Source organism: Streptomyces sp. NPDC029836, from assembly GCF_055574495.1.
Genome location: NZ_JBVHZI010000007.1, coordinates 283,205 through 398,003 on the forward strand (window position 1 = coordinate 283,205; position 114,799 = coordinate 398,003).

Genomic DNA, 114,799 nt, shown 5'->3' on the forward strand with positions numbered 1-114,799 from the left:
GGGGGAGGGCTCCTGGATCATGCCGCTCATGATCGAGGAACGGTTGGTGAAGCGTTCGGTGTCGACGCCGTTCTCCTCCAGCACCTTGAACGTCGCCGCGTGCACGGCCCGCAGCACCGGCGCGACCGTGCGCAGCGCGTCGTCCGCCATGAAGCGGTGGCGCCACATGGAGCCCGCCCAGACGTGCCGCAGGCCGAAGGGCTCGGGCAGCACCAGCTTGCCGCCGAAGTGGTCCAGCAGCGGGGGGTACCAGGTCAGGGGCGCGCGCACGGCCAGGCGTACGACCTCGGAGGCGTCCACGAGCCGCAGCGGACGCTCCACGGTCTCCCAGAAGCGGACCGACTTGGGGACCTCGACCACCGGGGCCTTGGACTTGGTGGTGAACAGGCCGTGGACGGGGCCGAGGGCGTGCGCGGTGACGTCCACGCGCAGGGTCTTGTAGAGCACGGTCACGGTGACCAGCATCGTGATGACGAGCTGGCCGTCCCAGAGCGGGTACTGGATGCCGAGGTAGTGCCGGTTGCCGGCGCTGAACTGCTGCTCGTTGCAGATGCGGGTGATCTCGTGCGGCTTGATCAGGAAGGTGTCGACGTTCTCGCCGGTCGGTCGGGCCACCTCAGCCGCGCCCTCGCCGACGGGCGTGACGACCCAGTGCTGGATCGAGGCCGCCGGGAAGCCGCCGGTGTGCAGCGGGCCGCGCTCCAGCTTGCGCAGTTGCGTGTCGATCGCACGTATGACGTCCCAGCTGCGGAACGGGTGGATCTCGTGGCCCTCGGTCGCGGGGGTCAGCTCCTCGGCCATCTGCCAGTTGCCCCACCGGGTGCCCATGCCGAGTATGCCCTTGGGGCCGGCGTAGAACACGGAGTTGCTGCGGTCCTCGGCGGTGAGCTTCGCCAGCTGGCGGCGCAGGTCCTCGCGGGCCTTCTCGTCGGGGTTGCCGGGCACCGCGTCGGGGATCTTCGCGGCGACGCCCCCGCCGCCGAGCAGGCCGTCCCAGCGCGAACGCAGGTCGGCGGCGGTGTTCTCGCAGATCCGGCGGGCCAGGTACCAGCCGATGACCGGGGCGGCGAGCGAGCCGAGCAGGTACAGCTCCAGGAAGCCGCTGCCGGGCTCGCGCTTGATCACCCGGTACAGCAGGATCGCGGCGAACAGGGCGATGGCGACGAGCAGCGCGGTCCCGATCCAGCTCGTCTTCCCGCCGCCCTTAGACAGGGACTTGCGCAGCTGGAAGAGGCCCACCCACAGCAGCGTTCCGGGGAGGAACAGCACCCCGCAGACCAGCGTGATCATGCGCAGCCGGCGGTCGCGGTCCTTGCGGATGCGGGAGGCGGCCAGGCAGTGCTCCACGACGGTCTGCGGGTCGGCGCCGAAGGACTGGATGAGGGGTTTGCGGCCGGCGCCCAGGGTGCGGGCCTCCACGGCCCGGCAGAAGGCCTCGCCGAGGTTCGGTTCGAAGAGGGAGAGCTTCGCCTCCTTGACCGAGGCCGGGTGCAGCTCGCTGTTGGCCCCGAGTATGGAGGACAGCTTGGTGTCCTTGCCGCCGTCCCGGTACGCGGCGGAGGCCAACGCGTTGGTGGCCGCGGTCTGGCCGCCGCCCCCCTGGAGAGGAATCTGTGCCCCGGGCCTGAAGTCGAATCCGTCGTCCGCCACCGCTGCCCCCATCGCCGTGCCACTGTGCTCTTCGTCGTACCGCGCCCGGCTCCGTGCCGTGCTCGTCGCTCGTGTTCCCCGCCGCGCGGACGAGTTTATCGGCGGACGTCACCGCATGGTCATGGGACAGGGAAATACCGCCCACCGCAAGCCGGTTGGGTGGGCGGTCGCCCTGGCGCTATGTCAGACGGCTTCCCTTCTCCGCCTGTTCGCGCAGCTTGTCCGCGATCGGTGCCGGCATCGGTTCGTGCCGGGCGTACGCCCGCGTGAACCGGCCCGTGCCGTGCGAGACGGAGCGCAGGTCCACGGCGTACCGGTCGATCTCGATCTCCGGGACCTCGGCGCGCACCCGGGTGCGCCCGGCGCCCGCCTGCTCGGTGCCGACGACGCGACCGCGCCGACCGGCGAGGTCGCTCATGATCGGGCCGACGTACTCGTCCGGTACGAGGACGTCGACCTCGGCGACGGGTTCCAGGAGCTGGATCGAGGTGCCGGCGGCGGCCTCGCGCAGGGCGAGGGCGCCCGCGGTCTGGAACGCGGCGTCGGAGGAGTCCACGGAGTGCGCCTTGCCGTCGCGCAGGACGATCCGTACGTCGACCAGCGGATGGCCCGTCGCGAGCCCGCGGGCGGCCTGGGCGCGGACGCCCTTCTCCACGGACGGGATGAACTGGCGGGGGACCGAGCCGCCGACGACCTCGTCGACGAACTCGATGCCGCTGCCGGGCGGCAGCGGTTCGACCTCGATCTCGCAGATGGCGAACTGGCCGTGGCCGCCGGACTGCTTGACGTGCCGGCCGCGGCCGGCGGCCTTGGCGCCGAAGGTCTCGCGCAGGGTCACCTTGTGGGCGACGGGGTCGACCTGGACCCCGTAGCGGCTCCGCAGCCGCTCCAGCGCGACGTCCTGATGGGCCTCGCCGAGGCACCACAGGACGAGCTGGTGGGTGTGCGGGTTCTGCTCCAGCCGCATCGTGGGGTCCTCGGCGACCAGCCGGGCGAGTCCCTGGGAGAGCTTGTCCTCGTCGGCCTTGCTGTGGGCCTCGATGGCGAGGGGGAGCAGCGGCTCCGGCATCCGCCAGGGCTCCATCAGCAGCGGGGCCTCCTTGGCGGAGAGGGTGTCGCCGGTCTCGGCGCGGGTGAGTTTGGCCACGCAGGCCAGGTCGCCCGCGATGCAGTGGCCGAGAATGCGCTGCTGCTTGCCGAAGGGGGAGGTGAGGGCGCCGGTGCGCTCGTCGAGGTCGTGGTCCGCGTGACCGCGGTCGGCGAGGCCGTGACCGCTGACGTGGACGGCCTGCTCGGGGCGCAGGGTGCCGGAGAAGACGCGGACGAGGGAGACGCGGCCGACGTACGGGTCGGAGGAGGTCTTGACGACCTCGGCGAGCAGCGGGCCGTCGGGGTCGCAGCCGACGTCGGGGCGGGGGGAGCCGTCCGGGGCGGTGACGGTGAGCGGGGCGCGTTCCAGCGGGGTGGGGAAGCCGCCCGTGATCAGTTCGAGGAGCTCGACGGTGCCGAGGCCCTGGCGGGCGCCGTCGGCGGCGGGGGCGGCCATCAGGACCGGGTGGAAGGCGCCGAGGGCGACGGCCCGCTCCAGGTCGTCCACCAGGGTCTTCAGGTCGAGGTCCGCGCCGCCGAGGTAGCGGTCCATGAGGCCCTCGTCCTCGCTCTCCGCGATGATCCCCTCGATGAGGCGGGAGCGGGCGGCGTCGATGAGGGCGAGCTCGGCGGGGTCCGGATCGCGCTCGACGCGCTCGCCCGAGGCGTAGTCGTACACGCGCCGGGACAGGAGGCCCAGCAGGCCGGTGACGGGGCTGTGGCCGTCGACGCCGGCCGGTCCGTGCAGCGGCAGGTACAGGGGGACGACGGCGTCCGGGTCGTCCGCGCCGAAGATCTGCCCGCAGACGTCGGTCATCTGCGCGTAGTCGGCCCGGGCTGCCTCCAAATGGGTGACGACGATGGCGCGCGGCATGCCGACGGCCTCGCACTCGTCCCAGACCATCCGGGTGGCCCCGTCGATGCCGTCCGAGGCGGAGACGACGAAGAGGGCCGCGTCCGCGGCGCGCAGACCGGCCCTGAGTTCCCCGACGAAGTCGGCGTATCCGGGAGTGTCCAGGATGTTGATCTTGATTCCGGCCCATTCGACGGGCACCAGCGAGAGCTGCACGGACCGGTGCCGGCGCTGCTCGATCTCGTCGTGGTCGGAGACGCAGGTGCCGTCCTCGACCCGCCCGGCCCTGTTCACGGCCCCGGCGGTCAGGGCCAGCGCCTCGACCAGAGTGGTCTTCCCGGCGCCGCTGTGGCCGACCAGCACGACGTTCCGTACGGAAGCGGGGCGGTCGGCCGTCAGTGCCCTGCCGGCGGCCCCGGCTTGGTGTGATGTGGCTCCCATGGTGCTCGTGCCTCCCGGTGTCGCGGTGAGGAGGGGTGATCGGGGTCCTTCGAGCTTTGCACCGGCGTCACACTGCGTCCATACGTCGTACCCTCGCCGGCCGGTGGCGTGAACCGGACCCTCCGGGCGGATCGCCGGGAGCGAACCGGTGGGTGCGCGGCCGTGCGGGCCCCGGGCGCCGGCTACGATGGGCCAGCCGGTGGCCGTGGTGGCCGTGCGGCCCAGCGACCCTCCGGGAAGGCCATGCTGAACAAGTACGCGCGTGCATTCTTCACGCGTGTTCTCACGCCGTTCGCCGCGTTCCTCCTCCGTCGGGGGGTGAGCCCCGACGCGGTCACCCTGATCGGCACCGCCGGCGTGGTGGCCGGCGCGCTGGTCTTCTTCCCCAGGGGCGAGTTCTTCTGGGGCACGATCACCATCACCCTCTTCGTTTTCTCCGACCTGGTGGACGGGAACATGGCCCGCCAGGCCGGCGTCTCCAGCCGGTGGGGCGCGTTCCTCGACTCGACCCTCGACCGGGTGGCGGACGCGGCGATCTTCGGCGGGCTCGCGCTCTGGTACGCGGGCGCCGGCCACGACAACGTCCTCTGCGCGGTCGCCATCTTCTGCCTGGCCAGCGGCCAGGTGGTCTCCTACACCAAGGCCCGCGGCGAGTCGATCGGGCTCCCCGTCGCCGTCAACGGGCTCATCGAACGGGCCGAGCGGCTGGTGATCTCCCTGGTCGCGGCCGGCCTGTCCGGCCTGGAGACCTTCGGGGTGCCCTCGTGGATCGGCGTCCTGCTGCCGATCGCGCTGTGGGTCGTCGCCGTCGGCTCGCTCGTCACCCTGATCCAGCGGGTGGTCACCGTACGCCGGGAAGCCGCCGAGGCCGACGCGGCCGAGGCCGCCGCCGGACCCCCTTCCTCCACCGAGAGCGGTACCACCTGATGGGCACGGCGCGGGACAAGCTGGTCGACGGCCTCTACGGGCTCGGTTGGGCGGGGGTGAAGAAGCTCCCCGAACCGGCCGCGGTCGCCCTCGGCCGCAAGATCGCCGACGTGGTGTGGAAGCGCCGCGGCAAGAGCGTGCTCCGGCTGGAGTCCAACCTGGCCCGGGTCGTCCCCGACGCCTCGCCCGAGCGGCTGCGGGAACTCTCCAAGGCCGGCATGCGCTCGTACATGCGCTACTGGATGGAGTCCTTCCGGCTGCCGACGATGAACCCCGAGCGGTTCGGCACGGAGGTCCGGTTCCAGGACGAGCACCTGCTGCGCGACGCCCTCGCCAGCGGACGCGGGGTCGTCGTGGCGCTGCCCCACCTGGCCAACTGGGACCTCGCCGGGGCCTGGGCCATCGGCCACATCGGCGTCGCCTTCACCACGGTCGCCGAGCGGCTCAAGCCCGAATCGCTCTACGACCGCTTCGTGGCCTACCGGGAGAGCCTCGGCATGGAGGTCCTGCCGCACAGCGGCGGCGCCGCCTTCGGCACCCTGGCCCGCCGGCTGCGCGCCGGCGGGCTCGTCTGCCTCGTCGCCGACCGGGACCTCTCGTCCTCCGGCATCGAGGTGGACTTCTTCGGCGCCACCGCCCGCATGCCCGCCGGTCCCGCCCTGCTGGCCCAGCAGACGGGCGCCGTGCTGCTCCCGGCGACCCTGCACTACGGGGAATCGCCGGTGATGTTCGGCCGGATCCACCCCGAGGTGCCGGTTCCGGGGACCGGAACCCGGATCGAGAAGACCGCCACGATGACCCAGGCCGTCGCGGACGCCTTCGCCCAGGGCATCGCCGCGCACCCGCAGGACTGGCACATGCTGCAACGGCTCTGGCTGGACGACCTGGAGGAGCGGGCCGACGTACCGGACGTGCCGGGCCGCACCGACCGGGCCGCCCCGGCCGACTCCGAGGAGCGCGCGAAGTGAAGATCGGCATCGTGTGCCCGTACTCGTGGGACGTCCCGGGCGGAGTCCAGTTCCACATCCGTGACCTGGCGGAACACCTGATCCGGCTGGGGCACGAGGTGTCGGTGCTGGCCCCGGCCGACGACGAGACCCCGCTGCCGCCCTACGTGGTCTCGGCGGGACGGGCGGTGCCGGTGCCCTACAACGGGTCGGTCGCCCGGCTGAACTTCGGCTTCCTGTCGGCCGCCCGCGTACGGCGCTGGCTGCACGACGGGGTCTTCGACGTCATCCACATCCACGAGCCGGCCTCCCCCTCGCTCGGGCTGCTGTCCTGCTGGGCCGCGCAGGGGCCGATCGTGGCCACCTTCCACACCTCCAACCCGCGCTCCCGCGCCATGATCGCCGCGTACCCGATCCTCCAGCCGGCGCTGGAGAAGATCAGCGCGCGGATCGCGGTCAGCGAGTACGCCCGGCGCACCCTCGTGGAGCACCTGGGCGGGGACGCCGTGGTCATTCCGAACGGGGTGGACGTCGACTTCTTCGCCGACGCCGACCCCAAGGCGGAGTGGGGCGGGCAGACGCTCGGCTTCATCGGCCGCATCGACGAACCCCGCAAGGGTCTGCCCGTGCTCATGGCCGCCTTCCCCCGGATCGTCGAGGCCTGCCCCGACGTACGGCTGCTGGTCGCCGGCCGCGGCGACGAGGAGGAGGCGGTCGCCGGCCTGCCCGCGGAGCTGCGCTCGCGCGTCGAGTTCCTCGGCATGGTCTCCGACGAGGACAAGGCCCGCCTGCTGCGCAGCGTGGACGTCTACGTCGCGCCCAACACCGGCGGCGAGAGCTTCGGGATCATCCTGGTCGAGGCCCTGTCCGCGGGAGCGGCGGTCCTCGCCTCCGACCTCGACGCGTTCGCGCAGGTCCTGGACCAGGGCGCGGCCGGCGAACTCTTCGCGAACGAGGACCCCGCCTCCCTCGCCGACGCGGCCGTCGCGCTGCTCCGCGACCCGGCCCGGCGGGCCGAACTGAGCGCCCGCGGCTCCGCGCACGTACGCCGCTTCGACTGGTCGACGGTCGGCGCGGACATCCTCGCCGTCTACGAGACCGTCACGGACGGCGCGGCCGCGGTCGCCGCCGACGAGCGCATCCCCCTGCGCACCCGCCTGGGCTTCTCCCGGGACACCACAGCCTCCTAGGGCGTCTTACGGGCGGCCCGTCAGCCGAGGCGGGGGGGAGCGGGGGTGGGGCGCGGGCGGGTAGTGTCGCGGCCCGTGATCGAAAACCTTGTCTGGATCGCCGTGGCGCTGGGCGTCGTCGGCGTCTACCTCAGCTGGACCGCCGGCCGTCTCGACCGGCTGCACACGCGGATGGACGCCGCTCGGGCCGCACTCGACGCGCAGCTCGTGCGACGCGCCTCGGTGGTGGTGGAGGTGGCTACCTCCGGGGTGCTGGACCCCGCGTCCTCCCTCGTCATGTACGAGGCCGCGCACGCCGCCCGGCAGGCCGAGGAGGAGCACCGCGAGGTCGCCGAGAGCGAGCTCAGCCAGGCGCTGCGCGCGGTGTTCGCGGACGCCGACCAGGTCGAGGTGCTCAAGGCAGCCCCGGGCGGCGAGGCGGCCGCCGAGGAGCTGGCGGCGGCGGTGCGCCGGGTGCCGATGGCGCGGCGGTTCCTGAACGACGCCGTACGGGCGGCCCGCGCGCTGCGTCGACACCGCAAGGTGCGCTGGTTCCGGCTGGCGGGACACGCCCCGTTCCCGCTCGCCTTCGAAATGGACGACGAACCTCCGGCGTACCTCGCGGACCGGCCGGCGTAGGACCGCGTGCTCCTCCGGGGACACCTCCTAGAGCCGCGAGGGACAAATGGAGAGGCCACCGGCTCCACATTGGCCCTTGCCGTGGCCTGGTCGGTGGGGTTTTCTCAGTGGAGTAGCACCCGTCTTCCTTTCGAGTGAGGTCAACCCGTGAGCACGCTTCCCCCCTCCCCCCAGTCCGCTGAGTCGGCCATCGGCACCTCCCGCGTCAAGCGCGGCATGGCCGAGCAGCTCAAGGGCGGCGTGATCATGGACGTGGTCAACGCCGAGCAGGCGAAGATCGCCGAGGACGCCGGCGCCGTGGCCGTCATGGCCCTGGAGCGGGTCCCCGCGGACATCCGCAAGGACGGCGGCGTGGCCCGCATGTCCGACCCCAACATGATCGAAGAGATCATCGCGGCCGTCTCGATCCCCGTCATGGCCAAGTCCCGCATCGGCCACTTCGTCGAGGCGCAGGTCCTGCAGTCCCTCGGCGTCGACTACATCGACGAGTCCGAGGTCCTGACCCCGGCCGACGAGGTCAACCACTCCGACAAGTGGGCGTACACCACCCCCTTCGTCTGTGGTGCCACCAACCTGGGCGAGGCCCTGCGCCGCATCGCCGAGGGCGCGGCCATGATCCGTTCCAAGGGCGAGGCCGGCACCGGCAACGTCGTCGAGGCCGTGCGTCACCTGCGCCAGATCAAGAACGAGATCGCCCGCCTGCGCGGCTACGACAACAACGAGCTGTTCGCCGCCGCCAAGGAGCTGCGCGCCCCGTACGAGCTCGTCAAGGAGGTCGCCGAGCTCGGCAAGCTCCCGGTCGTGCTGTTCTCCGCCGGTGGCGTCGCCACCCCCGCCGACGCCGCGCTGATGCGCCAGCTCGGCGCCGAGGGCGTCTTCGTCGGCTCCGGCATCTTCAAGTCGGGCGACCCGGCCAAGCGGGCCGCCGCCATCGTGAAGGCCACCACCTTCTACGACGACCCGAAGATCATCGCGGACGCCTCCCGCAACCTGGGCGAGGCCATGGTCGGCATCAACTGCGACACCCTCCCCGAGGCCGAGCGCTACGCCAACCGCGGCTGGTAGTCACTGCCATGACCAACCCCGTGATTGGTGTCCTGGCACTCCAGGGCGACGTACGGGAGCACCTGATCGCCCTGGCCGCGGCGGACGCCGTGGCCAGGCCGGTCCGGCGTCCCGAGGAGCTCGCCGAGGTCGACGCCCTGGTGATCCCCGGCGGCGAGTCCACGACCATGTCGAAGCTCGCCGTGCTGTTCGGCATGCTGGAGCCGCTGCGCGAGCGCGTCCGCGCCGGCATGCCCGTGTACGGCACCTGCGCCGGGATGATCATGCTCGCCGACAAGCTGCTGGACGGTCGTGACGACCAGGAGACGCTCGGCGGCATCGACATGATCGTGCGCCGCAACGCCTTCGGTCGGCAGAACGAGTCCTTCGAGGCGCGCATCGAGTTCGCGGGCATAGCGGGCGGCGACGTCGAGGGCGTCTTCATCCGCGCCCCGTGGGTCGAGTCCGTCGGCGGCGCCGTCGAGGTGTTGGCCAGGTACGAGGGCCACACCGTGGCCGTCCGACAGGGCAACGTGCTGGCCACCTCGTTCCACCCCGAACTGACCGGCGACGACCGCGTCCACGCTTACTTCGTCGACATGGTGCGCGCGGCGGCGTAACGGCGTCCCGGTAGGATCTGAGGCGAACACTGTTGGTGACGCGAAGGAGACAGGCAGATGTCCGGCCACTCTAAATGGGCTACGACGAAGCACAAGAAGGCCGTGGTTGACGCCAAGCGCGGCAAGCTCTTCGCGAAGCTGATCAAGAACATCGAGGTCGCGGCCCGTATGGGCGGCGCCGACATCGATGGCAACCCGACCCTCTTCGACGCCATCCAGAAGGCCAAGAAGAGCTCGGTCCCGAACAAGAACATCGACTCCGCGGTCAAGCGCGGCGGCGGCCTGGAGGCCGGCGGCGCCGACTACGAGACGATCATGTACGAGGGCTACGGCCCCAACGGGGTCGCGGTGCTCATCGAGTGCCTCACCGACAACCGCAACCGTGCCGCCTCCGACGTCCGCGTCGCCATGACCCGCAACGGCGGTTCGATGGCCGACCCGGGCTCGGTCTCGTACCTGTTCAACCGCAAGGGCGTCGTGCTGCTGCCCAAGGGCGAGCTGTCCGAGGACGACGTCCTGGAGACGGTGCTGGAAGCCGGCGCCGAAGAGGTCAACGACCTCGGCGAGAGCTTCGAGATCATCAGCGAGGCCACCGACATGGTCGCGGTCCGTACCGCCCTCCAGGAGGCCGGCATCGACTACGACTCGGCCGACTCCAACTTCCTGCCGACCATGCAGGTCGAGCTGGACGAAGAGGGCGCGCGCAAGATCTTCAAGCTGATCGACGCGCTGGAGGACAGCGACGACGTGCAGAACGTCTTCGCCAACTTCGACGTGTCGGACGAGGTCATGGAGCAGGTCGACGCCTGACCGGGCACCAGCGACGGGCCGACGGGGACACACCCCGTCGGCCCGTCGCTTTGTCAGTGGCGCCCGCTAACCTGCACGGACGCGGACGGGTGAGCGAGGGAGGGGGACGCGGTGCGAGTACTCGGCGTGGATCCGGGGTTGACGCGGTGCGGCGTCGGCGTGGTCGAGGGCGTCGCCGGCCGCCCCCTGACCATGATCGGCGTCGGTGTCGTACGGACCCCGGCGGACGCCGAACTGGGACTGCGGCTCGTCGCCATCGAACAGGGCATCGAGGAATGGCTCGACGCGCACCGGCCCGAGGTCGTGGCCGTGGAACGGGTCTTCAGCCAGCACAACGTCAGCACCGTGATGGGTACCGCCCAGGCCAGCGCCGTCGCCATGTTGTGCGCCGCCCGGCGCGGCATCCCCGTCGCCCTGCACACCCCCAGCGAGGTCAAGGCCGCCGTCACCGGAACCGGCCGGGCCGACAAGGCGCAGGTCGGCGCCATGGTGACCCGCCTGCTGCGGCTCGCCGAACCGCCCCGCCCGGCCGACGCCGCCGACGCCCTCGCCCTCGCCATCTGCCACATCTGGCGGGCTCCCGCCCAGAACCGCCTCCAGCAGGCGGTCGCCCTGCACGCCTCGAAAGGCCGTACCCGATGATCGCCTTCGTCAGCGGCCCCGTCGCCGCACTCGCCCCCACCCTGGCCGTCGTCGAGGTCGGGGGAGTGGGCATGGCCGTCCACTGCACGCCGAACACCATCGCCGCCCTGCGCCTCGGCGAGCCGGCCCGACTGGCCACCTCCCTGGTCGTCCGGGAGGACTCGCTCACCCTGTACGGCTTCGCCGACGACGACGAGCGCCAGGTCTTCGAGCTGCTCCAGAGCGCCAGCGGGGTCGGCCCCCGGCTCGCCCAGGCGATGCTCGGCGTGCACCGCCCCGACGCGCTGCGCCTCGCCGTCTCCACCGGCGACGAGAAGGCCCTGACGGCCGTGCCCGGCATCGGCAAGAAGGGCGCGCAGAAGCTCCTCCTGGAGCTCAAGGACAAACTGGGCTCCCCCCTCGGCTCCGGCGGCCTCGTCGGCGCCCAGCGGGCCGCGGCCACCGGCCCCGCCCCCTGGAGCGAACAGCTCCAGGCCGCCCTGATCGGCCTCGGCTACGCCTCCCGCGACGCCGACGAGGCCGTCGACGCCGTCACCCCGCAGGCCGAGGCCGCCATCGCCGCCGGCGGCTCCGCCCCGGTCCCGCAGCTGCTGCGCGCGGCCCTCCAGTCCCTCAACCGCGCCCGCTGACCGCAGCCGCGTACGACCGACCACAGCGCATACCGAGAAGGCAGAGCGACACCGTGAACTGGGACGACGAGAGCACCGCCGAGGACGAGGCCCGCATCGTGGCCTCCGCCGCCGACGGGGAGGACACGGCCGTCGAGGCCGCGCTGCGCCCCAAGGACCTCGGCGAGTTCGTCGGTCAGGAAAAGGTCCGCCAGCAGCTGGACCTCGTCCTCAAGGCGGCCAAGCAGCGCGGCGCCACCGCCGACCACGTCCTGCTCTCGGGCGCGCCCGGCCTCGGCAAGACCACCCTCTCCATGATCATCGCGGCCGAGATGGGCGCCCCGATCCGGATCACCTCCGGCCCCGCCATCCAGCACGCCGGCGACCTCGCCGCGATCCTCTCCTCCCTCCAGGAGGGCGAGGTCCTCTTCCTCGACGAGATCCACCGCATGTCCCGGCCCGCCGAGGAGATGCTGTACATGGCCATGGAGGACTTCCGCGTCGACGTCATCGTCGGCAAGGGCCCCGGCGCCACCGCCATCCCCCTGGAACTCCCGCCCTTCACCCTCGTCGGCGCCACCACCCGCGCCGGGCTGCTGCCCCCGCCGCTGCGCGACCGCTTCGGCTTCACCGGGCACATGGAGTTCTACGTCCCCGAGGAGCTGGAACGCGTCATCCACCGCTCGGCCCGCCTCCTCGACGTCGAGATCGACACCGCCGGCGCCGCCGAGATCGCCGGACGCTCCCGCGGCACCCCCCGCATCGCCAACCGGCTCCTGCGCCGGGTCCGGGACTACGCCCAGGTCAGGGCCGACGGGGTGATCAACCGTTCGGTCGCCGAAACGGCCCTCCAGGTCTACGAGGTGGACGCGCGCGGTCTCGACCGGCTGGACCGGGCCGTGCTGGAGGCCCTGCTCAAGCTGTTCGGCGGCGGTCCCGTCGGCCTCTCCACCCTCGCGGTCGCGGTCGGGGAGGAACGGGAGACGGTGGAGGAGGTCGCCGAGCCCTTCCTGGTCCGGGAGGGCCTGCTGGCCAGGACGCCCCGCGGGCGGGTCGCGACCCCCGCCGCATGGGCCCACCTGGGGCTCGTACCCCCGCAGCACGGCGCGAGTGGATCAAGCGGACAACAGGGCTTGTTCGGGGCCTGACGGCGCGGAGGTTCGACCGGTCAGGAACTGCGGTGCCATGCTGGGCGTTGTTCCATCGGTGCGGACTCGCCTAGACTCCGCCGATGCCGACCCTTCGGGTCGGCGTGCCCACCCCCGTAGAAGAAGGCCGTCGTCCGTACGGTCGTGCGAAGGATCTCCGTCCCGTGAATCTCGTGACACTCCTCCCGTTCATCGTGCTCATCGGGGCCATGTTCCTGATGACCCGTTCCGCCAAGAAGAAGCAGCAGGCGGCCGCGCAGATGCGCAACGAAATGACGCCCGGCACCGGGGTCCGCACCATCGGCGGCATGTACGCCACGGTGAAGGAGATCGGTGAGGACACGGTCACCCTCGAGGTGGCTCCCGGTGTCCACGCGATCTACGCGAAGAACTCCATCGGCGCCGTCCTGGAGGACGAGGAGTACAACCGCATCGTCCACGGAATCACCGATGATCCGACGAACGACACGCCGGTCGTGCCGGACGACGCCTCCTCGCTGACCGGGACCGACGCCCCCACGACGGACCAGCCCAAGGCCGATCTGTCGAAGGACGCGTCCACGGACGTCACCGACGCCCCCAAGCTCGACCTGGGCAAGGGCGACGAGCCCAAGGGTGACGAGCCCAAGGACGGCGAGCCCGGCGCCAAGTAGCACCGGGCCGGGAACCGCGGTGGCGCCCGACCGGCGACCGCCGCGGTACCCGTAGTGAACTTCTGCGGGGGGCAGGGGTCCCCACCACACATTTCGTGGCCGTCCGCGCGCTGACCCGGCGCGGGACGGTTGGACAGGGAGAAACGACAAGGTGGCAGCACCGAAGAAGGGCCGGCGGCCCACGGGGGCTCAGGGGAGGCCGGGGCGCGCCCTGGCTCTCATCCTGATCGCGATGGTGGCGCTGACCGCGGGGATGTTCCTCTCGAAGCAGACCACTCCCCGCCTGGGCATCGACCTCGCGGGCGGTACGAGCATCACGCTCAAGGCGAAGAGCGAGCCCGGCAAGCCGAACGCCATCAACGAGACCAACATGAACACCGCGGTCGGCATCATCGACCGCCGTGTCAACGGTCTCGGCGTCTCGGAGGCCGAGGTCCAGACGCAGGGCACCGACCACATCATCGTGAACATCCCCAAGGGTGTGAACGAGCAGCAGGCGCGCGAGCAGGTCGGTACCACCGCGCAGCTCTACTTCCGCCCGGTGCTCGCCGTCGCCGACGGCGCCCCGATCGCCCCCGAGGCCACTCCGAGCGGCTCCCCGAGCCCCTCCACGAGCGGTTCCGCTCCGCCGAAGGCCGAGGGCAGCGGCAAGCCGTCCGCCCCGGCCACCCCGTCGTCCAGCGCCACTTCCCAGGGCCGTGCGCTCAGCGAGGCCCTCAAGGCCCCCAGCGCGCCCACCCCCTCGCCCTCGGCGAGCGGGTCGAAGAAGGCAGACGACAACAAGGCGACCCCCTCGGCTTCCGGTGCCCCGTCCGGGTCGCCCTCCGCGTCCCCCGACGCGAGCGCCCCGCCGGTGGACCCCGCCGTCGCCGACCTGCAGACGAAGTTCGCCGCACTGGACTGCACCGACCCGGCCCAGCGCACCGCGGCCGCCCAGGGCGCCAAGCCCGAGGACTCGATGGTCGCCTGCGGCCAGCGTGACACCCAGTGGTTCAAGTGGGTCCTCGGTCCGGCCCAGGTCGACGGTCAGGACGTCAAGGACGCCAAGGGCGTCGTCGACACGCAGCGCGGTGGCGGCTGGATCGTCCAGATGCAGTTCACCGACAAGGGCGCCGACAAGTTCGCCAAGATCACCGGCGAGCTGGCCACCAAGCAGTCCCCGCAGAACCAGTTCGCCATCGTCCTCGACGGCAAGGTCATCTCCGACCCCTCCGTCAGCCAGGCGCTGACCGGCGGCAACGCCGAGATCTCCGGCGGCTTCACCCAGGAGAGCGCCCAGGACCTGGGCAACATGCTGTCCTACGGCGCCCTGCCCCTGTCCTTCCAGGAGGACAGCGTCACGACCGTCACCCCCGCGCTCGGCGGCGAGCAGCTGAGGGCCGGTCTCATCGCCGGCGCCATCGGCCTCGTCCTCGTCGTGATCTACCTGCTGGTCTACTACCGCGGTCTGGCCTTCATCGCGATCATCAGCCTCCTGGTGTCCGCGGTGCTGACCTACACGATCATGTCGCTCCTCGGCAAGGGCATCGGCTTCGCCCTCAACCTGCCGGCGGTCTGCGGCGCCATCGTGGCCATCGGCATCACGGCGGACTCGTTCATCGTGTACTTCGAACGCATCCGGGACGAGATCCGCGAGGGCCGCACCCTGCGTCCGGCCGTCGAGCGCGCGTGGCCGCGTGCCCGGCGCACCATCCTGGTGTCGGACTTCGTGTCCTTCCTCGCCGCCGCGGTGCTGTTCATCGTCACGGTGGGCAAGGTGCAGGGTTTCGCCTTCACACTGGGTCTGACGACCCTGCTCGACGTGGTCGTGGTGTTCCTCTTCACCAAGCCGATCATGACGCTGCTGGCCCGCACGAAGTTCTTCTCCAGCGGTCACCCGTGGTCCGGGCTCGACCCCAAGCGGCTCGGTGCCAAGCCGCCGCTGCGCGGATCCCGCCGCACCGGTCCCGTCCCCGCCCCCGTCGACGCAAAGGAGGCGTGAGAGATGTCGAAGCTGGGAGATCTCGGCGCCAGGCTGTACCGCGGTGAGGTCGGCTACGACTTCGTCGGCAAGCGCTTCCTCTGGTACGGCGTTTCCATCCTGATCACCATCACGGCGATCGTCGCCCTGGCCGTCCAGGGCCTCAACATGGGCATCGAGTTCAAGGGCGGTGCCGTCTTCACCACGCCGAAGACGACCGCCACCGTCGCCCACGCGACCGAGGCCGCGGAGAAGATCTCCGGCCACGACGCGATCGTCCAGGAGCTCGGCTCCGGCGGCATGCGCATCCAGATCTCCGGTCTGGACACCGCGGCCGCCGCCGACGTCAAGGGCAAGCTCGCCACCGACCTCAAGGTCAACGCGGCCGACATCAACGCCGACCTCGTGGGACCGAGTTGGGGCGAGCAGATCGCCAACAAGGCCTGGACCGGCCTCGCCATCTTCATGATCCTCGTGGTGATCTACCTCGCGATCGCCTTCGAGTGGCGGATGGCGGTCGCCGCGCTGATCGCCCTGATCCACGACCTGACCATCACGGTCGGCGTGTACGCGCTGGTCGGGTTCGAGGTCACCCCGGGTACGGTCATCGGTCTGCTGACCATCCTCGGTTACTCCCTCTACGACACCGTCGTCGTCTTCGACGGTCTGAAGGAGGGCTCGAAGGACATCACGAAGCAGACCCGCTTCACCTTCAGCGAGATCGCCAACCGCAGCATCAACGGCACGCTGGTCCGCTCGATCAACACCACGGTCGTCGCCCTGCTCCCCGTCGCGGCCCTGCTGTTCATCGGCGGCGGCTTCCTGGGCGCGGGCATGCTCAACGACATCTCGCTGTCGCTGTTCGTCGGCCTCGCCGCCGGCGCGTACTCCTCGATCTTCATCGCGACCCCGCTGGTCGTCGACCTGAAGGAGCGCGAGCCGGCGATGAAGGCCCTCAAGAAGCGGGTCCTCGCCAAGCGCGCGGCCGCCGCGGCGAAGGGCGAGCCGCTCGACGGGGACGAGGGCGCCGAGGCCGGCGACTCCTCCGAGCCCGTCTCCGGCGGCCAGGGGAGGCGGCGCCGGTGACCTCCTGTTCCCCCGAGGTCCACGAGCTGCTGATCAGCCGGATCAAGGACGTACCGGACTACCCGAAGCCGGGCGTGATGTTCAAGGACATCACCCCGCTACTGGCCGACCCGAAGGCCTTCGCGGCCCTGACGGACGCGCTGGCGGAGCTGGCCGTCCGCTACGGCGCCACCAAGATCGTCGGCCTGGAGGCGCGCGGGTTCATCCTGGCCGCCCCGGTCGCCGTGCAGTCGGGCATCGGCTTCGTACCGGTCCGCAAGGCCGGAAAGCTGCCGGGCGCCACGCTCGCGCAGTCCTACGAGCTGGAGTACGGCACCGCGGAGATCGAGGTCCACGCGGAGGACCTCACCGCCGGTGACAAGGTCATGGTCATCGACGACGTCCTCGCCACCGGCGGCACCGCCGGAGCCTCGCTGGAGCTGATCCGGCGGGCCGGCGCCGAGGTCGCGGGCGTCGCGGTCCTGATGGAACTGTCGTTCCTGCCGGGCCGGGCCCGGCTCACGGACGCCCTGGCGGGCGCCCCGCTGGACGCCCTGATCGTGGTCTGAGCCCACCCGCCGCCCGCTGGCGGCGGCCGCAGTACCTGTCGCGAGCGGCGGGCCCCCGGAACCTCCCGGGGGCCCGCCGCTTCCGCGTGTCGCCGGGGCGGGCGCAGGGCCGCCGTCCCGCGGGGCGGGCGCGGGGGAACGGGCCGGCGCAACCCTCGCTACCATGGGTTATCCGGACCTGACCGGGGCCCCGGATCCTCCCCCAGACTCCGTTCGGGGGGACCCCCGTGAGGAGCGCTCTTGCCAGACGAGGTCCAGCCACTGCCCGCCGCGCAGCCCGACCCGGCCGAGCCGGCCGCGGCGGCCGCCGCCACGCCCCCGCCGGCGCCGCCGGCCCCGCCGGTCAAGCCCGCTCCGGCGAAGCAGGCCGGATCCTCCAACCGGGTGCGCGCCCGCCTGGCCCGCCTCGGCGTGCAGCGTTCCAACCCGTACAACCCGGTACTGGAACCGCTCCTGCGCATAGTCCGCAGCAACGACCCGAAGATCTCCACGGAGACGCTGCGCCAGATCGAGCAGGCCTACCAGGTCGCCGAACGCTGGCACCGGGGCCAGAAGCGCAAGAGCGGTGACCCGTACATCACCCACCCGCTCGCGGTGACCACCATCCTCGCCGAGCTCGGCATGGACCCGGCCACCCTCATGGCCGGCCTGCTGCACGACACCGTCGAGGACACCGAGTACGGCCTGGAGCAGCTGCGCCGCGACTTCGGCGACGCGGTCGCCCTTCTGGTCGACGGCGTCACCAAGCTGGACCGGGTCAAGTTCGGCGAGGCCGCGCAGGCCGAGACCGTCCGCAAGATGGTCGTCGCCATGGCCAAGGACCCCCGGGTCCTGGTCATCAAGTTGGCCGACCGCCTGCACAACATGCGCACCATGCGGTACCTCAAGCGGGAGAAGCAGGAGAAGAAGGCCCGCGAGACCCTTGAGATCTACGCGCCGCTGGCCCACCGCCTGGGCATGAACACCATCAAGTGGGAGTTGGAGGACCTCGCCTTCGCGATCCTCTACCCCAAGATGTACGACGAGATCGTCCGGCTCGTCGCCGAGCGCGCCCCCAAGCGCGACGAGTACCTGGCCGTCGTCACCGACGAGGTGATGACGGACCTGCGGGCGGCCCGCATCAAGGCCACGGTCACCGGCCGCCCCAAGCACTACTACAGCGTCTACCAGAAGATGATCGTCCGCGGCCGTGACTTCGCGGAGATCTACGACCTGGTGGGCATCCGCGTCCTCGTGGACACGGTGCGGGACTGCTACGCGGCCCTCGGCACGGTGCACGCGCGCTGGAACCCGGTCCCCGGCCGGTTCAAGGACTACATCGCGATGCCCAAGTTCAACATGTACCAGTCGCTGCACACGACGGTCATCGGGCCCAGCGGCAAGCCGGTCGAACTGCAGATCCGCACCTTCGACATGCACCGCCGCGCCGAGTACGGCATCGCCGCGCACTGGAAGTACAAGCAGCAGACCGTCGCCGGCACCTCCAAGGTCCGCACCGACGTCCCGCAGGCGGCCAAGGGCAGCGCCGGCCAGGACACCGTCAACGACATGGCCTGGCTGCGGCAACTGCTCGACTGGCAGAAGGAGACCGAGGACCCCGGCGAGTTCCTCGACTCGCTGCGCTTCGACCTCTCCCGCAACGAGGTCTTCGTCTTCACGCCCAAGGGCGACGTCATCGCGCTGCCCGCCGGCGCCACCTCCGTCGACTTCGCGTACGCCGTCCACACCGAGGTCGGTCACCGGACGATAGGGGCGCGGGTCAACGGGCGGCTCGTGCCGCTCGAATCGACCCTCGACAACGGCGACCTGGTCGAGGTGTTCACCTCCAAGGCCGAGGGCGCGGGCCCGTCCCGCGACTGGCTCGGCTTCGTCAAGTCGCCCCGGGCCCGGAACAAGATCCGCGGCTGGTTCTCCAAGGAACGCCGCGACGAGGCCATCGAGCACGGCAAGGACGCCATCGCGCGGGCCATGCGCAAGCAGAACCTGCCGATCCAGCGGATCCTGACCGGCGACTCCCTCGTCACGCTCGCCCACGAGATGCGCTACCCCGACATCTCCTCGCTGTACGCGGCGATCGGCGAGGGCCACGTGGCCGCGCAGGGCGTCGTGCAGAAGCTGGTGCAGGCCCTCGGCGGCGAGGACGCGGCCAACGAGGACATCGAGGAGAGCATCCCGCCGGCCCGCGGCCGCAGCAAGCGGCGGGGCAACGCCGATCCCGGCGTGGTGGTCAAGGGCGTCGACGACGTGTGGGTCAAGCTGGCCCGCTGCTGCACCCCGGTGCCCGGCGACCCGATCATCGGCTTCGTGACCCGGGGCAGTGGCGTATCGGTTCACCGCGCCGACTGCGTCAACGTCGACTCCCTCTCCCAGCAGCCCGAGCGGATGCTGGAAGTGGAGTGGGCGCCCACCCAGTCCTCGGTCTTCCTGGTCGCCATCCAGGTCGAGGCGCTGGACCGGTCACGACTGCTCTCGGACGTCACCCGGGTCCTGTCGGACCAGCACGTGAACATCCTCTCCGCGGCCGTGCAGACCTCGCGCGACCGGGTGGCCACCTCCCGGTTCACCTTCGAGATGGGCGACCCGAAGCACCTGGGCCACGTCCTGAAGGCGGTCCGCGGCGTCGAGGGCGTCTACGACGTCTACCGCGTGACCTCGGCCCGCAGGCCGTAGCGCGCGGTCCGAGCGCGCCGGTACCGGCCCGGACAGGACGATGGGCGCCACCCCGAGGGGTGGCGCCCATCGCCGTACGGTGTCCGTGGCTCAGCCGCCGAACTCCTCCAGGCCCTTCAGCGCCTGGTCCAGCAGGGCCTGGCGGCCCTCCAGTTCACGCGCCAGCTTGTCGGCCTTCGCGTTGTTGCCCGCCGCGCGCGCCGCGTCGACCTGGCCGCGCAGCTTGTCGACGGCCGCCTGGAGCTGACCCGTCAGACCGGCGGCACGCGCCCGCGCCTCCGGGTTCGTACGCCGCCACTCGCCCTCCTCGGCCTCCTGGATGGCGCGCTCCACCGCGTGCATCCGACCCTCGACCTTGGGACGGGCGTCGCGCGGTACGTGGCCGATGGCCTCCCAGCGCTCGTTCAGGGAGCGGAACGCGGCGCGGGCCGCCTTCAGGTCCGTGATCGGGACGAGCTTCTCCGCCTCGACGGTCAGCTCCTCCTTCAGCTTCAGGTTCTCGACCTGCTCGGCGTCCCGCTCGGCGAAGACCCCGCCGCGCGCCGCGAAGAACACGTCCTGCGCGCCGCGGAAGCGGTTCCACAGGTCGTCCTCGGACTCGCGCTGCGCCCGACCGGCCGCCTTCCAACTGTCCATCAGCTCGCGGTAGCGGGCGGCCGTCGGACCCCAGTCCGTCGACTTCGACAGCGACTCGGCCTCCGCGACCAGCTTCTCCTTGGCCTTGCGGGCGTCCTCGCGCTGGGCGTCCAGCGCGGCGAAGTGCGCCTTGCGGCGCTTGGAGAAGGCGGACCGGGCGTGCGAGAAGCGGTGCCACAGTTCGTCGTCCGACTTGCGGTCCAGCCGCGGCAGACCCTTCCAGATGTCGACGAGGGCCCGCAGTCGCTCACCCGCCGAGCGCCACTGGTCGCTCTGCGCCAGCTCCTCGGCCTCGGTCACCAGCGCGTCCTTGGCCGTCCGGGCCTCGTCGGCCTGCTTGGCCTTCTGGACCTTGCGCTCCTCGCGCCGCGAGTCGACGGTCGACACCAGCTTGTCGAGCCGCACGCGCAACGCCGCCAGGTCACCCACGGCGTGGTGCTCGTCCACCTGCGTGCGCAGGTGCTCGATGGCCGTCTGGGCGTCCTTGGCGGACAGATCGGTGGTCCGCACCCGCCGTTCGAGGAGGCCGATCTCGACCACCAGGCCCTCGTACTTGCGCTCGAAGTAGGCCAGGGCCTCCTCAGGGGTGCCCGCCTGCCACGAGCCGACGACCTGCTCGCCCTCGGAAGTACGCACGTACACGGTGCCGGTCTCGTCGACTCGGCCCCACGGGTCGCTGCTCACAGCGCCTCCTCCACCTGATGCCGTCGAGGGGGTTCGCCCCCCGGGCATCGTCCACAGTTTCCTGGGGCGGGCAGCGCCCGCCCTGCACAACGCCAACATAGGCGACCGTCGGGCCGGCTGTCCGCATCCCGCCCGACGCAATATCGACGTACGGGAGACGTACGCGGGACGTGCGGGAGGCGGGCCGGGCCGGGCCGGTGGTCGTCGGACCGGTCAGTTCTTGGTGACCGTGCCCTTCTCGATGGTCACGGGGGTCTTCGGGGCGCCGTCCGGCGTTCCGGTGGCCGTACCGGCCTTGGCGACCTCCTCCAGGACCTTCACGCCGGCCGGGTCGATCGTGCCGAAGGGCGTGTACGTGGGAGCCAGCGGGCTGTCCTTGTAGACCAGGAAGAACTGGCTGCCGCCGCTGCCGGGCTGACCCGTGTTGGCCATCGCGACGGTGCCCGCCGGGTAGATCACCTGACCCTGCTCGTTCGGCTTGCCGAGCGCGTCCAGGTTCTCGTCCGGGATGGTCCAGCCCGGGCCGCCGGAACCGGTGCCCTCGGGGTCACCGCACTGCAGGACGAAGATCCCGCCCGTCACCAGCCGGTGGCACTTCGTGTTGTCGAAGAAGCCCTTGTCGGCCAGCGCCTTGAACGAGTTCACGGTCTGCGGGGTCTTCGCCGCGTCCATCTCGAACTTGATCGGGCCCGCGCTCGTCTGCAGGTCGAAGGTGTACTTCGCCTTGTCGTCGATCGCCATCGCCGGCGGCGACTGCTTGGGCGTGGGCGCCGCCGAGGGCGACGAGTCCGCGGCCGGCTCGACCGTCTTGTCCTCGCTGTCGAAGACGCCGCCCGCGATGAGGCCCACCAGAGTGGCCACCACCACGGCCGCCGCCGCGCCGATCACGGCCAGCCGCTGCCTCGACTTGCGACGGGCCTGTGCCCGCCGCTGCTGCTGGCGCTCGTACTTCTCCCTGGCGAGCTGTCGCCGACGCTGATCGCTCGTGACCACCGGGTCGTCTCCTTGTGCGTCTCTGGTACCGCTGTCCGGGCTGGGTTAGGCCGTACCGTATATGGGTTCGCTGTGTAATGAGCGACGCCGGTAGGCTCTGAGCAGCAGATTCCGATCCGCTGCCTCCCGCCGGACGACGATTGAGGACGAACGTGCTGATTGCCGGGTTCCCCGCCGGAGCCTGGGGGACCAATTGCTACCTGGTCGCCCCCGCCGCGGGTGAGGAGTGCGTGATCATCGACCCGGGCCACCAAGCGGCCCAGGGCGTCGAGGAGACGCTGAAGAAGCATCGGCTCAAGCCCGTCGCGGTCGTCCTCACCCACGGCCACATCGATCACGTCGCCTCGGTGGTCCCGGTGTGCGGGGCCCACGACGTACCGGCCTGGATCCACCCCGAGGACCGCTACATGATGAGCGACCCGGAGAAGGCCCTCGGCCGTTCCATCGGGATGCCGCTCATGGGCGAGCTGACCGTGGGGGAGCCGGACGACGTCCGCGAACTCACCGACGGAAGCAGCCTGAAGCTCGCCGGGATGGAGTTCTCCGTGGCGCACGCGCCCGGTCATACCAAGGGGTCGGTGGCCTTCAGGATGCCCGAGTCGGCCGACGTTCCGCCGGTCTTCTTCTCGGGCGACCTGCTCTTCGCCGGCTCCATCGGCCGCACCGACCTGCCGGGCGGATCCCACGCCGAGATCCTCGAATCGCTGGCCCGCGTGTGCCTGCCGCTCGACGACTCCACCGTGGTGCTGTCCGGCCACGGTCCCCAGACCACCATCGGCCGCGAGCGGACGACCAACCCGTACCTGCGGGAGGTCGCCGCCGGCCTGGCAGCGGACCCGAAAGCCGCGCCACGACGAGGAATGTGACGAGACTTCCGTGAGCACCTTCAAGGCCCCCAAGGGCACGTACGACCTCATCCCGCCCTATTCGGCCAAGTACCTGGCGGTCCGCGAGGCCATCTCCGCCCCGCTGCGCACGGCCGGTTACGGCTACATCGAGACCCCCGGTTTCGAGGACGTGAACCTCTTCGCGCGCGGCGTCGGGGAGTCCACCGACATCGTCACCAAGGAGATGTTCACCCTCACCACCAAGGGCGGCTCGAACCTCGCCCTGCGCCCGGAGGGCACCGCCTCCGTGCTGCGCGCGGCCCTGGAGGCCAGCCTCCACAAGCAGGGCAACCTGCCGGCCAAGCTCTGGTACTCGGGTTCGTACTACCGCTACGAGCGCCCCCAGAAGGGCCGCTACCGCCACTTCTCGCAGGTCGGCGCGGAGGCCATCGGCGCCGAGGACCCGGCGCTCGACGCCGAGCTGATCATCCTGGCCGACCAGGCCTACCGAGGCCTGGGGCTGAGCGATTTCCGGATCCTGTTGAACTCGCTCGGCGACAAGGAGTGCCGCCCCGTCTACCGGGAGGCCCTCCAGGCCTTCCTGGGCGGGCTCGACCTGGACGAGGAGACCGTCCGCCGGGCCGAGATCAACCCGCTGCGCGTCCTCGACGACAAGCGCCCCGAGGTCCAGAAGCAGCTCGTCGGCGCCCCCGCCCTGCGCGACTACCTGTGCGACGCCTGCAAGGCCTACCACGAGGAGGTCCGGGCGCTGATCACGGCCGCCGGAGTGGCCTTCGAGGACGACGAGAAGCTGGTGCGCGGGCTCGACTACTACACCCGCACCACCTTCGAGTTCGTCCACGACGGCCTGGGCTCGCAGTCCGCGGTCGGCGGCGGCGGTCGCTACGACGGCCTGTCCGAGATGATCGGCGGACCGGCGCTGCCGTCGGTGGGCTGGGCCCTCGGTGTGGACCGTACGGTGCTGGCCCTGGAGGCCGAGGGCGTCACCCTGGACATCCCGGCGACGACGACGGTGTTCGCGGTGGCCCTGGGCGAGGCCAAGGCCACCGTGTTCGGGCTGGTGACGCAGCTGCGCAAGGAGGGCGTCGCCGCCGACATGTCCTACGGCGGCAAGGGGCTCAAGGGCGCCATGAAGGACGCGAACCGCAGCGGCGCGCGCTTCGCCGTCGTCGCGGGCGACCGCGACATCGCCGAGGGCGTCGTCCAGCTCAAGGACATGGAGTCCGGCGAGCAGGGCCCGGTGGCCCTGGCCGATCTGGTGACCGCGGTCAAGGCCCGCCTGGCCTGACCGGCGACACCCCGCGCGGGGCGGGACCGGGACCGGTGGTCCCCGTCCCGCCCCGCGTCGCTTTCCCCGCACTTATCCCCATCGAACGGCCGACAGGGACCCCCGTACGGCACAATGGCCGGTGCTTGATGACCTTGCGGATGCGGAGCGGGCGGGTATGACGACAACAGGTGCGGGCACGGAAACCGGCCCCCGGACGTTCGGCGGCAGCCGCGCCCTGGCGCTACTTCTGGTGATCACGGGAGCCGCGGGCCTGCTCGCGGCCTGGGTGATCACGATCGACAAGTTCAAGCTGCTGGAGGACCCGAACTTCACGCCGGGCTGCAGCCTGAACCCGATCGTCTCCTGCGGCAACATCATGAAGAGCGACCAGGCCGCCGTCTTCGGCTTCCCGAACCCCATGCTCGGACTGGTGGCCTACGGCATCGTCGTCTGCGTCGGCATGAGCCTGCTCGCCGGAGCGCGCTTTCGCCCCTGGTACTGGCTGACGCTGAACGCGGGCACCCTGTTCGGCGTCGTCTTCTGCGCCTGGCTCACCCACCAGTCGCTCTACCGCATCAACTCGCTCTGCCTGTGGTGCTGCCTGGCCTGGGTCGCCACCATCGTCATGTTCTGGTACGTGACCGCGCACAACGTGCGCCAAGGTCTGGTCCCCGCCCCCGCCTGGCTGCGCGGCTTCCTCGACGAGTTCACCTGGGTCCTGCCCGTCCTGCACGTCGGGATCATCGGCATGCTGATCCTGACCCGCTGGTGGGACTTCTGGACCTCCTGAGCCGGCCGGCCGGGACTGTCGGCGCCCTCGCATAGGCTTTCGGTGTGGAACCAGACCTCTTCACCGCCGCAGCCGAGGAACGCCGGGCGAAGGACCCCTCGGCGTCACCGCTCGCGGTCCGGATGCGTCCCCGCACCCTGGACGAGGTGGTCGGACAGCAGCACCTGCTCAAGCCCGGCTCGCCGCTGCGCCGGCTGGTGGGGGAGGGCGCCGGCGGACCGGCCGGAGCCTCCTCTGTGATCCTCTGGGGTCCGCCCGGCATCGGCAAGACGACCCTCGCCTACGTGGTCAGCCAGGCGACGCAGAAGCGCTTCGTGGAACTCTCGGCCATCACGGCCGGCGTCAAGGAGGTCCGGGCGGTCATCGAGGGCGCCAAGCGCGCCGCCGGCGGCTACGGCAAGGACACCGTCCTCTTCCTCGACGAGATCCACCGCTTCAGCAAGGCCCAGCAGGACTCCCTGCTCCCGGCCGTGGAGAACCGCTGGGTCACCCTGATCGCGGCGACCACGGAGAACCCGTACTTCTCGATCATCTCGCCGCTGCTCTCGCGGTCCCTGCTGCTCACCCTCGAACCGCTGACGGACGCGGACCTCAGCGCGCTGACGCACCGCGCGCTGACCGAGGAGCGCGGCCTGGGCGGGGCCGTGACCCTGCCCGCGGACGCGGAGGCGCACCTGCTGAGGATCGCCGGCGGCGACGCCCGCCGCGCGCTCACCGCCCTGGAGGCGGCGGCCGGCTCCGCCCTCGCCAAGGGCGAGGGGGAGATCACGCTGCAGACCGTCGAGGAGGCGGTCGACCGCGCGGCCGTCCGCTACGACAAGGACGGCGACCAGCACTACGACGTGGCGAGCGCGCTGATCAAGTCGATCCGCGGCTCCGACGTGGACGCGGCGCTCCACTACCTGGCGCGGATGATCGACGCGGGGGAGGACCCCCGGTTCATCGCCCGACGCCTGATGATCTCCGCGAGCGAGGACATCGGACTGGCCGACCCGACGGCCCTGCCGCTCGCCGTCGCCGCCGCCCAGGCCGTCGCCATGATCGGCTTCCCGGAGGCGGCGCTGACCCTGTCGCACGCCACCATCGCCCTGGCGCTCGCCCCCAAGTCGAACACCGCCACCACCGCGATCGGCGCCGCGCTGGCCGACGTACGGGCCGGGCTGGCGGGCACCGTGCCGCCGCACCTGCGCGACGGGCACTACAAGGGGGCGGCGAAACTGGGGCACGCCCAGGGGTACGTCTACCCCCACGACGTGCCGGGCGCCATCGCCGCGCAGCAGTACGCCCCGGACGAGATCCACGGCAAGCGGTACTACGAGCCGACCCGCTACGGCGCCGAGGCCAGGTACGCGGACGTGGCCGACAAGGTGCGCGAGCGGCTGCGCGGCGGGTCCTGACCCCGGGCGTCGCGCGGTCGCCCTACGACCTGCCGGCGACCTGCCCCGCTTGGGCCGCCCCCTTCCGATCCTCAGTGGGACGCGGCCGCGAAGAGGTGGTGCACGGCGCGGCGCAGGCCGCAGATGTCCGTGACCGGCTCGGGGAAGTCGAAGCGGGCGTCGAAGGAGGACTCCGCCGAGGCGCCGCTGAAGCGCACGCGCAGACCCAGGCGGTCCAGGGCGAGCGGAACGGCCCGCATGCCCCGCGCCCCGCGGGGCCCGAGCAGCCCGCACAGGTCCGCGATCCGGTTCCCGTGGGCGGCGTGCAGGTGCTGGAGCAGCTCCGTCTCGTGCGCCACCATCGGATCCGGCTCGGCGCCGGCGAGGTCCTCGGGGTCCACGTTCTCGGCGCCCCACAGGTCGTCCACCGAGATCTCACCTACCTCCAGGCGCAGCATCATCCAGGCGGGCCGGCCGGAGTGGGGCGCGTCCAGGGACTCGGACATGCCCAACAGCTCGCCCACCGGACGGCGCTCGGCGAGCAGCGCGGCGCAGACCGCGCGGTCGTCCCCGCGCACCGGCGTCAGCCACCCGGCCAGCCACGCACGGCCTCGGATACGATGGGGCACGGACACCGGCGCCACGTCCGTGATCTCGATCACGGCCGTGAGGTCGTCGTCCTGGGCGTGAGCGGCTGCCCTGGCAGCCGTGGATTCCCCGGAAACAAGGAGAATTACGTCCCCGTCCGGGGTGACGGTCCGCGCGGCCGGCACTCCTGTCCCCAGCTCTTCGGACTCGTGACTGTCACGAGCACCCGGCAGGGTGAGGGATACTGAGGCGTTGGACTCTACGAGGGTTCGTACGCGTTCGGCTCCGGTGAGCTGCCGAACGCCTTCCCTGGGACGCGGCTGACCTTGCTTATCGTCGTCGAAAGCGGATTCCGTTTCGTTGGAACCCGAACTTCGCCGCGCACTGGGCAGGGGGATCCCATGTGGTCGAGACATTACGTCCTCCTCGCTAAGGTAAGCCTCACCTAACTTACATGGAGGTAGGTTCCACGTGAACCAGAAGCGACCCAAGGTCAAGAAGTCGCGTGCCCTCGGCATTGCGCTGACCCCGAAGGCCGTCAAGTACTTCGAGGCCCGCCCCTACCCGCCGGGCGAGCACGGCCGTGGCCGCAAGCAGAACTCGGACTACAAGGTTCGTCTGCTGGAGAAGCAGCGTCTGCGCGCGCAGTACGACATCTCCGAGCGCCAGATGGCCCGCGCGTACGACCGCGCCAAGAAGGCCGAAGGCAAGACGGGCGAGGCGCTGGTCGTCGAGCTCGAGCGTCGCCTCGACGCCCTGGTCCTGCGTTCGGGCATCGCCCGCACCATCTACCAGGCCCGCCAGATGGTCGTTCACGGCCACATCGAGGTCAACGGTGACAAGGTCGACAAGCCGTCGTTCCGTGTCCGCCCGGACGACGTCATCACCGTGCGCGAGCGCAGCCGCGAGAAGGTTCCGTTCCAGGTTGCCCGTGAGGGTGGCTACGCAGGCGAGGGCGAGACCCCGCGCTACCTGCAGGTCAACCTGAAGGCCCTGGCCTTCCGCCTGGACCGTGACCCGAACCGCAAGGAAATCCCGGTCATCTGCGACGAGCAGCTCGTCGTCGAGTACTACGCCCGCTGATCCGTCGGCAGGCGTAGCCCTCACAGGCTGGTGTCAACCCGTCGTCCCCTCCGGGGGGCGGCGGGTTTTCCCGTTCTCGGGGCGCCGTCCCGACCGGGCACCCAGCGCGCCCGCAGGACCAGGGCGTCCACGCTCAACTGCCGCCCCTCGGCGGCGTGCACCGCGTACCCCTCCGGGCCCAGCGCCTCACCGGCCCGCTGCTGGCACATCAGCCGGGGCGCGTTGAAGTACCCCGATCCGAACAGGCGCAGACCGACCCCGCCCCACATCGGCTCCGCCGCGCCCTGGAGCACCGCCGCCTCCGCGGGTCGGCCCTCGGTGACCGTGACCAGGGCCAGCAGCTCCACCGCCAGCACCAACCCCACCAGGTCCCGGAACGTGTGGTTGACCGTCACGCACTCGGTCAGCAGCCGTCGGGCGCCGGCCGTGTCCCCCGCGTCCAGCGCCGCGTACGCCAACACGTACAGGGCGTACGCCTTCGTCCAGCGCTCACCGCGGTCCTCGCAGATCTCCCGGACCTCCTCGCAGAGCGTCGCGGCGCCCGCCAGCTCGCCCTGGAACGCCATCGCCATCGCCAGCTCCACCTGGCACATCAGGACGTTGCTGTTCAGCTCCCCGGCCTCCCGGTACAGGTCCAGCGCCGCACCCAACAGCTCACCGGCGCGCGCCATGTCGTCCGAGACCAGGGCGAGGCAGCCCATCCGGTGCACCGCGTACGCCGCCGCCACCTCGTTTCCCGACCGCAGCGCGGCGTCGCGGCACTCGTGGAGGGCGCTCATCGACGCCACCGCGTCGCCCTGGAGCGCCGCCACGTAGCCCAGCACCCACAGCGCCTTGAGCCGGGAGCCCTCGTACTCCTCCTGCCCCTCGGCCGGGACCGGCTCCAAGGTCCGGTCGAGCCAGTGGCGGCCCTCGGTCAGCCGGCCGCAGCCCGCCCAGTAGAACCAGAGGGTGCCGGCCAGGTACTGGCCCAGGTGCAGTTCCTCCGGCTCGTCCAGGCAGCACTCCAGCGCGAGGCGCAGGTTCCCCAGCTCCACCTCCACCAGGGCCGCCACCTCCTGCTGGCGCGGGCTGAACCAATCCAGCTCGCACCAGGTGGCCAGGCCCATGTACCAGTCCCGGTGGCGCCGTCGCAGCCGGGTCGCGTCCCCCTGCGACTCCAGCCAGCCCGCCCCGTACAGCCGTACGGTCTCCAGCATCCGGTAGCGGACCCCGGCCGGGGTCTCCTCCCGGACCAGCAGGGACTGCGCGATCAGTTCGCCCACCACGTCGAGCACGGTGTCCACCGGCAGGTCGGGGCCGGCGCACACGTACTCGGCCGCGTCGAGGTCGAACTGCCCGGCGAAGACCGACAGCCGGGCCCACAGCAACCGCTCGGCGGGGGTGCACAGCTCGTGGCTCCAGCCGATCGCCGTCCGCAGCGCCCGGTGCCGGGCCGGCGCCCCGCGCGCCCCGCCGGTCAGCAGCGCGAACCGGTCCTCCAGCCGGGCCAGCACCTGGGCGGGCGACAGCGTCCGCAACCGGCCCGCCGCCAGCTCCAGGGCCAGCGGGATCCCGTCGAGCCGGGCACACAGCTCGGCCAGCAGCGGCCGGGTCGTCCCCGTCACGACGAAGGCCGGGTCGGCGGCGACCGCCCGCCCGACCAGCAGCTCCAGGGCCCCGGTGGGCTCCAGCGGGGCCAGCGGGAAGGCCTGCTCGCCCTCCACGCCGAGCGTGCGCCGGCCCGCAGCGAGCACCCGCAGGCCGGGGGAGCGGCGCAACAGCTGCGCCAGCAACTCGGCCGTCTCCTCGACCAGCTGCTCGAAGCCGTCCACGACCAGCAGCAACCGGCGCCCCGCCAGGTGCTCCGCCAGGACGGTCCGGGGCGGCCGAGTGGTGTGGTCCGTCAGCCCGAGCGCCTCGGCGAGGGTGAACTCCAGCAGCGCCGGATCGCGTACGCCGGACAGCTCGGCCAGCCACACGCCGTGGAAGTGGCGTTCCTGCGGCCGTGAACCCGGCCCGCCCCCGTCCCGGGATTCCGCCGCCATCCCCTCGGCGACCGCGCGGGCCGCCGCCAGCGCCAACCGGGACTTGCCCACCCCGCCCACCCCGGTGATCGTCACCAGTCGCGCGGAATCCAGCAGCCGCCCCAGCCGGGCCAGTTCGCCACCCCGCCCGACGAACCCGCTGAGCTCCGAGGGAAGATTGCCCCGGGTCCTGATTCGAGGGGGTCTCTGTCGCATGGGACACGGAGGGTACTGCTCCCGGTGCGCTGCGTACAAGGCGATCGCGCGGTCCCCGGAATTCCGGTACTGCGGCGGATCTCCGGCGCGATAGGGTCGGAGGAGACTTTTCTCCGTAGGTTTTCAAGTTCAGGGAGCGGTGCAACGTGACCGGTGGAGAGGTGGCCGGGATCCTCGTGGCCGTCTTCTGGGCCATCCTGGTCTCCTTCCTCGCCGTCGTTCTGGTGAGGCTCGCCCAGGTGCTGAAGGCGACGACGAAGCTGGTGGCCGACGTGACGGAGCAGGCGGTTCCGCTTCTCGCGGACGCCTCCACCACCGTCCGCTCGGCGCGCACCCAGATCGACCGGGTCGACGCCATCGCCAGCGACGTCCAGGAGGTCACCTCCAACGCCTCCGCGCTGTCCTCCACCGTGGCCTCCACCTTCGGCGGGCCGCTGGTCAAGGTCGCGGCCTTCGGTTACGGCGTCCGCCGGGCCCTCGGCCGCAACGACGGGGCGGCGACCGGCCGCGACCCGCAGAAGACGTCCCGGCGCAGCGTGATCGTCGGCCGTACGGTGCCGACGGCCCGCCGCCGGAAGCAGAAGGGCTGAGACCGCCGATGTTCCGCCGAGCCTTCTGGTTCACCGCAGGCGCCGCCGCCGGCGTGTGGGCCACCACCAAGGTCAACCGTCAGCTCAAGAAGCTGACGCCGGAGAGCCTCGCCGCCCAGGCCGCCGACAAGGCCGTCGAGGCGGGGCACCGCCTCAAGGACTTCGCCCTCGACGTCAAGGCGGGAATGACGCAGCGCGAGGACGAGCTGAACGACGCACTGGGGCTGACCCAGGACCCCGATGCCCCCGACCACGTCACCGCCCTCCCCGGGCCGCGACGGTTGCGGGCCATCGCGCACGACAAGAACGACCACCGACCGAAGTTTTCGTACGACCGGAATGAGGACCACTGATGGAGTCGGCTGAAATCCGCCGCCGCTGGCTGAGCTTCTTCGAGGAGCGCGGTCACACCGTTGTCCCTTCGGCGTCGCTCATCGCGGACGACCCGACTCTGCTGCTGGTGCCCGCGGGCATGGTGCCGTTCAAGCCGTACTTCCTGGGTGAGGTCAAGCCGCCCGCGTCCACGCTCACCAGCGTGCAGAAGTGCGTGCGCACCCCGGACATCGAAGAGGTCGGCAAGACCACCCGCCACGGCACGTTCTTCCAGATGTGCGGCAACTTCTCGTTCGGCGACTACTTCAAGGAAGGCGCCATCAAGTACGCCTGGGAGCTGCTCACCAGCTCCGTGGCGGACGGCGGTTACGGCCTGGAGCCCGAGAAGCTCTGGATCACCGTCTACCTCGACGACGACGAGGCCGAGCAGATCTGGCGCGACGTCATCGGCGTCCCCGCCGAGCGAATCCAGCGCCTGGGCAAGAAGGACAACTTCTGGTCCATGGGCGTCCCCGGCCCCTGCGGCCCGTGCTCGGAGATCAACTACGACCGTGGTCCCGAGTTCGGCGTCGAGGGCGGCCCGGCCGTCAACGACGAGCGCTACGTGGAGATCTGGAACCTGGTCTTCATGCAGTACGAGCGCGGCGCCGGCGACGGGAAGGAGGACTTCCCGATCCTCGGCGACCTGCCGTCGAAGAACATCGACACCGGCCTCGGGCTGGAACGTCTCGCCATGATCCTGCAGGGCGTGCAGAACATGTACGAGACCGACACCCTGCGCGTGGTCATGGACAAGGCCACCGAGCTGACCGGCGTGCGCTACGGGGCCGCCCAGGGGACCGACGTCTCGCTCCGCGTGGTCGCCGACCACATCCGCACCTCCGCCATGCTCATCGGCGACGGCGTCACCCCCGGCAACGAGGGCCGCGGCTACGTCCTGCGCCGCATCATGCGCCGCGCCATCCGCAACATGCGCCTCATGGGCGCCACCGGCCCGGTCGTCCAGGACCTCATCGGCGTCGTCGTCGACACCATGGGCGAGCAGTACCCGGAGCTGGTCACCGACCGCAAGCGCATCGAGACCGTCGCGCTCGCCGAGGAGGCCGCGTTCCTCAAGGCCGTCAAGGGCGGCACGAACATCCTCGACACGGCCGTGACGGAGACCAAGGCCGCGGGCGGCACGATCCTCTCCGGCGACAAGGCGTTCCTGCTCCACGACACCTGGGGCTTCCCGATCGACCTCACCCTGGAGATGGCCGCCGAACAGGGCCTCTCCGTGGACGAGCCCGGCTTCCGCCGCCTGATGCAGGAGCAGCGCGACCGCGCCAAGGCCGACGCCAAGGCCAAGAAGACCGGCCACGCGGACATGTCCGCCTACCGCGAGATCGCCGACGGCTCCGGCGCCACCGAGTTCACCGGTTACGCCACCACCCAGGGCGAGTCCACCATCGTCGGCCTGCTGGTAAACGGCGTCTCCTCGCCGGCCGCCACCGAGGGCGACGAGGTCGAGGTCGTCCTCGACCGGACCCCGTTCTACGCCGAGGGCGGCGGCCAGCTCGCCGACCAGGGCCGGATCCGGCTCGACTCCGGCGCCGTGATCGAGATCCGCGACGTCCAGCAGCCGGTCCCCGGTGTCTCCGTACACAAGGGCTCCGTCCAGGTCGGAGAGGTGACGGTCGGCGCCTCCGCGTACGCCGCCATCGACATCAACCGCCGCCGGGCCATCGCCCGAGCCCACTCGGCCACCCACCTGACCCACCAGGCGCTGCGCGACGCCCTCGGCCCCACGGCCGCCCAGGCCGGTTCCGAGAACTCGCCCGGCCGCTTCCGCTTCGACTTCGGCTCGCCGAACGCCGTCCCCGGCACGGTCCTCACCGACGTCGAGCAGAAGATCAACGACGTGCTCTCCCGCGAGCTCGACGTCACCGCCGAGATCATGAGCATCGACGAGGCGAAGAAGCAGGGCGCCATCGCCGAGTTCGGCGAGAAGTACGGCGAGCGCGTGCGCGTCGTCACCATCGGCGACTTCTCCAAGGAGCTGTGCGGCGGCACGCACGTCGGCAACACCGCCCAGCTGGGCCTGGTGAAGCTGCTCGGCGAGTCCTCCATCGGCTCCGGCGTGCGCCGCGTCGAGGCCCTGGTGGGTGTGGACGCGTACAACTTCCTCGCCAAGGAGCACACGGTCGTCGCCCAGCTCCAGGAACTGGTCAAGGGCCGTCCCGAGGAGCTGCCGGAGAAGATCGCCTCCATGCTCGGCAAGCTGAAGGACGCCGAGAAGGAGATCGAGAAGTTCCGCGCGGAGAAGGTCCTCCAGGCCGCCGCCGGTCTCGCCGCGGGCGCCCAGGACATCCGCGGTGTCGCCCTCGTCGTCGGCACCGTCCCGGACGGCACCGGCGCCGACGACCTGCGCAAGCTGGTCCTCGACGTCCGCGGCCGCATCCAGGGCGACCGCCCGGTCGTGGTGGCCCTGTTCACCGTGGCGGGCGGCCGTCCGCTGACCGTGATCGCCACCAACGAGGCGGCCCGCGAGCGCGGCCTCAAGGCCGGCGACCTGGTCCGCACGGCCGCCAAGACCCTCGGCGGCGGTGGCGGCGGCAAGCCCGACGTCGCCCAGGGCGGCGGCCAGAACGCGGCCGCGATCCCGCAGGCCATCGGCGCCGTCGAGCGCCTCGTGGTCGAGACGGCCTGACGATGACGCTGCGCCGCGGCCGCCGACTGGCCGTAGACGTCGGGGAAGCCCGGATCGGGGTCGCCTCCTGCGACCCCGACGGGGTCCTGGCCACCCCGGTGGAAACCGTCCCCGGCCGGGACGTCCCGGCCGCCCACCGGCGGCTGCGACAGCTCGTCGCGGAGTACGAGCCCCTGGAGGTCGTCGTCGGTCTGCCCCGTTCGCTCAGCGGACGGGAGGGACCGGCCGCGGCCAAGGTGCGCACCTTCGCGAACGAGCTGGCCAAGGGCATCAAACCGGTGACGGTCCGGCTGGTGGACGAGCGGATGACCACGGTCACCGCCGCCCAGGGGCTGCGGGCATCCGGCAGGAACGCCAAGAAAGGCCGTTCGGTCATCGACCAGGCGGCCGCCGTGGTGATCCTGCAGAACGCCTTGGAGACCGAACGGGTATCAGGTAATCCGCCCGGTGAGTGCGTCGAAGTGGTTGTCTGATCGCGATACGGTAACGTTCCGCGAAATGAGACGGCATTCGAACAGCCGTCGCCACCACTAAAGAGGCGGAACCGGGTGTCGCGGCCCACGAAAAGCCGTGGCCTCCGTCTCGCGGCTCTAGGGGACCGATGACTGAGTATGGCCGGGGCGGCGGCTCCGAACCGTGGCACCCCGAGGATCCCCTGTACGGGGACCAGGGGTGGACCGCGCACCAGACCCAGCAGGGCCAGGTGCCGTACGGCGGCGCACCGCAGCAGCAGGAGCCGCAGTACCAGGAGCAGGTACCCCCGTACCCGTACCCGGAGCAGCAGGTCCCGCAGTACCAGGGGGGTCCGCAGCAGTACCCGGATCCCCAGTACCAGGACCCGCAGTACCAGCAGCAGTACGCCGCCGCCCCGTACCCCCAGTACGCGGAGCAGCAGCAGGGCTGGGCCCCGCAGCACCCCGGTGCGCAGCAGCAGGCCCAGCCCCAGCAGCAGGCCCAGCAGCAGCAGGTCCAGTCCCAGCAGCCGGTGTACGACGCCCAGGGCTGGGACACCGGCCAGGGCCAGTACGTGGCGGCGGCCGTGCAGGCCGACCCCTACGCGGTGGCCGACCCGTACGCGCAGCAGGCCGTCGGCGGCTACCCCGGCGAGGCCCCCGACCTGTACACCACCGAGGACGCCTACCCGCCTCCGCAGCCGCCCGGCAGACGGCACCTGGAGCCGGAGCCGGTCGACGAGCCGGAGGAGGAGCTCCAAGAAGAGCTGCTCGCCGGGGGCGGCGGGGGCGACGACGAGTCGCGCGGCCGTCGGGGCGACCGCAAGGGCGGCGGCGGCAAGAAGACCAAGGAGAAGAAGCGCAGCGGCGCGGCCTGCCTGGTCGCGGCCGTCGTGATGGTCGGCGTGATCGGCGGTGGCGGCTACTACGGCTACAGCTACATCAAGGAACGGTTCGCCACGGCCGCCGACTTCGCGGGCGAGGGCAGCGGCGAGACGGTCGACGTCGAGATCCCCCAGGGGTCCACCGTCGCCCAGATCGGCAACATCCTGAAGAAGAACGGCATCGTCGCGAGCGTCGACGCGTTCACGGCCGCGGCCGGGTCCAAGGGCAACGCGATCCAGCCGGGCGTCTACCCGCTGAAGAAGAAGATGTCGGCCGCGGCCGCCGTCGCCGTCATGCTCGACCCGAGCAAGCTGAACGTGCTCACCGTCCCGGAGGGCAAGCGGACCTACGAGGTCTACGAGCTGATCGACAAACGCCTCGGGAAGCAGACCGGCACCACCGAGGAGATCGCCAAGCGCGAGGCCAAGAACCTCGGCCTGCCGGCCTGGGCCGGCAACAACCCGAAGCTCATCGACCCGCTGGAGGGCTTCCTCTACCCGGCGCGCTACGACATCGGCAAGGACAGCACGCCGGAGTCGATGCTCCGGCAGATGGTCAAGAACGCCTCGGACAAGTACACGGAACTGGGCGTCGAGGCCAAGGCCAAGGACCTCGGCCTGGAGAACCCGCTCCAGGTGATCACGGTCGCCAGTCTCGTCAACGCCGAGGGCAAGCACCACGAGGACTTCCGGAAGATGTCCGAGGTCGTCTACAACCGCTTGAAGAAGACGAACGACGTCACCAACCAGAAGATCGAGTTCGACTCGACCTACAACTACATCAAGCGCACCAGCCACCTGAACTTCAACATCAAGGAAGCCAGGGCGCTCGACAATCCCTACAACACGCACTTCGTCAAGGGCCTGCCCCCGGGCCCGATCGGGAACCCCGGCGAGGAAGCGCTGAGCGCCACGCTCAACCCGGACCACGGCGGCTGGATGTTCTTCGTGTCGGTCGACAGCAAGACGACGACCTTCACCAAGACCTACGAGGAGCACCAGAAACTGGTGGACGAGTTCCTGGCGCGGCAGAACCAGAAGAACGGCGGATAGGCACGACATGTCACGGATACGGGCCGCGGTGCTGGGTTCGCCCATCGAGCACTCCCTCTCACCGGTGCTGCACCGCGCCGCCTACCGGGAGCTCGGCCTCGACGACTGGTCGTACGACCGCTTCGAGATCGACGAGGCCGCCCTCCCGGCGTTCGTGGGCGGCCTCGGCCCGGAGTGGGCCGGACTGTCGCTGACCATGCCGCTCAAGCGGGCGATCATCGCCCTGCTCGACGGCGTCAGCGACACCGCGGCCTCGGTGGAGGCGGTCAACACGGTCGTCCTGACCGAGGACGGCCGTCTCCTCGGCGACAACACCGACATCCCCGGCATCGTCGCCGCCCTGCACGAGCGGGGCGTCGAGAAGGTGCCCGCCGCGGCCGTCCTCGGAGCGGGCGCCACCGCCTCCTCGGCGTTGGCCGCCCTCTCCCGGATCTGCACCGGCGAGGTCACCGCGTACGTCCGCTCGCGCGCCCGCGCCGAGGAGATGCACCGGTGGGGCGACCGGCTCGGCGTGCCCGTCCGTACCGCGGACTGGACGGACGCGGCCGAGGCGCTCCACGCCCCGCTGGTCATCGCGACCACCCCGGCCGGTACGACGGACTCCCTGGCGGCGGCCGTCCCCGAAGGCGCCGGAACCCTCTTCGACGTCCTCTACGACCCGTGGCCGACCGCCCTGGCGGCGGCCTGGTCCGCGCGCGGCGGCAAGGTCGTCGGCGGCCTGGACCTGCTGGTCCACCAGGCGGTGCTCCAGGTCGGCGCGATGACCGGCCGCCCGGGACCGCTGGCCGCCATGCGCGCCGCGGGCGAGCGGGCGCTCGCCGAGCGCTAGGCCGTCCCCGTCGGATCCCGCCGGTCGGCGTTCACCTGACGGGCGGGGCGTCCGACAGTTGGACCGGGGCCCGATACATCCCTCCGGACATGGGAGGATCGGGTACGGCGGGTCAGGGCCGCGCACCCGATCGCGCCATCGCTGTGCCAGGCGCGAGCATGAGGAGCATCGTTGAGCAGGTTGCGTTGGCTGACCGCAGGAGAGTCGCACGGACCGGCACTGGTCGCGACGCTGGAGGGTCTTCCCGCCGGCGTCCCGGTCACCACCGAGCTGGTGGCCGATCACCTGGCCCGGCGCCGGCTCGGCTATGGCCGCGGTGCCCGGATGAAGTTCGAGCAGGACGAGATCACCTTCCTCGGCGGCGTGCGCCACGGCCTGTCCCAGGGCTCCCCGATCGCGGTCATGATCGGCAACACCGAGTGGCCCAAGTGGGAGACCGTGATGTCGGCCGACCCGGTCGACCCGTCGCTGCTCAAGGAGACCGGCCGCAACGCGCCGCTCACCCGCCCGCGCCCCGGCCACGCCGACCTCGCGGGCATGCAGAAGTACGGCTTCGACGAGGCCCGGCCGATCCTGGAGCGCGCCAGCGCCCGGGAGACCGCCGCCCGCGTCGCCCTCGGCGCCGTCGCCCGCTCCTTCATCAAGGAGGTCGCCGGCATCGAGATCGTCTCCCACGTGGTGGAACTGGCCGCGGCCAAGGCCCCGTACGGCGTCTACCCGACCCCCGCCGACGTCGACAAGCTCGACGCGGACCCGGTGCGCTGCCTCGACGCCGACGCGAGCAAGGCGATGGTCGCCGAGATCGACCAGGCCCACAAGGACGGCGACACCCTCGGCGGCGTCGTCGAGGTCCTCGCCTACGGCGTGCCCGTCGGACTCGGCTCGCACGTCCACTGGGACCGCCGACTCGACGCGCGTCTCGCGGCGGCCCTCATGGGCATCCAGGCCATCAAGGGAGTCGAGGTCGGCGACGGCTTCGACCTGGCCCGCGTGCCCGGCTCGCAGGCCCACGACGAGATCGTGTCCACCCCCGAGGGCCTCAAGCGGACCTCCGGCCGCGCCGGTGGCACCGAGGGCGGTCTGACCACCGGTGAACTGCTGCGCGTACGGGCCGCGATGAAGCCCATCGCGACCGTGCCGCGCGCGCTGGCCACCGTGGACGTGGCGACCGGCGAGGCGACGGTGGCCCACCACCAGCGCTCCGACGTCTGTGCCGTCCCGGCGGCGGGCATCGTCGCCGAGGCCATGGTCGCCCTCGTCCTCGCCGACGCGGTCGTGGAGAAGTTCGGCGGCGACTCGGTGCCCGAGACCCGCCGCAACGTCCGCTCCTACCTCGAAAACCTGCAGATCCGGTGACGGGCGGACCACTGGTCGTCCTCGTCGGCCCGATGGGGTCCGGCAAGTCCACGGTGGGGGGCCTGCTCGCCGAACGGCTGGCCGTCCCCTACCGGGACACGGACGCCGACATCGTCGCCGCCCAGGGCCGGGAGATCTCCGACCTGTTCGTCGACGAGGGCGAGCCCTACTTCCGCGCGCTGGAGCGGCAGGCCGTCGCGGCCGCCGTCGCCGAACACACCGGAGTCCTCGCCCTCGGCGGCGGCGCCGTCCTCGACGAGGGCACCCGCGGCCTGCTCGCCGGGCTGCCCGTCGTCTACCTGTCGATGGACGTCGAGGAGGCCGTGCGCCGCGTCGGCCTCGGCGCCGCCCGACCGCTGCTCGCCGTCAACCCGCGCCGCCAGTGGCGCGAGCTGATGGAGGCCCGGCGCCCCCTGTACACCGAAGTCGCGCGCGTCGTGGTGGCCACCGACGACCGCACCCCCGAAGAGGTCGCCCAGGCGGTCCTCGACGCTCTGGAGTTGAAGGACGTATGACAGACCAGGTGACGCGGATCAACGTCGGCGCGAGCGCCGGGCACGACGCGTACGACGTGCTGGTCGGCCGGCAGCTGCTCGGTGAGCTGGGCAGCCTGATCGGTACGAGGGCGCAGCGGGTCGCCGTGATCCACCCCGAGGCGCTGGCCTCGACCGGTGAGGCGCTGCGGGACGACCTGGCGGCGCAGGGCTACGAGGCGGTCGCCATCCAGGTGCCGAACGCCGAGGAGGCCAAGACCATCGAGGTCGCCGCGTACTGCTGGAAGGCCCTCGGCCAGTCCGGCTTCACCCGCACCGACGTGATCGTCGGCGTGGGCGGCGGCGCCACCACCGACCTCGCGGGCTTCGTCGCGGCCTCCTGGCTGCGCGGGGTGCGCTGGATCGCGGTTCCGACCACCGTGCTGGCGATGGTCGACGCGGCGGTCGGCGGCAAGACCGGCATCAACACCGCCGAGGGCAAGAACCTCGTCGGCGCGTTCCACCCGCCGGCCGGCGTGCTCTGCGACCTGGCGGCGCTGGACTCGCTGCCGGTCAACGACTACGTCAGCGGCCTCGCCGAGATCATCAAGGCCGGCTTCATCGTCGACCCGGTGATCCTCGACCTGATCGAGGAGGACCCGCAGGCGGCCCGTACGCCCGCCGGACCGCACACCGCCGAGCTGATCGTCCGCTCGATCCGGGTCAAGGCCGACGTGGTCTCCAGCGACCTCAAGGAAGCCGGACTGCGCGAGATCCTCAACTACGGCCACACCCTCGCGCACGCCATCGAGAAGAACGAGCGCTACAAGTGGCGCCACGGCGCCGCCGTCTCCGTCGGCATGGTCTTCGCCGCCGAACTCGGCCGGCTCGCCGGACGCCTCGACGACGCGACCGCCGACCGGCACAAGGCCGTCCTGGCCTCCGTCGGCCTGCCGCTGACCTACCGCGGCGACCAGTGGCCCAAGCTGCTGGAGACGATGAAGCTCGACAAGAAGTCCCGCGGCGACCTGCTGCGCTTCATCGTCCTCGACGGGCTGGGCAAGCCGACCGTCCTGGAAGGCCCCGACCCGGCCGTGCTGTTCGCCGCCTTCGGCGAGGTCGCCGCGTGAGGCGGGTGCTCGTCCTGAACGGCCCGAACCTGGGCCGGCTCGGGTCCCGCGAACCCGACGTGTACGGGGCCACCTCGTACGCCGGACTCGTCGAGAGCTGCCGCGCCCTGGGCGCGGAACTCGGCTTCGACGTGGAGGTCCGCGAGACCAACGACGAGGGCGAGATGGTCCGCTGGCTGCACGAGGCGGCGGACGACAAGACCCCGGTCGTGATCAACCCGGGCGCCTTCACGCACTACTCGTACGCCATGCGGGACGCGGCGGCGCAGCGCACCGCGCCGCTCATCGAGGTGCACATCTCCAACCCGTACGCCCGCGAGGAGTTCCGGCACACCTCGGTCATCGCGGCCGTGGCGACGGGCACCGTGGCGGGCTTCGGCCTGGGCTCCTACCGGCTGGCGCTCCGTGCGCTGGCGGAAGAGGTCACGGCCTGAGATAACGTTCTCGCATCAGTCGCCTGAACGAGACGGAGTGGCGCGGATGCAGCACGGAGTGGGGGGCTGGGGTCCGCCGGGACAACACCCGGCGGCGCCCCCGCAGCCGCCGATACCCCCGGCGCAGGGTTGGCCGGTGACCCCGGTGCCCGACGCCACGGGACACGTCCCGCTGCCCCCGGCCGTGCCCTTGCCGGCCGGGCCGCCCCCGCCCGGCACGGGCGGAGCCACCCTCGCGGTGCTGCTCATCGGCCCGGCGGGCGCCGGGAAGACCACCGTGGCCCGGCACTGGGCGGGCACCCGCCCGGTGCCGACCGCGCACATCAGCCTGGACGACGTCCGCGAATGGGTCTGCTCGGGCTTCGCGGACCCGCAGACCGGCTGGAACGAGCACTCCGAGGCCCAGTACCGGCTGGCCCGCCGCACCTGCGGGTTCGCCGCCCGCAACTTCCTGGCCAACGGCATCTCCTGCATCCTCGACGACGCCGTCTTCCCCGACCGGCCGGTGGTCGGGCTCGGCGGCTGGAAGCGGCACGTGGGGCCCGGGCTGCTGCCCGTGGTGCTGCTGCCGGGCCTGGAGATCGTCCTGGACCGCAACGCCGCCCGCTCGGGCAACCGCAGGCTCTCCGACGAGGAAGTCGCCCGCATCCACGGCCGGATGGCCGGCTGGTACGGATCCGGCCTGCCGATCATCGACAACTCCCACCTCGACGTGGAGGGCACGGCCCGCGCCCTCGACGAGGCCCTCGCCCGGGCCCTCGCGACCCCCGGGACCTGGTAGCCCGGCCGCTGCGGCCCCGGGAACGGGCGGCGAGCAGGCCGCGGCCGGCGGCGCCGCCCGGCCCCGTGCGGACGCGCTCGCCGGGCCGGATGGGCCGGGCGCTCGTACGCTCGAAGACATGTCAGACGTGTACGCGGCCCGCAGGGGCCTGCTCCGCGACCGCTGCGCAGCGGCGGGCAACTCCGCCGCCCTGATCACGCGTCCGGCGAACGTCCGCTACCTCGCCGGGGCGTCCCCGCTGGACGCCGTCCTGCTGGTCGGACCGGCCGAGGACGTGATGTTCTGCGCGGGCGCCCCCACCGGCGAGGCCGACGAGGGACGCCTGGACGACCAACTGCGGCTCTCCGTCCTGCCGAGCCCCGGCGCGGACCCGGCGGTGGCCGCCGCCGACCTGGCGGCGTCCGTACGGGCGGAGTCCCTCGCCGTCGAGGAGCACCACCTGACCGTCGGCCGGCACCGCGCCCTGCACTCCGTCGCGCCCCGGCTGCGGCTGGCCGACCTCGGCTCGGCGGTGGAACAGCAGCGGCTCGTCAAGGACGAGGACGAGATCGCCTGCCTGCGGATCGCCGCCGAGATCGCCGACCAGGCCCTCGGGGAGCTGCTGGAGTCGATCCTCGTCGGCCGTACCGAACGCCACCTCGCCCTGGAGCTGGAACGCCGCCTCGTCGACCACGGCGCCGACGGGCCCGCCTTCCCGACCTCCGTCGGCACCGGCCCGCACTCCGGGCGCTCCCGCCACCGGCCGTCCGACCGGCGGGTGGAGGAGGGCGACTTCCTGTCCGTCTGCCTGGGCGCGAACTACCGCGGCTACCGCTGCGAGATCGGCCGCACCTTCGTGATCGGCACCACCCCCGCCGACTGGCAGATCGAGCTCTACGACCTCGTCTTCGCCGCCCAGCGGGCCGGCCGGGAGGCCCTGCTGCCGGGCGCCGCGTACCGTGACGTCGACCGCGCGGCGCGCTCCGTACTGGACTCGGCGGGGCACGGCGAGGCCCTCGCCGGGTGGATGGGACACGGGGTCGGTCTCGAAATCGACGAGGACCCGCAGCTTGCACCTACGGCAATGGGTAAACTGGACGCTTGCGTGCCGGTCACCGTCGAACCGGGGGTTCACCTCCCGGGCCGGGGAGGTGTCCGGATCGATGACACGCTCGTCGTGCGCCCCGAGGCGGACGGCGGTCCCGAGCTACTCACCATTACGACCAAGGAGCTGCTCGCGCTCTAGCCCGCGTTGCCGGGCCGGGAGTGCGCACCCTTGGTCTTCCAGTGCAGGAGATTCCGCAACCGTGGCTTCCACGAACGACCTCAAGAACGGCATGGTGCTCAAGCTCGACGGTGACCAGCTCTGGTCCGTCGTCGAGTTCCAGCACGTCAAGCCCGGCAAGGGCCCGGCCTTCGTGCGCACCAAGCTCAAGCACGTGCTCTCCGGCAAGGTCGTCGACAAGACCTTCAACGCCGGCACGAAGGTCGAGACGGCCACCATCGACCGCCGTGACATGCAGTTCTCGTACATGGACGGCGAGTACTTCGTCTTCATGGACATGAGCACCTTCGACCAGCTGATGGTCGACAAGAAGGCCGTCGGCGACGCCGCCAACTTCCTGATCGAGGGCTTCACCGCCTCCGTCGCCCAGCACGAGGGCGAGGTGCTGTACGTCGAGCTGCCGGCCGCCGTCGAGCTCGTCATCGAGCACACCGACCCGGGCGTCCAGGGCGACCGCTCCACCGGTGGCACCAAGCCCGCCAAGCTGGTGACCGGCCACGAGATCCAGGTCCCGCTCTTCGTCACCACCGGCGAGACCATCAAGGTCGACACCCGCACGAGCTCCTACCTCGGCCGGGTGAACAGCTAACCGTGGCTGCCCGGAGCAACGCGCGCAAGCGCGCTTTCCAGATCCTCTTCGAGGCCGACCAGCGCGGTGTTCCCGTGCGTGAGGTCCTCGCGGACTGGATCCGCCACTCGCGGTCGGACGACCGGCAGCCGTCGGTCGCCGCCTTCACGATGGATCTCGTCGAGGGTTACGCCGACAAGGTGAACCGGATCGACGATCTGATCATCACCTACGCCGTGGACTGGGAGCTCGACCGCATGCCGGTCGTCGACCGGAACATCCTGCGGCTGGGCGCCTACGAGCTGATCTGGGTCGACGAGACCCCGGACGCCGTGGCCATCGACGAGGCCGTCCAGCTCGCCAAGGAGTTCTCCACGGACGACTCCCCGTCGTTCGTGAACGGGCTCCTGGGTCGCTTCAAGGACCTCAAGCCGAACCTGCGCCGCAGCGAGAGCTGACGCGCGGCACCGCGCTCACGGAAGGGCCCGCAGCGAACGCGCTGCGGGCCCTTCCGTCGGTCGTGGGTCGGGCCGCCGACCGGCCCGGACGCGGACGTGAAAAAACCGGTGGGTGCCGGCCCCCCTTCGGGACCCGGCACCCACCGGTAAACGTTTCTGCTGGGCCGGGACGGCCCCGGGGGACTAGACGTCCTCGTGAGCCACCGCGCGCCGCGCGTCGGCGTCCAGCACGCCCCAGCTGATCAGCTGCTCGGTCAGGACCGAGGGGGACTGGTCGTAGATGACGGCCAGGGTGCGCAGGTCGTCCTGGCGGATCGACAGCACCTTGCCGTTGTAGTCACCGCGCTGGCTCTGGATCGTGGCGGCGTAACGCTGGAGCGGCCCGGCCTTCTCGGCGGGCACGCCCGCCAGACGCTCCAGGTCGAGGCGCAGCTTCGGCGGCGGCTCGGCGGCTCCGCCGGGAGTCGTGCCCGGAAGCAGCTCCTGCACCGGGACCCCGTAGAAGTCGGCCAGCTCGGCAAGACGCTGGACGGTCACGGCGCGGTCCCCGCGCTCGTAGGAACCGACCACCACGGCCTTCCACCGGCCCTGGGACTTCTCCTCGACACCGTGGAGGGAAAGGCCCTGCTGGGTGCGGATGGCCCGGAGCTTGGCCCCGAGCTGTTTGGCGTATTCGCTGGACATAACGCTCCCGGACGCTGTGACGCTGTGACGGCATTGGACAACGTGCGGCTCCGCCGCGCGGCTGGTAACTCACTGTGAGGTTACGCAGCGTTACGTGGATGCGTCAAGCCGAATGCTGCGCGGGCCCCACCCGCGAGGGGTACGGCCCGGCCCGGTGCGGGCCCCGCACCCGGCCCCTGCTACGGTGGAGGGCGTACAGCAGACGTCCTTTAAGGTCCGTCCCGTGAGGCGGAGAAGGAGGTCCTTTCCATGGACACCCAGCTTTCCCCGCCCGACTCGGACCCGATGCGCCCCGTTCTGGACACCCAGGACATCGCCCGGGTCCTGACGCGCATCGCCCACGAGATCGTCGAACGCGCCAAGGGCGCCGACGACGTGGTCCTCCTCGGCATTCCGACCCGTGGTGTCTTCCTCGCCCGCCGGCTGGCCGAGAAGCTCGAAGAGATCACCGGTACGAAGATCCCGGTCGGCTCCCTCGACATCACCATGTACCGCGACGACCTGCGCCTGAAGCCCGCCCGGGCGATCGGCCGCACGGAGATCCCCGGCGACGACATCGACGGTCGCCTGGTGGTCCTCGTCGACGACGTGCTCTTCTCCGGCCGCACCATCCGCGCCGCCCTCGACGCCCTCGGCGCGATCGGCCGCCCCCGCGCCGTGCAGCTGGCGGTCCTCGTCGACCGCGGCCACCGCGAGCTGCCCATCCGCGCCGACTACGTCGGCAAGAACCTCCCCACGTCGCTGCGGGAGACCGTAAAGGTCCAGCTCCAGGAGGAGGACGGCCGAGACGCCGTACTGCTCGGCCAGCGGACCGCCCAGGCAGCCGGACAGCAGTAGCGCCCGCCGGTCCGGATCCCGCCCGGCGGGGTCCGTACCGCGCTTCGCCCTGCCCGTACCCCGGCGCGCCCGCCAGCCCGCCCGCCCTCCCGACCTACGGAGCCATCCAGATGAAGCGCCACCTCATCTCGGCCGCCGACCTCACCCGCGACGACGCCGTCCTGATCCTCGACACCGCCGAGGAGATGGCACGCGTCGCGGACCGGCCGATCAAGAAGCTGCCCACCCTGCGCGGCCTCACGGTCGTCAACCTGTTCTTCGAGGACTCGACCCGCACCCGGATCTCCTTCGAGGCCGCCGCCAAGCGGCTGTCCGCGGACGTCATCAACTTCTCCGCCAAGGGTTCGTCCGTTTCCAAGGGTGAATCCCTGAAGGACACGGCGCTGACCCTGGAGGCCATGGGCGCGGACGCCGTGGTCATCCGCCACCACGCCTCCGGCGCCCCCTACCGGCTCGCGACCTCCGGCTGGATCGACTCCGCCGTGGTCAACGCCGGCGACGGCACCCACGAGCACCCCACCCAGGCCCTGTTGGACGCCTTCACCATGCGCCGCCGCCTGGTCGGCCGCGACGCCGGGCTCGGCAAGGACCTCTCCGGCCGCCGGATCACCATCGTGGGCGACGTCCTGCACAGCCGGGTCGCCCGCTCCAACGTCCTGCTGCTGCACACGCTGGGCGCCGAGGTCACCGTGGTGGCCCCGCCCACGCTGGTGCCGATCGGCGTCGAGAGCTGGCCCTGCGAGGTCTCGTACAACCTCGACGAGGTACTGCCCAAGTCCGACGCGGTCATGATGCTGCGCGTCCAGCGCGAACGCATGAACGCCGCCTTCTTCCCGACCGAGCGCGAGTACTCCCGCCGGTACGGGCTCGACGGCGAGCGGATGGCCCGGATGCCCGAACACGCCATCGTCATGCACCCCGGCCCGATGAACCGCGGCATGGAGATCACCGCCCAGGTCGCCGACTCCGACCGCTGCACGGCCGTCGAGCAGGTCGCCAACGGCGTCTCCACCCGGATGGCCGTCCTGTACCTGCTGCTCGGAGGCTCCGAGCCCGCCGTCACCACCACCCCCGCAGCTGCCCGTACCGAGGAGAGCAAGTAACCATGAGCAAGATCCTTATCCGTGGCGCGAAGGTACTCGGTGGCGAGGCGCAGGACGTACTGATCGACGGCGAGACCATCGCCGAGGTCGGACAGGACCTGTCCGCCGAGGGCGCGACCGTCATCGAGGCGGCGGGCCGGGTCCTCCTGCCGGGCCTCGTCGACCTGCACACCCACCTGCGCGAGCCCGGCCGCGAGGACAGCGAGACCGTGCTGACCGGCACCCGCGCCGCGGCCTCCGGCGGCTTCACCGCGGTGTTCGCCATGGCGAACACCTTCCCGGTCGCCGACACCGCCGGCGTCGTCGAGCAGGTGTGGCGACTGGGCAAGGAGTCCGGCTACTGCGACGTGCAGCCCATCGGCGCCGTCACCGTCGGCCTGGAGGGCAAGCAGCTCTCCGAGCTGGGCGCCATGCACGACTCCGCCGCCCGCGTCACCGTCTTCTCCGACGACGGCAAGTGCGTCGACGACGCCGTGATCATGCGCCGCGCCCTGGAGTACGTGAAGGCCTTCGGCGGCGTCGTCGCCCAGCACGCCCAGGAGCCCCGACTGACCGAGGGCGCCCAGATGAACGAGGGCATCGTCTCGGCCGAGCTCGGCCTCGGCGGCTGGCCGGCCGTGGCCGAGGAGTCGATCATCGCCCGCGACGTCCTCCTCGCCGAGCACGTCGGCTCCCGCGTGCACATCTGCCACCTCTCCACCGCCGGCTCCGTCGAGATCGTCCGCTGGGCCAAGTCCCGCGGGATCGACGTCACCGCCGAGGTGACCCCGCACCACCTGCTCCTCACCGACGAGCTCGTCCGCTCGTACAACGCGGTCTACAAGGTCAACCCGCCGCTGCGCACCGAGCGCGACGTGCTGGCCCTGCGCGAGGCGCTCGCCGACGGCACGATCGACATCGTCGCCACCGACCACGCCCCGCACCCGCACGAGGACAAGGACTGCGAGTGGGCCGCCGCCGCCATGGGCATGGTCGGCCTGGAAACCGCGCTGTCCGTCGTCCAGCAGACGATGGTCGAGACCGGACTGCTCGACTGGGCGGGCGTCGCGGAGCGCATGTCCTTCGCCCCGGCGCGCATCGGCGGCCTGGAGAACCACGGCCGACCCGTCTCGGCAGGTGAACCCGCGAACCTGACCTTGGTCGATACCTCGTACCGTGGTGTCGTGGACCCCGCACACTTCGCCTCCCGCAGCCGCAACACGCCTTACGAGGGCCGTGAGCTGCCGGGGCGCGTCACTCACACCTTCCTGCGGGGCCGGGCAACGGTCGTGGACGGGACATTGGCGTGACACCTGCAGTGATCCAACTGGCCGCAGAGGCTGCCGAGCGACAGTCGGCGGAGGTGACGGACTGGGGCGCCCGCATCGCGTGGGTGATCGGTCTGCTCGTCTTCATCGCGTTCGTGTACTGGCTGATGCGGCAGGGCTGGAAATGGCGCGGCGCACTGCAGAGCGATCTGCCGGAGCTGCCCGTCGCACCCGACGGACTCCCCGAGCACCGACTGGCACTGACCGGCCGCTACCACGGTTCGACCACGGCCGGGCAGTGGCTGGACCGGATCGTCGCCCACGGACTGGGCGTCCGCAGCCGGGTCGAGCTGACGCTCACCGACACGGGCCTGGACGTGGTCCGACCGGGTGCCACCGACTTCTTCGTACCGGCCGCGCAGCTGCGCGGCGCCCGCCTCGACAAGGGAATCGCGGGCAAGGTACTCACCGAGGGCGGTCTCCTCGTCGTCACATGGGCGCACGGCGACAAGCTGATCGACTCCGGATTCCGCTCCGACCGGGCGGCCGAACACGCCGCCTGGGTTCGAAGCATCGACACGCTGGTAACACAGAACTCATCCATCACGACGGAAGGCGCCGAACGATGACGACCTCCACCAGGGGAGCAGCCAAAGCTCCCGCCGTACTCGTCCTGGAGGACGGTCGCATCTTCCGCGGCCGTGCCTACGGCGCTGTGGGGGAGACCTTCGGCGAGGCCGTGTTCTCCACCGGGATGACCGGCTACCAGGAGACCCTCACCGACCCGTCGTACCACCGGCAGGTCGTCGTGATGACCGCGCCGCACGTGGGCAACACCGGCGTCAACGACGAGGACCCCGAGTCCTCCCGCATCTGGGTCGCCGGCTACGTCGTGCGCGACCCCGCCCGCGTCCCCTCCAACTGGCGCTCGCAGCGCTCGCTGGACGAGGAGCTCGTCGAGCAGGGCGTCGTCGGGATCTCCGGCATCGACACCCGCGCCCTGACCCGCCACCTGCGCGAGCGCGGCGCCATGCGCGTCGGCATCTTCTCCGGCGACGCCTGGACCGGCGTGCGCGACGAGACGCTGCTGGCCCGCGTCAAGGAAGCCCCGCAGATGAAGGGCGCCGACCTCGCCGCGGAGGTCGCCACCAAGGAGGCGTACGTCGTTCCCGCGATCGGTGAGAAGAAGTTCACCGTCGCCGCGATCGACCTGGGCATCAAGGGCATGACCCCGCACCGGATGGCCGAGCGCGGCATCGAGGTGCACGTGCTGCCCGCGACCGCGACCGTCGAGGACGTCTACGCGGTCGACCCGGACGGCGTGTTCTTCTCCAACGGCCCGGGCGACCCGGCCACCGCCGACGGCCCCGTCGCCGTCATGCGGGGCGTCCTGGCCCGCCGGACGCCGCTGTTCGGCATCTGCTTCGGCAACCAGATCCTGGGCCGCGCGCTGGGCTTCGGCACCTACAAGCTGAAGTACGGTCACCGCGGCATCAACCAGCCCGTCCAGGACCGCACCACCGGCAAGGTCGAGGTCACCGCGCACAACCACGGCTTCGCCGTCGACGCGCCCCTCGACAAGGTGTCCGAGACCCCTTACGGCCGCGCCGAGGTCTCCCACGTCTGCCTGAACGACCAGGTCGTCGAAGGCCTGCGGCTGCTCGACCAGCCCGCCTTCTCCGTCCAGTACCACCCCGAGGCGGCCGCCGGCCCGCACGACGCCGCGTACCTCTTCGACCGTTTCACGTCTTTGATGGAATCCGCCCTGATGGAGGCCGAGCGTGCCTAAGCGCACCGATATCCAGTCCGTCCTGGTCATCGGCTCCGGCCCGATCGTCATCGGTCAGGCAGCCGAGTTCGACTACTCCGGTACCCAGGCCTGCCGCGTCCTCAAGGCCGAGGGCCTGCGGGTCATCCTGGTGAACTCCAACCCGGCGACGATCATGACCGACCCGGAGATCGCCGACGCCACGTACGTCGAGCCGATCACCCCCGAGTTCGTCGAGAAGATCATCGCGAAGGAGCGCCCCGACGCGCTCCTGCCCACCCTCGGCGGCCAGACCGCGCTCAACACCGCGATCTCCATGCACGAGCAGGGTGTGCTGGAGAAGTACGGCGTCGAGCTGATCGGCGCCAACGTCGAGGCCATCAACAAGGGCGAGGACCGCGACCTCTTCAAGGGCGTCGTCGAGGCCGTCAAGGCCAAGATCGGCTACGGCGAGTCCGCCCGCTCGGTGATCTGCCACACGATGGACGACGTCATCGAGGGCGTCGACATCCTCGGCGGCTACCCCGTCGTGGTGCGCCCGTCCTTCACCATGGGCGGCGCCGGTTCCGGCTTCGCCCACGACGAGGACGAGCTGCGCCGCATCGCCGGCCAGGGCCTGACGCTCTCCCCGACCACCGAGGTGCTCCTGGAGGAGTCCATCCTCGGCTGGAAGGAGTACGAGCTGGAGCTGATGCGCGACACCAAGGACAACGTCGTCGTCGTCTGCTCCATCGAGAACTTCGACCCGATGGGCGTCCACACCGGCGACTCCATCACCGTCGCCCCGTCGATGACGCTCACCGACCGCGAGTACCAGCGACTGCGCGACATCGGCATCGCGATCATCCGCGAGGTCGGCGTCGACACCGGCGGCTGCAACATCCAGTTCGCGATCGACCCGACCGACGGCCGCGTCATCGTCATCGAGATGAACCCCCGCGTCTCGCGTTCCTCGGCGCTCGCGTCGAAGGCCACCGGCTTCCCGATCGCCAAGATCGCCGCCAAGCTGGCCATCGGCTACACCCTCGACGAGGTCCCCAACGACATCACCGAGAAGACGCCGGCCTCCTTCGAGCCGTCCCTCGACTACGTCGTCGTCAAGGCCCCGCGCTTCGCGTTCGAGAAGTTCCCGGCCGCCGACGCCACCCTCACCACCACCATGAAGTCGGTGGGCGAGGCCATGGCCATCGGCCGCAACTTCACCGAGGCCCTGCAGAAGGCCCTGCGCTCGCTGGAGAAGAAGGGCTCGCAGTTCACCTTCGTCGGCCCCACCGGCGACAAGGAGGAGCTGCTCGCCACGGCGGTCCGCCCCACCGACGGCCGCATCAACACCGTCATGCAGGCCATCCGCGCCGGCGCCACCCGGGAAGAGGTCTTCGAGTACACGAAGATCGACCCCTGGTTCGTCGACCAGCTCTTCCTGATCAAGGAGATCGCGGACGACCTGGCCGCCGCCGAGAAGCTCCAGCCGGAGCTGCTCGCCGAGGCCAAACGCCACGGCTTCTCCGACCACCAGATCGCCGAGATCCGCGGCCTGCGCGAGGACGTCGTCCGCGAGGTCCGCCACGCCCTCGGCGTCCGCCCCGTCTACAAGACGGTCGACACCTGCGCCGCCGAGTTCGCCGCGAAGACCCCGTACTTCTACTCGTCCTACGACGAGGAGTCCGAGGTCGCCCCGCGCACCAAGCCCGCGGTGATCATCCTGGGCTCCGGCCCGAACCGCATCGGCCAGGGCATCGAGTTCGACTACTCCTGCGTCCACGCCTCCTTCGCCCTCAGCGACGCCGGCTACGAGACCGTGATGGTCAACTGCAACCCCGAGACCGTCTCGACGGACTACGACACCTCCGACCGCCTGTACTTCGAGCCGCTGACGCTCGAGGACGTGCTGGAGATCGTCCACGCCGAGTCGCTGGCCGGTCCCATCGCCGGCGTCATCGTCCAGCTCGGCGGCCAGACCCCCCTCGGTCTCGCCCAGGCCCTCAAGGACAACGGCGTCCCCGTCGTCGGCACCTCCCCGGAGGCCATCCACGCCGCCGAGGACCGCGGCGCCTTCGGCCAGGTCCTCGCCGACGCCGGCCTGCCGGCCCCCAAGCACGGCACGGCCACCACCTTCGCGGGTGCCAAGGCCATCGCCGACGAGATCGGCTACCCGGTCCTGGTGCGCCCCTCGTACGTGCTCGGCGGCCGCGGCATGGAGATCGTCTACGACGAGACCCGGCTGGAGTCGTACATCGCCGAGTCCACCGAGATCTCCCCGACCCGCCCCGTGCTGGTCGACCGCTTCCTCGACGACGCCATCGAGATCGACGTCGACGCCCTCTACGACGGCACCGAGCTCTACCTCGGCGGCGTCATGGAGCACATCGAGGAAGCCGGCATCCACTCCGGCGACTCGGCCTGCGCCCTGCCCCCGATCACCCTCGGCGGGCACGACATCAAGCGCCTGCGCGCCTCCACCGAGGCCATCGCCAAGGGTGTCGGCGTCCGCGGCCTGATCAACATCCAGTTCGCCATGGCCGGCGACATCCTCTACGTCCTGGAGGCCAACCCCCGCGCCTCCCGGACCGTGCCCTTCACCTCGAAGGCCACCGCCGTCCCCCTGGCGAAGGCCGCCGCCCGCATCTCGCTCGGCACCACCATCGCCGAACTCCGCGAGGAGGGCATGCTGCCCAGGAACGGCGACGGCGGCACCCTGCCGCTCGACGCGCCGATCTCCGTCAAGGAAGCCGTCATGCCCTGGTCGCGCTTCCGCGACATCCACGGCCGCGGCGTCGACACCGTCCTGGGCCCGGAGATGCGCTCCACCGGCGAGGTCATGGGCATCGACTCCGTCTTCGGCACCGCCTACGCCAAATCGCAGGCCGGAGCCTACGGCCCGCTGCCCACCAAGGGCCGCGCGTTCATCTCCGTCGCCAACCGCGACAAGCGCACGATGATCTTCCCGGCCCGCGAACTCGTCGCCCACGGCTTCGAACTGATGGCCACCTCCGGCACCGCCGAGGTCCTGCGCCGCAACGGCATCAACGCCACCGTCGTGCGCAAGCTCAGCGAGGGCGAGGGCCCGAACGGCGAGAAGAACATCGTCCAGCTCATCCACGACGGCCAGGTCGACCTGATCGTCAACACCCCGTACGGCACCGGTGGCCGCCTCGACGGCTACGAGATCCGCACGGCGGCCGTGGCGCGCAGCGTCCCCTGCCTGACGACGGTCCAGGCGCTCGCCGCCGCCGTCCAGGGCATCGACGCGCTCAACCGCGGCGACGTGGGCGTCCGCTCCCTCCAGGAGCACGCGGAGATCCTGACCGCGGCCCGCGCCTAACACCCGTACAGCCCGGACACGGGAGGGGGGACACCGGTTTCACGACGGGTGTCCCCCTTTCCATGAGCGCAGAGGGATCCTCTCCACGATGTACAAGCTCTTCTTCAACCTGGTCTTCAAGCGGATGGACCCGGAGCGGGCCCACTACGCGGCCTTCCGCTGGATCCGCCTCACCGCCCGCACCCCCGTGCTGCGCACCTTCGTCGCGGCCGCGCTCGCACCGCGCCACGAGGAGCTCCGCACCGAGGCCCTCGGCCTGCGGATGCACGGCCCCTTCGGCCTCGCCGCCGGCTTCGACAAGAACGCCGTCGCCATCGACGGGATGTCGATGCTCGGCTTCGACCACGTCGAGATCGGTACGGTCACCGGTCAGGCCCAGCCCGGCAACCCCAAGAAGCGGCTGTTCCGCCTCGTCGCCGACCGGGCGCTGATCAACCGCATGGGCTTCAACAACGAGGGCTCCGAGGCCGTCGCCGAACGCCTCGCGGCCCGCAACCCGGTCTTCCGGACCGTCGTCGGCGTCAACATCGGCAAGACCAAGGTCGTCCCGGAGGCCGAGGCCGCCGCCGACTACGTGCTGTCCACCGAGCGCCTGGCCCGGCACGCGGACTACCTCGTGGTCAACGTCTCCTCCCCGAACACCCCGGGCCTGCGCAACCTCCAGGCGACCGAGTCGCTGCGCCCGCTGCTCACCGCCGTCCGCGAGGCCGCGGACCGGGCGGTCACCGACCGGCGCGTCCCGCTCCTCGTCAAGATCGCTCCGGACCTGGCGGACGAGGACGTCGACGCGGTCGCCGACCTCGCCCTGGAACTCGGCCTGGACGGCATCATCGCCACGAACACCACCATCGCCCGTGAGGGGCTGGGCCTGACGTCCTCCCCCTCCCTGGTGAAGGAGACCGGCGGACTGTCCGGTGCGCCGGTCAAGGAGCGTTCGCTGGAGGTCCTGCGCCGCCTGTACGCGCGCGTCGGCGACCGGATCGTCCTGGTGGGCGTGGGCGGCATCGAGAACGCCGAGGACGCCTGGCAGCGCATCCTCGCGGGCGCCACCCTGATCCAGGGCTACAGCGCCTTCATCTACGAGGGCCCCTTCTACGCCCGCGCCATCCACAAGGGCCTGGCCGCGCGCCTGGCCAACAGCCCGTACGCGACCCTGGCCGAGGCCGTGGGCGCCGAGACCCGGAAGGCCGCGCTGTGAGCCCCGTGACCCCCGTGACCCCCTTCGGAACCCGTCTGCGCGCCGCCATGGACGCGCGGGGCCCGCTGTGCGTCGGCATCGACCCGCACGCCGCCCTGCTGGCCTCCTGGGGCCTGGGCGACGACATCGCGGGCCTGGAGCGGTTCTCCCGCACCGTCGTGGCGGCCCTCGCGGAGGAGGTCGCCGTCTTCAAGCCGCAGGCCGCCTTCTTCGAGCGGTTCGGCTCGCGCGGCGTCGCCGTGCTGGAGAAGACCGTCGCGGACGCGCGCGCCGCCGGGACCCTCGTCGTGATGGACGCCAAGCGCGGCGACATCGGCTCGACGATGGCCGCCTACGCCTCCGCCTTCCTGGACCCGTCCTCGCCGCTGTTCTCGGACGCCCTGACGGTCTCCCCCTACCTCGGCTACGGCTCGCTGAAGCCGGCCGTCGACCTGGCGCGGGAGTCGGGCGCCGGCCTGTTCGTCCTGGCCCTCACCTCCAACCCGGAGGGCGCCGAGGTCCAGCGGGCCCTGCGCGAGGACGGCCGTACCGTCGGCGCGACGATGCTGGCGCACCTGGCGGCGGAGAACGCCGGCGCCGAGCCGATGGGCTCCTTCGGCGCGGTGGTCGGCGCCACCCTCGGCGACCTGTCCTCCTTCGACCTCGACATCAACGGCCCGCTGCTGGCCCCCGGCATCGGGGCCCAGGGCGCGACGGCCGCCGATCTGCCGGCCGTCTTCGGCCGGGCCGTCGGCAACGTCGTGCCGAACGTGTCGCGCGGCGTCCTGAAGCACGGCCCTGACGCGGCGGCCCTGCGCGCCGCCGCGAAGGGCTTCGCCGACGAGGTCCGCGCGGCCGTCGCCGGCTAGCGCGTCGGGAGCACCCGGAAACCGGTGGGGCCGGACCGCTTTTCCAGCGGTCCGGCCCCACCGTCGTCCCCGGGTGGGCAAGGTCACGTACGGCCGTCCCGGAACACGGAACCGATGGGCTTCATCGACGCCGCCGGCGGGCTTCGTGGCACGGCCTGACGAAATTCGAACGCCTTTCCCCGGACAAAACCGGGGTATTTTGTCCGTGATGTACGGTTCAGTGGAGGCTGACCAGGACTTTTCGTCCGTTCTCGCTGACTGGAGCGGCCTTGGCCGCTAGTCTCCGACCAGAGTGAACGAGCAGCGAACGAATTTTGTCGCTGTTCGGGGGCTCGCCCGGCGTGGTGCCCTGGGGCTCCGTGCCGGTCCGTATCCGACAGTTCGACATCCGAGGTGACGTAGGCGTGGCTCTTCCGCCCCTTACCCCTGAACAGCGCGCAGCAGCGCTCGAAAAGGCCGCCGCGGCTCGCCGGGAGCGGGCCGAGGTGAAGAATCGACTCAAGCACTCCGGCGCCACTCTCCACGACGTCATCAAGATGGGTCAGGAGAACGACGTCATCGGCAAGATGAAGGTCTCCGCCCTTCTGGAGTCGCTGCCCGGCGTCGGCAAGGTCCGCGCCAAGCAGATCATGGAGCGCCTCGGCATCTCCGAGTCCCGGCGTGTCCGAGGTCTCGGTTCCAACCAGATCGCCTCTCTGGAGCGTGAGTTCGGCGGTAGCAACGCCTGAGGCGTTGCCCGAAGTTCTCCCGGCGTTCTCAGGCAGTCCCGAGAAGCTGGATAATCGCTCTATGGCAGCAGAGGTTCGTCCGCGGCTGACCGTGCTCTCCGGCCCCTCGGGGGTCGGCAAGAGCACGGTCGTCGCGCATATGCGTACAGTCCACCCCGAGGTATGGCTCTCGGTGTCGGCCACCACCCGCAAGCCGCGGCCCGGTGAGCGACACGGAGTCCACTACTTCTTCGTCAACGACGACGAGTTCGACAAGCTGATCGCCAACGGCGAGCTGCTGGAGTGGGCCGAGTTCGCGGGCAACCGCTACGGCACACCGCGCGGCGCGGTGCTGGAACGCCTGGACAACGGCGAGCCCGTACTGCTGGAGATCGACCTCCAGGGCGCCCGGCTCGTCCGCGAGTCCAAGCCCGACGCCCAGCTCGTCTTCCTGGCCCCTCCGAGCTGGGACGAACTGGTCCGCCGGCTCACCGGCCGCGGCACCGAGACCGCGGAGGTCATCGAGCGCCGTCTCGCCACCGCCAAGATCGAACTCGCTGCCGAATCCGAGTTCGACACCACCCTGGTCAACACCTCCGTCGAGGACGTGGCGCGCGAGCTGCTAGCCTTGATGAATGTCGTCTGATCGTTGATCGATTGATTGCGTCGATCGATGGTTGATCGGCGGCATGTCTTTCAACGTGCGATCCACTTCGCGATCGAGCATGTGATCCACCCTGTGGTCGCGGTCAGTTCTTGATCGTTCGATCAATCACCCATCTTCGGAAGGTAGAGCGTGTCCTCTTCCATCACTGCGCCCGAGGGCATCATCAACCCGCCGATCGACGAGCTGCTCGAGGCCACGGACTCGAAGTACAGCCTCGTGATCTACGCGGCCAAGCGCGCGCGTCAGATCAACGCGTACTACTCCCAGCTGGGCGAGGGCCTGCTGGAGTACGTCGGCCCGCTGGTGGACACCCACGTCCACGAGAAGCCGCTTTCGATCGCGCTGCGCGAGATCAACGCGGGTCTGCTGACCTCCGAGGCCATCGAGGCCCCGGCTCAGTAAGGCACCGAGATTCCTTCACCACAGGCCCGGCAGGACATCTGCCGGGCCTGTGGTGTGTCGTAGGGTCGGACGGGCCTCACGGGTCCGACGGGTCCGACGGGCGTCACCGACAGATCGATCCTGAACGGAAGTGCGTGGTGGGTAAGCCGAAGGTCGTGCTGGGGGTCAGCGGCGGGATCGCCGCCTACAAGGCCTGCGAACTGCTGCGCCGGCTGACCGAGTCCGGACACGACGTACGGGTGGTGCCGACGGCGGCGTCCCTGAACTTCGTCGGCGAGGCCACCTGGGCCGCGCTGTCCGGAAACCCGGCCTCCACGCAGGTCTGGGAGACCGTCCACGAGGTGCCCCACGTACGCATCGGCCAGTCCGCCGACCTCGTCGTCGTCGCCCCGGCCACCGCCGACATGCTGGCCAAGGCCGCCCACGGGCTGGCCGACGACCTGCTCACGAACACGCTGCTCACGGCCCGCTGTCCGGTCGTCTTCGCGCCCGCGATGCACACCGAGATGTGGGAGCACCCCGCCACCCAGGAGAACGTCGCCACGCTGCGCAGGCGCGGCGCCCTCGTCATCGAGCCCGCCGTCGGCCGGCTCACCGGCAAGGACACCGGCAAGGGGCGGCTGCCCGACCCGGAGGAGATCTTCGAGGTCTGCCGCACGGTCCTGGCCCGGGGCGTCGGCGAGCCGGACCTCGCCGGCCGGCACGTCGTGATCAGCGCCGGTGGGACGCGCGAGCCCCTGGACCCCGTCCGCTTCCTCGGCAACCGCTCCTCCGGCAAGCAGGGCTACGCCCTCGCCCGGACCGCCGTCGCCCGGGGCGCGCGGGTCACCCTGATCGCCGCCAACACGGCCCTCGCCGACCCGGCCGGGGCGGACGTCGTCCGCGTGGGCACGGCCCTCCAGCTGCGGGAAGCGGTGCTCAAGGCGGTCGGCGACGCCGATGCCGTGGTGATGGCGGCGGCCGTCGCGGACTTCCGGCCCGCCCGGTACGCGGACGGGAAGATCAAGAAGCAGGACGGGCGGGAGCCCGAGCCGGTGGCGCTCGTACGCAATCCCGACGTGCTGGCGGAGATCTCCGCCGAGCGGGCGACGGCCGGCCAGGTCGTCGTCGGCTTCGCCGCCGAGACCGACGACGTCCTCGCCAACGGCCGCGCGAAGCTCCGCCGCAAGGGGTGCGACCTCCTCGTGGTCAACGAGGTGGGGGAGAGCAAGACCTTCGGTTCGGAGGAGAACGAGGCCGTCATCCTCGCCTCCGACGGCGCCGAGACCCCGGTTCCCCATGGTCCGAAGGAAGCCTTGGCGGACATGATCTGGGACCAGGTCGTCCCGAGGCTCGCGCCCGCGCGGGCCGCCGGACGCGACTGAGCGTCGCCCTTTTCGCGGGACGTCCGGTGCGTAAGAATGGAGTGCCGCAGGTCACATGGCTCCCATAAGGCGAGACGGGTGGTCCGGCAAACGGTGGCGACCGATAAACTGCACCAGGAACGTGATCGGGCGCAGCCCCCGATGTGGTTCCGCCAAATGATCAGCCAGCAGCCGCTGCAACCCCAGGGAGCGTTGTGTCCCGTCGCTTGTTCACCTCGGAGTCCGTGACCGAGGGTCACCCCGACAAGATCGCTGACCAGATCAGCGACACGATCCTCGACGCGCTCCTCACCGAGGACCCCACCTCGCGTGTGGCCGTGGAGACTCTCATCACGACCGGTCTCGTGCACATCGCCGGCGAGGTGACGACGAAGGCGTACGCGCCGATCGCGCAGCTCGTCCGCGAGAAGATCCTGGAGATCGGCTACGACTCCTCGAAGAAGGGCTTCGACGGCGCCTCCTGCGGCGTCTCGGTGTCCATCGGCGCGCAGTCCCCGGACATCGCGCAGGGCGTCGACACCGCGTACGAGAAGCGGGTCGAGGGCGACGAGGACGAGCTCGACAAGCAGGGCGCCGGCGACCAGGGCCTGATGTTCGGCTACGCCTGCGACGAGACCCCCGAGCTGATGCCGCTGCCGATCCACGTCGCGCACAAGCTCTCCCGCCGCCTGTCCGAGGTCCGCAAGAACGGGACCATCCCGTACCTGCGTCCCGACGGCAAGACCCAGGTCACCATCGAGTACGACGGGGACAAGGCCGTCCGCCTCGACACCGTCGTCGTGTCCTCGCAGCACGCCGCGGACATCGACCTGGACTCGCTGCTCGCGCCCGACATCCGCGAGTTCGTCGTCGAGCACGTGCTGGCGCAGCTCGTCGAGGACGGCATCAAGCTGGACACCGAGGGCTACCGGCTGTTGGTGAACCCGACCGGTCGCTTCGAGATCGGCGGCCCGATGGGCGACGCCGGCCTGACCGGCCGCAAGATCATCATCGACACCTATGGCGGCATGGCCCGCCACGGCGGCGGCGCCTTCTCCGGCAAGGACCCGTCCAAGGTCGACCGTTCCGCCGCGTACGCCATGCGTTGGGTCGCGAAGAACGTCGTCGCGGCCGGGCTGGCCTCGCGCTGCGAGGTCCAGGTCGCGTACGCGATCGGCAAGGCCGAGCCCGTCGGCCTGTTCGTGGAGACCTTCGGCACCGCCAAGGTCGACGTCCAGAAGATCGAGGACGCGATCGGCCAGGTCTTCGACCTCCGCCCGGCCGCGATCATCCGCGACCTGGACCTGCTGCGCCCGATCTACGCGCAGACCGCCGCGTACGGCCACTTCGGCCGCGAACTCCCCGACTTCACCTGGGAGCGCACCGACCGCGTCGACGCCCTGCGCGCCGCCGCCGGTCTGTAGGCGACCCGCGGGGTACCGCACCTGACGAACGGCCCCGGACCCATCGGTCCGGGGCCGTTCGCTGTCGGTGTCATTTGGTAAGAATGCAGGGTGAGCAGCGCGAACGATTCCCCGCCGGAACAGCTCGCCCTGATCCGGGAGATGGTCGCCGAGGCGAAGGCCAAGGCCCCCAAGGCCAAACCGCGGACCTGGCGCGGAGCGGCCCTCGCCGAGGAACTCCCGGTCGCCCGGGTCCTCGTCAACAAGGGCGTCCTGCACCTCGACCGGCCGTTCGACTACGCCGTGCCCGCCGAACTCGCCGAGGTGGCGCAGCCCGGCGTCCGCGTCCGCGTCCGGTTCGGCGCCGGCGCCCACCGGGTGCACGGCGGGCGCCGCGAGGGCGGCGGCCTCATCGACGGGTTCATCGTCGAGCGGCGCGCCGAGTCCGACTACGACGGCGCCCTGGCCGCCCTGGCCCAGGTCGTCTCGCCCGAGGTGGTCCTCGGCCCCCGCATGCTGGCCCTGACCCAGGCCGTCGCCGACCGGTACGCGGGCAGCCTCGCCGACGTCCTCCAGCTCGCCCTGCCCCCGCGCAACGCCCGCGCCGAGGCCAAGCCCTCGCCCGAGCCGCTGCCCCCGCCCCCCGCGCCCGACCCCGCGGGCTGGGAGCGCTACGGCGCCGGCCCCGGCTTCCTGCGCGCCCTCGCCGGCGGCGGCACCCCCCGCGCCGTCTGGACGGCCCTGCCCGGCCCCGGCTGGGCGGACGAACTGGCCCGCGCCATGGCGGCCACCCTCGCCTCCGGTCGCGGCGCCCTCGCCGTCGTCCCCGACGGGCGGACCGCCTCCCGGGTCGACGCGGCACTCACCGCCCTGCTCGGCGAAGGTCGGCACGCGCTGCTCACCGCCGAATCCGGCCCCGAGAAGCGCTACCGGCAGTGGTTGGCGGTCAGCCGGGGTTCCGTGCGCGCCGTCGTCGGTACCCGGGCCGCGATGTTCGCCCCCGTACGGGACCTCGGGCTCGTCGCCGTCTGGGACGACGGCGACTCCAGCCACTCCGACGACCACGCCCCCTTCCCGCACGTCCGGGAGGTACTCGAACTGCGGGCGGTCACCGACGGCTGCGCCTTCCTCGCCGGCAGCACCAGCTGCACCGTCGAGGCCGCCCAACTGGTCGAGTCCGGGTGGGCCCGGCCGCTGACCGCCGACCGGGCGACCGTGCGCGCCGCGGTGCCCAAGATCCGGACCGTGGGCGACGAACTCCTCGCCCGCGACGGCGCGGCCCGGGCCGCGCGACTGCCGAGCCTGGCCTGGGAAACCGTCCGGGAGGGCCTCAAGTCCGGCCCCGTCCTGGTCCAGGTGCCGCGGCGCGGCTACGTGCCCCGCCTGGCCTGCGAACGCTGCCGCGCCCCGGCCCGCTGCACGGTGTGCGCGGGACCGCTGGAGGCGCCCGACCAACGGGATCTGCACTGCGGGTGGTGCGGGCGCGCGGAGCCGGCCTGGCACTGCGAGGAGTGCGGCGGGTTCCGGCTGCGGGCCCAAGTGGTGGGCGCCCGGCGGACCGCCGAAGAGCTCGGGCGGGCCTTTCCGGCCGTACCCGTACGCACCTCCGGGCGCGACCACGTCCTGGACGAGGTGCCGGACCGGCCCGCCCTCGTGGTGTGCACGCCGGGCGCCGAACCGGTGGCGACGGGCGCCGGATACGCGGCCGCCCTGCTCCTCGACGGCTGGGCCATGCTGACCCGGCCCGACCTGCGGGCGGGGGAGGAGGCGCTGCGCCGCTGGATCGCCGCCTCGTCCCTGGTACGGGCGGACGGGCAGGTGGTGGTGGTCGCCGAGCCGACGCTGCGGCCCGTGCAGGCCCTGGTCCGTTGGGACCCGGTGGGGCACGCGGTACGGGAACTCGCGGAGCGCGCCCAGTTGGGGTTCCCGCCGGTGTCCCGGATGGCCGCCGTGGCCGGCCGGGGGGACGCCCTGGAGGCCTTCCTCACGGCCGCCGCCCTGCCGCCCGACGCGGAGGTCCTGGGCCCGGTGCCGCTGCCCGGCCGGCGGGGGGAGCCCTCGCCCGGCGAGCGGGCGCTGGTACGGGTCCCGCCCGGGAGCGGGGCCGCGCTGGCCGCCGCCCTCAAGTCGGCGCAGGCCGCCCGGATGGCACGCGGGGTACCGGCGGCGGAGGCGATCCGGGTCCGCATCGATCCGCCGGACATCGGCTGACCGGCGGCGGGGCAGAGGGGCCGGGTGTCCCGGGTACGCCACCCGCCCCCGGCGGGACGACCGGTGAGGTCGTCCCGCCGGGGGCGGGTGGCGCGGGATCGGGGCCGGCCGTCGGGGGTCGGCGACCCGGCGGCGGACTCCGGGTCAGCCGTTGCGCGGGCCGGGGAAGGCCGGGGTTCGCGCGGCCGGCGCGGCCGACGCGGCCGACGCGGCCGGGGCCCCGGCCGCGGAGTCCTCGCGTACGGGCTGCGGCGGGACCGTGCGGGCCGCCGGGATCGTGGGCAGCGGGCCCAGGACCCGGGTGGTGGTGCCCTCGGCGGGCTGCTCGGCGGCCTCGGTGGTCTGCGCGCGGCGGGCCCCGTAGCGGCGGTGGACGGCCTGCTTGGTCACGCCGAGCGCCGAGCCCACGGCGTCCCACGAGAATCCGAGCGAGCGGTCGAAGTCCACGGCCGCGGTGACCAGCGTCTCGACGCTGTCCCGGAGTTCCTGCGCGAGGCGGACGGTGGGTGCCGGCGCCCTGCCGTAGACGACGAAGCCCGTGGAGGGCCCGGAGCGGCGCGGGCGGTACACGTTGCCGAGCTGGGCGGTGAGCGTACGCAGCGCGTCCACTTGCCGGCGAACCCGCTCGATGTCCCGCACCAGGAGGTGCAGGCTGGCCCGTGCTTGGGCGTCATGGGTGGCGTGGTCGGCCATGGAGAAGCCTCTCGAACCGGTGCTGAAGAGCGGATGGGGCCGCAGACACCGTTCTGATGCGCGGCCCGTTTCGGTCAATCTCTCTTGACCAACGCGTCACCCGGCGCCCAGGTCACGCACTGGGGGCGTGTCGGCATATGCGAGGGGCGCGCGGGTCCGCGTACGCCCCCTCGGGGCCGCAGGTGGGCGGCCTCGCGGGGGGCCCATAGACTGGTGTGCTGCTGACAGCCCGGATAGCGAGGTAGGACCCAAGTGAAGCTGGTCTTCGCAGGCACCCCCGAGGTCGCCGTGCCCGCCCTGGACGCCCTCCTCGCCTCCGGGCGGCACGAGGTCGCCGCCGTCGTGACACGGCCCGACGCACCCGCCGGACGCGGTCGCCGACTGGTCGCCAGTCCCGTCGCGCAGCGGGCGGAGGAGGCGGGCATCGAGATCCTGCGGCCCGCCCGCCCGCGCGACGAGGAGTTCCAGGCCCGGCTGCGCGAGATCGCCCCGGACTGCTGCCCGGTCGTGGCCTACGGCGCGCTGCTCCCCAAGAGCGCCCTGGACATCCCCCGCCACGGCTGGGTCAACCTGCACTTCTCGCTGCTGCCCGCCTGGCGCGGGGCCGCCCCCGTACAGCACGCCGTCATGGCCGGGGACGAGGTCACCGGCGCCTCCACCTTCCGCATCGAGGAGGGCCTCGACACCGGCCCGGTCTTCGGCATCCTCACCGAGGACGTCCGCCCGACCGACACCAGCGGCGATCTGCTGACCCGACTGGCCTTCGCCGGCGCCGGCCTGCTCGCGGCGACCATGGACGGCATCGAGGACGGCACCCTGCGCGCCGTGGAGCAGCCCGCCGACGGGGTGTCCCACGCGTCGAAGATCACCGTCGAGGACGCCCGGATCGACTGGGCCGCCCCCGCGCTGCGCGTCGACCGCGTCGTGCGCGGCTGCACCCCGGCCCCGGGCGCGTGGACGGTCTTTCGCGGCGAGCGGCTCAAGCTGATCTCCGTCGGCCCGGTGCCGGACCGCACGGACCTGGAGCCCGGCGTGCTGGCCCCGGCCAAGAACAACGTTCACGTCGGCACCGGCTCGCACGCCGTCGAACTGCTCTGGGTCCAGCCGCAGGGCAAGAAGCCGATGAAGGCCGCCGACTGGGCGCGCGGGGTGCGGATCGCGCCCGGCGAGCGCCTCGGCGGAGCCGACGTAGGCTGAACCCGGCGGTGACGCCCCGCGCGCAGCGCCCCCGGCCGCCCCGGCCGTCCGCACCTCCACCGCACATTCGCAGCACTCGTACCTCCGGAGCACCCTTCACGTGAGCGAACAGCCTCGTCAGCCCAACCGGCGTCCCGCCGGTGACGGCAAGCCGTCCGGCAAGCCGGGCAAGCCCTACCGCCGGCCGCAGAAGGACCCCGTCCGGATGCTGGCCTTCGAAGTGCTCCGGGCGGTGGACGAGCGCGACGCGTACGCGAACCTCGTCCTGCCCCCGCTGCTGCGCAAGGCCCGCCAGGACGAGAGCTTCCAGGCGCGCGACGCGGCCCTGGCCACCGAGCTCGTCTACGGGACGCTGCGCCGCCAGGGCACCTACGACGCGGTGATCAAGGCCTGCATCGACCGTCCGCTGCGGGAGGTGGACCCGCCGGTGCTGGACGTGCTCTCGCTCGGCGCGCACCAGCTCCTGGGCACCCGCATCCCCACCCACGCGGCCGTGTCGGCCAGCGTGGAGCTGGCCCGGGTCGTCCTCGGCGACGGCCGGGCCAAGTTCGTGAACGCGGTGCTGCGCAAGATCTCCGCGCACGACCTGGACGGCTGGCTGGAGCGGGTGGCCCCGCCGTACGAGGACGACGCCGAGGAACACCTCGCCGTGTACCACTCCCACCCCCGCTGGGTCGTCAGCGCCCTGTGGGACGCGCTGGGCGGCGGGCGCGCCGGGATCGAGGACCTCCTCGAAGCCGACAACGAGCGCCCCGAGGTGACGTTGGTGGCCCGGCCCGGCCGGTCCACCCCCGAGGAACTGCTGGAGGCGGTCGGCGAGGACTCGGCGCTGCCGGGCCGCTGGTCCCCGTACGCCGTCCGGATGGCGGAGGGCGGCGAGCCGGGCGCGCTGGAGGCGGTCCGCGACGGGCGCGCCGGAGTGCAGGACGAGGGCAGCCAGCTGGTGGCGATGGCCCTGGCGGCGGTGCCGGTCGAGGGCCGCGACGCGCGCTGGCTCGACGGCTGCGCCGGCCCGGGCGGCAAGGCGGCCCTGCTGGGCGCGCTGGCCGCGCGGCGCGGGGCGTTCCTGCTGGCCTCCGAGAAGCAGCCGCACCGGGCGCGGCTCGTCGGGCAGGCGCTGGCCGGCAACCCCGGGCCGTACCAGGTCATCGCGGCCGACGGCACGCGGCCCCCGTGGCTGCCGGGCTCCTTCGACCGGGTCCTCGTGGACGTCCCCTGCTCCGGTCTGGGCGCGCTCCGGCGCCGCCCGGAAGCCCGCTGGCGGCGACGCCCCGAGGACCTGGAGGGCTTCGCGCCGCTCCAGCGCGGGCTGCTGCGGCAGGCCTTGGCCGCGGTGCGGGTGGGCGGCGTCGTCGGCTACGCCACCTGCTCCCCGCACCTGGCGGAGACCCGGGTGGTCGTGGAGGACGTCCTGAAGGGCCGGGGCGCCGCGGCGGCGCCGGTGGCGGCCGAACTGATCGACGCCCGCCCGTACATGTCGGGCGTACCGGCGCTGGGCGACGGCCCGGACGTCCAACTGTGGCCGCACCTGCACGGCACGGACGCCATGTACCTGGCGCTGCTGCGCCGCACGGCGTAGCGGTCGGCGGGGCCGGGGCGCGCCCGCTCGGTGGACGGGCGTCCAGTGGGCCGGGGCCCCGGCCGGGCACGGCGCGTCCGGGTCGTTCAGGAACGGGCCGGCGGAAGGGGCTCCGGGTGGCTCGCGGTTTTCTCCGGGGTCCAGACCATCAACTTCTCGGGGTCCGGGAAGGGGACGAAGCCGACCTTCGCGTAGACCTCGTGAGCGTCGAGGGTGGAGAGCAGGACGCGCGTGAGCGCGTACGGGGCGAGGTGGTCGCGCACGGCGCCGGCCAGCCGGGTGCCGAGGCCCCGGCCGCGGTGCGCGGGGGCCACGTAGACGTCGCAGAGCCAGGCGAAGGTGGCCAGGTCGGTGACGACGCGGGCGTAGCCGACCTGGGCGCCCGAGGCGTCGTAGGCGCCGAAGTTGAGGGAGCCGCGCACCGACCGTTCGACGGTGTCCCGACTGCGCCCCAGCGCCCAGAACGCGTCGGTGGAGAGCCAGTGGTGGACCGCGTCGAGGTCGAGCCGGTCGGGGTCGGTGGAGAGTTCGTAGCCGTCGTCCATGGACACAGGGTCGGGCGGCGTCACGCCGAACGGCAAGTGGGAAGCGATTCATGATCACTTGAGCGTGGCCATCACGACGAAGAGTTCCGGGGCCGTGGCCGGAAGTGGCCGAGGGCATGGCAGGCTTGGGGGCATGGCCGTTCAGATCAATCCCAGCATCCTGTCCGCCGACTTCGCCCGCCTCGCCGAGGAGGCGAGGGCCGTCGAGGGGGCCGACTGGTTGCACGTCGACGTCATGGACAACCACTTCGTCCCGAACCTGACCCTGGGCGTGCCGATCGTGGAGTCGCTCAGCCGCGCCACGGACATCCCGCTCGACTTGCACCTCATGATCGAGGACCCGGACCGCTGGGCCCCGCAGTACGTGGAGGCCGGCGCCGGATCGGTGACCTTCCACGCCGAGGCCGCCGCCGCGCCGGTGCGCCTCGCGCGCGAGATCCGGGCCATGGGCGCCCGGGCCGCGATGGCGCTCAAGCCGGGCACCCCGATCGAACAGTACGAGGACATCCTCCCCGAGCTCGACATGGTGCTGATCATGACGGTCGAACCGGGCTTCGGCGGGCAGTCGTTCCTGGACATCATGCTGCCCAAGGTGCGCCGCACCCGCGAGCTCATCGCCAAGCACGGTCTGGACCTGTGGCTCCAGGTCGACGGCGGGGTCTCGGCCTCGACGATCGAGCGGGTCGCGGAGGCCGGCGCGGACGTGTTCGTGGCCGGCAGCGCGGTCTACGGAGCGGTCGATCCCGCCGCCGCGGTGCGCACCCTGCGCGAGCAGGCGGGCGCGGCGATCGCCGCCGCACCATGGGGTTGCGACCACTGAGTCGAGCGTGGGTGAACAGCTCGGTGAACGGAAGCCGTCCAGGCTGATCAACGGCCGTCGGATCTGACAGGATGAACGGCGAGTCGAGAGTGTGAACACGACAGTGTGAACAGCAGTGAGGAGAACGCGGTGTCTGCAATGTCGGCGGGACGGTCAGCCCTGCGGATGGGACCCGCGGAGCTGGTGCAGGCGGCGGCCATGGCGCGTCGCTTCTACCTGGAGGGCAAGTCCAAGATCCAGATCGCCGAGGAGTTCGGCGTGAGCCGCTTCAAGGTGGCCCGGGTCCTGGAGACCGCCCTCGAACGCGACCTCGTGCGCATCGAGATCCGGGTGCCGGCGGAACTGGACGCGGAGCGCTCCGACGCGCTCCGCGCCCGGTACGGACTGCGGCACGCCGTCGTGGTGGAATCGCCGGCCGACGCCACCGAGGACGCCCCGGACCCGGAGAACCTCGGCGCGGTCGCGGCCGACCTGCTGGGCGAGCTGGTCAACGAGGGCGACGTGCTCGGGCTGGCGTGGGGACGCTCCACCATCCACATGGCCGCCTCGCTGCACCGGCTGCCGCCCTGCACCGTCGTGCAACTGACCGGCGTGTACGACGCGGGGACCGCCGAGCGCGGCTCCGTGGAGGCCGTGCGCAGGGCCGCGCAGGTCTCCGGCGGCGACGCGCACCCCATCTACGCGCCGATGCTGCTGCCCGACCCCGCGACGGCGGCCGCGCTGCGCGGTCAGACCGGGATCGCGCGGGCCTTCGAGTACTTCGACAAGGTGACCGTCGCGGCCGTGTCGATCGGCTCCTGGGAGCCCGGCATTTCGACCGTCCACGACATGCTGACGGACGAGGAGCGGGCGCACTACGCCTCGCTGGGTGTCGCGGCCGAAATGTCCGCCCATCTGTTCGACGCCGACGGGCGCCGGGTGGGCCGGGACCTGGGCGAGCGGTGCATCACCGTGGAGGCGGACCGGCTCCGTCGGATCCCCGAGGTCGTGGCCATCGCGGGCGGCCTGCGCAAGGCGTCCGCCATCGGCGCCGTCCTCCGTTCGGGCCTGGTGACCAGCCTCGTTACGGACACCGCGGTCGCCGACTACCTGCTGACCGAGTCGGCTCCCGGGCTCCGTCCGGCGCTGGACCGGGCCGACCCCGACGACTGACGGAGCCGGCCGCTCCCCGTTCCCGGTCGTGTGATCGGGATGGTGCCGGAATCGAGACCCGAACAGCGGACCGCGAGGCGCCCCCGGGGGCGCATACTGGATTCAATGACTAAGTCCGCAGTACCTCGCCGCCATTTGCCGTCCAGCCCGTTCAAGGCCCCCGTGGAACCGCCGCTCCGGCAGTTCAGCGTCGGCGACCGGGTGACTCACGACGAGCACGGCCTCGGCCGTGTCGTCGGTGTTGAGGAGGGAATCGCCGTTCTCGTCGACTTCGGTTCGATCCAGTGCCGCGTCCTGAGTCCGTACACCAAGATGGCCGCTCTCTGACGCGACCGGGCGATTCGCGAGCGAATCGGATATTTGGCACGATCGGCGCATGATCTTTCGGAGCGTGCCCCGATCACTGCTGCGCGTACTGGGGATGTTGTTCCTCTGTGTCGCGTCGGCCGGTGTGGTGGGCTGCGGCGGTGAATCCGCCCCGGCCCCGCCCGCCACCGCCGAGGTCTCCTCCGGCGGCAAGCCCACGGGACGTTCCGCGCTGCCCGGGTGGGCCGACGGGATGGCGACCGTACGCGCCGACGCGCTGCCGCAACAGGCGCGCGAGGTGCTCGCCCTGATCGACGAGGGCGGGCCGTACGCGTACCGGCAGGACGACACCGTCTTCGGGAACTTCGAGAAGGTCCTGCCGAAGCAGAAGCGCGGTTACTACCGCGAGTTCACCGTGAGGACACCGGGCGAACGGGACCGCGGGGCCCGGCGGATCGTGACGGGGCAGGGCGGGGAGTTCTACTACACGGACGACCACTACGAGACCTTCAAGGCGGTTCTCCGATGAGCCTGGACCCGCAGCCGCTCGCCCCCGCCCTCGCGGCCGCCGAGGAGGCGGGCTGGGCGACCGTACGGCTCGACCTGGAGGGCGTCCGGAGCAAGACCGCCCTCATGCGCCGCTGCGGACGCGCGCTGCGGGCCCCCGAATGGTTCGGCGCCAACTGGGACGCCCTCGCCGACGTGCTGAGCGACCTCTCCTGGCTGCCGGCCGCCCCCGGCCGGCTGCTCGTCGTCACGTCCTGGCGCGAGTACGCCGAAGCCCGCCCGGCGGACTGGGAGACCCTGCGGGAGGTCCTGGAGGAGGCCGTCGACTTCTGGCGGCAGGGCGACGACGGCCGCCCGCCCCTCACCGTGCTGCTCGCGGGACCCGCGACGACCGCCCCGGGCCGCGCGCGCCGCGCCGACACCGGAAGCTGACGACCGGGCGGGAGGCGCGCGGGGGAGTGGGTGCGACCTCGCGCGGTGCCTCCCCACCGGGAGCGTGGGTGGGCCGCTCAGGACGGCCGGCGGCCCTCCCCGGGCCCGCCACCCCGGCCCGCCGGCGGGTGCTCACGGTGGATCCGGTGCTCCCTCGATCGCAGGATCCGGGGGCGCGGGACCAAGGTCCCGTAGGAAAGGACCAGCCGGTCCGGAATGTCCTGGACGATCGGCCCGGGCGGCGTGAACCCCCGGTCATGGGAGAATGAAGTACGTGCGTTTCCTCGACTGCCCTGTCGAGGCCATAGAAGGATCCTTCGAACGACTGGGATGTTCAGCACGTGCGTTTCCTCAATGACCTGAAGCCGCCGTACGACCTGACGTACGACGATGTGTTCATGGTGCCGAGCCGCTCCGCGGTCGGTTCCCGCCAGGGCGTCGACCTGTCCTCGCCCGACGGAACCGGCACCACCATTCCCCTGGTCGTGGCCAACATGACCGCCATCGCGGGCCGCCGGATGGCCGAGACCGTCGCCCGGCGCGGCGGGATCGTCGTCATCCCGCAGGACATCCCGATCGAGGTCGTCACCGACGTCATCTCCTGGGTGAAGACCCGCCACCTCGTGCTCGACACCCCGATCACGCTGGCACCCACCCAGACCGTCGCCGACGCGATCTCCCTGCTGCCCAAGCGCGCCCACGGCGCCGGCGTCGTCGTCGACGCCGAGGGTCGCCCGCTCGGCGTCGTCACCGACCACGACCTGACCGGCGTCGACCGCTTCACCCAGCTCTCCGAGGTCATGTCGAAGGAGCTGCTGCTCATCGACGCCGACATGGACCCCCGCGACGCCTTCAACCAGCTCGACGCGGGCCACCGCAAGCTGGCCCCGGCCGTCGACAAGGACGGCAAGCTGGTCGGCATCCTCACCCGCAAGGGCGCCCTGCGCGCCACCCTCTACACCCCGGCCACCGACGCGAACGGCAAGCTGCGCATCGCCGCCGCCGTCGGCATCAACGGCGACTTCGTCGCCAAGGCCAAGCAACTGCTCGACGCCGGCGCGGACACCATCGTCATCGACACCGCGCACGGCCACCAGGAATCGATGATCAACGCGATCAAGGCCGTCCGCGCCCTTGACCCGCAGGTCCCGATCGTCGCCGGCAACATCGTGGCCGCCGAGGGCGTCAAGGACCTCATCGAGGCCGGCGCCGACATCATCAAGGTCGGTGTGGGCCCCGGCGCCATGTGCACCACCCGCATGATGACCGGCGTGGGCCGCCCGCAGTTCTCCGCGGTCCTGGAGTGCGCCGCCGAGGCGAAGAAGTACGGCAAGCACGTCTGGGCCGACGGCGGCGTCCGTCACCCGCGCGACGTGGCGATGGCCCTGGCCGCCGGCGCGTCCAACGTCATGATCGGCTCCTGGTTCGCCGGTACGTACGAGTCCCCGGGCGACCTCCAGCAGTCCGCCGACGGGCGCTTCTACAAGGAGTCCTTCGGCATGGCCTCGGCCCGCGCCGTGCGCAACCGCACCTCCGAGGAGTCCGCCTACGACCGCGCCCGCAAGGCGCTGTTCGAGGAGGGCATCTCCACCTCGCGCATGTTCCTCGACCCGACCCGCCCGGGCGTCGAGGACCTGATCGACTCGATCATCGCCGGTGTCCGTTCCTCCTGCACCTACGCCGGTGCCGGCTCCCTCGCGGAGTTCGAGGAGAACGCCGTCGTCGGCATCCAGTCCGCGGCCGGCTACGCCGAGGGCAAGCCGCTCCACGCCAGCTGGAGCTAGTCCCACCGTGGCCCCGGTCCCACCCCCGCGAGGGGCGGGACCGGGGCCACCGGCGTACTCCAGCCGGGCCGGCGCGCTCGGGTCAGGCGGGGCCGCGGCGGACCGAACTGTGCACGCCCGCGCGGTACTTGGGGATGCGTACGGTGATCTTCATGCCGGCGCCGACGGCCGTCTCGATGACGAGCCCGTAGTCGTCCCCGTAGACCTGCCGCATCCGCTCGTCGACGTTGGGCAACCCGATCCCGACCGGGCCGGGGCACTGCCCGGCCAGGATCCGGCGCAACAGGTCCGGATCCATCCCGACGCCGTTGTCCTCGATGGTCAGGACCGCCTCCGAGCCCGCGTCCCGGGCGGCGATCGTGATCCGGCACTCCCCGGTGGTGTTCTCCAGCCCGTGCTTCACGGCGTTCTCCACCAGCGGCTGGACGCACAGGAACGGCAGCGCCACCGGCAGCACCTCCGGCGCCACCTGCAAGGTGACCTTCAGCCGGTCCCCGAAGCGGGCGCCCGCCAGCGCCAGGTACTGCTCGGTCGAACGCAGTTCGTCGGCCAGCGTCGTGAAGTCCCCGTGCCGGCGGAAGGAGTAGCGGGTGAAGTCCGCGAACTCCAGCAGCAGTTCCCGGGCCCGCTCCGGATCCGTCCGGACGAACGAGGCGATCGCGGCGAGGGAGTTGAAGATGAAGTGCGGGGAGATCTGCGCCCGCAGCGCCTTGATCTCCGCCTCCATCAGACGGGTCCGCGCCCGGTCCAGCTCCGACAGCTCCAGCTGTACCGACACCCAGCGCGCCACCTCCGTCGCGGCCCGCACCAGCACCGCCGACTCCCGCGATCCGTAGGCGACGAGCGCCCCCAGCATCCCGTCCTCACCGGTCAGCGGCGCGAACACCGCCCACTTCAGCGGGCAGTCCGGCCGCTCGCAGTCCGTCCGCACGCTCTGGCTGCGCCCCGACTCCAGCACCTGCGCGACCCGGTCCATCGCCCGCCGCTCGTGGTGGTCGGCGCCCGGACCGTCCCAGGCCAGCACCGACTCCCGGTCCGTCAGGCACAGGGCCTCCGTACCGAGCAGGGAACGCAGCCGCCGCGCGGCCTTGCGGGCGGCGTCCTCCGTGAGGCCGGCGCGCAGCGGGGGCGCGGCCAACGACGCGGTGTGCAGGGTGTGGAAGGTGGCCCGCTCGACGGGCGTGCCCAGATCCAGTCCGACCGCCCGCTCCCCGCGCACCGCGTGCCGACGGCCCGCGACCCAGCCCAGGCCCAGGAGCAGCGCCCCGCCCGCCGCGGCCAGCGCCGCGAGTACCGCCCCGGTCACCGCCCACCCCCCGTCGTCCGGTCCACGGCCACGGCCTCCGGCAGGTGCAGCCGGGCCAGCGACGCCGCCGTCCCGGCCGGGATCCGCGACCGCGTCGCCAGGGACACCCCCACCATGGTGAGGAACCCGAGCGGCACCGACCACATCGCCGGCCAGGCCAACAGGGCGTGCGCCCACCCGGTCGGGGCCAGCCCGACCCGGGTCGCCAGGACCGCGCCCAACGCCGCGCCGCCCCCGACGAGCAGTCCGGCGACCGCGCCCGGCGGGGTCAGTCCCCGCCACCAGATGCCCAGCACGAGCAGCGGGCAGAACGAGGACGCCGACACGGCGAAGGCGAGCCCCACCGCGTCCGCGACCGGTACCGGGGTGGCCGCCACCGAGCCGGCCAGCGGCACCGCCATCGCGACGACCACGGCCAGGCGGAACGTCCCCACCCCGCGGCGCGGCAGCACGTCCTGGTGCAGGACCCCGGCCACGGCCATGGTCAGCCCCGAGGCCGTCGACAGGAACGCCGCGAACGCGCCGCCGGCCAGCAGCGCCCCCGACAACTCGCCGAGCAGCCCGCCCAGCATCCGCTCGGGCAGCACCAGCACCGCCGCGTCCGCGTCCCCGGTCAGGGCCAGTTCGGGCGCGTAGATCCGGCCCAGCGCCCCGTACACCTGCGGCAGCAGGTAGAACACCCCGAGCAGGGCGAGCACGACCAGGGTGGTGCGCCGCGCGGCCCGCCCGTCCGGGCTGGTGTAGAAGCGCACCGCGACGTGCGGCAGGCCCATCGTGCCGAGGAACGTGGCCAGGATCAGCCCGTACGTGGCGTACAGCCGGAGCTCGCGCCGGTCCCCGGACAGCGGCGCCGACCAGCCGGGCGCGGCGCCGGTGTCGGTGCCCGCGCGGGCGCCGGGAACCACGTCGCCCGGGACGAACTCCAACCGGGTGCCGGCCTCGGCGGTGTGCCCGCCGGCCGACAGGGCGACCGGGGCCGTCGCGTACGCGGTCCCGTCGATCCGGCCCGTCACCGTCACGGTCAGCGGCGCGTCCAGCGACAGCCGGACGTCCTCGGCGAGCGTGACGGAGGCGTGCTCGCGGAACACCGCGGGGGCGTCGAAGGAGGCGCGCGGCGCGCCGTCCCCGGCCCAGGCGGCGATCAGGAAGAACGCGGGCACCAGCAGGGCGGTCAGCTTGAGCCAGTACTGGAAGGCCTGGACGAAGGTGATGCTGCGCATGCCGCCCGCGGCGACGGCCGCCGTCACCACGAGGGCGACGACGACCCCGCCCGCCCAGTGCGGGGCGCCGGTGAGGATCTCCAGGGTGAGCCCGGCGCCCTGCAACTGCGGGAGCAGGTACAGCCAGCCGACGCCGAGCACGAACAGCACCGCGATCCGCCGCACCGTCCGCGACTGGAGCCGGTCCTCGGCGAAGTCGGGCAGGGTGTAGGCGCCCGAGCGTCGTAGCGGGGCCGCGACCAGCACCAGCAGCACCAGGTAGCCGGCCGTGTACCCGACGGGGTACCAGAGCATCTCCGGCCCCTGGAGCAGCACCAGCCCCGCGACGCCTAGGAAGGAGGCGGCGGAGAGGTACTCCCCGCTGATGGCCGCCGCGTTGAGACGGGGGCCCACGGTGCGCGAGGCGACGTAGAAGTCCGAGGTGGTCCGCGATATCCGCAGCCCCAGCGCCCCGACGAGGACGGTGACCAGGACGACGACGGTGACCGCGGTCAGCGCGTAGGTCTGGTTCACCGGTTGTCCTTCGACGGGGGAGGGTGACCGGAGTCTATGTACCGGCCCGCGCCGGGCGACAGGGACGGGACGCGCACCCCGTACGGACGGGACGCGCCCCGGCGGACGGCCGGCGGACCTCCCGCCCGGGCCGGGGGCCTGCCGGGGGAGCGGGTCAGCCGGTCGCCCGGCGCAGCAGCAGGTCGCGCAGTTCGCGCGCGTGCCGCCGGCTGACCTGGAGCTCCGCCGACCCGACGCGGACGCTGGTGGTGCCCGAGTCCAGGCGCAGTTCGTCGATCCGGCCCAGCGCCACCAGGTGCCGCCGGTGGATCCGTACGAAGCCCCGGGCCGCCCACCGTTCCTCCAGCGTGGACAGCGGGATCCGCACGAGGTGGCTGGCGCCGTCGGTGTGCAGCCGGGCGTAGTCGCCCTGGGCCTCGACGTGGGCGATGTCCGCGATGGCCACGAACCGGGTGACCCCGCCCAGTTCGACGGCGATGTGGTCCGGGGTGTGGTCGGGGCCGGTCGACTCCGGGGCCGGCCCGCGCGGCCCGGCGGAGGTCGGCGGTCCGGCGGGTGGTCCGGCGTGGGCGGCGGCGGGCTCCTGGAGCGCCGGGCGGGTCGTGGGGTCCCCCGCCGGCGCGGGGTCGCCGAGCTGGGCGCGGGCCCGGCGGACGGCCTCCGCGAGCCGCTCGGGGCGCACCGGCTTGAGCACGTAGTCGATGGCCTTGAGGTCGAAGGCCTGGACGGCGAAGCCCTCGTGGGCGGTGACGAACACGATCAGCGGCGGTCGGGCGAAGCCGGCCAGCAGCCGGGCGATGTCCAGGCCGGTCAGGCCGGCCATCTGGATGTCCAGGAACACCACGTCGATGCCGTCGGGGCCCTCCGGGCCGCTCTCCAGTGCCCGGGTGATGCGGCGCAGCGCCTCGGTGGCGTCGGACGCGCCCTCCGCGCTGCTCACCCGGGGGTCCGAGCGCAGCAGGTAGAGGAGTTCCTCCAGCAGGGGCTTCTCGTCGTCGACGGCCAGGGCGCGCAGCATGCGCCGAGTCTACGGCCGGGCCCCCGCTCAGGACCGTGCCCCGCGCGGGCTCCCGTCCCGGTGGAGAACGGTGCGCGGCCCCGGCCCAGGGGGGAGGGGGGCGGGGGCCGCGCGGTCCGGGGCGGGCTACTTGACGGTGATGAGCTTGCCGTCGGGGGAGACGGCGTACCAGGTGCCGCCGACGCCCTGCCCGTTGGTGTCACCGGGGTTCTTGTCACCGGTGAAGGTGTAGACGGGCCAGCAGTCGACGGTCTGCTGCTTCACGCCGTCCGGGCGGTCGAGGACCAGGTAGTTCTTCTCGACGATGCCCTTGGCGTTGCCCTTCTCGACCGGGGGGACCGCCGGCCACTTGGCGAGGCAGTCGCCGGTGCACTTGGAGACCATCGGCCAGGCGGTGTCCGGCTTGAAGCGGTAGACCGTCATGCCCTTGCCGTCGACGATGTGGTCACCGAGCTTGGGGTCCTTGGCGACGGTCAGGGCGCCGGAGGCGGCGGCCGGGGCGGGAGCCGGGGAGGCGCCGGCAGCGCCCTTCGCGGCCTTCTTGCCGTCGGGGGCGAGGGCGAACCAGGTGCCGCCGACGCCCTGCCCGTTCAGGTCGCCCGGCTTGGTGTCCTTGGCGAAGCGGTACGCGGGCCAGCCGCCCACCGTCAGCTGCTTGCCGCCGTCCTTGCGGACCACCTCGCCGAGCACGGAGGCGTCCATGCCGGCGGCGGCGGTGACGTCGCCGGCGGCGACCACCGGCCAGGTCTTGGCGCAGTCGCCGTCGCAGTTGGCGGTCGGCGGCTTGGCGGTGTCCTTGTCGAAGCGGTAGAGGGTGAACCCGGCGCTGTCGGTGAGGACGGCGCCGAGCTGCTCGGTGGTGGCGGAGTTCAGCTGTCCGGCGGGCTTGGGCTCGTTCGGGGCATCCTGCGCGGGCTGCGGGTCGCCGTACGGGTCGGACGCGGGAGCCGGGGCCGCGGCGGCGGCTCCGGCGGGCTTCGTGTTGTCGGCCGCCCGGGTACCGCCGCAGGCCGTCGCCGCGAGGGTGACGACGATCGCGACCGCAGCCAGGGAAGTTCCGCGCTTGATGCCCATGTTGATCTCTCCCACGTGTCGTGTCTGCCGGTGTCCGTCGCCGGACCCCGGCAACTTGCGAAGGACACGGGACGGGAGGAGGGATCCGTTCAGCTCGATCCGTATGAGCTGTTTCACTCACCCCCCGTCGAACCCGGCGCGCCGCAGGGCCGTGACCACAGCGAGGCCGAGGACCTGGTGTCCGGTGTCGTTGGGGTGCAGGCCGTCCGCGAGGTGCTCGGGTCCCAGCAGGTCACGGCCCGCGAGCAGGGCCAGCCGGCCGTCCCCGGCGTCGATCCGGTCGCGGGTGGCCCGCTCCATCGCGTCGCGCAGGGCGCCCAGGGTGGCGCCGAGGCGGTTCGGGGTGCGTTCGGCGTCGGGGCGCAGCAGGGGCGAGACGAGCAGGAGCGGAGTCCGGGGGTGGCCCTGGCGGATGAGGTCGAGGAACGCGCGGGTGGTCTCGTAGAGCAACGGGGCCGAGTAGGGCACCCGGGACCAGCAGTTGGTGCCGAAGGCGAGGGTCAGGACGTCGGCCGGGATCGCGGAGAGCTGCTCGGCGGTGGCGAGTTCGCCGCGCGCGGCCCCCGCGTACCCGAGGTTGACGGTGTCCCAGCCGAGGGCGCGACCGGTGACCGCCGGCCAGCCGTGGGCGGGGCGGGTGGACCACCAGCCCTCGGTGATGGAGTCGCCGTGGACGACCCAGCGCGGGGCGGCGGGGGCGGGCGCGAGCGGGCCCCCGATGCCCCGCAGGCCGAGGATCAGCGGGGACTGTGCCTCGGGCGGATGCAGGGTGAAGGGGCCCGCGCCGCGCGGGAGTTCGAGGCGTACGACGGACTCCGCGGCCGGCTCGGTGAAGACCTCGCCGAGCAGTCCGTGCCGGTTCCACAGGGCGAAGCCGTGCGCGAGGTCGCGCAGCGCGTCGGTGGGGCCGGGCACGGTCGCCCGGTAGCGGACCTCCACGGCGTGCGCGGTGCCGGCGGTGAACTCCAGGCGCACCCCTATGGGGAGCGTGGCCCGCTCGCCGGTGTCCCAGGGCAGCCGCATGGTGTCCGCCGGGTCGGCGCGCACGGGCCGCCCCTTGTCCAGCCAGGCGACCCCGCGCAAGAAGGGCCCGGGGTCCTGCCACGGGGCGTCGGGGCCCGGGCTCGGTTCGCTCACTCTTCGCCTCCGGTCGTCGGGTACGGGTGTGGGTGCGGATACGGATACGGATACGGATACGGATACGGATACGGGTACGGGTACGGGTACGGGAAGGGGTGCGGGATCCCGGGCCGCTCCGGTCCCTGCGGTCCGCTCCCTTCGGGTGTCGTCGGCGTCACCGCTTGACCCGTACCCCGCGGTGGCCGGTTCCGACCCCCGGGGGAGGGTCGGCGGTGTCGGCGCGGGTGCGCCTGGGCGGCACGTTCCGACAGACCTGACGAGGTGTCAAGAAAGCCGGTCGGAGGCCCCCACGCAGTGATCGATCATCCGCGCGCAACAAAGGACCATCCCGGACAGATCCGCGCAACGATCGTTCGCCAATGTGCAAGGATGGTGCATTACGGGCGGTATCTCTCAGCTCGTAGGCTCACTCGCTGTACGTGGAGTGGCGTGGACCGCCCGCTCGGCGGTCCCCATGCCCAGGCCGGCTTTCCGTCGGCCTGCTCCTGCTCCGGACCGCTGCGGTCGACGCCTGAACCCCCACCCGCAGTGTCACCCGCAGCATCGAAGGAGTCCCCCCGTGCTCGAAACCGGCCAGGCGCCACCGCTCACCTCCGAGCCGCGCAAGCCTGCCCATCCTTTGCTGCGCCGCAAGCCGGTCGAGCAGCTGGTCGCCGAGAGCGGTCAGGGCGAGGGCGGCTCGCTGCGCCGCTCCCTCACCATGTGGCAGCTGACGATGATCAGCATCGGCGCCACCCTGGGCACCGGCATCTTCGTCGTCCTCGGCAGCGCCGCGCCCAAGGCCGGCCCGGCCGTGACGATCTCCTTCGTCATCGCGGGCCTGACCGCGCTCTTCTCCGCCCTGTCCTACGCGGAGCTGGCCGGATCGGTGCCGGTCTCCGGGTCCTCGTACTCGTACTCGTACGCCACCATGGGCGAGCTCGTCGCCTGGGTCTGCGGCTGGTGCCTGATCCTGGAGTACGGCGTGTCCGTCGCGGCGGTCGCCGTCGGCTGGGGCGAGTACCTCAACGAACTCCTCGACGGCACGATAGGCGTCACCATCCCCGAGGCGGTCTCGGCGCCCCTCGGTGAGGGCGGGTTCATCAACCTGCCCGCGCTGGTCGTGGTCCTGCTCGCCATGGTCTTCCTGATGCGCGGCGCCAAGGAGAGCGCCCGGATCAACACGATCATGGTCGCGGTGAAGATCGTCACCCTGCTGCTCTTCATCGGCATCGGCTTCCTGGGCATCAAGGCCGGCAACTACGCCCCCCTCGCCCCGCTCGGCATCACCGGCATCAGCGCCGGCGCGGCCACGCTGTTCTTCTCGTACATCGGCTTCGACGCCGCCTCCACCGCCGGTGAAGAGGCCAAGAACCCCAAGCGCGACCTGCCCCGCGCGATCATGCTCTCGCTGCTGATCGTCACCGTGCTCTACGTCCTCGTCGCCTTCGTCGCCGTCGGCGCCATGCCCTGGCAGGACTTCAAGGGCACCGAGGCCGCGCTCGCCCAGATCATGACCGACGTCTCCGGCCACACCTTCTGGGGCGTCGTCCTCGCCGCCGGCGCCGTCGTGGCCATCGCCTCCGTCGTCTTCGCCGTGCTCTACGGCCAGACCCGCATCCTCTTCGCGATGTCCCGCGACGGCCTCGTCCCCAAGGCCTTCGCGAAGATCCACCCGAAGACCGGCGCGCCCCGCGCCAACGTGGTGATCGTCTCCCTGTTCTGCGGGACGCTGGCCGCCTTCATCCCACTGGGCAAGCTCGCCGACGCCACCAGCATCGGCACGCTCTTCGCCTTCGGCCTCGTCAACGTCGCCGTCGTCATCCTGCGCTTCACCCGCCCCGACATGCCGCGCACGTTCAAGGTGGCGCTGTTCCCCGTCACCCCGATCCTCGGCCTGCTCACCTGCGGCTACATGATGTTCAGCCTGGACACCCCGACGTGGGTCGTCTTCGGTGGCTGGATGGCCGTGGGCCTCGTGGTCTACTTCCTGTACGGCATCCGCCGCTCCCGACTGGCCACAGCAGAGAAGTGATCCACCCGCAGTGCGACTGAACGATCTCGACGAACGCATCGTGCACGCCCTCGCCGAGGACGCCCGCCGTTCCTACGCGGACATCGGCTCCGAGGTCGGACTCTCCGCCCCCGCCGTGAAACGCCGCGTGGACCGGCTGCGGGCCGAAGGAGCCATCACCGGCTTCACGGTCCGCGTGGACCCCGCCGCGATGGGCTGGGAGACCGAGGGCTTCATCGAGATCTACTGTCGCCACAACACCTCGCCGGACGACATCCGGCGGGGGTTGGCGCGGTATCCCGAGGTGGTGTCCGCGTCGACCGTCACCGGCGACGCGGACGCCCTCGTCCAGGTCTTCGCCTCCGACATGAGGCACTTCGAGCGCGTCCTGGAGCGCATCGCGGGCGAACCCTTCGTGGAACGCACCAAGTCCGTCCTCGTCCTCTCCCCGCTGCTGCGCCGCTTCACCTCGGGCGCCCCGGCCTGATCCGCCGCCGGCGGCCCCGCCCCCTCGGGCCGGGGGCCTGTCACCGGGCCGTGTCAGGATCGACCGCATGAAGATCCAGATCCCGCTGCCGGCCCTTCCGCGCACCTCGGTCCTCTACACCGACTGGGCCCGCGCGCACGACCCGGCGGCCCGGGCCGCGGCCGTCGCGCTGCTCGACGAGGCACTCGGCGGCTTCCACGTCGCCCACGAGAAGCCCGGCCGCTTCCTGGACGGCCTGGAACGGCGCGTACGGGACTTGGACCCCGCCCACCTGCCGTGGTTCTGGGACACCATCGGCCACCGGCTCATCGACTGGCATACGCGCTCAGCCGCCCGCGCCTACGCCTCGGCCCGCACCGCCGAGCGCACCCACGGGCTCCCCGTCGACCCCGACCACCACCGCGCCAACCTGCTCCTCTTCGCCCGCGCCGGCGCCCTGCCCGCCACCGAGCTCAGCGGCCACCAGGCCTGGCTCGCCGCCACCCTGGACGGCCCCGCCGCGCACGAGGAGTACGTACGCGTCCTCACCGCCTGGGCCGCCTCGCCCGCCGCGCTCCCCGCGGACCTGGCCCGCCGCGTCCGGCTCTCCGCCCGCGGCGCCGGAACGGACCCCGCCGAGGAGGCCCGGGTGCTCGGCCTCGTCCTCGGCGCCGCCCGCGGCAAGGACGTCCCCGACCGGCTCCTCGACGCCGCCCGGGACCTGCTCGCCGCGCACCCCCCGACCGACGAGGTCAACGCCCGGCTCCTCGACCTGTTCCCCGAGACCCGCGGCGACGCCTCCGGCTGGCTGCGGCTCCTGCTCGCCTGCGGCGCCGCCGACGCCGCCACCGCCGGACGCGTCACCCCCGAGGGCGGGTTCGCCGCCTGGTTCGGGCGGTTCACCCGCCGCTACTCCCACCGCCCCGCCGGCGGCGGAGGCGTCATGAGGCAGCCCATGCCCCCCGAACTGTTCGAGCTGCTGACCCGCTTCGCCCCCCGGCTGCGCGCCGCCGCCATCCCCCTGCGCCTCCACGAGGACCGCTACCGGTGGCCCGGCCTGGACGCCGAACTGCTGGACGCCTGCCTCGCCGAGGGGCTTCCCGTGGAGGACCCCGGCGCCGCCGTCGAGCTGGTGTTCCGCGACCCCGGCCCGGCGGCGGGCCCCCGGGCCCCGCGGCGCGACCTCAAGGCCCTCGCAGCCGACCCGGTCTTCGGCCCCCGCCTGGAAGGCACCGTCCACGCCGCCCTGCGCACCGCCGGTAGCGCCATCACCCGGCTCCCGCACAACCCGGGCATCGCCGCCGAGGTCCACGGCCGCGTCGAGACCCTGCTCACGGCCCTGCGCGGCGGCGGCCTCGCGGCCGCCGACGAAGCCGTGGACGAACTGCGCACCCTGCTCGACCGGCCCACCGCCCGCGCCCTCGACGGCATCGACGAAGCCCTCGCCGCCCTGGACCTGACCGGCCCCCTCGCCCGCGCGCTGCGGGCCGGACTCCCCGAGGAATGGGGCTGGCCCGCCCTGGAGGACGCCGTCCGGGAACTCGGCGGGCCCGACCGGGTCACCGGAGTCACCAGTACCTGGCCCCTGCTCACCGCCTACGGGCCCGACCGGGCCGTCACCGTCGACCACGCCGGCGCCCGCCACCGCTGCGCCTTCCGCCTCCCCGACGACGCGACCTCGCACACCGTGCACCACGTGGGCGGAGAGTTCCTCCTCGCCTGGAGCACCACCCCCCGGGGCGACTTCGGCGAGCACGCCTGCTGGGTCGAGCGCCCCGACGAGGTCTTCGAACCCGAGGACAAGCTCGGCCTGCGCCGCTACGGCGGCATGATCCAGGGCGGCCTCGGCTACCACTTCGCCACCCCCGACGGCGCCGGCCGCCACGACGGGACCCGCGTCCTGCGCCCCGGCGACCGCAGCGGCATCGGCTCCGCCGACGTCCTGATGAGCGACGGCCGGCGCTTCTGGGGCTCGGACACCTTCAAGGGCTGGAACGGCTGGGCCCGCCTCGACCCCGCCACCGGCGCCCGGACCGCCGACCGCGTCCCGCCCGCCTTCCACACCGCGACCGCCCCGCCGCCCGGCACCGAACTCTTCGGCGACCTCCAGACCCTCGCCACCCTGCCCCCGGGCGCCCCCGCCTCGCCCCTCGGCCAGGACGGCGCCCTCGTCGGCTTCCGCGTCCTCAACCGCACCCCCCACCCGGGCCCGTCACCCCGGGAGTTCGTCCTCGAAGGCGTCGACGGCCGGAGCGCGCACTACCGCACCGCCCGCTTCGGCCTGCGGCCCTGGGCGATCGTCCGGATGCCCGAGGGTGGCGAGGACGCCGTGCTCGTCGGCCAGGAAACCGTCCGCGTGCACGCCGCCGAGGACAACTCGCTGCTGTGGCAGGTCCAGGGCTTCCCCGGCTCCGACCGGCGCCGCACCCCCGGCTTCGGCGACGCGGCCGGCCCCGTCCCGCCGCCCGCCTTCTGGCACTTCCTCACCCCGCGCGACGAAGCCTCCTCCAAGACCCTGCGCGCCGTCGAGGACACCGCCGTACGGGCCCTGCTCGACGCGGCCCTGCGCGACGAGCCGGCGCCCGCCCTGCCCGGCCGCCTCGAACCCCGCGTCGCCGAAGGCGTGGCCCGCGCCGCCCGACTCGCCGCCGACGTCCTGCGCCGCCGCCGCGAACTGGCCCGGCGCGTCGCCGTGATGCGCGCCGAACCCGCCGTCACGCTGTCCGCCGAGATCCCCGACACCGTCCTGACGCCCGCCCTGTACGGACTGCTCGCCGAGCACCGCCGCTACCAGGGACCCGCGCCGCAGCCGCAGCCCGCGCTGCTCACCGCGGTCGCCGCCGACGGCCGCCACCTGCGCGGGGAGATCGACGACGACACCCGCGCCCTCGCCCGGCCCGCCGACCCCGACGACTGGGAGGTCCTGGTCGGCGGCATCGGAGCCGTCGCGTGGCGGGCCGCCGTCGACACGACCCCGGCCGAAGAACGGGAGGCCCTCGCCGCCCTGCTGGCGACCTGGAGCGGCCAGCCCTTCGCCGAGGCGGGCGGCGCCTGGCGCACCGGCCGGGCCGCCCCGGCCGCCCTGGCCGCCCACCGCGCCGCCGGGCACACCCTGGCCTCCGGAGCCGTCCGCAACGGGACGGCCCGGTTCCTCCAGCGCGCCACCGATCCGGCGCCCGAGGGCGCCGAGGACTGCCGGACCTCCACCGTCACCGAGGACGACGCCGGCCGCCTGCCCCGCTTCCTGGAACTCCTCGCCGGCCGCGGTCCGCTCCGGGTCCCGCCCGCCGCGGCGGACGCCTTCGCCCGCCCGACCGGCGTACGGGCGGCCGTCGCGACCCTCGTCCTCGCCGGGTTCCCGGGCCGCGAGGACCACGGCCCCCACCTGACCCTGCTCGGCGGAGCCCCGTACAAGCTCAAGAAGCCCCTGATCGAGCAGTACGACGCCCTGTGCCGCCGGCTCGGCGACACCGGGCGGCGCACGGTCCTCGCGGCCGGCGTGCCCGGCGACCCCGCCGAGCTGTGGGAACCGCAGGGGGTCGTCGCGGCGGCCGCCCGGATGGCCGCCGCCTGGATCGAGCTGCTCGGCGCCGAGGAACACGCCGACGAGGAGCTCGCCGCCGCGCTGGACGCGGAGCTGGGCCTCGGCGACGGCTGGGCCCGCAGCCTGCCCGCCGGCCGGGCCCCCGCCGCCGAGCCCTTCGGCGAGGCCGGATACGTCCTCGTCGGCACCCGCGTCGGCGGCCTCGGCCTGCACCACGCCGGCCCCGACGGGACGGCCGGCAGGGAAGTGGAGCCCCGCGAACCCGCCCACCGCACGGCCGCCTCCGTCATCACCTGGGCCCTGACGGAACGCCCCGTCGCCGACCCGGCCGCCAAGGGCGCGCTCGCCCTGTACGAGCGGCTGCGCACCCACCTCGACGGCCCCGACGCGCTCGTCCCCCTGGGCAGCTTCACCGACCTGGCCCGGACGGCCGCGGCCGACCCGCTGTTCACCCCGTACCGCGGCCCGGTGCTGCCGTGCCCGCACCCGCTGGGCGAGCACGTCAGCGAGGTCTCCACGGCCGTCGACGACGGGCTGTTCGTGGTCGCCGTACCCGCCGGAAGCACCTTCGTCCGGCCCCTGGCCCTCACGTCACCGCCGCGACTGGAACGGGCGGAACGGCTGGCGGCCGGCGTGGACCGGTCCTGGCTGCTGACGGACCTGCGGGCGCTGCACGGGCTGCTCGACGGACTCGGCAGGCTCGCCGACCGGGCCGCCACCACGCCCGTACCGCCGGGCGGCTACGAGAACGATCCGGTGCTGAGCGCTCCCGATCTGGTCGCGCGGGCGGCGCGGACCCTCGGGACCGGCGCGGACGCCGCGGCCCTGTATCTCCAGTTGCTCGCTCTCGCCCGTCCCACCGACCGCAACGTCCGCCGCTGGAACGGCTGGACGGCCGCCCGACACAAGGCCGCGCAGGCGGAGCTGGTGGCGACGGGGGCGGTGGAGACGGCCAAGCGGGCCCGAGCGGGCCGTACGGTGTTCCTGCCGGGGCGGTGGACGGATCTCAAGGCCCCGCACCTTCCGCTGGAGACCGCCAAACTGGCGGACCACCGGGCCTCGGCCGCGCTGAAGGACCTGCACGCCCCGCTGCTGCGGTTGTTGCCGCCGGTGCCGGTGCACGAGCTGTTCGCCCACGCCTGGGACCGGGCGCATCCGTAGGTCGCGCGGGTCGCGTGGCTCGCACACATCACAGAGGTCACACGGCTCACAGGGCTCATATAGCCAACAGGGGTCACACGGCTCACCGAGGTCACACGGCTTACAGGGCTCGCGTGACTCACAGGGTTCACACGGTTCACACGAGGGAGGGGCGGGCGGGGCGACCGAGCAGGGCGCGGCGCTCCTCCTCCGTCAGGCCGCCCCACACGCCGAACGGTTCGCGGGTCTGCAGCGCGTGCTCCAGGCAGGCGGCCCGTACCGGGCAGGTGCCGCAGATCCGCTTCGCGGCCTCGTCCCGCACTTCGCGCTCCTCGCCGCGCTCGCCCGCCGGATGGAAGAACGGGGCGGACCCCAGCTCCCGACAGGCGGCGCGGGACTGCCAGTCCCAGTTGTGGTGCGTGGATCCGGGCAACTGCTGGACGTCGTTCATGGCGGGGTTTCCTTTCCGTGGGTTGTCCTTCCGCGTGTGACCACTCGGAACCCACTGAAACCCGCTCCCGGGGGACGCCGGACAATCGAGCCGGCCGGCGCCGAACCCTGACGTCCGCCGGCGCCGCCCTGGACCCGCGTACGGGTCGGGCCGTACCGGGCGAGGGGAGTACGGGAGCGGGGCAGGCGGACGAACGGCCTCTGATCCGCTGGGTGTTCACCGCCCCGGCCGCTCGTCCGCCGCCCACGCTCCCGTCCCGTCGACGCTATGCCAGGGCGTCACGGCACTCAATGAAGGCCGTGTTAAGGCTTCGTTTCCGGATCCCGGGGGGCGGGGGAGTCCGGCGTGCGCAGCCCGATGAAGACCGGCTCGCGGCGCAGGACGAAGCCCATCGACCGGTACAGCCGCACGGCCCCGGTGTTCGCCGCGGCCGCGTGCAGGAAGGGGTGGTCCCCGCGTTCCCGTACGGCGGCCGCGACCGCCCGGACCAGGCGCCCGGCCAGGCCCCTGCCGCGGTGCTCGGGGTGCGTGCACACCGCGCTGATCTCCGCCCAACCGGGCGGCCGCATGCGTTCGCCCGCCATGGCCACGAGCCGGCCCTCGTGCCGGATCCCGAGGTAGGCGCCCAGCTCCACGGTGCGCGGCAGGAACGGCCCCGGCTCGGTCAGCCGGACCAGCTCCAGCATCTCGGGGACGTCGGCCGGCCCGAGCCGCACCGCCTCGGGCGCGGACTCGGCGGGCACCGCCCGGCCGTCCAGCTGTACGCCCGGTATCGACGCGACGGTCTCCCAGCCCGGCGGCGGGGTCGGCAGCCCGGTCAGCCACACGACCTCGCCGGGACCGGCCAACTCGGCCAGCGCCGCCCAGGAACGGGGGTCGTCCGGGTCCGCGAGCGCCGAGAACGGGTTCGCGTCGGGGAGGTAGCGGGCGGCCAGTCCGCCGCCGGCGGCGGGGTCGTCGGGGTCGGACCCGGCGAACTGGGCGAAGGGGCGGTGCGTTCCGGTCAGGGCCGCCCAGACCGGATTGTCCAGCGGCGAGGGGGAGTTGTCGGTCGGCATGGGGTGCGGGGATCCTTCCGTCGGAGTCCGGTGGCGGTGTCCGCCTTCTTGACGGTTCCCGCACGACGCCAGGAGACTGCGGGGGACGGCCATTGCCGTCAGCGCCCGCCACGGGCAGGTTATGCCCGGGCCCCGAGGAGCAGGTGACATGCGAGCGGTGGAGACGACCGGCACACCCGGCGCGGGGGCACGCACCCCGCGGCGCTGGTGGCTGACCCGGCGCCTCCACATCGACCTGCTGCGCGTCTGCAGCGCCTTCGCCGCGCCGCGTCGCTGACCGACCACACCCGCTGCCGGCTCCCGCCGGATTCCCGGCCCGCGCTCCCGTGCGGGCTCACGCCGGGTTCCGGGGGCTGCCCGCGCCCGGCGTGAGGTCGGCCCCGGCCGGGGGCCGACCTCACGCCTCGCCCCGGCGCGGGGAGTGCTGACCGGCCGGCCCGATGCCGATGCCCCTGCGGGTCACCCCTGGGCGGGCGCGTCCCGAGCCGCCGGGGCCAGGGCCTCCCGGTCCCGCTCGGTCCCGCCCCCTTCCGTTCCGTCCCGCTTCCGTTCCGTCCCGTTACCGTCCCGTTTCCGTCCCGTTCCGCTCGTCCGGTCGCGCCCCTGCGACCCGTACGCGTCCCTGTCCCGCCCGCTCGACCCCGTCCGGCCCTGTCCCGCACACGACCGACCCGCCCCCCGTGCCGTCCGCCCCGTCCGCCCCTCCGCCCCCGTCCGTCCCGCCCGTCCAGGTCCCCGCCCCGTCCGTCCCCGCCCCGTACCGGCCGCCGCGTTCGCGCGGCGTCGGGCCCGGGCCACGTGCGCGGCGGCCACCGGCCGCCCGACCCGCCCCTCCCCGGTCAGGGGAAGGCCAACAGGAGATGTCGTCATGGTTCCGATGCTCATGCCCCGCAGCGCCCCCGTGCCGGCCCCGCGCGGTCGGATCGGTGCCGGGTTCTCCCCGGCCCCGCACCGCTACCACCTCTACCTCTCCACCGGCTGTCCCCGCTCCCTGCGCGTGCGGACCGCCCTCTCCCTGCTGGGCCTGACCGGCTGCGTCGGCACCACCCTGCTCGGCCCGCCCGCCACCCACGCCGCCCTGCGCCGCGCCTACGAGGCCGCCGGGCACCACTACGACGGCGCCCTCGCCGTGCCCGCCCTGTGCGACACCTGGAGCGGCCGCGTCGTCAGCAACCACACCCCCGACATCCTCGACGACCTCGCCGTCCGGCTCGCCGGCCGCCCCGATCTGAGCCCGCCCGTCCCCGCCCGGCACGCCGCCGCCGTCCGGGCCCTCCTCGACGGAGCCGCGCCGCACGCCGAGCGGACCGCCGCCCTCGACCTCCTGGACCGCCGCCTCGCCCTGCACCCGTACGCTCTGGGGGACAGGCCGACCCTCGCCGACGTGGACCTGTGGGTCGCCCTCCTCGACCCGACCGTGCTGCCCGCCGCCGGCCCGCACGCCCGTACGTACGTCCGTAGGCTGCGGGCCCACCCGGCCTTCGGCGCGGCCGCCTGACCGGGGGTTCAAGGACTCGCGAACCGTCCGGGGAGGGGTTCGCGCAACGAATCGCCGTACCGGCCCCCGAACGCGCAACGAATCGATGCGTTCAGCGCAACGGTGACGGCTTGTCGCGGTCGAACGCGCGAACGTACCGTGTTAAGGACCCCACCCCACCTGTCACAGAGGTACGCCCATGCCCCCGCTGCGCACCGCCCTCCTCCAGAGCTCCGGACGGCTCGGCGACACCGCCGAGAACCTCAAGCAGCTCGACGAGGCCGCGGCGCGCGCCGCACAGGGCGGAGCCGGGCTCCTCGTGACCTCGGAGATGTTCCTGACCGGCTACGCGCTGGACCTCCAGGACGTCCCCGGTCTCGCCGAACCGGCCGACGGCCCGTCCGCCGTCGCCGTCGGCGAGATCGCCCGCCGCCACGGACTGGCCGTCCTGTACGCCTACCCCGAGCTGGCGGCCGACGGGGCGGTCTTCAACGCGGCGCAGCTCATCGGCCCCGACGGGACCGCGCTCGCGAACTACCGCAAGACCCACCTCTTCGGCGGCTTCGAACAGGACGCCTTCACCCCCGGCGACACCCCCGTCGTCCAGGCGGACCTGGGCGGCCTCCGCGTCGGCATCATGATCTGTTACGACGTGGAGTTCCCGGAGAACGTCCGGGCGCACGCGCTCGCCGGAACCGACCTCCTCCTGGTTCCGACCGCGCAGATGCACCCGTTCCAGTTCGTCGCCGAACAGCTGGTCCCCGTCCGGGCCTTCGAGAACCAGATGTACATCGCGTACGTCAACCGGACCGGCCCCGAGGGCGAGTTCGAGTTCGTCGGCCTCAGCTGCCTCGCGAGCCCCGACGGAGTCACCCGGACCCGGGCCGGACGCGGCGAGGAACTCGCGTTCGCGGACGTCGACCCCGAGCTGCTGGCGGCCTCGCGGGAGACCAACCCGTACCTGCGCGACCGCCGTCCGGGGCTCTACGCCTCCCTCGCCTGACCCGCGACGCCCCGTCGCCCCCCTTCCTCCCCGCCCTGCCTGCTCTGCCCGCAAGGAGACGTACCCCCATGACGTCCACGGTGCCCACCACCGCCGTCCCGCACAGCGACGGTCAGCCCCCGATCACCATGTTCGGGCCGGACTTCCCGTACGCCTACGACGACTTCCTCGCCCACCCGGCGGGCCTGGGCCAGATACCGGCGACCGAGTTCGGCACCGAGGTCGCCGTCATCGGCGGCGGGCTGTCCGGCATCATCTCGGCCTACGAGCTGATGAAGATGGGCCTCAAGCCCGTCGTGTACGAGGCCGACCAGATCGGCGGCCGACTGCGCACCGTCGGCTTCGAGGGCGCCGGCACCGAGGGACTGACCGCGGAGATGGGCGCCATGCGCTTCCCGCCGTCCTCCACCGCGCTCCAGCACTACATCGACCTCGTCGGCCTCGTCACCGAGCCGTTCCCGAACCCGCTCGCCGAGGCCACCCCCTCGACGGTCGTCGACCTCAAGGGCGAGACCCACTACGCCGAGACCATCGCGGACCTCCCGCAGGTCTACCGCGACGTGGCCGCCGCGTGGAACGCCTGCCTCGACGAGGGCGCCGACTTCTCCGACATGAACACCGCGATGCGCGAGCGGGACGTCCCGCGCATCCGCGAGATCTGGGCGAAGCTCGTCGAGAAGCTCGACGACGAGACCTTCTACGGCTTCCTCTGCAAGTCCGAGGCCTTCCAGTCCTTCCGCAAGCGGGAGATCTTCGGCCAGGTCGGCTTCGGCACCGGCGGCTGGGACACCGACTTCCCGAACTCCATCCTGGAGATCCTGCGCGTCGTCTACACCGAGGCCGACGACCACCACCGCGGCATCGTCGGCGGCTCGCAGCAGCTCCCGCTGCGCCTGTGGGAGCGCGAGCCCGAGAAGATCGTCCACTGGGCCCAGGGCACCTCGCTGTCCACGCTGCACGACGGCACCCCGCGCCCGGCGGTCACCCGCCTGCACCGCACCGCCGGCAACCGCATCACGGTCACGGACGCCTCCGGCGACATCCGCACCTACCGCGCCGCGATCTTCACGGCGCAGTCCTGGATGCTGCTCTCCAAGATCGCCTGCGACGACACGCTGTTCCCGATCGACCACTGGACGGCGATCGAGCGCACCCACTACATGGAGTCCAGCAAGCTCTTCATCCCCGTCGACCGGCCGTTCTGGCTCGACAAGGCCGTCGACGACAGGGGCAACCCGACCGGTCGCGACGTCATGTCGATGACCCTGACGGACCGCATGACCCGCGGCACCTACCTGCTGGACAACGGCCCGGACAAGCCCGCCGTCATCTGTCTCTCGTACACCTGGTGCGACGACAGCCTGAAGTGGCTGCCGCTGTCCGCGAACGAGCGGATGGAGGTCATGCTGAAGTCCCTCGGCGAGATCTACCCCCAGGTCGACATCCGCCGCCACATCATCGGCAACCCGGTGACCGTGTCCTGGGAGAACGAGCCCTACTTCATGGGCGCGTTCAAGGCGAACCTGCCGGGCCACTACCGTTACCAGCGGCGCCTGTTCACCCACTTCATGCAGGACCGCCTCCCCGAGGACAAGCGCGGCATCTTCCTCGCGGGCGACGACATCTCCTGGACGGCCGGCTGGGCCGAGGGCGCCGTCCAGACCGCCCTCAACGCGGTGTGGGGCGTCATGCACCACCTCGGCGGCTCCACCGACGGCACCAACCCGGGCCCGGGCGACGTCTACGACGAGATCTCCCCGGTCGAACTCCCGGAGGACTGACCTCCCCGGCACCACCCACGACATCGGGCCGCCCCCACGCGCTGTGCGCGTGGGGGCGGCCCGATGTCGTCGGTCACCGCAGCGCGGCGGCCCACGGTGTGCGGCGGGGGGTCGTGGCGGTCGGGGTGAGGAGGCAGCGGCCCACCAGGCCGACGCCGGCGTCCAGGGACTCGCGGAACTCCTCGGCCAGGTCAGGGGAGCGGCGCAGCGTCCACAGCAGGCGGGCGGCCGACCAGGCGCCGTCGCGGGCGCGTTCCAGGCTCCACGAGCCGAGCAGGTGCGTCAGCGGGTCGGCGACCTCCAGCAGGTCGGGGCCGGGCATCAGGTCCTCCCGGATCTGCTCCTCCAGGGCCACCAAGGTGTCCCCGACCCGGTCGAAGTCGGCCTCCAGGGCGGCCGGCGCGCAGTCCAGTGCCCGGCACGTCGACACCACCGCCATCGCCAGGTCGTGGCCGATGTGCGCGTTGATCCCGGCCAGCGCGTGCTGGAGCGGCCGCACCCCCGGGTGGCGCCGGTACTGGAGCAGTGGCCGCCAGCAGGCCGGCGCCCGGTCCGCTTCCACCGCCCTCAGGTAGTGCTCGGCGAACCGTACGCTCAGGGTCCGTGCGGTCCGGGGCGCGGGGAAGTCCCCGCGTTCGATGCGGTGGTGCAGGGTCTGCGTCACCGTCAGGTACACCCGGTTGAAGACGGCGACGCCGTCCTGCGCGGGGAGCCGCTCGTCGAGGGCGCGCATCCGCGCGAGTACCGCTTCCATGGGAGGCAGCGTCGCAGTCCGGGCGGGCCGTGCGGGGAACTTGGCCGTGGGCTTCCCCGGTTCGGGCGAAACTCCGTCAACCCCGCTTGTCGCCGGAGTCGGCGGAGCCCCCGGCGGAGCCGCCTCCGGGCGTCTCGTCGTAGGCCGAGGTGCCCGAGTCCAGCAGGGGTTCCTGTGCCTTGAGGTGGGCCGGGGCGAAGTAGCGCAGCGCGTGGTAGCCGGTGATCACCACGATGGTGCCGAGGGCGATGCCGCCCAGCTCGAAGCTGTCGGTGATCTGCAGCTCGACCCCACCCACGCCGATGATGATGCCCGCGGCGGCCGGTACCAGGTTCAGCGGATTGCGCAGGTCGACCCGGCCGTTGAGCCAGATCTGGGCGCCGAGCAGGCCGATCATGCCGTAGAGGATGACGGTGATGCCGCCCAGCACCCCGCCCGGGATCGCCGCGACGACCGCGCCGAACTTGGGGCACAGGCCGAAGAGCAGCGCGAACCCGGCCGCCGCCCAGTAGGCCGCGGTGGAGTAGACGCGGGTGGCGGCCATCACCCCGATGTTCTCGGAGTAGGTGGTGTTCGGCGGGCCGCCGACCGCCGTGGACAGCATGGAGGCGGCGCCGTCCGCCGCGATGGCGGTGCCGAGCTTGTCGTCGAGGGGGTCCTCGGTCATCTCGCCGACGGCCTTGATGTGCCCGGCGTTCTCGGCGATGAGCGCGATCACGACCGGCAGCGCGATCAGGATCGCCGACCACTCGAAGGCCGGCGCGTGGAAGGACGGCAGCCCGATCCACTCGGCCTTGCCGACCCCCGACAGGTCGAGCCGCCAGTGGTCGACGGCCTCCGGGCCGCCCATCGGCGAGTGGATCCGGCCGAAGACCAGGTCGAAGACCCAGGAGATCGCGTACCCGAAGACCAGCCCGAGGAAGATCGCGATGCGTGACCAGAACCCGCGCAGGCACACCACCGCGAGACCGGTGAACAGCATGGTCAGCAGCGCCGTCCACTGGTCCTGCGGCCAGTACGTCGCGGCCGTCACCGGCGCCAGGTTGAAACCGATCAGCATCACGACCGCGCCCGTCACCACCGGCGGCATGGCCGCGTGGATGATCCGCGCGCCGAACCGCTGGACGGCCAGGCCCGCCAGGAACAGCGCGGCGCCGACCACGAACACCGCACCCGTGACGACGGCGCTGTCACCGCCGCCCGCCCGGATGGCCGCCGCGACGCCCACGAAGGACAGCGAGCAGCCCAGGTAGGACGGGACCCGGCCGCGCGTCGCGAGCAGGAAGATGGCCGTCGCGACACCGGACATCATGATGGCGAGGTTGGGGTCCAGGCCCATCAGGACCGGGGCGACGAAGCTCGCACCGAACATCGCGACGACGTGCTGGGCCCCGAGCCCGGCGGTGCGCGGCCACGACAGCCGCTCGTCCGGCCGTACCACCGCGCCGGGGGCGGGGGTCCGTCCGTCTCCGTGCAGGGTCCAGCGCACGCCGAAGCCCATGTTCCACCACTTCCGTTCCCGCAGCCCGTCCAGCATCCTGGCGGTCCGCCGCTCGCTCCCCGCGGCGCGCCAGCCGCCATATTACGGGCCGATAGGTGCGGGTTCGTCCCGGTTGGCGGGATCGGCCGAACCCGCCGCCTGCTTCGGCCGCAGCACGGCAGCCCCCAGTACCAACGCGAACGCCAGCACCGTGACCAGAGCGAACGACACCACCAGGGAGGTCGCGTCGGCCACCGCGCCGATCGCCGACGGCGCGATCAGCCCCGAGGTGTAGGTGATCGTGGCGACGCCCGCGATGGCCTGGGCCGGAGCCGGCCCGCTGCGGCCCGCCGCCGCGAAGGCCAGCGGAACCACCACCGCGATGCCCAGCCCGATCAACGCGAAGCCCGCGAGAGCCCCCGCCGGATGCCGGACCGCGACCACCAGCACACCGCCCAGGGTGGCCAGTACGCCCCCCGCCCGTACGGTGCGCACCGCCCCGAACCGGTCCACGACCCGGTCCCCGACGAGCCGCGCCACGGCCATGGTCAGCGCGAAGGCCGTGGTGGAGGCGGCGGCCAGGCCCGCGTCCGTGTCCAGTACGTCCCGCAGGTACACCGCCGACCAGTCCAGGCTCGCCCCCTCGGCGAAGACCGCGCAGAAACCGATGGCGCCGATCAGCAGGGCGGACTTCGGCGGCAGGGTGAAGTGCGGCGGCGCCTCCGCCTCCTGATCACCCTTCAGGTCCAACACGCCCCGTACGGCGACCAACCCGGCCGCGGTCAGGGCCAGCGCGACCAGCGTGTGGTGCAGCCGGGCGTCGGCCCCCAGGTGCGCGGCGACCGTTCCGGCGGCCGAACCGAGCAGCGCGCCCACGCTCCACATGCCGTGCAGCGAGGACATGATCGAGCGGCCGAGCCGGTTCTCGGTCTCCACGCCGAGGGCGTTCATCGCCACGTCCGACATGCCCGCGGTGGCCCCGTACACGAAGAGCGCCGCGCACAGGGTGACCAGGTTCGGGGCCAGGGCGGGCAGGATCAGGGACAGGGTCCACAGGCAGAGCAGCCCGCGCAGGGCGGTGCGCGCGCCGAAGCGGTGGTTGATCCGCCCGGCGAGCGGCATCGCGAGCGCCGCGCCCAGGGCGGGGAAGGCGAGGGCGAGGCCCAGGGTGCCCGAGCCGAGCTGGGCGTGGTCCTGGATCCACGGGATGCGGGTGGCGAAGGAGCCGGTCACGGCGCCGTGCGTGCAGAAGACGGCGGCGATCGCGAAGCGGGCGTGGCGCAGGCGCGCCGGGCTGAGGTCGGTGTCCCCGGTCATGGACGTAAACTATCAGGGACCCTTCCTGATGGTTAGTGCCCTGAACCTCCCTAAGATGGGCGCCGTGACCCCTGCCAAGGTGCTGACGACCGCCGCCGCCCCGTCCCCCGCCTCGCCGAGCACGGCCCGGGCCATGAACGACCGGCTCGCGCTGGAACTCCTGCAGTCCGAGGGGCCGCTGACGGCGGCCCAGCTCAAGCAGCTGACCGGGCTGTCCCGGCCCTCCGTCGCCGACCTCGTCGAGCGGCTCGCCGGCGCGGGGCTGATCGAGGTCGTGGGGGAGTCGGGCGAACAGCGGCGCGGCCCCAACGCCCGCCTGTACGGGATCGTCGCCCGCCGCGCCCACCTGGCCGCGCTGGACGTACGCACGGACAGCGCGACGGCGGTGGTCACGGACCTGCTCGGCCGGCCCCTGGCCCGGGCGTCCCTGCCGGTCGACGCCGTCGAGGAGGCGGTGGCGCGGTTGGAGGCCCTGACCCGCGAGGCGGGCGCCGAGCGGCTGCACACCGTCGTCGTCGGGGCCCCGGGCCTGGTGGCCCCGGCCAGCGGGGAGCTGGGCGACACCATCGGGCTGCCGTCCTGGCACCGGGACCTCGTGACGGCCCTCCAGCAACGGCTGCCCGCCAAGGTGGTGGTGGAGAACGAGACCAACCTGGCGGCCCTGGCGGAACAGCGCGTCGGCGCCGCCCGCGACCTGGACTCCTTCGTCCTGCTGTGGCTCGGCGCCGGGGTCGGCGCCGCCGTCGTCCTGGACGGTCGGCTGCGCCGGGGCGCCTCCGGCGGGGCCGGCGAGATCGGCTTCCTCCCCGTCCCCGGCACCGCCGGGCTGCCCACCGCCGGCGACTGCGGCGACGGCTTCCACGCCCTGGCCGGGCGCGCGGCGGTGGCGGCCCTCGCGGCGGAGCACGGCTTCCGCGGACCGGTGGAGGAAGCCGTCGCCGGGGCGGCGGGGGATCCCTTCCTCGACGCCCTCGCCGAACGGCTCGCGCTCGGGGCGGCGGCCGTCGCCGCGATCCTCGATCCGGGCTGCGTCGTGCTCGGCGGTGAGCTGGGCCGGGCCGGTGGAGCCGCCCTCGCGGCCCGGGTCGAGCGCCGCCTCACCACGCTGACCCCCGTCCCGACGGCCGTCCGCGCCACCGCCCTCGGGGGCCCGGCCGTCATGGAGGGCGCCCTGCTGGCCGCCCGCGAAGCCGCCCAGGCGATCCTCTTCGGCACCTGAGGGGGCGCCCGCCCCCTGACCAGCCCCCGCGCCCCCAGGCCGGCCGGCCTCCGACCAGCCGCCCCCCAGCCGATGGCCCCGCGGCGGGAATCCGGACACAGGTCCCGGGACGCACGAGGACCCGGGGGCCGCCGGGCCACCGGGTCTCATGCAGGGTGTTCAGCGGTGCTCACGCACCGGGTGTCAGCAGGCGCCCTGGTCCTTCCAGACGCCCCACTCGCCGGTGGTGCCGGGAGCTTCGTTCTGCGTCCACCACTGGGCCTTCCAGTTGCGGCCGTTGTGCGAGACGAGGCTGCCGCTGTTGTACACCTGGCCGGCCACGTACGCCGGGTTGGTGCAGGTGCCGCCCGGCGGGGTCGTCGGCGGCGTGGTCGGCGGAGTCGTCGGCGGGGTCGTCGGCGGCGTGGTGGGCGGGGTGGTCGGGGGAGTGGTCGGCGGCTGCGTGCCGCCCGGCTCCACGACCGTGGTGCCGCGCGCCAGGTCACCGGCGAAGGCGTACGTCGTACCGGAGATGTTCACCGTCCAGTTGGACGGCGTGGACACCGGCAGGTAGTAGTTGAAGGCCAGGTCGACCGAGGCGCCCGGGGCGAGCGACTGCCACGCCGGGAGCTTCAGCGAGACCCGGTGGAAGTCGCCCTTCAGACCGCCCACGTTGCTGCCGGTGTGGTCGCTCTTGATCACCTTGGTGCCGAAGCCCGACTGGTCCGAGGCGTTGTTCGGGGCCGAGGTCGAGTAGTCGAACTGGAACTCGGTGCCGCCCGGCAGCGCCGACTTCGTGTTGTTGGTGATCTTGACCTTCGGGGTGAGCGGGTAGTTGGAGTCGCCGAGCTTGAACTCGGTGAACTCCGCCTTCACGTCCACGGCCTGGGTCGGCAGCGCGGTGTTGGACTTCTTCGCGCCGTACGGCGTGGCCGCCTTGAACTTGTCGTACATCAGCGTGGTGAGCGTGTCACCGATCTCGTACTGGCCCTTGGCGGCGTTCCACCCGTAGTCGCCCGCCATCTCCCAGACCATGGTGCCGCCGATGCCGCGGTTGACCACGTAGTCCGCCTTGGCGGCGACCGACTGCTCGTCCTCGGTGGAGAGGAAGACCTTCTTCTGCGCGTTCCACAGCCACGGCGCGACCAGCGTCGAGTCGTACTTGCGGACGTAGGTGCCGGTCAGCGTGGTGTTCGCCGGGAAACCGTACTTGGTGACGTAGTCGCCGACGATCCCCTTCTCCAGGTTCTTGGCGTGCCACATCGGGTTGGAGCCCGCCGGGGACTCGACCCCGTTGGTGTCCTTGTCGTGCCACAGGTTGTCGATGCCGGTCGCGCCGTCACCGCACTTGGTCAGACCCGCGCCGGCCGGGCAGGTGGTCGCGGAGGCCTTGCCCCACAGCCCGTCGGTGCCGCCCTGGACGTTCTTGTGGCCGCGGGTGTAGTACGGCAGGCCGATGTTGATGCGGCCGGCCGGCATCGAGCCGCGGAAGTAGTGGTACGCCCAGTCGGTGTTGAGGTACCCGACGCCGCCGTACTGCGAGCTGCCGTAGACGTTCGCGGCGGCCAGCTCGGCGTCCTTGCCGTCATCGAACAGCGAGGCGTTCGGGCCGACGTACTCGTTCCACGCGCCGTGCAGGTCGTAGGACATGATGTTGACGTAGTCCAGATACTTCTGCATCTGGAAGGTCTCCATGCCCCGCAGCAGGTAACCGGAGGAGGGGGCGGCGACGGTCAGCATGTAGTGCTTGCCGTCGGCGGCGCCGGCCCGGTCGAGCTTCTCGCGCAGGCTCTTCATCAGGGCGTCGTAACCCTTGACCAGGCCCGCGCGGCGGGCGTTGGCGAGCTGCCAGTCGAGCGGGTTGCCCGCGTCCTTCATCGTGGTCGGGTACTCGTAGTCGATGTCGACGCCGTTGAACCCGTACTTGCGGATGAAGTCGACGGAGGAGTTCGCGAAGGTGTCGATGCCGGCCTGGTTCACCGAGCCGTCGGCGTTGGTGGCCATCGAGTAGAAGCCGCCGGAGTTGACCCGGTTGCCGTCGTCACCGAAGTAGCCGCCGGTCTCGGCCCAACCGCCGACAGAAATCAGCGTCTTGACGTTCGGGTACTGCTTCTTGAACTTCGTCAGCTGGTTGAAGTGGCCCTTGTAGGGGAGCGACGGGTCCATCTCGGCACCCGCGACGCCCGGCCAGGTCATTCCGGTGGCCGCGTTGTTCGCGTTGTCCGCGCCGACGGAGATCTTGTTGTCGGAACCGACGTGCGCGAAGGCGTAGTTGATGTGCGTGATCTTCGACCACGGGATGTTGTTGGCGAGGTAGGCCGGGGTGCCGTCCTTGCCGGTGCGCCAGCCGGTGAAGTAACCGATGACGCGCCGCTGGTGGTCGGCGCCCATCTTCTCGCGGCCTTCGGAGTCGTAGACCGAGCAGTACGGAGTGTCGACCCCGGGGGTCTTGTACAGACCGTCGGGACGACAGCTCTCGTTGTCGGCGGCGTGCGAGACGCCCGCGGAGAGCCCGCCGACCAGCAGGCCGGCGATGACGGCGCCGGATGCCAGGAGCATCGCTCTCGTACGAGTGGGGGACAGCATTGTGCCTCCTGGGGAGGGGAGGATGGCAGGACACCACGTGCAGCAACAAGCAGAAGAATGGCGCTGGTTGGCCTGAGACGTGCGCACGTCGGCAGGGCCGGCTCCCGGGGAGGATGAAGGGAACGTTAAGAGGACTAGACCAACCCGTCAATAGGTCTGGACCAAAGGCGTTCGGGAGTGCCGGCTCGGCGCGTTCGGGAGTGCCGGTCCGGCGCGTGCGGGACGCGGGCGCCGTGCCGGCGCGACGCGGCCACGCCGCCGGTGGCAGGTGTCGGGCGGCGCCGCCGGCGGCATACATGCCGTGCGTCGCCGCCGCTCAAGAACGGCTTGTTTGTGACCCAGGCCACAGCGATTCACCCGCATGGCCGCCGATCACCCGTGGCACACTGGCCCTAGTACCAGTAGCAGCGCACTCCGGGGTCGGTGCAATTCCGAACCGGCGGTTATAGTCCGCGACCCGTCCGCAGCCAGCGGCCGGTTGACCAGGTGAAATTCCTGGACCGACGGTTAAAGTCCGGATGGGAGGCAGTGCGCGGCGGGCCAGTCACCGGTATGCCGCCGTCGGCGGTCCATCGGCGTATCCCCACCGGATACGTCTCGAACGGATCGCGTTCCCGGCCTCGGCGTCCCCGCGTGTGCTACCCGCTTCATCTGTCGTATCCCGACAGGCCCCGGAGTCCGTGCCCGATGAGGCAGGAGGACCCGGTGGCGACACACGCCGCGCAGGCAACACCCGACCCGAGCGTCACCGCCATGCGTCGGGCCGTCGAGCTCGCCGCCCGCGGCCTCGGCGCCACCAGCCCCAACCCCGTCGTCGGCTGCGTCATCACCGACCCCGCCGGCAACGTCGTCGGCGAAGGCTGGCACCAACGGGCCGGCGGCCCGCACGCCGAGGTCCACGCCCTGCGCGCCGCGGCCGACGCCGCCCGCGGCGCCACCGCGTACGTCACCCTCGAACCCTGCAACCACACCGGCCGTACGGGCCCCTGCGCCCAGGCCCTCATCGACGCCGGCGTCACCCGCGTGGTCTACGCCGTACCGGACCCGAACCCGCAGGCCAGTGGCGGCGGCGCCACCCTGCGCGCCGCCGGGATCGACACCGCGGCCGGGCTCCTCGCGGACGAGGCCGAGGAGGGCAACGCCGCCTGGCTGACCTCCGTCCGCCTCGGCCGCCCCCACGTGCTGTGGAAGTACGCCGCCACCCTCGACGGCCGCACCGCCGCCGCCGACGGCACCAGCCGCTGGATCACCTGCGCCGAGTCCCGCGCCGACGTCCACCGGCTGCGCGCCGAGGCCGACGCCGTCGTCGTCGGCGCCGGAACCCTGCGCGCCGACGACCCGCACCTCGCCGTGCGCGGCGTCGAGGGCGCGGTCCAGCCGCTGCGGGTCGTCCTGGACACCCACGCCGGCGTCCGGCCCACCGCGCGCGTCCTCGACGACGCCGCCCCCACCCTGATCGCCGTCGGCGAGGACGCCGACACCGACCACCTGCCCGGCGTGGACCTGGTCCGACTGCCCCACGACGGGCGCGGACTGTCGATCGAGGCCCTGCTCGCCGAACTCCACGGGCGCGGCGTGCGCTCCGTCCTCCTCGAAGGCGGCTCCACCCTGGCGGGCGCCTTCGTCGCCGCCGGCGCCGTCGACCGGGTCGTCGGCTACCTCGCCCCGGTCCTGCTCGGCGCCGGCCCCGCCGCCCTCGCCGACGCCGGGATCACGACCATCACCGAGGCCCTCCGGCTCACCCTCACCGGGAACACCCGCCTCGGCACGGACATCCGCATCACCGCCACACCCACACACCCCTCCCGCCCCACCGCCCCCAAGGAGCACTGAGTGTTCACCGGAATCGTCGAAGAACTGGGCGAGGTCACCGCCGTCGAGCCGCTCGCCGAAGCCTCCCGCTTCCGCCTGCGCGGCCCGGTCGTGACCGAGGGCGCCAAGCACGGTGACTCGATCGCCGTCAACGGCGTCTGCCTGACCGTCGTGGAGAGCGCCGACGGCGAGTTCACCGCCGACGTCATGCAGGAGACCCTGAACCGCTCCAGCCTCGGCTCCCTGACCCAGGGCTCCCGGGTCAACCTGGAGCGCCCGATGGCCCTCGGCGGACGCCTGGGCGGCCACCTGGTGCAGGGGCACGTGGACGGCACCGGCGAGATCCTCGCCCGCACCCCCTCCGAGCACTGGGAACTCGTCAAAATCGCCCTCCCGGGCCACCTGGCGCGGTACGTCGTCGAGAAGGGCTCGATCACCGTCGACGGCGTCAGCCTCACCGTCGTCGACGCCGCCGCCGACCACTTCACCATCAGCCTCATCCCCACCACCCTCGCGCTGACCACCCTGGGCATCAAGCAGCCCGGCGACCCGGTCAACCTGGAGGTCGACGTCCTCGCCAAGTACGTCGAACGCCTCATGGCCGCCGGCGTCGACCCGCTCCACACCCAGGGAGAGCAGCGATGAGCGCCCTGACCTGGCTCAACGCGGAGGCCTTCGAGGTCTTCGGCCAGAAGGTCATCTGGTCCGACATGATCGGCAACCTCATGGGCCTGGCCGCGCTCGCCCTCGGCTGGCGGCGCTCCATATGGACGTGGCCCGCCCAGCTCCTCTCCGGACTGATCCTCGTCGCCGCCTACGCCTCCGCGCAGCTCGCCGGCGGCATCGGCAAGCAGCTCCTGGTGATCTCCGTCGCGATCTGGGGCTGGCGCGCCTGGCAGCTCGGCCGGCAGAAGGCGCAGGACGGCTCCATCGCCGTGCGCACCGCCACCTGGAAGGAGCGCGGCCTGCTCCTCGCCGGAGCGGCGGCCGGCACCCTCGCCGTCGGCGGCCTGTTCACGCTCGTCCCCTCGCTGTCCTGGAGCCCGTGGGCCGACGCCTACATCTTCGTCGGCACGATCGTCGCGATGGTGGCCCAGGCCCGCGGCCTCGTCGAATTCTGGTTCGCCTGGCTGCTCGTCGACCTGGTGGGCGTCCCGCTCGCCTTCAACAGCGGCCTGGCCTTCTCCGGCCTCGTCTACGTCGTCTACTTCGCCCTCGTCCTGTGGGGCGCGTACGACTGGTACCAGCGCTCGCGCACCACCCCCGCCCCGGCCCTCGAAGGAGCAACGGCATGACCCCCCTCAAGCCCGTGCCGGACGTGCCCGAAGCCGAGCCGCAGGAGACCTTCCGGCTCGACCCGGTCGAGCAGGCCATCCGCGACATCGCCGCCGGACGGCCGATCGTCGTCGTCGACGACGAGGACCGCGAGAACGAGGGCGACCTCGTCATCGCCGCCGAGAAGGCCACCCCCGAGATCATCGCGTTCATGATGAGCGAGTGCCGCGGCCTGATCTGCGCCCCCATGGAGGGCCCGGAGCTGGACCGGCTGGAACTCCCGCAGATGGTCCAGCACAACACCGAGTCCATGCAGACGGCCTTCACCGTCTCCGTCGACGCGAGCGCCGCCCACGGCGTCAGCACCGGCATCTCCGCGGCCGACCGCGCCACCACCCTGCGCCTGCTGGCCAACGGCACCAGCGAGCCCTCCGACTTCGTCCGCCCCGGGCACGTCTTCCCGCTGCGCGCCAAGCCCGGCGGCGTGCTGGTGCGCAACGGCCACACCGAGGCCGCCGTCGACCTCGCCCGCCTCGCGGGCCTGCGCCCGGCCGGCGCCATCGTGGAGATCGCCGGCGAGGACGGCGTCATGCTGCGGCTGCCCGAGCTGATCCCCTTCGCCCGCAAACACGGCCTGACGATCATCTCCATCGAGGACCTGATCGCCTACCGCCGCTCATCCGCCGAGCCCACCGTGCGCCGCGAGGCCGAGGTCAACCTGCCGACCGCGTTCGGCGCGTTCACCGCGTACGGGTTCCGCTCCACCGTGGACGGCGTCGAGCACGTCGCCCTCGTCCACGGCGACGTCGGCGACGGCTCCGACGTCCTGGTCCGCATGCACTCCGAGTGCCTGACCGGCGACATCTTCCAGTCCCAGCGCTGCGACTGCGGACCCCAGCTGCACGCCTCCATGGGCCGCATCCAGGCCGAGGGCCGCGGCGTCGTCGTCTACCTGCGCGGGCACGAGGGCCGCGGCATCGGACTGCTGTCCAAGCTGCGCGCCTACGAGCTCCAGGAACGCGGTCGCGACACCCTGGACGCCAACCTGGAACTGGGACTCCCCGCCGACGCCCGCGACTACGGGGCCGGCGCCCAGATCCTCGCCGACCTCGGCGTGCGCAGCGTCCGCCTGCTGACCAACAACCCCGACAAGTCCGCCGCGCTGGTCCGGCACGGCATCGCGGTCATCGGCCGGGAGCCGATGCCCGTCGAGGCGGGCGAGCACAACCTGCGGTACCTGCGCACCAAGCGGGACCGGATGGGGCACGACCTGCCCTGGCTGGAGGGGGCCGTGGCCACCTCCGCCTGCGGCAACCAGTAACACCGCACACCCCGCACCACACCAGGCACATTCCGAACACCCCTGTACACACCGGCAGACGAACCACCGAGGAGCAGAACTGTGAGCGGCAAGGGCGCACCCGAACTGAGCGTGAAGAACTGCGGAGACCTCCGGGTCGCCGTGATCGCTGCCCAGTGGCACGAGAAGGTCATGGACGGGCTGGTCGACGGCGCCCTGCGGGCCCTGCACGAGCTGGGCATCGACGAGCCCACGCTGCTCCGCGTCCCCGGCAGCTTCGAGCTCCCGGTCGTGGCGAAGGTACTCGCCGGTCGCGGTTACGATGCCATCGTCGCCCTCGGAGTGGTCATCCGCGGCGGCACCCCCCACTTCGACTACGTGTGCCAGGGCGTCACCCAGGGCCTGGTGCAGGTGTCGATCGACACCGGAGTTCCCGTCGGCTTCGGCGTTCTGACCTGCGACAACGACGAGCAGGCGCTGGACCGCGCCGGGCTTGAGGGGTCGAACGAGGACAAGGGGCACGAAGCGGTCACCGCCGCCGTCTCCACCGCCATGACCCTGCGGACGGTCAGCGAACCCTGGCGCTGAGTGGCAGCGGGGGACCCCTTATTCTGAGGACCATCATGGCGAACACCTCCAAGACCTTCGAAGAGCTCTTCACCGAGCTCCAGCTCAAGGCCGCCACCGGCGACCCCAGCACCTCCCGCACCGCCGAGCTCGTCGGCAAGGGCGTCCATGCCATCGGCAAGAAGGTCGTCGAGGAGGCCGCGGAGGTCTGGATGGCCGCCGAGTACGAGGGCAAGGAAGCCGCCGCCGAGGAGATCTCCCAGCTGCTCTACCACGTCCAGGTGATGATGGTGGCGCGCGGGATCACCCTCGACGACGTCTACGCGCACCTCTAGGCCGGAGCTCCACCCGGGCCCCCCGCCCCGCCCGCACCACCCTTTCGCACCTACGCACCCAAGGAAGCCCCATGCTGCGCATCGCCGTCCCCAACAAGGGCTCACTCTCCGGAGCGGCGTCGGCGATGCTCCATGAGGCCGGGTACCGCCAGCGCAAGGAGTCCAAGGAACTCGTCACGGTCGACCCCGAGAACGAGGTGGAGTTCTTCTACCTCCGCCCGAAGGACATCGCGATCTACGTCGCCTCGGGCAAGCTCGACATCGGCATCACCGGTCGTGACCTGCTGCTGGACTCCGGGGCGAACGCCGAGGAGATCCTCCCGCTGAACTTCGGGCGCTCGACCTTCCGCTACGCCACCAAGCCCGGCACCGCGAAGGGCCCCGAGGACTTCGCCGGGATGACGATCGCCACCTCGTACGAGGGCATCGTCGCCAAGCACCTCGCCGAGATCGGCATCGACGCCGCCATCGTGCACCTCGACGGCGCCGTCGAGACCGCCATCGAGCTGGGCGTCGCCCAGATCATCGCGGACGTGGTCGAGACCGGCACCAGCCTGCGCAACGCCGGCCTGGAGGTCATCGGCGAGCCGATCCTCAAGTCCGAGGCGACCGTCATCCGCCGCACCGGAGCCGGCGCCGACGACCCGAAGGTCGCGCAGTTCCTGCGCCGCCTCCAGGGCGTCCTGGTGGCCCGCAGCTACGTGATGATGGACTACGACTGCCGCGCCGAGCACCTGGAGCGCGCGGTCGCCCTCACCCCGGGCCTGGAGTCGCCGACGATCTCCCCGCTGCACAACGAGGGCTGGGTCGCCGTCCGCGCGATGGTCCCCGCCAAGGAAGCCCAGCGGATCATGGACGACCTGTACGAGCTCGGCGCGCGCGCGATCCTCACCACCTCGATCCACGCCTGCCGCCTCTGACACCTGCTGCCCGCCGGCAACAGACGTCCCCCCCCACCTCCTCGCAGAACCGAGCGCACCCATGGCCGAGTCCGCCGCCCAGCCCGCACCGCCCACCCTGCCGGTCACCTTCCGGCCGAACCGGACGCGGGTCGTGCTGCTGAGCGTCGGACTCGCCATGTTCGCGACGATCACCACCGTGGCGCTGCTGCTGGAGAAGCTCAGCGCGGGCGAGCGCGTCAGCTTCGTCTTCACCGCCGCCCTGCTCAGCTCGGTCCTCGTGCTGCTCAGCCGCCCCAAGGTGGTCGCCGACGAGGGTGGGGTCACCGTCATCAACCTGACGACCACCCGCCGCCTCGAATGGGCGCAGATCCTGCGCGTCAACCTCCGCCCGGGCGACCCGTGGGTGTTCCTGGACCTCAGCGACGGCACCAGCCTGCCCGTCCTCGGCATCCAGCCCGGCGTCGCCAAGGCCCAGGCGATCGGCGACGCCCGCGCCCTGCGCGCCCTGGCCGAAACCCGGGGAACCGGCGCGAACGACCACTAGCCCACCGGGCTCGCCGCTGCGTCCCATTGCGGCCGCGATCCCAGTGACTACCCTGGTGGCGGGGCGCCGCCGTGCGCCCTCCCACACGCCCCGGGACCCCGAGGCCCGTGGGCACCTGCGACCAGAGGAGTGACTCCCTCCAGCGATGGACGGATCGTCCGGTAGTACCCGCGCCGCCCTCCCCCCGGAGGCGGCGGCATGACCACCCCGCTGCTCCTGCTCCTGGCGGCCTTCGCCCTGATCCTCGCCAACGGTTTCTTCGTGGCGGCCGAATTCGGCCTCGTCACCGTGGAGAGACCCGAGGCCGAACGTGCCGCCGCCGAAGGGGACCGCCGTGCCCGCACGGTCGTCGACGCCCTGCGGGAGCTGTCCTTCCAGCTCTCCGGCACCCAGCTCGGCATCACCATCACCTCCCTCGTCGTCGGCATGCTGGCCGAACCGGCCCTCGCCGCCCTGCTGTCCGGGCCGCTCGCCGCGACGGGACTGCCCCGGGGCGCCGTCCCCGGCATCGCCGTCGTCATAGGCATGCTGCTCGCCTCCGCCGTCCAGATGGTCGTCGGCGAGCTCGTCCCGAAGAACTGGGCGGTGTCCCGCCCGCTCCAGGTGGCCCGCTTCGTCGCCGGCCCCCAGCAGGTGTTCTCCCGGGCCTTCCGGCCCGTCATCGCCGGCCTCAACTCCGTCGCGAACCGTCTCGTACGGGCCCTGGGAGTGGAGCCGACCGACGAGATGGCCTCCGCCCGGACCCCCGGCGAACTGGTCTCCCTGGTCCGCCATTCGGCCCAGGCCGGCACCCTCGAACAGGACACCGCCGACCTCTTCGTCCGGACCCTGTCGCTGGGCGGGCTCACCGCCCAGCACGTCATGACCCCCCGCGTGAAGGTCAGCGCCCTCCAACACACGGCCACCGCGGCCGACGTGCTGAACCTGACCCGGGCCACCGGGTTGTCCCGGTTCCCGGTCTACCGCGACCGCATCGACGAGGTCACCGGTGTGGTCCACCTCAAGGACGCCCTCGCGGTCCCCGAGGCGCACCGCTCCCGCACCCCCGTCGGTCGGATCTGCGTCGCTCCGCTGCTGGTGCCCGGCTCCCTGCCGGTGCAGCCGCTGCTGGAACGGCTGCGCAGCGAACAGCCGATGGCCGTGGTGGTCGACGAGTACGGCGGCACGGCCGGCGTGGTCACCCTGGAGGACATCGTGGAGGAACTCGTCGGCGAGGTCCGCGACGAGCACGACCTCGCCGAGGACGGCCGCCCCGAACTGGCCGCCGCACCCTCCGAGGACGGCCGCCCCTCCTGGGAGGCCGACGGCAGCTGCCGCGTCCACACCCTGCGCCGCATAGGCCTGGAAGTCCCCGAGGGCCCCTACGAAACCGTCGCCGGTCTCGTCGCCGACCTGCTCGGCCGCATCCCCGCCCCCGGGGACCGGGCCGAACTCCCCGGCTGGAAGCTGTCCGTCCGCCAGGTCGGCCGCAACCGCGCCGAACGCGTACGGCTCGTCCGACTGGCGACGGTCCCCGCCGGCGGCCCGTACGGGTCCGTCCCCGGGGCCGACCGGAGCTGGGCCGACCGTGACGGGGCCGAACGCAACGCCCGGTCCGAAGCCCTCCGCGCCGCGGACCCCGTCGGAGCACCGGCCGAGCTGGAAGGCGCTGCCCGATGAACGCGCTCCAACTCCTCTTCGCCCTGCTCCTGGTCCTCGCCAACGGCTTCTTCGTCGGAGCCGAGTTCGCGCTCGTCTCCGTACGCCGCAGCCAGATCGAGCCCCTCGCGGCCGGATCCAAGCGGGCCCGCCAAGTGCTGTACGGGCTGGAGAACCTGCCGCGCATGATGGCCGCCGCCCAGTTCGGCATCACCCTCTGCTCGATCACCCTCGGCGCGGTCGCCGAGCCCACCGTGGCCCGGCTGCTGGAGCCCCTCTTCCACGCCCTGCACGTCCCACAGGGACTCATCCACCCCCTCGGCTACGCCGTCGCGCTGTCCGCCGTGGTGTTCCTGCACCTGGTGATCGGCGAGATGGTCCCGAAGAACCTCGCGATGGCCGCTCCGGAACGGACCGCCCTGTGGTTCAGCCCCGGCCTGGTCGCCTTCGCCCGGGTGTGCGGACCGGTCACCGCCGCGCTCGGCGCCTGCGCCGCGCTCGTCCTGCGGCTCTTCAAGGTCGAGCCCAAGGACGAGGTCGAGGCCGTCTACACCTCCGCCCAGCTCGGCCGGCTCGTCGAGGACTCCCGGCAGGCCGGGTTCCTCGGGTCGGTCGAACAGGAGCGACTGGAGGACGCGCTGGAACTGGGCAGCCGCCCCGTCACCGACGTCCTGCTGTCGCGGGATCGGCTGGTCACCGTCGGTCCGGCGGTGACCCCCCGCCAGATCGAGCAACTGACCGTCCGCACCGGCTACTCCCGCTTCCCGGTCCGCTCCGACACGGGCGCCTTCATGGGCTACCTGCACGTGAAGGACGTGCTCGACCTGGAGGACCGGGAGCGGGCCGTGCCCCAACGGGTCTGGCGCCGGATGACCACCCTGTGCTCGACCCTGCCCCTGGACGACGCCCTCAGCGTCATGCGGCGCGACGCCACCCACCTGGCGCAGGTCGCCGATCCGGCCGGGCGGGTCCTCGGCCTCGTCGCCCTGGAGGACGTCCTGGAAATGCTGGTGGGCGAGGTCCGCGACCCCGCCCACCGGGGCTACGCCCGCAGCGCGTAGCCCCGGCCCCGGCGTGACACCGCCGGCCCGGCCCCGCCCGCCCCCCCGGGGGCGCCGGGGTCGGGCCGGCGTCGCGTACCCCCCGTCGTCAGGCGACGGCGGTCCCCTCCAGCTCGACCAGCAGGGTGGGGATCGCCAGCCGGCTCACCCCGAGCATGGTGGTGGCCGGCGCCACCCGGGCGGCCCCCAACCGCGCCGCCAGTACGCCGTAGTGCTGGAAGAGCAGGTCGACGTCCGTGGTGTGGACGTTGAGCCGCACCAGGTTCCCCAGGGACATGTCGGCGGCGCCGAGCACGGCCTCCAGGTTGTCCAGGCTGAGCGCCAACTGGGCCGCCATGTCCCCCTCGTGCAGGGGCTTGCCGTCGCCGTCCATCGCGCCCTGCCCGGCGCAGTACAGGGTCCGGGTCTGCCCGGAGACCACTTCGCCCTGGTGGTAGCCCAGCTCCAGCGACCACGTCCACGGGTTGACCGCCGTGCGTTGCGTCGTCATGTCCGCTCCCATCGATGCGTCGACCCCGGGTGGGGTACGTACGTCCGCCCACCGGCCCGGCCTCAAGGCCGCCCCGGCGTCGTGTCGAGAAGCCTCCCAACGCATCACGACACCTTGTGTCATGTATGCCGATAGGGTTTTCGGATGCGCGCCGATCGGCTGGTCTCCCTGGTGTTGCTGATGCGTCGGCGCGGTCGGCTGTCCGCGGCCACCCTGGCCCGCGAGCTGGAGGTGTCCACCCGCACCGTGCTGCGCGACATGGAGGCGCTGTCCGCGGCCGGCGTCCCGGTGCACGCCGAACGCGGCCGGCACGGCGGGTTCGCGCTGTTGCCCGGCTTCCGCACCGAACTGACCGGGCTCAACCACGACGAGTCCCTGGCCCTGCTGGTCGCCGGATCGCGGCGCGGCGCCCAGGCGTTCGGCCTCGGTTCGGCACTCGCCTCGGCCATGCTGAAGGTGGTCGACGCGCTGCCCGACAGCCACCGGGACACGGCGACCGGCGTGGCCGAACGCCTCCTCATCGACCCGGAGACCGACCTCCTCTCGCGCCGCGTCGTCGCCGAGGAACTGCCCGACCCCGTCGTCTCCGAGGTCAGGCGCGCGGTCTTCGCCGGACGCCGGCTGCGCATCCGCTACGCGGCCACGGGCCGCCCGGCGCGGTGGCGCACGGTGGACCCGATCGGCCTGGTCACCGTACGGGAGCGGGGCTACCTGCTGGCCGCGCGGGAGGGCGCCGACCGCACCTACCGGCTGTCCCGGATCCTGGCCGCCGAGGAACTCGACGAGCCCGCGCGGCGCCCGGAGCGGATCGACCTGGAACGGGCCTGGCAGGACCGCAGCACACGGTTCCGTACGGGCGGGGACCAGGTCACCGTGCTGGTGCGGGTGGACCCGGCGCGGCGGGATGAGCTGCTGGACACCGCGCTGGACGTGCTCGCCGAAGCGGCCGACCCCGACGGCCGGCTACGACTGACCCTGACCTTCCAGGACGCCCGCCACGCCGAATGGGCGCTGTGGCAGCTCGCCACGCACGCCGAGGCCCTGACCCCGCAGTGGCTGCGCACCGCCCTGCGCGAGCGCGCCGGCGCGCTCGCCACCCGCTACGCGGCCACGCCCGACGCGGGGGAGCCCGGAGAAACGGCCTAGTGCTGGGCACTAGAGCGGCGGTGGCTCCGGCCGTTCCTGGGGGCCGCGGCCCGACAGGACCTCCCCGTACGCCTGCATCAGGTCCGCCAGCCGCAGCGTCGCCAGGTCGTCGCGCGTGGGCTCGCCAGCGAAGCCCGCCAGCCGCAGGTCCCGGTAGGCGCAGCTCTTCTCGTACAGGGTGCGCAGGAAGCGGCCGTTGCCCAACTCGTCGATCCAGCCCTGCTCGACGACGTGCCCGCTGATGCTGCGCAGCTCCTCCACGGCCTCCTCGTCCCACCGGTCCCCGTTGGCCTCCGCCAGCACGCCGCCGATCGCGGTGAGTTCCGGCGGTCGGTAGCTGGGGAAGTCCACCCGGGTGGTGAACCGCGAGGACAGCCCCGGGTTCGCGCCGAGGAGCCGGTCCATCCCCGCCGGATAGCCGGCCAGGATCACCACCAGGTGGTCCCGGTTGTCCTCCGCCCGCTTCAGGAGCACCTGGAGGGCCTCGTCACCGTACGCGTCCCCCTTGCTGTAGCCGGAGTTGGACAGGCTGTACGCCTCGTCGACGAACAGCACCCCGCCGATCGCCGAATCGATCAACTCGTTCGCCTTGACAGCGGTCTGACCGAGGAACTCCCCGACCAGATCGGCTCGTTGGGCCTCCACCAGATGGTCGCCGCCCAACAATCCCAGCGCGAAGAACACCCGCCCCAGGATCCGCGCCACCGTGGTCTTGCCGGTGCCCGAGGGACCGGAGAACACGAAGTGGCGCTTCGGCGGCTGCACCGGCAACCCCTGCGCCGCCCGCAGCCTGGCCATGTGCAGCTGCGCCGACAGGGCCTTGACCTGCCGCTTCACCGGGTCCAGCCCCACCATCCGCTCCAGCTCCGCGAGCGCCTGCGCCAGCGCCCGCGGATCGGCGGGTCCGGCCGGCAGCCCGGCCGGTGCGCCCTGCGGCGGCACGGACACCTTGTGCCGTACGCCCTCCAGCCCGCCCGAGCCCGCCGACGGTGCGAAACGCTGCTCGGGCGGTTCCAGCGGCGTCGGCGGATCCGGGTCAACCTGCCCGTCCGCCGCGATGTCCTGGGCCGCGACGTCCTGGGCCGTGACGTCCTGGAAGGGGCCACCGCCGAGCGCCACCGCCGCGTAGTCCCCGCCGGCCGTGGACAGGCCGTGCCCCGCCAGCCCCTCGCCGAGGTGCCCGGAGAGCCCCGCGTACCCGGCCATGTCGTCGGGGTCGCTGCTGTCGGCGATGGCCGTCAACCGGGCCGCGGTGTCCATGAACGCCGGATCCACCCGGTGCACCGCCCGGTACAGCGGCAGCGCCGCGGCGCTGCGCCCGGTGCCCTCGTGCGCCCGCGCCAGCCAGTACCGCAGCTCCTTGCGCTGCGGCTGCTCGCTGCGACAGCGCATCAACGCCGCCGACAGCATCGGCTCGGCCTGCCCGTACATCTCCAGCCGGACCCGGGCCATCCCGCCGAACAGGCCCGCCTCGATGCCCAGCAGCGGATCCTCCACCAGGGGTTCGGTGTGCCGCACCAACTCGTCCCAGTCCTTGACCAGGTAGGCCCGGCAGGCGTGCAGGAACCGCACCTGCGGGTCGGTGTCCACCGGCGGCAGCGCGGCGAGGGCCTGGTCCAGCTCCGGCACGTGCCGGCCGTCCAGCCAGTGCGAGGCGTGGGCCAGCAGCAGGTCGCGCCGGCTCTCCAGCACCGGCTGTACCCACCAGCCGAGCCAGTACCAGGAGTTGAGCGTCCGCCGGTGCCGTGCCCGCTGCTCGCCGAAGCGGTCCCGGTGCGCGTACATGCGCAGCAGGGCGTTCGTGGTGTCGACGCGCAGCGCGTGCAGGCCCAGCCAGGCGTCGGCCATGGTGGGGTCGAACCGCACGGCCGCCCGGAACTCCTCCTCGGCCTGCGGATAGGCCCCCATGGTGCAGGCGTCCACTCCGCGCAGCCAGGCGAGTTCGGCCGGGGCGTGTGCGCTGCCCGGCATGCCGAAGTCCATCACATCCCCCACAAGCCAGCCCCGTGGTACGCGGCAACCCCCGTGCTCCGCACGCGAGTTGTCCACCCCGCCGATGAAATCAGGGCTGCATCGTACCTGCGGTGACGCACCTTACCCAGGGTGCGACGGGGACGGGTCGCGCGTGCGCCCCGGAGGCGCATGGTAACGCACCGTGAGGATCGGCGGGCGCGGCCGGGCGCCGGGCGGCGGTCGGGAGCCGTCCCGGGGGGACAACGAAGCCCCCGGTCACGGGGGAACGACCGGGGGCTTCGTGTCCGCGGCGGCCCTCGCGGACCGCGCGTTCTGAACGTAAGGCCGTCGCCGGGCCGGGGTCAAGCGGGTCGGAGGAGGCCCCGGGGCGCCGGTTCGCGGAGCCGCTCAGGCCTGGGGCAGCCCGTCGCTCTCGGTGATGGAAACGGCCGTTCCCGAGGTCGCACCAGCCCCTGAAGTCCACTCGTATCCCGTACCGCTCTGGCGTACCAGGGTGTCGGCGAAGGGGCGCGAAGGGTCGTCCGAGAAGTGCGCGCGCTCGGCGCGCTCCCATCCGTCCCAGAAGTCGGACAGTTCGCGCCCGTCCCGGTTCCTCCCGCGCCGCCAGGAGGTCTCCCGGGCGGTCTCCATCCACAGCAGCCGCGCCAGCCGCGGCCGCAGGGCCCGCCGGCCCGCCCCGACGCCCTCGACGAGCACCACCGGCGCCGGCTCCAGCACCCGTTCCGGCCCGAAGCACCGCTCCACCCAGTCGTACGGGGCCCAGTGCGCGGTCCGGCCCGCCGCCAGCGGCGCCAGCACCTGCGCGTCCAGCCGGCCCCACCAGCCGAACAGCTCCTCGTGGGTGGCCACCTCGTCGAGGTGCAGCACCGGCGCCCCGCCGAGGGCCCCGGCGAGCCGTTCCGCGAAGGTGCTCTTCCCCGATCCGGCGTGCCCGTCGACGCCGATCAGCCGGACCGGGCCGAGGGAGGGCGGCAGAGCGGCGAGCTCCCGCGCGAGTGACTCAAGTGACTGCTGTGGCTCCACCCGGCCAGCTTAGGCCGCGCGTTCGCAGGGGTCCGTTCACCCCGACACGTGCCGTGGCTTCGGCCCTCGGCCCACGGGAACTGGAAGGGTGGACGAGCCGATCCACCGCACCGAGCCCTGGGGGCCAACGCCGATGACCGCACCCACGCCGCGCCGGGCCCTGCTGGCCGTCGCCCTCGCCGCCGCCACCACGGTCGGCCTCCCCGGGGGGCGGGCCTCCGCCGCCCCGACCCCGGCCTCCGAGCCGGGATCCGGACCGCTCCCCGTGCCCGCGGCCCCCGGCGCGGACGCCGCCGCGACCGCCGCCGCCCGGACCGTCGACAACCGCTTCTGGTACTCCCTCGCCCACTGGCGGGCGGGCATCCACGACGGCACCAGGGCCGTCGACGGAGCCCGCGCCGGTCTGGAGATCGCGACCCCGACCGGCCGCACCACCTACACCGACCCCCACACGGCGAAGAAGGCCACCTGGGAGTACGCCACCTGGACTTCGCCCGTCCACCGCTCCACCGTCCCCGGTACCGAGGCCATCGCCTCCTGGAACGCCGCCACCCCCGCCGGTACCTGGATCCAGATCGAACTGCGCGGCACCTACACCGACGGCAAGGTCGGCCCCTGGTACGTGATGGGTCGTTGGGCCGCCGGTGACGGCGACATCCGCCGCACCTCCGTCGACGGCCAGAGCGACGGCAGGACCACCGTCCGGACCGACAGCCTGGCCGTCGACGACCCGTCCTCCGGCATCCGGATCAGGGACTGGCAGCTGCGCCTGACCCTGTACCGCAAGCCCGGCGCCGACCGGGGCCCCACCGTCCGGCTGGCCGGCGCGATGCTCTCCGACGTCCCGGACCGCTTCACCGTCACCGCCTCCACGCCCTCCGGGAAGGCGCACGAGCTGAAGGTCCCGCGCTACTCGCAGGAGATCCACGCCGGCCGGTACCCCGAGTACGACAACGGCGGCGAGGCCTGGTGCAGCCCCACCTCCTCCCAGATGGTCGTGGAGTTCTGGGGCGGCCGCGCCTCCGCGAAGGCCCTGTCCTGGGTCAACACCTCCTACCGGGACCCCCAGGTCTGCCACGCGGCCCGCTCCACCTACGACGCCGCGTACAAGGGCTGCGGCAACTGGCCCTTCAACGCCGCCTACGCCGCGACCTACCGGGGCCTCGCGGGCGTCGTCACCCGGCTCACCTCCCTCGCCGACCTGGAGACCCTGGTCCGCGCCGGCATCCCGGTCATCACCTCCCAGTCCTTCCTCGCCGAGGAACTCACCGGTGCGGGTTACGGCACGGCGGGCCACCTGATGACCGTGATCGGCTTCACCGCCGCCGGGGACGTGATCGCCAACGACCCCAACTCGCCCGACAACGCGGCCGTCCGCCGCGTCTACGCGCGGCGGGAGTGGGAGAACAACTGGCTGCGCACCAAGCGCCGCAACGCCGCCGGGAAGACCGTCGCGGGGACCGGGGGCATCTGCTACCTCTATGGTCCGGCCCGTCCGGGCCCGGTCCAGGCCGCCGCGTTGAAGGCGGTCGGAGTGCTGTGAGAACGCCCTCCGGCACGGAGGGGTCAAGAGTCGAAACCGTGGTCAGCGACCTCCTCCCCGGAGCCGTCGCCCTCTGCCTCGGCCCGGCCGTGGTGGCCATGGGCGGCCGCCGGCGTGACGGCATGACGGCATGACCTGACCGTACGCGGTACCCGTCGCCGGGTCCCGGCCGCGGCCCGCTCCGGCGGACCCCGGTCGGGGCCCGGTGACGTGACGCGCGCCACCAGTGACCGACGTCCTATCGCGAACGACGCGCCCGCCGGCACATTGGACGGCATGACCGCAGACAGCGCCGCCCTCAACGCCGCCACCCCCACGACCGTCGCCACCGGTGGGCCCGACGAGGGCTCCTCGTGGCTGGAGCACGTGCTCGGCTGGACCCTCGTGGTGGTCGTCGCCATGTTCGTCACCCAGGTCGGTTGGATGTAGCTCCTGCCGGGGGCCCTACGAGGCCTCCAGGCGCAGCCCGTCGGTGACGATCACGTCCGAGGTCACCAGGGCCTGTTCGGCGCTGACCCGCGTCATGAACACGAACGGCGGGATGACCGGGGGAGCGGGCAGCCCGTCGGGGCTGAACGTCACGCACAGCAGCCCCTCGATGCACCCGCTGAACCGGGTCAGGTACAACGTCACGTCGCCCCGCAGTTCGAGCGACCGCGCGGCCAGCCCGTACTCCTCGCCCCCGTCCCGGGTGCGCAGCCGGTAGTCGCTCAGCGAGGCCGCGGCCATCTTCAGTACGAGGACCCTGCGCGGCCCGTCCACCGTCACGACCTCGGTGACCCCGGCGAGGGCGAAGCCCCGGGGCGCGAACAACGAGGTCGTGACGGTCGGGGGAGTCCGCGCGACCACCGGCGCCGCCCCCGTCGCCACCGCCCCGGCCCCGGCCCGGCCCTCCATCGGCGCGCCCGTCGCCAGCGCGGCCAGCAGTACCACCGGCAGGGCGGCGGCCCTCACCCGCGGCCCGCTGCCCTCCCCGCCGGCATTCCCGCCGCCCTCCCCGGCGAACTCCCGCGCCCCGTCCTCCGCGCCGGCGTCCTCGTCCCGCGTCCCGGAGTCCGGCGTCCACCCGAAGGCGAGGGCGCCGCCCGCGATGCCGAGGAGCATCCCGACGAGGAACCCGCCCAGGTTGGTCGCCACGAAGGACAGCACCGACAGCAGCAGCGCGTGGATCGAGACGTAGGCGCGGGACTGCGGCAGGAACCACAGGAAAAGCCCCGCCACGATCAGCGCGACCCCGATCCCGATGGCGGCGATCCCGCCCGGACCGAGGCTGACGAGCACGGCCAACGGGGACAGCGGCACCAGCAGCAGCTCGGCCCCGCCCAGCACCAGCAGCAGCCCGCCCCAGAACGGCCGGGTGCGCCGCCAGGTCCGCAGCCGCCGCCGCTGCTCCGGCAACGGAAGCCGCCCGCGGGTTCCGACCGGACGGCCTAGAAGCACGTGCGGCCGTCCAGGCTCACGGCGACCCGCAGACCCTTGAGCCGGAAGTTCCCGCCGGTCGCGGACCAGGCGTGCGACTTCACGCCGACCACCTCGATGTTCCCGGCCTGTAGCCCGAACTTGCCCGGCTCGCCCCGCACCCCCTCCACCGCGTCGAGCGTGGACGCGTCCCGACCGATCTGGGCGGTGCCGAAGGTGGCGTCGCCGTCGAGGTCCTCCCCGTCGATGATCAGGCTGCTCGCGGTCACCTCCCCGGCCGGACCGCCCGCCGTCAGCTTGAACACCACCGTGCCCAGCGGGGTGTCCACCTCCGCGGACTGGCAGATGTCGGTGAGGGTGGCGTCCCCGATCCCGAGCAGGGCCACCGGGTGCCCCGTGCCGTCGACGGAACGGTCCGTCTGCACGTACGAGGCCAGCCCCTTGCTGGTCAGCTTCGAGGAGGAGACCTGGAAACTGGTCCCCGAGACGGCGAAGGACGCGGCGAGCGCGCCCTGGGCCATGACCGTTCCCAGCACCCCGACCGCGACGAGCGAGGGCAGGGCGACGAGCGCCGACCTCCTCCAGCGGACCCGGCCCCGCGGGTTCGGTTTCCCGTCCTTGCCCATGGTGGTGCCTCCCGTACGTCGTCCGGTGCGCGGTGATGTGCGCGGGGATGTGCGGAGGAACTGGGTCGAGCCGGCTCGGGCACGCAGGTCTGCCATACTGCGGGCGTCCTGTGGCAGTTCGAGGCTAGGGCTGGATTTGAATAATAGTCAACAGCGGGGCAGGACCGGGCGTTCGCAGGTTCGGCGGGCCGAACTCATAGCAACCGGCCGCAAGTTGTTCGACAGCACCTCGTACGACGCCCTCTCCATGGACGACATCGCCAAGCAGGCCGGCGTCGCCAAGGGGCTGATCTACTACTACTTCACGAGCAAGCGCGGCTACTACCTCGCCATCGTCGAGGACTCCGTCGCCGAACTCGTCGCCCGCGCCGGCCGGGACACGGACCTGTCCGGCGTCGAGCGCGTCCGCCGCACCGTCGACGGCTACCTCCACTACGCCGAGCACCACCCCGCCGCCTACCGCACGATCGTCACCGGAGGCGTCGGCTCGGACGCCGAGGTGCTGGCGATCCGGGACGCGGTGCGCGAGGAACTGACGGCCACCATCGCGGAGGGCGCCTACGGCACCCGGACCGTCCCCCC

The 114,799-nt window shown here is 72.4% G+C and carries 103 protein-coding genes and 1 riboswitch (2 of these 104 cut by a window edge); of the genes, 78 read left to right on the plus strand and 25 right to left on the minus strand.

The features are described from left to right. Both ACZ4XJ_RS22055 and ACZ4XJ_RS22060 read right to left on the minus strand, forming a co-directional pair. Positions 1–1,650, minus strand: partial view of a hypothetical protein gene (locus ACZ4XJ_RS22055; RefSeq protein WP_468497097.1) — the 5' portion only. It extends 24 nt beyond the left edge of the window; only the first 1,650 of its 1,674 coding nucleotides appear in the window; it begins with the start codon at positions 1,648–1,650; its stop codon lies off the left edge, out of view. Between the two features lie 178 nt (positions 1,651–1,828). After that, positions 1,829–4,033, minus strand: a complete 2,205-nt coding sequence (locus ACZ4XJ_RS22060; RefSeq protein WP_468497098.1) for an elongation factor G-like protein EF-G2 — start codon at positions 4,031–4,033, stop codon at positions 1,829–1,831. A 243-nt stretch (positions 4,034–4,276) separates the two neighbouring features. On the opposite strand from ACZ4XJ_RS22060, the gene pgsA reads away from it, so the two are divergent. From pgsA to ACZ4XJ_RS22135, 15 genes are all read left to right on the plus strand, one after another. Further along, a complete protein-coding gene (gene pgsA, locus ACZ4XJ_RS22065) occupies positions 4,277–4,960 on the plus strand; it encodes a phosphatidylinositol phosphate synthase (protein WP_362880193.1) in 684 nt (227 codons plus the stop codon). Next, positions 4,960–5,928 carry a phosphatidylinositol mannoside acyltransferase gene (locus tag ACZ4XJ_RS22070; protein WP_362880194.1) on the plus strand — a complete coding sequence of 323 codons (969 nt, stop codon included), beginning with the start codon at positions 4,960–4,962 and terminating at the stop codon, positions 5,926–5,928. Before pgsA ends, ACZ4XJ_RS22070 begins: the two co-directional genes overlap by 1 nt. After that, positions 5,925–7,097, plus strand: a complete 1,173-nt coding sequence (locus tag ACZ4XJ_RS22075) for a glycosyltransferase family 4 protein (RefSeq protein WP_468497099.1) — start codon at positions 5,925–5,927, stop codon at positions 7,095–7,097. Before ACZ4XJ_RS22070 ends, ACZ4XJ_RS22075 begins: the two co-directional genes overlap by 4 nt. A gap of 75 nt (positions 7,098–7,172) precedes the next feature. Then, positions 7,173–7,715, plus strand: a complete 543-nt coding sequence (locus ACZ4XJ_RS22080; protein ID WP_362880198.1) for a LemA family protein — start codon at positions 7,173–7,175, stop codon at positions 7,713–7,715. A 147-nt stretch (positions 7,716–7,862) separates the two neighbouring features. Next, complete coding sequence (pdxS, locus tag ACZ4XJ_RS22085) at positions 7,863–8,780, plus strand: pyridoxal 5'-phosphate synthase lyase subunit PdxS (protein ID WP_362880199.1); 918 nt, start codon at positions 7,863–7,865, stop codon at positions 8,778–8,780. Between the two features lie 8 nt (positions 8,781–8,788). Next, entirely contained in the window at positions 8,789–9,379 is a 591-nt protein-coding gene (gene pdxT, locus ACZ4XJ_RS22090; protein ID WP_362880201.1) for a pyridoxal 5'-phosphate synthase glutaminase subunit PdxT, read from the plus strand. Positions 9,380–9,436: 57 nt separating this feature from the next. After that, a complete protein-coding gene (locus tag ACZ4XJ_RS22095; RefSeq protein ID WP_281205810.1) occupies positions 9,437–10,189 on the plus strand; it encodes a YebC/PmpR family DNA-binding transcriptional regulator in 753 nt (250 codons plus the stop codon). Positions 10,190–10,300: 111 nt separating this feature from the next. Then, a complete protein-coding gene (gene ruvC, locus ACZ4XJ_RS22100; protein ID WP_362880203.1) occupies positions 10,301–10,831 on the plus strand; it encodes a crossover junction endodeoxyribonuclease RuvC in 531 nt (176 codons plus the stop codon). Then, positions 10,828–11,460, plus strand: coding sequence for a Holliday junction branch migration protein RuvA (gene ruvA, locus ACZ4XJ_RS22105; protein ID WP_362880205.1), 633 nt, complete (start codon positions 10,828–10,830; stop codon positions 11,458–11,460). The genes ruvC and ruvA overlap by 4 nt, the downstream gene beginning before the upstream one ends. 53 nt (positions 11,461–11,513) lie before the next feature. Beyond that, positions 11,514–12,587: a Holliday junction branch migration DNA helicase RuvB gene (gene ruvB / locus ACZ4XJ_RS22110; protein ID WP_362880207.1), complete on the plus strand. Its 1,074-nt coding sequence runs from the start codon at positions 11,514–11,516 to the stop codon at positions 12,585–12,587. Between the two features lie 164 nt (positions 12,588–12,751). Continuing rightward, entirely contained in the window at positions 12,752–13,240 is a 489-nt protein-coding gene (gene yajC / locus ACZ4XJ_RS22115; protein WP_362880209.1) for a preprotein translocase subunit YajC, read from the plus strand. A gap of 151 nt (positions 13,241–13,391) precedes the next feature. Continuing rightward, positions 13,392–15,221: a protein translocase subunit SecD gene (secD, locus tag ACZ4XJ_RS22120; RefSeq protein ID WP_362880210.1), complete on the plus strand. Its 1,830-nt coding sequence runs from the start codon at positions 13,392–13,394 to the stop codon at positions 15,219–15,221. Positions 15,222–15,224: 3 nt separating this feature from the next. Continuing rightward, the gene (secF, locus tag ACZ4XJ_RS22125) at positions 15,225–16,286 is read left to right on the plus strand and encodes a protein translocase subunit SecF (RefSeq protein WP_362880212.1); all 1,062 of its coding nucleotides are present in this window, start codon (positions 15,225–15,227) and stop codon (positions 16,284–16,286) included. Beyond that, entirely contained in the window at positions 16,283–16,834 is a 552-nt protein-coding gene (locus ACZ4XJ_RS22130) for an adenine phosphoribosyltransferase (protein WP_362880214.1), read from the plus strand. Before secF ends, ACZ4XJ_RS22130 begins: the two co-directional genes overlap by 4 nt. A gap of 240 nt (positions 16,835–17,074) precedes the next feature. Then, the gene (locus tag ACZ4XJ_RS22135; RefSeq protein WP_362883418.1) at positions 17,075–19,504 is read left to right on the plus strand and encodes a RelA/SpoT family protein; all 2,430 of its coding nucleotides are present in this window, start codon (positions 17,075–17,077) and stop codon (positions 19,502–19,504) included. 90 nt (positions 19,505–19,594) lie between these two features. Here ACZ4XJ_RS22135 and ACZ4XJ_RS22140 read toward each other — a convergent pair whose 3' ends face one another. Together ACZ4XJ_RS22140 and ACZ4XJ_RS22145 are read right to left on the minus strand one after the other, a co-directional pair. Beyond that, positions 19,595–20,824 carry a DUF349 domain-containing protein gene (locus tag ACZ4XJ_RS22140; protein WP_362883416.1) on the minus strand — a complete coding sequence of 410 codons (1,230 nt, stop codon included), beginning with the start codon at positions 20,822–20,824 and terminating at the stop codon, positions 19,595–19,597. A gap of 213 nt (positions 20,825–21,037) precedes the next feature. Then, positions 21,038–21,817, minus strand: coding sequence for a peptidylprolyl isomerase (locus tag ACZ4XJ_RS22145; protein ID WP_468497100.1), 780 nt, complete (start codon positions 21,815–21,817; stop codon positions 21,038–21,040). 152 nt (positions 21,818–21,969) lie between these two features. Between ACZ4XJ_RS22145 and ACZ4XJ_RS22150 the strand changes: the two genes are divergently transcribed. The 4 genes from ACZ4XJ_RS22150 (at position 21,970) to ACZ4XJ_RS22165 (ending at position 26,122) form a co-directional block, all read left to right on the plus strand. Continuing rightward, a complete protein-coding gene (locus ACZ4XJ_RS22150; protein ID WP_362883413.1) occupies positions 21,970–22,683 on the plus strand; it encodes an MBL fold metallo-hydrolase in 714 nt (237 codons plus the stop codon). A 10-nt stretch (positions 22,684–22,693) separates the two neighbouring features. Further along, positions 22,694–23,953 carry a histidine--tRNA ligase gene (gene hisS, locus ACZ4XJ_RS22155; RefSeq protein ID WP_362883411.1) on the plus strand — a complete coding sequence of 420 codons (1,260 nt, stop codon included), beginning with the start codon at positions 22,694–22,696 and terminating at the stop codon, positions 23,951–23,953. Between the two features lie 157 nt (positions 23,954–24,110). Then, the gene (locus ACZ4XJ_RS22160; RefSeq protein ID WP_362883409.1) at positions 24,111–24,725 is read left to right on the plus strand and encodes a vitamin K epoxide reductase family protein; all 615 of its coding nucleotides are present in this window, start codon (positions 24,111–24,113) and stop codon (positions 24,723–24,725) included. Between the two features lie 44 nt (positions 24,726–24,769). Continuing rightward, the gene (locus tag ACZ4XJ_RS22165; RefSeq protein WP_468497101.1) at positions 24,770–26,122 is read left to right on the plus strand and encodes a replication-associated recombination protein A; all 1,353 of its coding nucleotides are present in this window, start codon (positions 24,770–24,772) and stop codon (positions 26,120–26,122) included. A 71-nt stretch (positions 26,123–26,193) separates the two neighbouring features. On the opposite strand, the gene ACZ4XJ_RS22170 is transcribed toward ACZ4XJ_RS22165, so the two are convergent. Next, complete coding sequence (locus ACZ4XJ_RS22170; RefSeq protein ID WP_468497102.1) at positions 26,194–27,105, minus strand: DUF2470 domain-containing protein; 912 nt, start codon at positions 27,103–27,105, stop codon at positions 26,194–26,196. Between the two features lie 55 nt (positions 27,106–27,160). Between ACZ4XJ_RS22170 and rpsD the strand changes: the two genes are divergently transcribed. Then, entirely contained in the window at positions 27,161–27,772 is a 612-nt protein-coding gene (gene rpsD / locus ACZ4XJ_RS22175; protein WP_008740451.1) for a 30S ribosomal protein S4, read from the plus strand. A 20-nt stretch (positions 27,773–27,792) separates the two neighbouring features. Here the strand turns inward: rpsD and ACZ4XJ_RS22180 are convergent, their stop codons facing one another. Next, positions 27,793–29,994, minus strand: a complete 2,202-nt coding sequence (locus ACZ4XJ_RS22180) for an ATP-binding protein (RefSeq protein WP_468497103.1) — start codon at positions 29,992–29,994, stop codon at positions 27,793–27,795. A 146-nt stretch (positions 29,995–30,140) separates the two neighbouring features. Here ACZ4XJ_RS22180 and ACZ4XJ_RS22185 point away from each other — a divergent pair, with 146 nt between their 5' ends. From ACZ4XJ_RS22185 to nusB, 14 genes are all read left to right on the plus strand, one after another. Beyond that, on the plus strand, positions 30,141–30,584 hold the full coding sequence (locus ACZ4XJ_RS22185; RefSeq protein WP_362883401.1) for a DUF948 domain-containing protein: 444 nt from the start codon (positions 30,141–30,143) through the stop codon (positions 30,582–30,584). A gap of 8 nt (positions 30,585–30,592) precedes the next feature. Next, a complete protein-coding gene (locus tag ACZ4XJ_RS22190) occupies positions 30,593–30,937 on the plus strand; it encodes a DUF6167 family protein (RefSeq protein WP_362883399.1) in 345 nt (114 codons plus the stop codon). Next, positions 30,937–33,606: an alanine--tRNA ligase gene (alaS, locus tag ACZ4XJ_RS22195; protein ID WP_362883397.1), complete on the plus strand. Its 2,670-nt coding sequence runs from the start codon at positions 30,937–30,939 to the stop codon at positions 33,604–33,606. Before ACZ4XJ_RS22190 ends, alaS begins: the two co-directional genes overlap by 1 nt. A 2-nt stretch (positions 33,607–33,608) precedes the next feature. Further along, on the plus strand, positions 33,609–34,079 hold the full coding sequence (ruvX, locus tag ACZ4XJ_RS22200; RefSeq protein ID WP_362883395.1) for a Holliday junction resolvase RuvX: 471 nt from the start codon (positions 33,609–33,611) through the stop codon (positions 34,077–34,079). 128 nt (positions 34,080–34,207) lie between these two features. Continuing rightward, positions 34,208–35,995 carry an endolytic transglycosylase MltG gene (gene mltG, locus ACZ4XJ_RS22205; RefSeq protein ID WP_468497104.1) on the plus strand — a complete coding sequence of 596 codons (1,788 nt, stop codon included), beginning with the start codon at positions 34,208–34,210 and terminating at the stop codon, positions 35,993–35,995. A gap of 7 nt (positions 35,996–36,002) precedes the next feature. Beyond that, positions 36,003–36,824: a shikimate dehydrogenase gene (locus ACZ4XJ_RS22210; protein WP_468497105.1), complete on the plus strand. Its 822-nt coding sequence runs from the start codon at positions 36,003–36,005 to the stop codon at positions 36,822–36,824. Between the two features lie 171 nt (positions 36,825–36,995). Further along, a complete protein-coding gene (aroC, locus tag ACZ4XJ_RS22215) occupies positions 36,996–38,180 on the plus strand; it encodes a chorismate synthase (protein ID WP_468497106.1) in 1,185 nt (394 codons plus the stop codon). Continuing rightward, positions 38,177–38,695: a shikimate kinase gene (locus ACZ4XJ_RS22220; protein ID WP_362883387.1), complete on the plus strand. Its 519-nt coding sequence runs from the start codon at positions 38,177–38,179 to the stop codon at positions 38,693–38,695. Before aroC ends, ACZ4XJ_RS22220 begins: the two co-directional genes overlap by 4 nt. Then, positions 38,692–39,783, plus strand: a complete 1,092-nt coding sequence (aroB, locus tag ACZ4XJ_RS22225) for a 3-dehydroquinate synthase (protein ID WP_362883385.1) — start codon at positions 38,692–38,694, stop codon at positions 39,781–39,783. Before ACZ4XJ_RS22220 ends, aroB begins: the two co-directional genes overlap by 4 nt. Further along, a complete protein-coding gene (aroQ, locus tag ACZ4XJ_RS22230; RefSeq protein WP_362883383.1) occupies positions 39,780–40,217 on the plus strand; it encodes a type II 3-dehydroquinate dehydratase in 438 nt (145 codons plus the stop codon). The genes aroB and aroQ overlap by 4 nt, the downstream gene beginning before the upstream one ends. A gap of 46 nt (positions 40,218–40,263) precedes the next feature. Next, positions 40,264–40,998: an AAA family ATPase gene (locus ACZ4XJ_RS22235; protein WP_384002237.1), complete on the plus strand. Its 735-nt coding sequence runs from the start codon at positions 40,264–40,266 to the stop codon at positions 40,996–40,998. A 118-nt stretch (positions 40,999–41,116) separates the two neighbouring features. Beyond that, positions 41,117–42,223, plus strand: coding sequence for an aminopeptidase P family protein (locus ACZ4XJ_RS22240; protein ID WP_384002240.1), 1,107 nt, complete (start codon positions 41,117–41,119; stop codon positions 42,221–42,223). 61 nt (positions 42,224–42,284) lie between these two features. Beyond that, positions 42,285–42,851 carry an elongation factor P gene (efp, locus tag ACZ4XJ_RS22245; RefSeq protein ID WP_362883377.1) on the plus strand — a complete coding sequence of 189 codons (567 nt, stop codon included), beginning with the start codon at positions 42,285–42,287 and terminating at the stop codon, positions 42,849–42,851. Positions 42,852–42,853: 2 nt separating this feature from the next. Beyond that, on the plus strand, positions 42,854–43,288 hold the full coding sequence (gene nusB / locus ACZ4XJ_RS22250; RefSeq protein ID WP_362883375.1) for a transcription antitermination factor NusB: 435 nt from the start codon (positions 42,854–42,856) through the stop codon (positions 43,286–43,288). Between the two features lie 183 nt (positions 43,289–43,471). On the opposite strand, the gene bldD is transcribed toward nusB, so the two are convergent. Beyond that, positions 43,472–43,972, minus strand: a complete 501-nt coding sequence (gene bldD / locus ACZ4XJ_RS22255; RefSeq protein ID WP_030026184.1) for a transcriptional regulator BldD — start codon at positions 43,970–43,972, stop codon at positions 43,472–43,474. A 249-nt stretch (positions 43,973–44,221) separates the two neighbouring features. Here bldD and pyrR point away from each other — a divergent pair, with 249 nt between their 5' ends. From pyrR to ACZ4XJ_RS22325, 14 genes are all read left to right on the plus strand, one after another. Continuing rightward, positions 44,222–44,809, plus strand: coding sequence for a bifunctional pyr operon transcriptional regulator/uracil phosphoribosyltransferase PyrR (gene pyrR, locus ACZ4XJ_RS22260; protein WP_468497107.1), 588 nt, complete (start codon positions 44,222–44,224; stop codon positions 44,807–44,809). Positions 44,810–44,919: 110 nt separating this feature from the next. Then, a complete protein-coding gene (locus ACZ4XJ_RS22265) occupies positions 44,920–45,912 on the plus strand; it encodes an aspartate carbamoyltransferase catalytic subunit (protein WP_362883372.1) in 993 nt (330 codons plus the stop codon). A gap of 2 nt (positions 45,913–45,914) precedes the next feature. Then, positions 45,915–47,201, plus strand: coding sequence for a dihydroorotase (locus ACZ4XJ_RS22270; RefSeq protein ID WP_362883371.1), 1,287 nt, complete (start codon positions 45,915–45,917; stop codon positions 47,199–47,201). Next, entirely contained in the window at positions 47,198–47,788 is a 591-nt protein-coding gene (locus ACZ4XJ_RS22275) for a PH-like domain-containing protein (RefSeq protein ID WP_362883369.1), read from the plus strand. Before ACZ4XJ_RS22270 ends, ACZ4XJ_RS22275 begins: the two co-directional genes overlap by 4 nt. Then, positions 47,785–48,948 (plus strand): glutamine-hydrolyzing carbamoyl-phosphate synthase small subunit, encoded by a 1,164-nt coding sequence (gene carA / locus ACZ4XJ_RS22280; RefSeq protein ID WP_468497108.1) that lies wholly within the window; start codon positions 47,785–47,787, stop codon positions 48,946–48,948. The genes ACZ4XJ_RS22275 and carA overlap by 4 nt, the downstream gene beginning before the upstream one ends. Next, on the plus strand, positions 48,941–52,249 hold the full coding sequence (carB, locus tag ACZ4XJ_RS22285) for a carbamoyl-phosphate synthase large subunit (RefSeq protein WP_468497109.1): 3,309 nt from the start codon (positions 48,941–48,943) through the stop codon (positions 52,247–52,249). The genes carA and carB overlap by 8 nt, the downstream gene beginning before the upstream one ends. Before the next feature lie 88 nt (positions 52,250–52,337). Further along, on the plus strand, positions 52,338–53,447 hold the full coding sequence (locus ACZ4XJ_RS22290) for a quinone-dependent dihydroorotate dehydrogenase (protein WP_468497110.1): 1,110 nt from the start codon (positions 52,338–52,340) through the stop codon (positions 53,445–53,447). A gap of 5 nt (positions 53,448–53,452) precedes the next feature. Then, positions 53,453–54,295, plus strand: a complete 843-nt coding sequence (pyrF, locus tag ACZ4XJ_RS22295; protein ID WP_468497153.1) for an orotidine-5'-phosphate decarboxylase — start codon at positions 53,453–53,455, stop codon at positions 54,293–54,295. A 404-nt stretch (positions 54,296–54,699) separates the two neighbouring features. Further along, positions 54,700–55,023 (plus strand): integration host factor, actinobacterial type, encoded by a 324-nt coding sequence (gene mihF, locus ACZ4XJ_RS22300; protein WP_362884649.1) that lies wholly within the window; start codon positions 54,700–54,702, stop codon positions 55,021–55,023. 61 nt (positions 55,024–55,084) lie between these two features. Further along, positions 55,085–55,648: a guanylate kinase gene (gene gmk / locus ACZ4XJ_RS22305; RefSeq protein ID WP_362884650.1), complete on the plus strand. Its 564-nt coding sequence runs from the start codon at positions 55,085–55,087 to the stop codon at positions 55,646–55,648. Positions 55,649–55,798: 150 nt separating this feature from the next. After that, positions 55,799–56,071 carry a DNA-directed RNA polymerase subunit omega gene (gene rpoZ, locus ACZ4XJ_RS22310; RefSeq protein ID WP_004948662.1) on the plus strand — a complete coding sequence of 91 codons (273 nt, stop codon included), beginning with the start codon at positions 55,799–55,801 and terminating at the stop codon, positions 56,069–56,071. 137 nt (positions 56,072–56,208) lie between these two features. Next, positions 56,209–57,435: a bifunctional phosphopantothenoylcysteine decarboxylase/phosphopantothenate--cysteine ligase CoaBC gene (gene coaBC / locus ACZ4XJ_RS22315; protein WP_362884651.1), complete on the plus strand. Its 1,227-nt coding sequence runs from the start codon at positions 56,209–56,211 to the stop codon at positions 57,433–57,435. A 194-nt stretch (positions 57,436–57,629) separates the two neighbouring features. Beyond that, entirely contained in the window at positions 57,630–58,838 is a 1,209-nt protein-coding gene (gene metK / locus ACZ4XJ_RS22320) for a methionine adenosyltransferase (protein ID WP_362884653.1), read from the plus strand. A gap of 90 nt (positions 58,839–58,928) precedes the next feature. Beyond that, the gene (locus tag ACZ4XJ_RS22325; protein WP_468497111.1) at positions 58,929–61,028 is read left to right on the plus strand and encodes a primosomal protein N'; all 2,100 of its coding nucleotides are present in this window, start codon (positions 58,929–58,931) and stop codon (positions 61,026–61,028) included. A gap of 144 nt (positions 61,029–61,172) precedes the next feature. Here the strand turns inward: ACZ4XJ_RS22325 and ACZ4XJ_RS22330 are convergent, their stop codons facing one another. Next, positions 61,173–61,721 carry a hypothetical protein gene (locus tag ACZ4XJ_RS22330; RefSeq protein WP_468497112.1) on the minus strand — a complete coding sequence of 183 codons (549 nt, stop codon included), beginning with the start codon at positions 61,719–61,721 and terminating at the stop codon, positions 61,173–61,175. 252 nt (positions 61,722–61,973) lie between these two features. Here ACZ4XJ_RS22330 and fmt point away from each other — a divergent pair, with 252 nt between their 5' ends. Together fmt and ACZ4XJ_RS22340 are read left to right on the plus strand one after the other, a co-directional pair. After that, positions 61,974–62,918: a methionyl-tRNA formyltransferase gene (fmt, locus tag ACZ4XJ_RS22335; RefSeq protein WP_468497113.1), complete on the plus strand. Its 945-nt coding sequence runs from the start codon at positions 61,974–61,976 to the stop codon at positions 62,916–62,918. A 100-nt stretch (positions 62,919–63,018) separates the two neighbouring features. Continuing rightward, complete coding sequence (locus tag ACZ4XJ_RS22340) at positions 63,019–64,497, plus strand: RsmB/NOP family class I SAM-dependent RNA methyltransferase (protein ID WP_468497114.1); 1,479 nt, start codon at positions 63,019–63,021, stop codon at positions 64,495–64,497. Between the two features lie 86 nt (positions 64,498–64,583). On the opposite strand, the gene ACZ4XJ_RS22345 is transcribed toward ACZ4XJ_RS22340, so the two are convergent. Beyond that, a complete protein-coding gene (locus ACZ4XJ_RS22345; protein ID WP_362884038.1) occupies positions 64,584–65,042 on the minus strand; it encodes a GNAT family N-acetyltransferase in 459 nt (152 codons plus the stop codon). Between the two features lie 133 nt (positions 65,043–65,175). Between ACZ4XJ_RS22345 and rpe the strand changes: the two genes are divergently transcribed. The 6 genes from rpe to ACZ4XJ_RS22375 all read left to right on the plus strand — a co-directional run bounded on the left by rpe (position 65,176) and on the right by ACZ4XJ_RS22375 (position 70,043). Beyond that, positions 65,176–65,862 (plus strand): ribulose-phosphate 3-epimerase, encoded by a 687-nt coding sequence (gene rpe / locus ACZ4XJ_RS22350; protein ID WP_362884040.1) that lies wholly within the window; start codon positions 65,176–65,178, stop codon positions 65,860–65,862. Positions 65,863–66,000: 138 nt separating this feature from the next. Then, complete coding sequence (locus ACZ4XJ_RS22355; RefSeq protein ID WP_281205210.1) at positions 66,001–67,014, plus strand: sugar-binding transcriptional regulator; 1,014 nt, start codon at positions 66,001–66,003, stop codon at positions 67,012–67,014. A 105-nt stretch (positions 67,015–67,119) separates the two neighbouring features. Continuing rightward, entirely contained in the window at positions 67,120–67,341 is a 222-nt protein-coding gene (locus ACZ4XJ_RS22360; RefSeq protein ID WP_281205152.1) for a CarD family transcriptional regulator, read from the plus strand. A gap of 49 nt (positions 67,342–67,390) precedes the next feature. Next, the gene (locus ACZ4XJ_RS22365) at positions 67,391–67,849 is read left to right on the plus strand and encodes a guanyl-specific ribonuclease (protein ID WP_362884042.1); all 459 of its coding nucleotides are present in this window, start codon (positions 67,391–67,393) and stop codon (positions 67,847–67,849) included. Continuing rightward, on the plus strand, positions 67,846–68,259 hold the full coding sequence (locus ACZ4XJ_RS22370) for a barstar family protein (RefSeq protein ID WP_362884044.1): 414 nt from the start codon (positions 67,846–67,848) through the stop codon (positions 68,257–68,259). The genes ACZ4XJ_RS22365 and ACZ4XJ_RS22370 overlap by 4 nt, the downstream gene beginning before the upstream one ends. Before the next feature lie 341 nt (positions 68,260–68,600). Further along, positions 68,601–70,043 (plus strand): GuaB1 family IMP dehydrogenase-related protein, encoded by a 1,443-nt coding sequence (locus ACZ4XJ_RS22375; protein ID WP_362884048.1) that lies wholly within the window; start codon positions 68,601–68,603, stop codon positions 70,041–70,043. An 82-nt stretch (positions 70,044–70,125) separates the two neighbouring features. On the opposite strand, the gene ACZ4XJ_RS22380 is transcribed toward ACZ4XJ_RS22375, so the two are convergent. From ACZ4XJ_RS22380 to ACZ4XJ_RS22400, 5 genes are all read right to left on the minus strand, one after another. Then, complete coding sequence (locus ACZ4XJ_RS22380; protein WP_468497115.1) at positions 70,126–71,349, minus strand: histidine kinase; 1,224 nt, start codon at positions 71,347–71,349, stop codon at positions 70,126–70,128. Further along, positions 71,346–73,082 carry a sodium/solute symporter gene (locus tag ACZ4XJ_RS22385; protein ID WP_362884051.1) on the minus strand — a complete coding sequence of 579 codons (1,737 nt, stop codon included), beginning with the start codon at positions 73,080–73,082 and terminating at the stop codon, positions 71,346–71,348. The genes ACZ4XJ_RS22380 and ACZ4XJ_RS22385 overlap by 4 nt, the downstream gene beginning before the upstream one ends. 154 nt (positions 73,083–73,236) lie before the next feature. Continuing rightward, positions 73,237–74,100 (minus strand): LytR/AlgR family response regulator transcription factor, encoded by an 864-nt coding sequence (locus tag ACZ4XJ_RS22390; RefSeq protein ID WP_468497116.1) that lies wholly within the window; start codon positions 74,098–74,100, stop codon positions 73,237–73,239. A 126-nt stretch (positions 74,101–74,226) separates the two neighbouring features. After that, entirely contained in the window at positions 74,227–75,174 is a 948-nt protein-coding gene (locus tag ACZ4XJ_RS22395; protein ID WP_362884066.1) for an SCO0930 family lipoprotein, read from the minus strand. A 117-nt stretch (positions 75,175–75,291) separates the two neighbouring features. Beyond that, positions 75,292–76,311, minus strand: a complete 1,020-nt coding sequence (locus tag ACZ4XJ_RS22400; RefSeq protein ID WP_468497117.1) for a GDSL-type esterase/lipase family protein — start codon at positions 76,309–76,311, stop codon at positions 75,292–75,294. A 562-nt stretch (positions 76,312–76,873) separates the two neighbouring features. Here ACZ4XJ_RS22400 and ACZ4XJ_RS22405 point away from each other — a divergent pair. The 3 genes from ACZ4XJ_RS22405 to ACZ4XJ_RS22415 all read left to right on the plus strand — a co-directional run bounded on the left by ACZ4XJ_RS22405 (position 76,874) and on the right by ACZ4XJ_RS22415 (position 83,478). After that, positions 76,874–78,328: an amino acid transporter gene (locus ACZ4XJ_RS22405; RefSeq protein WP_362884057.1), complete on the plus strand. Its 1,455-nt coding sequence runs from the start codon at positions 76,874–76,876 to the stop codon at positions 78,326–78,328. Between the two features lie 10 nt (positions 78,329–78,338). After that, positions 78,339–78,794: an Lrp/AsnC family transcriptional regulator gene (locus tag ACZ4XJ_RS22410; RefSeq protein ID WP_362884059.1), complete on the plus strand. Its 456-nt coding sequence runs from the start codon at positions 78,339–78,341 to the stop codon at positions 78,792–78,794. A 67-nt stretch (positions 78,795–78,861) separates the two neighbouring features. Further along, entirely contained in the window at positions 78,862–83,478 is a 4,617-nt protein-coding gene (locus ACZ4XJ_RS22415; protein WP_468497118.1) for a hypothetical protein, read from the plus strand. A gap of 136 nt (positions 83,479–83,614) precedes the next feature. Here ACZ4XJ_RS22415 and ACZ4XJ_RS22420 read toward each other — a convergent pair whose 3' ends face one another. Both ACZ4XJ_RS22420 and ACZ4XJ_RS22425 read right to left on the minus strand, forming a co-directional pair. Continuing rightward, on the minus strand, positions 83,615–83,908 hold the full coding sequence (locus ACZ4XJ_RS22420) for a WhiB family transcriptional regulator (RefSeq protein ID WP_362884063.1): 294 nt from the start codon (positions 83,906–83,908) through the stop codon (positions 83,615–83,617). Between the two features lie 302 nt (positions 83,909–84,210). Further along, positions 84,211–84,966: a GNAT family N-acetyltransferase gene (locus ACZ4XJ_RS22425; protein ID WP_468497119.1), complete on the minus strand. Its 756-nt coding sequence runs from the start codon at positions 84,964–84,966 to the stop codon at positions 84,211–84,213. Positions 84,967–85,114: 148 nt separating this feature from the next. Here ACZ4XJ_RS22425 and ACZ4XJ_RS22430 point away from each other — a divergent pair, with 148 nt between their 5' ends. From ACZ4XJ_RS22430 to ACZ4XJ_RS22445, 4 genes are all read left to right on the plus strand, one after another. Beyond that, positions 85,115–85,243, plus strand: a complete 129-nt coding sequence (locus tag ACZ4XJ_RS22430; RefSeq protein WP_389707811.1) for a hypothetical protein — start codon at positions 85,115–85,117, stop codon at positions 85,241–85,243. A gap of 591 nt (positions 85,244–85,834) precedes the next feature. After that, on the plus strand, positions 85,835–86,464 hold the full coding sequence (locus ACZ4XJ_RS22435) for a glutathione S-transferase C-terminal domain-containing protein (protein ID WP_362883637.1): 630 nt from the start codon (positions 85,835–85,837) through the stop codon (positions 86,462–86,464). Positions 86,465–86,642: 178 nt separating this feature from the next. Further along, positions 86,643–87,446: a carbon-nitrogen hydrolase family protein gene (locus tag ACZ4XJ_RS22440; RefSeq protein ID WP_362883636.1), complete on the plus strand. Its 804-nt coding sequence runs from the start codon at positions 86,643–86,645 to the stop codon at positions 87,444–87,446. Positions 87,447–87,514: 68 nt separating this feature from the next. Continuing rightward, a complete protein-coding gene (locus tag ACZ4XJ_RS22445; protein ID WP_362883634.1) occupies positions 87,515–89,227 on the plus strand; it encodes a flavin monoamine oxidase family protein in 1,713 nt (570 codons plus the stop codon). A gap of 73 nt (positions 89,228–89,300) precedes the next feature. On the opposite strand, the gene ACZ4XJ_RS22450 is transcribed toward ACZ4XJ_RS22445, so the two are convergent. From ACZ4XJ_RS22450 to ACZ4XJ_RS22460, 3 genes are all read right to left on the minus strand, one after another. Continuing rightward, the gene (locus ACZ4XJ_RS22450) at positions 89,301–89,981 is read right to left on the minus strand and encodes a DUF5995 family protein (RefSeq protein ID WP_362883632.1); all 681 of its coding nucleotides are present in this window, start codon (positions 89,979–89,981) and stop codon (positions 89,301–89,303) included. 76 nt (positions 89,982–90,057) lie between these two features. Beyond that, positions 90,058–91,482, minus strand: a complete 1,425-nt coding sequence (locus tag ACZ4XJ_RS22455) for a uracil-xanthine permease family protein (RefSeq protein WP_468497154.1) — start codon at positions 91,480–91,482, stop codon at positions 90,058–90,060. 81 nt (positions 91,483–91,563) lie between these two features. Continuing rightward, entirely contained in the window at positions 91,564–92,778 is a 1,215-nt protein-coding gene (locus ACZ4XJ_RS22460; RefSeq protein ID WP_362883630.1) for an MFS transporter, read from the minus strand. A gap of 55 nt (positions 92,779–92,833) precedes the next feature. On the opposite strand from ACZ4XJ_RS22460, the gene ACZ4XJ_RS22465 reads away from it, so the two are divergent. Beyond that, positions 92,834–93,997 (plus strand): ROK family transcriptional regulator, encoded by a 1,164-nt coding sequence (locus ACZ4XJ_RS22465; protein ID WP_468497120.1) that lies wholly within the window; start codon positions 92,834–92,836, stop codon positions 93,995–93,997. A 183-nt stretch (positions 93,998–94,180) separates the two neighbouring features. Here ACZ4XJ_RS22465 and ACZ4XJ_RS22470 read toward each other — a convergent pair whose 3' ends face one another. Beyond that, positions 94,181–96,562, minus strand: coding sequence for a chitinase C-terminal domain-containing protein (locus ACZ4XJ_RS22470; RefSeq protein WP_468497121.1), 2,382 nt, complete (start codon positions 96,560–96,562; stop codon positions 94,181–94,183). A gap of 405 nt (positions 96,563–96,967) precedes the next feature. Beyond that, positions 96,968–97,098, plus strand: a riboswitch (FMN riboswitch). A gap of 217 nt (positions 97,099–97,315) precedes the next feature. On the opposite strand from ACZ4XJ_RS22470, the gene ribD reads away from it, so the two are divergent. The 10 genes from ribD (at position 97,316) to ACZ4XJ_RS22520 (ending at position 105,996) form a co-directional block, all read left to right on the plus strand. Then, positions 97,316–98,395 (plus strand): bifunctional diaminohydroxyphosphoribosylaminopyrimidine deaminase/5-amino-6-(5-phosphoribosylamino)uracil reductase RibD, encoded by a 1,080-nt coding sequence (gene ribD, locus ACZ4XJ_RS22475; RefSeq protein WP_468497155.1) that lies wholly within the window; start codon positions 97,316–97,318, stop codon positions 98,393–98,395. Continuing rightward, positions 98,396–99,019 carry a riboflavin synthase gene (locus ACZ4XJ_RS22480; RefSeq protein WP_468497122.1) on the plus strand — a complete coding sequence of 208 codons (624 nt, stop codon included), beginning with the start codon at positions 98,396–98,398 and terminating at the stop codon, positions 99,017–99,019. Beyond that, positions 99,016–99,669: a nicotinamide mononucleotide transporter family protein gene (locus tag ACZ4XJ_RS22485; RefSeq protein ID WP_362883623.1), complete on the plus strand. Its 654-nt coding sequence runs from the start codon at positions 99,016–99,018 to the stop codon at positions 99,667–99,669. Before ACZ4XJ_RS22480 ends, ACZ4XJ_RS22485 begins: the two co-directional genes overlap by 4 nt. Continuing rightward, complete coding sequence (locus ACZ4XJ_RS22490) at positions 99,666–100,970, plus strand: bifunctional 3,4-dihydroxy-2-butanone-4-phosphate synthase/GTP cyclohydrolase II (RefSeq protein ID WP_362883621.1); 1,305 nt, start codon at positions 99,666–99,668, stop codon at positions 100,968–100,970. The genes ACZ4XJ_RS22485 and ACZ4XJ_RS22490 overlap by 4 nt, the downstream gene beginning before the upstream one ends. Before the next feature lie 81 nt (positions 100,971–101,051). Continuing rightward, the gene (ribH, locus tag ACZ4XJ_RS22495; protein ID WP_007262951.1) at positions 101,052–101,537 is read left to right on the plus strand and encodes a 6,7-dimethyl-8-ribityllumazine synthase; all 486 of its coding nucleotides are present in this window, start codon (positions 101,052–101,054) and stop codon (positions 101,535–101,537) included. Positions 101,538–101,572: 35 nt separating this feature from the next. Continuing rightward, complete coding sequence (locus ACZ4XJ_RS22500; RefSeq protein WP_362883619.1) at positions 101,573–101,851, plus strand: phosphoribosyl-ATP diphosphatase; 279 nt, start codon at positions 101,573–101,575, stop codon at positions 101,849–101,851. 71 nt (positions 101,852–101,922) lie between these two features. Then, positions 101,923–102,771 (plus strand): ATP phosphoribosyltransferase, encoded by an 849-nt coding sequence (gene hisG, locus ACZ4XJ_RS22505; RefSeq protein ID WP_362883617.1) that lies wholly within the window; start codon positions 101,923–101,925, stop codon positions 102,769–102,771. A gap of 61 nt (positions 102,772–102,832) precedes the next feature. Further along, positions 102,833–103,297: a PH domain-containing protein gene (locus ACZ4XJ_RS22510; RefSeq protein WP_362883616.1), complete on the plus strand. Its 465-nt coding sequence runs from the start codon at positions 102,833–102,835 to the stop codon at positions 103,295–103,297. Positions 103,298–103,495: 198 nt separating this feature from the next. After that, a complete protein-coding gene (locus ACZ4XJ_RS22515; protein ID WP_362883614.1) occupies positions 103,496–104,956 on the plus strand; it encodes a hemolysin family protein in 1,461 nt (486 codons plus the stop codon). Beyond that, positions 104,953–105,996 carry a hemolysin family protein gene (locus ACZ4XJ_RS22520; protein WP_362883612.1) on the plus strand — a complete coding sequence of 348 codons (1,044 nt, stop codon included), beginning with the start codon at positions 104,953–104,955 and terminating at the stop codon, positions 105,994–105,996. The genes ACZ4XJ_RS22515 and ACZ4XJ_RS22520 overlap by 4 nt, the downstream gene beginning before the upstream one ends. An 88-nt stretch (positions 105,997–106,084) precedes the next feature. Here the strand turns inward: ACZ4XJ_RS22520 and ACZ4XJ_RS22525 are convergent, their stop codons facing one another. Further along, entirely contained in the window at positions 106,085–106,486 is a 402-nt protein-coding gene (locus ACZ4XJ_RS22525; protein ID WP_362883610.1) for a RidA family protein, read from the minus strand. A gap of 144 nt (positions 106,487–106,630) precedes the next feature. Between ACZ4XJ_RS22525 and ACZ4XJ_RS22530 the strand changes: the two genes are divergently transcribed. After that, positions 106,631–107,632 (plus strand): helix-turn-helix transcriptional regulator, encoded by a 1,002-nt coding sequence (locus ACZ4XJ_RS22530; RefSeq protein WP_362883609.1) that lies wholly within the window; start codon positions 106,631–106,633, stop codon positions 107,630–107,632. Positions 107,633–107,641: 9 nt separating this feature from the next. Here ACZ4XJ_RS22530 and ACZ4XJ_RS22535 read toward each other — a convergent pair whose 3' ends face one another. Together ACZ4XJ_RS22535 and ACZ4XJ_RS22540 are read right to left on the minus strand one after the other, a co-directional pair. Beyond that, a complete protein-coding gene (locus ACZ4XJ_RS22535) occupies positions 107,642–109,615 on the minus strand; it encodes an AAA family ATPase (RefSeq protein WP_468497123.1) in 1,974 nt (657 codons plus the stop codon). 378 nt (positions 109,616–109,993) lie between these two features. Then, the gene (locus tag ACZ4XJ_RS22540) at positions 109,994–110,629 is read right to left on the minus strand and encodes a uridine kinase family protein (protein WP_468497124.1); all 636 of its coding nucleotides are present in this window, start codon (positions 110,627–110,629) and stop codon (positions 109,994–109,996) included. Between the two features lie 133 nt (positions 110,630–110,762). Between ACZ4XJ_RS22540 and ACZ4XJ_RS22545 the strand changes: the two genes are divergently transcribed. Further along, positions 110,763–112,172 (plus strand): peptidase C39 family protein, encoded by a 1,410-nt coding sequence (locus tag ACZ4XJ_RS22545; protein ID WP_362883603.1) that lies wholly within the window; start codon positions 110,763–110,765, stop codon positions 112,170–112,172. A 276-nt stretch (positions 112,173–112,448) separates the two neighbouring features. Beyond that, the gene (locus tag ACZ4XJ_RS22550) at positions 112,449–112,601 is read left to right on the plus strand and encodes an SCO1431 family membrane protein (RefSeq protein WP_362883601.1); all 153 of its coding nucleotides are present in this window, start codon (positions 112,449–112,451) and stop codon (positions 112,599–112,601) included. Positions 112,602–112,616: 15 nt separating this feature from the next. On the opposite strand, the gene ACZ4XJ_RS22555 is transcribed toward ACZ4XJ_RS22550, so the two are convergent. Both ACZ4XJ_RS22555 and ACZ4XJ_RS22560 read right to left on the minus strand, forming a co-directional pair. Next, positions 112,617–113,570 carry a DUF6114 domain-containing protein gene (locus ACZ4XJ_RS22555; protein ID WP_362883599.1) on the minus strand — a complete coding sequence of 318 codons (954 nt, stop codon included), beginning with the start codon at positions 113,568–113,570 and terminating at the stop codon, positions 112,617–112,619. Between the two features lie 32 nt (positions 113,571–113,602). After that, entirely contained in the window at positions 113,603–114,217 is a 615-nt protein-coding gene (locus ACZ4XJ_RS22560; RefSeq protein WP_468497125.1) for a DUF6230 family protein, read from the minus strand. Between the two features lie 136 nt (positions 114,218–114,353). Here ACZ4XJ_RS22560 and ACZ4XJ_RS22565 point away from each other — a divergent pair, with 136 nt between their 5' ends. Next, positions 114,354–114,799 carry the 5' portion of a TetR/AcrR family transcriptional regulator gene (locus ACZ4XJ_RS22565; RefSeq protein ID WP_468497126.1) on the plus strand. 256 nt of this gene lie beyond the right edge of the window, so only the first 446 of its 702 coding nucleotides appear in the window; the start codon lies at positions 114,354–114,356; the stop codon falls past the right edge of the window.

Excerpts from the sequence above, each read along its gene's own strand:
- ACZ4XJ_RS22060 (WP_468497098.1), bottom strand. The coding sequence starts at position 4,033 with ATGGGAGCCACATCACACCAAGCCGGGGCCGCCGGCAGGGCACTGACG.
- pgsA (WP_362880193.1), top strand. The coding sequence starts at position 4,277 with ATGCTGAACAAGTACGCGCGTGCATTCTTCACGCGTGTTCTCACGCCG.
- ACZ4XJ_RS22070 (WP_362880194.1), top strand. The coding sequence starts at position 4,960 with ATGGGCACGGCGCGGGACAAGCTGGTCGACGGCCTCTACGGGCTCGGT.
- pdxT (WP_362880201.1), top strand. The coding sequence starts at position 8,789 with ATGACCAACCCCGTGATTGGTGTCCTGGCACTCCAGGGCGACGTACGG.
- ACZ4XJ_RS22095 (WP_281205810.1), top strand. The coding sequence starts at position 9,437 with ATGTCCGGCCACTCTAAATGGGCTACGACGAAGCACAAGAAGGCCGTG.
- ruvA (WP_362880205.1), top strand. The coding sequence starts at position 10,828 with ATGATCGCCTTCGTCAGCGGCCCCGTCGCCGCACTCGCCCCCACCCTG.
- secF (WP_362880212.1), top strand. The coding sequence starts at position 15,225 with ATGTCGAAGCTGGGAGATCTCGGCGCCAGGCTGTACCGCGGTGAGGTC.
- ACZ4XJ_RS22160 (WP_362883409.1), top strand. The coding sequence starts at position 24,111 with ATGACGACAACAGGTGCGGGCACGGAAACCGGCCCCCGGACGTTCGGC.
- ACZ4XJ_RS22170 (WP_468497102.1), bottom strand. The coding sequence starts at position 27,105 with ATGTCTCGACCACATGGGATCCCCCTGCCCAGTGCGCGGCGAAGTTCG.
- ACZ4XJ_RS22180 (WP_468497103.1), bottom strand. The coding sequence starts at position 29,994 with ATGCGACAGAGACCCCCTCGAATCAGGACCCGGGGCAATCTTCCCTCG.
- ACZ4XJ_RS22190 (WP_362883399.1), top strand. The coding sequence starts at position 30,593 with ATGTTCCGCCGAGCCTTCTGGTTCACCGCAGGCGCCGCCGCCGGCGTG.
- alaS (WP_362883397.1), top strand. The coding sequence starts at position 30,937 with ATGGAGTCGGCTGAAATCCGCCGCCGCTGGCTGAGCTTCTTCGAGGAG.
- ruvX (WP_362883395.1), top strand. The coding sequence starts at position 33,609 with ATGACGCTGCGCCGCGGCCGCCGACTGGCCGTAGACGTCGGGGAAGCC.
- mltG (WP_468497104.1), top strand. The coding sequence starts at position 34,208 with ATGACTGAGTATGGCCGGGGCGGCGGCTCCGAACCGTGGCACCCCGAG.
- ACZ4XJ_RS22210 (WP_468497105.1), top strand. The coding sequence starts at position 36,003 with ATGTCACGGATACGGGCCGCGGTGCTGGGTTCGCCCATCGAGCACTCC.
- aroB (WP_362883385.1), top strand. The coding sequence starts at position 38,692 with ATGACAGACCAGGTGACGCGGATCAACGTCGGCGCGAGCGCCGGGCAC.
- ACZ4XJ_RS22235 (WP_384002237.1), top strand. The coding sequence starts at position 40,264 with ATGCAGCACGGAGTGGGGGGCTGGGGTCCGCCGGGACAACACCCGGCG.
- ACZ4XJ_RS22240 (WP_384002240.1), top strand. The coding sequence starts at position 41,117 with ATGTCAGACGTGTACGCGGCCCGCAGGGGCCTGCTCCGCGACCGCTGC.
- bldD (WP_030026184.1), bottom strand. The coding sequence starts at position 43,972 with ATGTCCAGCGAATACGCCAAACAGCTCGGGGCCAAGCTCCGGGCCATC.
- pyrR (WP_468497107.1), top strand. The coding sequence starts at position 44,222 with ATGGACACCCAGCTTTCCCCGCCCGACTCGGACCCGATGCGCCCCGTT.
- ACZ4XJ_RS22265 (WP_362883372.1), top strand. The coding sequence starts at position 44,920 with ATGAAGCGCCACCTCATCTCGGCCGCCGACCTCACCCGCGACGACGCC.
- ACZ4XJ_RS22270 (WP_362883371.1), top strand. The coding sequence starts at position 45,915 with ATGAGCAAGATCCTTATCCGTGGCGCGAAGGTACTCGGTGGCGAGGCG.
- carA (WP_468497108.1), top strand. The coding sequence starts at position 47,785 with ATGACGACCTCCACCAGGGGAGCAGCCAAAGCTCCCGCCGTACTCGTC.
- ACZ4XJ_RS22290 (WP_468497110.1), top strand. The coding sequence starts at position 52,338 with ATGTACAAGCTCTTCTTCAACCTGGTCTTCAAGCGGATGGACCCGGAG.
- gmk (WP_362884650.1), top strand. The coding sequence starts at position 55,085 with ATGGCAGCAGAGGTTCGTCCGCGGCTGACCGTGCTCTCCGGCCCCTCG.
- ACZ4XJ_RS22330 (WP_468497112.1), bottom strand. The coding sequence starts at position 61,721 with ATGGCCGACCACGCCACCCATGACGCCCAAGCACGGGCCAGCCTGCAC.
- ACZ4XJ_RS22345 (WP_362884038.1), bottom strand. The coding sequence starts at position 65,042 with ATGGACGACGGCTACGAACTCTCCACCGACCCCGACCGGCTCGACCTC.
- rpe (WP_362884040.1), top strand. The coding sequence starts at position 65,176 with ATGGCCGTTCAGATCAATCCCAGCATCCTGTCCGCCGACTTCGCCCGC.
- ACZ4XJ_RS22355 (WP_281205210.1), top strand. The coding sequence starts at position 66,001 with ATGTCGGCGGGACGGTCAGCCCTGCGGATGGGACCCGCGGAGCTGGTG.
- ACZ4XJ_RS22360 (WP_281205152.1), top strand. The coding sequence starts at position 67,120 with ATGACTAAGTCCGCAGTACCTCGCCGCCATTTGCCGTCCAGCCCGTTC.
- ACZ4XJ_RS22365 (WP_362884042.1), top strand. The coding sequence starts at position 67,391 with ATGATCTTTCGGAGCGTGCCCCGATCACTGCTGCGCGTACTGGGGATG.
- ACZ4XJ_RS22370 (WP_362884044.1), top strand. The coding sequence starts at position 67,846 with ATGAGCCTGGACCCGCAGCCGCTCGCCCCCGCCCTCGCGGCCGCCGAG.
- ACZ4XJ_RS22390 (WP_468497116.1), bottom strand. The coding sequence starts at position 74,100 with ATGCTGCGCGCCCTGGCCGTCGACGACGAGAAGCCCCTGCTGGAGGAA.
- ACZ4XJ_RS22395 (WP_362884066.1), bottom strand. The coding sequence starts at position 75,174 with ATGGGCATCAAGCGCGGAACTTCCCTGGCTGCGGTCGCGATCGTCGTC.
- ACZ4XJ_RS22415 (WP_468497118.1), top strand. The coding sequence starts at position 78,862 with ATGAAGATCCAGATCCCGCTGCCGGCCCTTCCGCGCACCTCGGTCCTC.
- ACZ4XJ_RS22420 (WP_362884063.1), bottom strand. The coding sequence starts at position 83,908 with ATGAACGACGTCCAGCAGTTGCCCGGATCCACGCACCACAACTGGGAC.
- ACZ4XJ_RS22425 (WP_468497119.1), bottom strand. The coding sequence starts at position 84,966 with ATGCCGACCGACAACTCCCCCTCGCCGCTGGACAATCCGGTCTGGGCG.
- ACZ4XJ_RS22430 (WP_389707811.1), top strand. The coding sequence starts at position 85,115 with ATGCGAGCGGTGGAGACGACCGGCACACCCGGCGCGGGGGCACGCACC.
- ACZ4XJ_RS22435 (WP_362883637.1), top strand. The coding sequence starts at position 85,835 with ATGGTTCCGATGCTCATGCCCCGCAGCGCCCCCGTGCCGGCCCCGCGC.
- ACZ4XJ_RS22440 (WP_362883636.1), top strand. The coding sequence starts at position 86,643 with ATGCCCCCGCTGCGCACCGCCCTCCTCCAGAGCTCCGGACGGCTCGGC.
- ACZ4XJ_RS22445 (WP_362883634.1), top strand. The coding sequence starts at position 87,515 with ATGACGTCCACGGTGCCCACCACCGCCGTCCCGCACAGCGACGGTCAG.
- ACZ4XJ_RS22450 (WP_362883632.1), bottom strand. The coding sequence starts at position 89,981 with ATGGAAGCGGTACTCGCGCGGATGCGCGCCCTCGACGAGCGGCTCCCC.
- ACZ4XJ_RS22455 (WP_468497154.1), bottom strand. The coding sequence starts at position 91,482 with ATGGGCTTCGGCGTGCGCTGGACCCTGCACGGAGACGGACGGACCCCC.
- ACZ4XJ_RS22460 (WP_362883630.1), bottom strand. The coding sequence starts at position 92,778 with ATGACCGGGGACACCGACCTCAGCCCGGCGCGCCTGCGCCACGCCCGC.
- ACZ4XJ_RS22465 (WP_468497120.1), top strand. The coding sequence starts at position 92,834 with ATGGGCGCCGTGACCCCTGCCAAGGTGCTGACGACCGCCGCCGCCCCG.
- ACZ4XJ_RS22470 (WP_468497121.1), bottom strand. The coding sequence starts at position 96,562 with ATGCTGTCCCCCACTCGTACGAGAGCGATGCTCCTGGCATCCGGCGCC.
- ribD (WP_468497155.1), top strand. The coding sequence starts at position 97,316 with ATGCGTCGGGCCGTCGAGCTCGCCGCCCGCGGCCTCGGCGCCACCAGC.
- ACZ4XJ_RS22485 (WP_362883623.1), top strand. The coding sequence starts at position 99,016 with ATGAGCGCCCTGACCTGGCTCAACGCGGAGGCCTTCGAGGTCTTCGGC.
- ACZ4XJ_RS22490 (WP_362883621.1), top strand. The coding sequence starts at position 99,666 with ATGACCCCCCTCAAGCCCGTGCCGGACGTGCCCGAAGCCGAGCCGCAG.
- ACZ4XJ_RS22500 (WP_362883619.1), top strand. The coding sequence starts at position 101,573 with ATGGCGAACACCTCCAAGACCTTCGAAGAGCTCTTCACCGAGCTCCAG.
- hisG (WP_362883617.1), top strand. The coding sequence starts at position 101,923 with ATGCTGCGCATCGCCGTCCCCAACAAGGGCTCACTCTCCGGAGCGGCG.
- ACZ4XJ_RS22510 (WP_362883616.1), top strand. The coding sequence starts at position 102,833 with ATGGCCGAGTCCGCCGCCCAGCCCGCACCGCCCACCCTGCCGGTCACC.
- ACZ4XJ_RS22515 (WP_362883614.1), top strand. The coding sequence starts at position 103,496 with ATGACCACCCCGCTGCTCCTGCTCCTGGCGGCCTTCGCCCTGATCCTC.
- ACZ4XJ_RS22520 (WP_362883612.1), top strand. The coding sequence starts at position 104,953 with ATGAACGCGCTCCAACTCCTCTTCGCCCTGCTCCTGGTCCTCGCCAAC.
- ACZ4XJ_RS22525 (WP_362883610.1), bottom strand. The coding sequence starts at position 106,486 with ATGACGACGCAACGCACGGCGGTCAACCCGTGGACGTGGTCGCTGGAG.
- ACZ4XJ_RS22530 (WP_362883609.1), top strand. The coding sequence starts at position 106,631 with ATGCGCGCCGATCGGCTGGTCTCCCTGGTGTTGCTGATGCGTCGGCGC.
- ACZ4XJ_RS22535 (WP_468497123.1), bottom strand. The coding sequence starts at position 109,615 with ATGGACTTCGGCATGCCGGGCAGCGCACACGCCCCGGCCGAACTCGCC.
- ACZ4XJ_RS22545 (WP_362883603.1), top strand. The coding sequence starts at position 110,763 with ATGACCGCACCCACGCCGCGCCGGGCCCTGCTGGCCGTCGCCCTCGCC.
- ACZ4XJ_RS22550 (WP_362883601.1), top strand. The coding sequence starts at position 112,449 with ATGACCGCAGACAGCGCCGCCCTCAACGCCGCCACCCCCACGACCGTC.
- ACZ4XJ_RS22560 (WP_468497125.1), bottom strand. The coding sequence starts at position 114,217 with ATGGGCAAGGACGGGAAACCGAACCCGCGGGGCCGGGTCCGCTGGAGG.